The organism is Mesorhizobium sp. BHscii (genome assembly GCF_053848065.1).
The window spans coordinates 169,068-282,172 of record NZ_JBSPKW010000003.1 but is presented as its reverse complement, the minus strand read 5'-3'; the positions used below and the strand labels follow the sequence as shown (position 1 = coordinate 282,172).

At 62.1% G+C, this 113,105-nt stretch carries 102 protein-coding genes and 3 tRNA genes (2 of these 105 cut by a window edge); 42 read left to right on the top strand and 63 right to left on the bottom strand.

The genetic code is table 11. From position 1 onward, the window contains the following. On the bottom strand, positions 1-839 hold the 5' portion of the coding sequence (locus ACWTU7_RS06540) for an RNA methyltransferase (RefSeq protein WP_455838192.1). It extends 13 nt beyond the left edge of the window; 839 of the gene's 852 nt are visible here — the first part of the coding sequence; its start codon is at positions 837-839; its stop codon lies off the left edge, out of view. Between the two features lie 234 nt (positions 840-1,073). Between ACWTU7_RS06540 and ACWTU7_RS06535 the strand changes: the two genes are divergently transcribed. The 3 genes from ACWTU7_RS06535 to ACWTU7_RS06525 all read left to right on the top strand — a co-directional run bounded on the left by ACWTU7_RS06535 (position 1,074) and on the right by ACWTU7_RS06525 (position 3,600). After that, on the top strand, positions 1,074-2,285 hold the full coding sequence (locus ACWTU7_RS06535) for an NADP-dependent isocitrate dehydrogenase (protein ID WP_455838191.1): 1,212 nt from the start codon (positions 1,074-1,076) through the stop codon (positions 2,283-2,285). A 107-nt stretch (positions 2,286-2,392) separates the two neighbouring features. Then, the gene (locus ACWTU7_RS06530) at positions 2,393-2,890 is read left to right on the top strand and encodes a Rap1a/Tai family immunity protein (RefSeq protein WP_455838190.1); all 498 of its coding nucleotides are present in this window, start codon (positions 2,393-2,395) and stop codon (positions 2,888-2,890) included. Between the two features lie 83 nt (positions 2,891-2,973). After that, entirely contained in the window at positions 2,974-3,600 is a 627-nt protein-coding gene (locus tag ACWTU7_RS06525) for a glutathione S-transferase family protein (RefSeq protein WP_455838189.1), read from the top strand. A gap of 205 nt (positions 3,601-3,805) precedes the next feature. On the opposite strand, the gene alaS is transcribed toward ACWTU7_RS06525, so the two are convergent. Next, positions 3,806-6,472, bottom strand: coding sequence for an alanine--tRNA ligase (gene alaS, locus ACWTU7_RS06520; protein WP_455838188.1), 2,667 nt, complete (start codon positions 6,470-6,472; stop codon positions 3,806-3,808). Positions 6,473-6,727: 255 nt separating this feature from the next. Further along, positions 6,728-7,825 (bottom strand): recombinase RecA, encoded by a 1,098-nt coding sequence (gene recA, locus ACWTU7_RS06515; protein ID WP_008875470.1) that lies wholly within the window; start codon positions 7,823-7,825, stop codon positions 6,728-6,730. Positions 7,826-8,098: 273 nt separating this feature from the next. Here recA and ACWTU7_RS06510 point away from each other — a divergent pair, with 273 nt between their 5' ends. Continuing rightward, positions 8,099-9,037: a carbohydrate kinase family protein gene (locus ACWTU7_RS06510; protein ID WP_455838187.1), complete on the top strand. Its 939-nt coding sequence runs from the start codon at positions 8,099-8,101 to the stop codon at positions 9,035-9,037. 19 nt (positions 9,038-9,056) lie between these two features. Here ACWTU7_RS06510 and ACWTU7_RS06505 read toward each other — a convergent pair whose 3' ends face one another. After that, a complete protein-coding gene (locus ACWTU7_RS06505) occupies positions 9,057-9,380 on the bottom strand; it encodes a TfoX/Sxy family protein (protein ID WP_029353596.1) in 324 nt (107 codons plus the stop codon). Positions 9,381-9,473: 93 nt separating this feature from the next. On the opposite strand from ACWTU7_RS06505, the gene ACWTU7_RS06500 reads away from it, so the two are divergent. Further along, entirely contained in the window at positions 9,474-9,971 is a 498-nt protein-coding gene (locus ACWTU7_RS06500; RefSeq protein WP_029353593.1) for a GFA family protein, read from the top strand. A gap of 9 nt (positions 9,972-9,980) precedes the next feature. On the opposite strand, the gene sufA is transcribed toward ACWTU7_RS06500, so the two are convergent. From sufA to ACWTU7_RS06460, 8 genes are all read right to left on the bottom strand, one after another. Next, positions 9,981-10,361 (bottom strand): Fe-S cluster assembly scaffold SufA, encoded by a 381-nt coding sequence (gene sufA / locus ACWTU7_RS06495; protein WP_029353590.1) that lies wholly within the window; start codon positions 10,359-10,361, stop codon positions 9,981-9,983. Between the two features lie 110 nt (positions 10,362-10,471). Then, positions 10,472-10,864, bottom strand: a complete 393-nt coding sequence (locus tag ACWTU7_RS06490) for an SUF system Fe-S cluster assembly protein (RefSeq protein WP_455838186.1) — start codon at positions 10,862-10,864, stop codon at positions 10,472-10,474. A 5-nt stretch (positions 10,865-10,869) separates the two neighbouring features. Beyond that, on the bottom strand, positions 10,870-12,111 hold the full coding sequence (locus tag ACWTU7_RS06485; protein WP_455838185.1) for a cysteine desulfurase: 1,242 nt from the start codon (positions 12,109-12,111) through the stop codon (positions 10,870-10,872). 97 nt (positions 12,112-12,208) lie between these two features. Beyond that, positions 12,209-13,477 (bottom strand): Fe-S cluster assembly protein SufD, encoded by a 1,269-nt coding sequence (gene sufD, locus ACWTU7_RS06480; RefSeq protein WP_455838184.1) that lies wholly within the window; start codon positions 13,475-13,477, stop codon positions 12,209-12,211. 40 nt (positions 13,478-13,517) lie between these two features. After that, positions 13,518-14,273 (bottom strand): Fe-S cluster assembly ATPase SufC, encoded by a 756-nt coding sequence (gene sufC / locus ACWTU7_RS06475; protein ID WP_029353585.1) that lies wholly within the window; start codon positions 14,271-14,273, stop codon positions 13,518-13,520. After that, positions 14,266-14,553: a hypothetical protein gene (locus ACWTU7_RS06470; protein WP_455838183.1), complete on the bottom strand. Its 288-nt coding sequence runs from the start codon at positions 14,551-14,553 to the stop codon at positions 14,266-14,268. Before ACWTU7_RS06470 ends, sufC begins: the two co-directional genes overlap by 8 nt. A gap of 4 nt (positions 14,554-14,557) precedes the next feature. Then, complete coding sequence (gene sufB / locus ACWTU7_RS06465; RefSeq protein ID WP_095521676.1) at positions 14,558-16,075, bottom strand: Fe-S cluster assembly protein SufB; 1,518 nt, start codon at positions 16,073-16,075, stop codon at positions 14,558-14,560. Positions 16,076-16,261: 186 nt separating this feature from the next. Continuing rightward, a complete protein-coding gene (locus tag ACWTU7_RS06460) occupies positions 16,262-17,440 on the bottom strand; it encodes a cysteine desulfurase family protein (RefSeq protein WP_455838182.1) in 1,179 nt (392 codons plus the stop codon). 257 nt (positions 17,441-17,697) lie between these two features. On the opposite strand from ACWTU7_RS06460, the gene ACWTU7_RS06455 reads away from it, so the two are divergent. After that, positions 17,698-18,372: an alpha/beta hydrolase gene (locus ACWTU7_RS06455; RefSeq protein ID WP_027154148.1), complete on the top strand. Its 675-nt coding sequence runs from the start codon at positions 17,698-17,700 to the stop codon at positions 18,370-18,372. A gap of 5 nt (positions 18,373-18,377) precedes the next feature. Next, a complete protein-coding gene (locus ACWTU7_RS06450) occupies positions 18,378-19,046 on the top strand; it encodes an FMN-binding negative transcriptional regulator (protein ID WP_029353576.1) in 669 nt (222 codons plus the stop codon). A gap of 108 nt (positions 19,047-19,154) precedes the next feature. On the opposite strand, the gene ACWTU7_RS06445 is transcribed toward ACWTU7_RS06450, so the two are convergent. Beyond that, the gene (locus ACWTU7_RS06445; protein WP_029353575.1) at positions 19,155-19,487 is read right to left on the bottom strand and encodes a lipid-A-disaccharide synthase N-terminal domain-containing protein; all 333 of its coding nucleotides are present in this window, start codon (positions 19,485-19,487) and stop codon (positions 19,155-19,157) included. Beyond that, on the bottom strand, positions 19,480-20,208 hold the full coding sequence (locus tag ACWTU7_RS06440; RefSeq protein WP_455838181.1) for a glycosyltransferase family 2 protein: 729 nt from the start codon (positions 20,206-20,208) through the stop codon (positions 19,480-19,482). Before ACWTU7_RS06440 ends, ACWTU7_RS06445 begins: the two co-directional genes overlap by 8 nt. 317 nt (positions 20,209-20,525) lie before the next feature. On the opposite strand from ACWTU7_RS06440, the gene tyrS reads away from it, so the two are divergent. Continuing rightward, positions 20,526-21,779, top strand: a complete 1,254-nt coding sequence (gene tyrS, locus ACWTU7_RS06435; RefSeq protein WP_455838180.1) for a tyrosine--tRNA ligase — start codon at positions 20,526-20,528, stop codon at positions 21,777-21,779. A 13-nt stretch (positions 21,780-21,792) separates the two neighbouring features. On the opposite strand, the gene ACWTU7_RS06430 is transcribed toward tyrS, so the two are convergent. Next, positions 21,793-25,176: a hypothetical protein gene (locus tag ACWTU7_RS06430; protein WP_455838179.1), complete on the bottom strand. Its 3,384-nt coding sequence runs from the start codon at positions 25,174-25,176 to the stop codon at positions 21,793-21,795. Positions 25,177-25,271: 95 nt separating this feature from the next. Between ACWTU7_RS06430 and ACWTU7_RS06425 the strand changes: the two genes are divergently transcribed. From ACWTU7_RS06425 to ACWTU7_RS06390, 8 genes are all read left to right on the top strand, one after another. Further along, positions 25,272-25,739 (top strand): peroxiredoxin, encoded by a 468-nt coding sequence (locus tag ACWTU7_RS06425; RefSeq protein WP_095521882.1) that lies wholly within the window; start codon positions 25,272-25,274, stop codon positions 25,737-25,739. Between the two features lie 186 nt (positions 25,740-25,925). After that, complete coding sequence (locus ACWTU7_RS06420; RefSeq protein ID WP_455838178.1) at positions 25,926-27,215, top strand: M23 family metallopeptidase; 1,290 nt, start codon at positions 25,926-25,928, stop codon at positions 27,213-27,215. Positions 27,216-27,402: 187 nt separating this feature from the next. Beyond that, a complete protein-coding gene (locus ACWTU7_RS06415; RefSeq protein ID WP_455838177.1) occupies positions 27,403-28,569 on the top strand; it encodes an ROK family transcriptional regulator in 1,167 nt (388 codons plus the stop codon). Then, positions 28,566-29,330, top strand: a complete 765-nt coding sequence (locus tag ACWTU7_RS06410; RefSeq protein WP_455838176.1) for an ATP-binding cassette domain-containing protein — start codon at positions 28,566-28,568, stop codon at positions 29,328-29,330. Before ACWTU7_RS06415 ends, ACWTU7_RS06410 begins: the two co-directional genes overlap by 4 nt. A gap of 39 nt (positions 29,331-29,369) precedes the next feature. After that, a complete protein-coding gene (locus ACWTU7_RS06405) occupies positions 29,370-30,410 on the top strand; it encodes a sugar ABC transporter substrate-binding protein (protein ID WP_455838175.1) in 1,041 nt (346 codons plus the stop codon). 154 nt (positions 30,411-30,564) lie between these two features. After that, the gene (locus ACWTU7_RS06400) at positions 30,565-31,560 is read left to right on the top strand and encodes an ABC transporter permease (protein ID WP_455838174.1); all 996 of its coding nucleotides are present in this window, start codon (positions 30,565-30,567) and stop codon (positions 31,558-31,560) included. Beyond that, on the top strand, positions 31,557-32,327 hold the full coding sequence (locus ACWTU7_RS06395; RefSeq protein ID WP_127316275.1) for an SDR family NAD(P)-dependent oxidoreductase: 771 nt from the start codon (positions 31,557-31,559) through the stop codon (positions 32,325-32,327). Before ACWTU7_RS06400 ends, ACWTU7_RS06395 begins: the two co-directional genes overlap by 4 nt. 456 nt (positions 32,328-32,783) lie before the next feature. Then, entirely contained in the window at positions 32,784-33,899 is a 1,116-nt protein-coding gene (locus tag ACWTU7_RS06390; protein WP_455838173.1) for a hypothetical protein, read from the top strand. Positions 33,900-34,087: 188 nt separating this feature from the next. Here the strand turns inward: ACWTU7_RS06390 and ACWTU7_RS06385 are convergent, their stop codons facing one another. From ACWTU7_RS06385 to ACWTU7_RS06330, 12 genes are all read right to left on the bottom strand, one after another. Continuing rightward, positions 34,088-35,326 carry a flavin-containing monooxygenase gene (locus ACWTU7_RS06385; RefSeq protein ID WP_455838172.1) on the bottom strand — a complete coding sequence of 413 codons (1,239 nt, stop codon included), beginning with the start codon at positions 35,324-35,326 and terminating at the stop codon, positions 34,088-34,090. 294 nt (positions 35,327-35,620) lie between these two features. Beyond that, positions 35,621-36,628 (bottom strand): NAD(+) synthase, encoded by a 1,008-nt coding sequence (nadE, locus tag ACWTU7_RS06380; protein ID WP_455838171.1) that lies wholly within the window; start codon positions 36,626-36,628, stop codon positions 35,621-35,623. Next, positions 36,625-38,172 carry a class I adenylate-forming enzyme family protein gene (locus ACWTU7_RS06375; protein WP_455838170.1) on the bottom strand — a complete coding sequence of 516 codons (1,548 nt, stop codon included), beginning with the start codon at positions 38,170-38,172 and terminating at the stop codon, positions 36,625-36,627. Before ACWTU7_RS06375 ends, nadE begins: the two co-directional genes overlap by 4 nt. Before the next feature lie 22 nt (positions 38,173-38,194). Then, positions 38,195-38,455: an acyl carrier protein gene (locus ACWTU7_RS06370; RefSeq protein WP_029353536.1), complete on the bottom strand. Its 261-nt coding sequence runs from the start codon at positions 38,453-38,455 to the stop codon at positions 38,195-38,197. Positions 38,456-38,472: 17 nt separating this feature from the next. Further along, on the bottom strand, positions 38,473-40,410 hold the full coding sequence (gene asnB, locus ACWTU7_RS06365; RefSeq protein ID WP_455838169.1) for an asparagine synthase (glutamine-hydrolyzing): 1,938 nt from the start codon (positions 40,408-40,410) through the stop codon (positions 38,473-38,475). Between the two features lie 524 nt (positions 40,411-40,934). After that, on the bottom strand, positions 40,935-42,314 hold the full coding sequence (locus ACWTU7_RS06360) for a virulence factor (RefSeq protein ID WP_455838168.1): 1,380 nt from the start codon (positions 42,312-42,314) through the stop codon (positions 40,935-40,937). Next, positions 42,311-45,019, bottom strand: a complete 2,709-nt coding sequence (mprF, locus tag ACWTU7_RS06355) for a bifunctional lysylphosphatidylglycerol flippase/synthetase MprF (protein ID WP_455838167.1) — start codon at positions 45,017-45,019, stop codon at positions 42,311-42,313. The genes ACWTU7_RS06360 and mprF overlap by 4 nt, the downstream gene beginning before the upstream one ends. 267 nt (positions 45,020-45,286) lie before the next feature. Then, positions 45,287-46,759 (bottom strand): trypsin-like peptidase domain-containing protein, encoded by a 1,473-nt coding sequence (locus tag ACWTU7_RS06350; RefSeq protein ID WP_455838166.1) that lies wholly within the window; start codon positions 46,757-46,759, stop codon positions 45,287-45,289. A gap of 146 nt (positions 46,760-46,905) precedes the next feature. Next, complete coding sequence (locus tag ACWTU7_RS06345; RefSeq protein WP_455838165.1) at positions 46,906-47,970, bottom strand: sensor histidine kinase; 1,065 nt, start codon at positions 47,968-47,970, stop codon at positions 46,906-46,908. Beyond that, positions 47,970-48,407, bottom strand: coding sequence for a response regulator (locus ACWTU7_RS06340; protein ID WP_029353524.1), 438 nt, complete (start codon positions 48,405-48,407; stop codon positions 47,970-47,972). The genes ACWTU7_RS06345 and ACWTU7_RS06340 overlap by 1 nt, the downstream gene beginning before the upstream one ends. Continuing rightward, the gene (locus ACWTU7_RS06335; protein ID WP_455838164.1) at positions 48,404-49,900 is read right to left on the bottom strand and encodes a sensor histidine kinase; all 1,497 of its coding nucleotides are present in this window, start codon (positions 49,898-49,900) and stop codon (positions 48,404-48,406) included. Before ACWTU7_RS06335 ends, ACWTU7_RS06340 begins: the two co-directional genes overlap by 4 nt. A gap of 106 nt (positions 49,901-50,006) precedes the next feature. Continuing rightward, on the bottom strand, positions 50,007-51,287 hold the full coding sequence (locus tag ACWTU7_RS06330) for an MFS transporter (RefSeq protein ID WP_455838163.1): 1,281 nt from the start codon (positions 51,285-51,287) through the stop codon (positions 50,007-50,009). A 356-nt stretch (positions 51,288-51,643) separates the two neighbouring features. Between ACWTU7_RS06330 and ACWTU7_RS06325 the strand changes: the two genes are divergently transcribed. Continuing rightward, positions 51,644-53,038 (top strand): sigma-54-dependent transcriptional regulator, encoded by a 1,395-nt coding sequence (locus tag ACWTU7_RS06325; RefSeq protein WP_455838162.1) that lies wholly within the window; start codon positions 51,644-51,646, stop codon positions 53,036-53,038. Between the two features lie 218 nt (positions 53,039-53,256). Then, positions 53,257-54,048, top strand: coding sequence for a DUF1614 domain-containing protein (locus ACWTU7_RS06320; RefSeq protein ID WP_455838303.1), 792 nt, complete (start codon positions 53,257-53,259; stop codon positions 54,046-54,048). A gap of 368 nt (positions 54,049-54,416) precedes the next feature. Here ACWTU7_RS06320 and ACWTU7_RS06315 read toward each other — a convergent pair. Further along, positions 54,417-54,492: transfer RNA gene (locus ACWTU7_RS06315), tRNA-Val, on the bottom strand. 215 nt (positions 54,493-54,707) lie between these two features. Here ACWTU7_RS06315 and ACWTU7_RS06310 point away from each other — a divergent pair. Next, positions 54,708-54,784 (top strand) — tRNA-Asp (locus tag ACWTU7_RS06310). Between the two features lie 93 nt (positions 54,785-54,877). On the opposite strand, the gene ACWTU7_RS06305 is transcribed toward ACWTU7_RS06310, so the two are convergent. Beyond that, complete coding sequence (locus ACWTU7_RS06305; RefSeq protein WP_455838302.1) at positions 54,878-55,408, bottom strand: DUF1003 domain-containing protein; 531 nt, start codon at positions 55,406-55,408, stop codon at positions 54,878-54,880. Positions 55,409-55,536: 128 nt separating this feature from the next. After that, positions 55,537-55,881, bottom strand: coding sequence for an EF-hand domain-containing protein (locus ACWTU7_RS06300; RefSeq protein WP_135937348.1), 345 nt, complete (start codon positions 55,879-55,881; stop codon positions 55,537-55,539). Positions 55,882-56,569: 688 nt separating this feature from the next. Between ACWTU7_RS06300 and ACWTU7_RS06295 the strand changes: the two genes are divergently transcribed. Then, positions 56,570-57,355 (top strand): ion transporter, encoded by a 786-nt coding sequence (locus ACWTU7_RS06295; protein WP_292310470.1) that lies wholly within the window; start codon positions 56,570-56,572, stop codon positions 57,353-57,355. Between the two features lie 332 nt (positions 57,356-57,687). Here ACWTU7_RS06295 and rbsK read toward each other — a convergent pair whose 3' ends face one another. The 3 genes from rbsK to ACWTU7_RS06280 form a co-directional block, all read right to left on the bottom strand. Next, a complete protein-coding gene (gene rbsK, locus ACWTU7_RS06290) occupies positions 57,688-58,614 on the bottom strand; it encodes a ribokinase (protein ID WP_065008102.1) in 927 nt (308 codons plus the stop codon). 4 nt (positions 58,615-58,618) lie between these two features. Further along, entirely contained in the window at positions 58,619-59,071 is a 453-nt protein-coding gene (locus tag ACWTU7_RS06285; RefSeq protein ID WP_127316286.1) for an RbsD/FucU family protein, read from the bottom strand. A gap of 97 nt (positions 59,072-59,168) precedes the next feature. Beyond that, positions 59,169-60,227 carry an ABC transporter ATP-binding protein gene (locus ACWTU7_RS06280; protein ID WP_095521695.1) on the bottom strand — a complete coding sequence of 353 codons (1,059 nt, stop codon included), beginning with the start codon at positions 60,225-60,227 and terminating at the stop codon, positions 59,169-59,171. A 294-nt stretch (positions 60,228-60,521) separates the two neighbouring features. Here ACWTU7_RS06280 and ACWTU7_RS06275 point away from each other — a divergent pair, with 294 nt between their 5' ends. The 3 genes from ACWTU7_RS06275 (at position 60,522) to ACWTU7_RS06265 (ending at position 64,351) form a co-directional block, all read left to right on the top strand. Then, positions 60,522-62,198 (top strand): ABC transporter substrate-binding protein, encoded by a 1,677-nt coding sequence (locus ACWTU7_RS06275; RefSeq protein WP_455838161.1) that lies wholly within the window; start codon positions 60,522-60,524, stop codon positions 62,196-62,198. A gap of 100 nt (positions 62,199-62,298) precedes the next feature. After that, on the top strand, positions 62,299-63,420 hold the full coding sequence (locus tag ACWTU7_RS06270; protein ID WP_455838160.1) for a carbohydrate ABC transporter permease: 1,122 nt from the start codon (positions 62,299-62,301) through the stop codon (positions 63,418-63,420). Positions 63,421-63,433: 13 nt separating this feature from the next. Then, positions 63,434-64,351, top strand: coding sequence for a carbohydrate ABC transporter permease (locus ACWTU7_RS06265; RefSeq protein WP_029353494.1), 918 nt, complete (start codon positions 63,434-63,436; stop codon positions 64,349-64,351). A gap of 45 nt (positions 64,352-64,396) precedes the next feature. Here the strand turns inward: ACWTU7_RS06265 and ACWTU7_RS06260 are convergent, their stop codons facing one another. Next, positions 64,397-65,140 carry a creatininase family protein gene (locus tag ACWTU7_RS06260; protein WP_455838159.1) on the bottom strand — a complete coding sequence of 248 codons (744 nt, stop codon included), beginning with the start codon at positions 65,138-65,140 and terminating at the stop codon, positions 64,397-64,399. A gap of 5 nt (positions 65,141-65,145) precedes the next feature. After that, positions 65,146-65,286: a hypothetical protein gene (locus tag ACWTU7_RS06255; RefSeq protein WP_455838158.1), complete on the bottom strand. Its 141-nt coding sequence runs from the start codon at positions 65,284-65,286 to the stop codon at positions 65,146-65,148. A gap of 133 nt (positions 65,287-65,419) precedes the next feature. Between ACWTU7_RS06255 and ACWTU7_RS06250 the strand changes: the two genes are divergently transcribed. Continuing rightward, positions 65,420-66,442, top strand: coding sequence for an aldo/keto reductase (locus ACWTU7_RS06250; protein ID WP_455838157.1), 1,023 nt, complete (start codon positions 65,420-65,422; stop codon positions 66,440-66,442). Between the two features lie 87 nt (positions 66,443-66,529). Here the strand turns inward: ACWTU7_RS06250 and ACWTU7_RS06245 are convergent, their stop codons facing one another. The 4 genes from ACWTU7_RS06245 to clpP form a co-directional block, all read right to left on the bottom strand. Beyond that, positions 66,530-66,802 carry an HU family DNA-binding protein gene (locus tag ACWTU7_RS06245; RefSeq protein ID WP_023798342.1) on the bottom strand — a complete coding sequence of 91 codons (273 nt, stop codon included), beginning with the start codon at positions 66,800-66,802 and terminating at the stop codon, positions 66,530-66,532. A 194-nt stretch (positions 66,803-66,996) separates the two neighbouring features. Next, positions 66,997-69,408, bottom strand: a complete 2,412-nt coding sequence (gene lon, locus ACWTU7_RS06240; protein WP_029353488.1) for an endopeptidase La — start codon at positions 69,406-69,408, stop codon at positions 66,997-66,999. Between the two features lie 284 nt (positions 69,409-69,692). Then, positions 69,693-70,967, bottom strand: coding sequence for an ATP-dependent Clp protease ATP-binding subunit ClpX (clpX, locus tag ACWTU7_RS06235; RefSeq protein ID WP_029353486.1), 1,275 nt, complete (start codon positions 70,965-70,967; stop codon positions 69,693-69,695). Positions 70,968-71,262: 295 nt separating this feature from the next. Beyond that, the gene (gene clpP / locus ACWTU7_RS06230) at positions 71,263-71,892 is read right to left on the bottom strand and encodes an ATP-dependent Clp endopeptidase proteolytic subunit ClpP (protein ID WP_029353484.1); all 630 of its coding nucleotides are present in this window, start codon (positions 71,890-71,892) and stop codon (positions 71,263-71,265) included. Between the two features lie 330 nt (positions 71,893-72,222). Between clpP and ACWTU7_RS06225 the strand changes: the two genes are divergently transcribed. Beyond that, the gene (locus ACWTU7_RS06225) at positions 72,223-72,813 is read left to right on the top strand and encodes a hypothetical protein (RefSeq protein WP_455838156.1); all 591 of its coding nucleotides are present in this window, start codon (positions 72,223-72,225) and stop codon (positions 72,811-72,813) included. A 1-nt stretch (position 72,814) separates the two neighbouring features. Here ACWTU7_RS06225 and ACWTU7_RS06220 read toward each other — a convergent pair whose 3' ends face one another. Beyond that, on the bottom strand, positions 72,815-73,918 hold the full coding sequence (locus ACWTU7_RS06220; protein ID WP_455838301.1) for an NAD(P)/FAD-dependent oxidoreductase: 1,104 nt from the start codon (positions 73,916-73,918) through the stop codon (positions 72,815-72,817). Between the two features lie 255 nt (positions 73,919-74,173). Between ACWTU7_RS06220 and ACWTU7_RS06215 the strand changes: the two genes are divergently transcribed. Beyond that, the gene (locus ACWTU7_RS06215) at positions 74,174-75,442 is read left to right on the top strand and encodes a cytochrome P450 (RefSeq protein ID WP_455838155.1); all 1,269 of its coding nucleotides are present in this window, start codon (positions 74,174-74,176) and stop codon (positions 75,440-75,442) included. Here ACWTU7_RS06215 and ACWTU7_RS06210 read toward each other — a convergent pair. The 6 genes from ACWTU7_RS06210 to ACWTU7_RS06185 all read right to left on the bottom strand — a co-directional run bounded on the left by ACWTU7_RS06210 (position 75,432) and on the right by ACWTU7_RS06185 (position 79,808). Further along, positions 75,432-75,782: a cupin domain-containing protein gene (locus tag ACWTU7_RS06210; protein WP_455838154.1), complete on the bottom strand. Its 351-nt coding sequence runs from the start codon at positions 75,780-75,782 to the stop codon at positions 75,432-75,434. The two genes, ACWTU7_RS06215 and ACWTU7_RS06210, sit on opposite strands and share 11 nt — an antisense overlap. A gap of 21 nt (positions 75,783-75,803) precedes the next feature. Then, a complete protein-coding gene (locus ACWTU7_RS06205) occupies positions 75,804-77,084 on the bottom strand; it encodes an O-acetylhomoserine aminocarboxypropyltransferase (RefSeq protein WP_029353476.1) in 1,281 nt (426 codons plus the stop codon). A gap of 172 nt (positions 77,085-77,256) precedes the next feature. Next, positions 77,257-77,778, bottom strand: coding sequence for a CoA-binding protein (locus tag ACWTU7_RS06200; protein WP_065008091.1), 522 nt, complete (start codon positions 77,776-77,778; stop codon positions 77,257-77,259). Continuing rightward, on the bottom strand, positions 77,775-78,551 hold the full coding sequence (locus tag ACWTU7_RS06195; protein WP_455838153.1) for an AAA family ATPase: 777 nt from the start codon (positions 78,549-78,551) through the stop codon (positions 77,775-77,777). Before ACWTU7_RS06195 ends, ACWTU7_RS06200 begins: the two co-directional genes overlap by 4 nt. A gap of 10 nt (positions 78,552-78,561) precedes the next feature. Next, positions 78,562-78,984, bottom strand: a complete 423-nt coding sequence (locus tag ACWTU7_RS06190) for a VOC family protein (protein ID WP_455838152.1) — start codon at positions 78,982-78,984, stop codon at positions 78,562-78,564. 2 nt (positions 78,985-78,986) lie between these two features. Then, positions 78,987-79,808 carry an enoyl-CoA hydratase gene (locus tag ACWTU7_RS06185; protein ID WP_455838151.1) on the bottom strand — a complete coding sequence of 274 codons (822 nt, stop codon included), beginning with the start codon at positions 79,806-79,808 and terminating at the stop codon, positions 78,987-78,989. 170 nt (positions 79,809-79,978) lie between these two features. Here ACWTU7_RS06185 and ACWTU7_RS06180 point away from each other — a divergent pair, with 170 nt between their 5' ends. From ACWTU7_RS06180 to rpsI, 4 genes are all read left to right on the top strand, one after another. Beyond that, a complete protein-coding gene (locus ACWTU7_RS06180; protein ID WP_455838150.1) occupies positions 79,979-80,443 on the top strand; it encodes a PaaI family thioesterase in 465 nt (154 codons plus the stop codon). A gap of 18 nt (positions 80,444-80,461) precedes the next feature. Further along, positions 80,462-81,190, top strand: coding sequence for a LysE family translocator (locus tag ACWTU7_RS06175; protein ID WP_455838149.1), 729 nt, complete (start codon positions 80,462-80,464; stop codon positions 81,188-81,190). A gap of 264 nt (positions 81,191-81,454) precedes the next feature. Further along, positions 81,455-81,919, top strand: a complete 465-nt coding sequence (rplM, locus tag ACWTU7_RS06170) for a 50S ribosomal protein L13 (protein ID WP_023798353.1) — start codon at positions 81,455-81,457, stop codon at positions 81,917-81,919. A gap of 1 nt (position 81,920) precedes the next feature. Then, positions 81,921-82,403 (top strand): 30S ribosomal protein S9, encoded by a 483-nt coding sequence (gene rpsI, locus ACWTU7_RS06165; RefSeq protein WP_023717316.1) that lies wholly within the window; start codon positions 81,921-81,923, stop codon positions 82,401-82,403. A 20-nt stretch (positions 82,404-82,423) separates the two neighbouring features. Here rpsI and ACWTU7_RS06160 read toward each other — a convergent pair whose 3' ends face one another. Continuing rightward, complete coding sequence (locus ACWTU7_RS06160) at positions 82,424-83,383, bottom strand: LysR family transcriptional regulator (protein WP_095521706.1); 960 nt, start codon at positions 83,381-83,383, stop codon at positions 82,424-82,426. 95 nt (positions 83,384-83,478) lie between these two features. Between ACWTU7_RS06160 and ACWTU7_RS06155 the strand changes: the two genes are divergently transcribed. After that, positions 83,479-84,351: an aldo/keto reductase family oxidoreductase gene (locus ACWTU7_RS06155; RefSeq protein WP_455838148.1), complete on the top strand. Its 873-nt coding sequence runs from the start codon at positions 83,479-83,481 to the stop codon at positions 84,349-84,351. Between the two features lie 54 nt (positions 84,352-84,405). Here ACWTU7_RS06155 and ACWTU7_RS06150 read toward each other — a convergent pair whose 3' ends face one another. Beyond that, positions 84,406-85,464, bottom strand: coding sequence for a glycerophosphodiester phosphodiesterase family protein (locus ACWTU7_RS06150; protein ID WP_455838147.1), 1,059 nt, complete (start codon positions 85,462-85,464; stop codon positions 84,406-84,408). Positions 85,465-85,866: 402 nt separating this feature from the next. Here ACWTU7_RS06150 and speB point away from each other — a divergent pair, with 402 nt between their 5' ends. From speB to ACWTU7_RS06135, 3 genes are read left to right on the top strand one after another with little or no spacing between them, the layout of a single operon-like run. Next, positions 85,867-86,874 carry an agmatinase gene (gene speB, locus ACWTU7_RS06145; RefSeq protein ID WP_455838146.1) on the top strand — a complete coding sequence of 336 codons (1,008 nt, stop codon included), beginning with the start codon at positions 85,867-85,869 and terminating at the stop codon, positions 86,872-86,874. 30 nt (positions 86,875-86,904) lie between these two features. Next, complete coding sequence (gene argC / locus ACWTU7_RS06140; protein WP_455838145.1) at positions 86,905-87,837, top strand: N-acetyl-gamma-glutamyl-phosphate reductase; 933 nt, start codon at positions 86,905-86,907, stop codon at positions 87,835-87,837. Then, the gene (locus tag ACWTU7_RS06135) at positions 87,838-88,677 is read left to right on the top strand and encodes an aminoglycoside phosphotransferase family protein (protein WP_455838144.1); all 840 of its coding nucleotides are present in this window, start codon (positions 87,838-87,840) and stop codon (positions 88,675-88,677) included. Here ACWTU7_RS06135 and ACWTU7_RS06130 read toward each other — a convergent pair. Then, positions 88,667-89,758, bottom strand: coding sequence for a COX15/CtaA family protein (locus tag ACWTU7_RS06130; RefSeq protein WP_455838143.1), 1,092 nt, complete (start codon positions 89,756-89,758; stop codon positions 88,667-88,669). The genes ACWTU7_RS06135 and ACWTU7_RS06130 overlap by 11 nt on opposite strands. 152 nt (positions 89,759-89,910) lie before the next feature. Here ACWTU7_RS06130 and ACWTU7_RS06125 point away from each other — a divergent pair, with 152 nt between their 5' ends. After that, positions 89,911-90,129, top strand: a complete 219-nt coding sequence (locus ACWTU7_RS06125; RefSeq protein ID WP_029353452.1) for a DUF2842 domain-containing protein — start codon at positions 89,911-89,913, stop codon at positions 90,127-90,129. A gap of 532 nt (positions 90,130-90,661) precedes the next feature. Then, positions 90,662-92,407 (top strand): adenylate/guanylate cyclase domain-containing protein, encoded by a 1,746-nt coding sequence (locus tag ACWTU7_RS06120; RefSeq protein WP_455838142.1) that lies wholly within the window; start codon positions 90,662-90,664, stop codon positions 92,405-92,407. 295 nt (positions 92,408-92,702) lie between these two features. Here the strand turns inward: ACWTU7_RS06120 and ACWTU7_RS06115 are convergent, their stop codons facing one another. Then, positions 92,703-93,758: a polysaccharide deacetylase family protein gene (locus ACWTU7_RS06115; protein WP_455838141.1), complete on the bottom strand. Its 1,056-nt coding sequence runs from the start codon at positions 93,756-93,758 to the stop codon at positions 92,703-92,705. Positions 93,759-93,849: 91 nt separating this feature from the next. On the opposite strand from ACWTU7_RS06115, the gene ACWTU7_RS06110 reads away from it, so the two are divergent. After that, positions 93,850-95,079 (top strand): GNAT family N-acetyltransferase, encoded by a 1,230-nt coding sequence (locus ACWTU7_RS06110; RefSeq protein ID WP_455838140.1) that lies wholly within the window; start codon positions 93,850-93,852, stop codon positions 95,077-95,079. A gap of 43 nt (positions 95,080-95,122) precedes the next feature. Here ACWTU7_RS06110 and ACWTU7_RS06105 read toward each other — a convergent pair whose 3' ends face one another. Next, positions 95,123-97,312, bottom strand: a complete 2,190-nt coding sequence (locus tag ACWTU7_RS06105) for a GumC family protein (protein WP_455838139.1) — start codon at positions 97,310-97,312, stop codon at positions 95,123-95,125. A 359-nt stretch (positions 97,313-97,671) separates the two neighbouring features. Between ACWTU7_RS06105 and ACWTU7_RS06100 the strand changes: the two genes are divergently transcribed. From ACWTU7_RS06100 to ACWTU7_RS06085, 4 genes are all read left to right on the top strand, one after another. After that, positions 97,672-98,235 (top strand): polysaccharide biosynthesis/export family protein, encoded by a 564-nt coding sequence (locus ACWTU7_RS06100; protein ID WP_455838138.1) that lies wholly within the window; start codon positions 97,672-97,674, stop codon positions 98,233-98,235. Positions 98,236-98,240: 5 nt separating this feature from the next. Further along, positions 98,241-99,371: a glycosyltransferase family 4 protein gene (locus ACWTU7_RS06095; protein WP_455838137.1), complete on the top strand. Its 1,131-nt coding sequence runs from the start codon at positions 98,241-98,243 to the stop codon at positions 99,369-99,371. Positions 99,372-99,478: 107 nt separating this feature from the next. Beyond that, on the top strand, positions 99,479-101,014 hold the full coding sequence (locus ACWTU7_RS06090) for an undecaprenyl-phosphate glucose phosphotransferase (RefSeq protein ID WP_455838136.1): 1,536 nt from the start codon (positions 99,479-99,481) through the stop codon (positions 101,012-101,014). After that, positions 101,011-102,270, top strand: a complete 1,260-nt coding sequence (locus ACWTU7_RS06085; protein WP_455838135.1) for an O-antigen ligase family protein — start codon at positions 101,011-101,013, stop codon at positions 102,268-102,270. Before ACWTU7_RS06090 ends, ACWTU7_RS06085 begins: the two co-directional genes overlap by 4 nt. Positions 102,271-102,302: 32 nt before the next feature. On the opposite strand, the gene ACWTU7_RS06080 is transcribed toward ACWTU7_RS06085, so the two are convergent. From ACWTU7_RS06080 to ACWTU7_RS06040, 9 genes are all read right to left on the bottom strand, one after another. Beyond that, positions 102,303-102,379 (bottom strand) — tRNA-Pro (locus ACWTU7_RS06080). Between the two features lie 181 nt (positions 102,380-102,560). Beyond that, positions 102,561-102,845 (bottom strand): helix-turn-helix domain-containing protein, encoded by a 285-nt coding sequence (locus ACWTU7_RS06075; RefSeq protein ID WP_095521717.1) that lies wholly within the window; start codon positions 102,843-102,845, stop codon positions 102,561-102,563. 556 nt (positions 102,846-103,401) lie between these two features. Beyond that, positions 103,402-103,740 (bottom strand): hypothetical protein, encoded by a 339-nt coding sequence (locus ACWTU7_RS06070; protein WP_455838134.1) that lies wholly within the window; start codon positions 103,738-103,740, stop codon positions 103,402-103,404. 305 nt (positions 103,741-104,045) lie between these two features. Continuing rightward, entirely contained in the window at positions 104,046-104,588 is a 543-nt protein-coding gene (locus ACWTU7_RS06065; protein ID WP_455838133.1) for a MerR family transcriptional regulator, read from the bottom strand. 194 nt (positions 104,589-104,782) lie between these two features. Then, a complete protein-coding gene (locus ACWTU7_RS06060) occupies positions 104,783-105,106 on the bottom strand; it encodes an integration host factor subunit alpha (RefSeq protein ID WP_095485783.1) in 324 nt (107 codons plus the stop codon). 106 nt (positions 105,107-105,212) lie between these two features. Beyond that, the gene (locus ACWTU7_RS06055; RefSeq protein WP_455838132.1) at positions 105,213-106,184 is read right to left on the bottom strand and encodes a beta-ketoacyl-ACP synthase III; all 972 of its coding nucleotides are present in this window, start codon (positions 106,182-106,184) and stop codon (positions 105,213-105,215) included. A 9-nt stretch (positions 106,185-106,193) separates the two neighbouring features. Beyond that, a complete protein-coding gene (gene plsX, locus ACWTU7_RS06050) occupies positions 106,194-107,264 on the bottom strand; it encodes a phosphate acyltransferase PlsX (RefSeq protein ID WP_455838131.1) in 1,071 nt (356 codons plus the stop codon). A 130-nt stretch (positions 107,265-107,394) separates the two neighbouring features. After that, positions 107,395-107,958: a YceD family protein gene (locus ACWTU7_RS06045; RefSeq protein WP_455838130.1), complete on the bottom strand. Its 564-nt coding sequence runs from the start codon at positions 107,956-107,958 to the stop codon at positions 107,395-107,397. A 7-nt stretch (positions 107,959-107,965) separates the two neighbouring features. After that, positions 107,966-108,508, bottom strand: a complete 543-nt coding sequence (locus tag ACWTU7_RS06040; RefSeq protein WP_128342683.1) for a ubiquinol-cytochrome C chaperone family protein — start codon at positions 108,506-108,508, stop codon at positions 107,966-107,968. A gap of 114 nt (positions 108,509-108,622) precedes the next feature. On the opposite strand from ACWTU7_RS06040, the gene ACWTU7_RS06035 reads away from it, so the two are divergent. Then, on the top strand, positions 108,623-109,171 hold the full coding sequence (locus tag ACWTU7_RS06035) for an outer membrane protein assembly factor BamE (RefSeq protein ID WP_455838129.1): 549 nt from the start codon (positions 108,623-108,625) through the stop codon (positions 109,169-109,171). Positions 109,172-109,448: 277 nt separating this feature from the next. Here ACWTU7_RS06035 and ACWTU7_RS06030 read toward each other — a convergent pair whose 3' ends face one another. The 3 genes from ACWTU7_RS06030 to ACWTU7_RS06020 all read right to left on the bottom strand — a co-directional run. After that, on the bottom strand, positions 109,449-111,590 hold the full coding sequence (locus tag ACWTU7_RS06030; protein ID WP_455838128.1) for a sodium-translocating pyrophosphatase: 2,142 nt from the start codon (positions 111,588-111,590) through the stop codon (positions 109,449-109,451). A gap of 268 nt (positions 111,591-111,858) precedes the next feature. Further along, entirely contained in the window at positions 111,859-112,623 is a 765-nt protein-coding gene (locus ACWTU7_RS06025) for an ABC transporter permease (RefSeq protein WP_455838127.1), read from the bottom strand. Further along, on the bottom strand, positions 112,620-113,105 hold the 3' portion of the coding sequence (locus ACWTU7_RS06020; RefSeq protein WP_455838126.1) for an ABC transporter ATP-binding protein. 453 nt of this gene lie beyond the right edge of the window; the window shows 486 of its 939 coding nt (coding positions 454-939); the start codon falls outside the window, past its right edge; it ends in the stop codon at positions 112,620-112,622. Before ACWTU7_RS06020 ends, ACWTU7_RS06025 begins: the two co-directional genes overlap by 4 nt.

Below are 113,105 nucleotides of genomic sequence, written 5' to 3'. Positions count from 1 at the left end.
TTGTCTGTCGCCTTCGCGGCGCGTGCGGCCGCCGCCGGAAGCCGCCTTGGATCATCGCCCGGCGATCCGTCGCCGCGCGGCATGGCCGGCGAAAACCTGTCCAGCGATGATATTATGCCGCGCAGCACCTTGAGTTCCGGCTCGGCGAAGCCGGCGCGCGTCAGCACCGCGCGCAGGTTGTCGACCATCTTCGGCTTCTTCGGCGCCGGGCGGAAATAGCCGCGCGCTTCGAGCGCGCCTTCCAGATACGCGAAGAGGCCGTGCAATTGTTCCTTGGTCGCCGGCATCATGTCGGGGCTGGAAAAATTGGTTTTCGTCTCATCTTCCAGGCCGGACTTCATCCATTCATAGGACATCAGCAGGGCCGCCTGGGCGATATTGAGCGAGGAGAAGGCGGGATCGACCGGGAAGGTGACGATCTCGTCGGCCAAGCCAACCTCGTCGTTGTAGAGCCCGAACCGCTCGCGGCCGAACAGGATGCCGGTGCGCTGTCCGGCTTCCTGGCGCGCCCTTAGCGCCCTGCCCGCCTCGACCGGTCCGCGCACCGGCTTGAAATTATCGCGTGCGCGCGCCGTGGTGGCGAAGACGAAATTCAGGTCGGCGACCGCCGAGGCCAAATCGTCAAATACCCTAGCGGCATCTATCACATGGTCGGCCCGGCTCGCGGCAGCGCGCGCCTTTTCGCTCGGCCAGCCGTCGCGCGGATTGACGAGGCGCAGCTCGGACAGACCGAAATTCGCCATGGCGCGCGCGACCATGCCGATATTCTCGCCGAGCTGCGGCTCGACCAGGATGATCGCCGGGCCTGCGGCAGGAGGGATGTCGTTGCTGGCTTGCATGGCTGTCAATGAACTGCTGTTTGCGGCATTTCAGCCTCCCCTGCCATATCCGGCCGCGAAAATGAAGCTTTCACAAAATGAAGCTTTCACAAAGAGTGGCCGACGGCGATGGTGAAGCACGCCCGCGCGGATCGCCGTTTGCGCGGCCAAAAATGCTTTGATATACGGGCCCCATCCCCGGCCGAAAGCCATGCGGCAAGGCCGTTCCGATCCCAACAATGAGGCATTCTTTCCATGGCGAAGATCAAGGTGGCGAACCCGGTCGTCGAGCTCGACGGCGACGAGATGACCCGCATCATCTGGCAGTTCATCAAGGACAAGCTGATCCACCCCTATCTCGATCTGAAGCTTGAATATTACGACCTCGGCGTCGAGCACCGCGACGCCACCAACGACCAGGTGACCATCGAGGCGGCCAATGCCATCAAGAAACACGGCGTCGGCGTGAAATGCGCGACGATCACGCCCGACGAGCAGCGCGTCGAAGAATTCAAGCTGAAGAAGATGTGGAAGTCGCCGAACGGCACGATCCGCAACATCCTCGGCGGCACCATCTTTCGCGAGCCGATCATCATGAAGAACGTGCCGCGGTTGGTGCCCGGCTGGACCAAGCCGATCATCGTCGGCCGTCATGCTTTCGGCGACCAGTACCGCGCCACCGACTTCCGCTTTCCCGGCAAGGGCAAGCTGACGATCAAGTTCGTCGGCGAGGACGGCAAGGTGATCGAGCATGACGTGTTCGATGCGCCGGCCGCCGGCGTCGCCATGGCAATGTACAACCTCGACGAGTCGATCCGCGAATTCGCCCGCGCCTCGCTGAATTACGGCCTGCTGCGCAATTATCCGGTCTACCTCTCGACCAAGAACACCATCCTCAAGGCCTATGACGGTCGGTTCAAGGACATTTTCCAGGAAGTCTACGAGGCTGAGTTCGAAGCCGAATTCAAGGCGAAAAAGATCTGGTACGAGCACCGGCTGATCGACGACATGGTCGCCTCCAGCCTGAAATGGTCGGGCGGCTATGTCTGGGCCTGCAAGAACTATGATGGCGACGTGCAGTCGGACACTGTGGCGCAAGGCTTCGGTTCGCTCGGCCTGATGACATCGGTGCTGATGACGCCGGATGGCAAGACGGTGGAGGCGGAGGCCGCACATGGCACCGTCACCCGTCACTATCGCCAGCATCAGAAGGGCGAGGAAACCTCGACCAATTCGATCGCGTCGATCTTCGCCTGGACACGCGGCCTCGCCCATCGCGCCAAGCTCGACGACAATGCCGAGTTGAAGCGTTTTGCCGAGACGCTGGAAACGGTCTGCATCCAGACCGTCGAGGCCGGCTTCATGACCAAGGATCTGTCGCTGCTGATCGGTCCCGACCAGCCATGGCTTTCGACCACCGGCTTCCTCGACAAGATCGACGAGAACCTGCAGAAGGCGATGGCCTGAGCCACCGGTTTGCGCCAGCAAATTCGTCGCGCCAGTTGCGACGAAGGGCGGCGACTAAAAAGAACCGGCCGCCCTCGATCATTCCCCAACAATGAGGCCACTTGCTCATGGAAAAGTGGAACCGTTCATTTTGCTTGGCATCAGCGATTGTGTTGGGGGCTGGTTCCGGTGCCTTTGCAGATCCGAAGCCCGGAGAGGACATTTGGTACTTTCAAAACGGCAGCATGCTTCTCAAAAACTGTGATGCCTACCTCAGGCTGATAAAAGGACTAGCCAGCAAAACGCCGCAAGGTGAGAAGGCTGAATTCTACTTTGATGCTGGCCGGTGCAAAGGCACGATCGAAAGCACGTCGGACACCCTTGCATTACAAAAAGATTCGCTTCGGGGCGGCATTCTTCCAATTGCGTGCGTTCCCGATCACGTTCGGATATCCACCTTGGTCAAATTTGTGGTCGACTACGGCCATATGCATCCGGAACTTGGTGCAACCAATGCTCAAAATTTCATACGATATGCGCTGGCCGAAAAGTATCCGTGCAGTGTGAAAAACTCGCCTCAGCCCTCGACGGGAATTTGTGACGCGGAGGAAGAAAATTGCGGTTGATCGGTTGTTCGGCGATTAGCGGCCGGCAATTTACCACGACCTAACAGCCAGTTGTCCTAGCAGTAACCGACGGGTGTACAATCATGAGCAGGCCAGTCGTCTACGGGGCGGACTACAGCGTCTACGTGCGCATCGTCCGCCTCGCACTCGCGGAAAAAGGCATCGACTACGAACTTGTGCCGGTCGACATCTTTGCGGCGGACGGCATTCCCGGCTGGTATTTCGACCATCAGCCGTTCGGCCGCATCCCGGCCTTCGAGCATGACGGGTTCCGCCTCCACGAGACCAGCGCGATTACGCGTTACATCGATGAGGCGTTTGCCGGGCCGGCCCTCCAGCCGGCGAATGCGCGCGCCTGCGCAACCATGAACCAGATCATCGGCATGCTCGACGCCTATGCCTATCGGGCCATGGTCTGGGATGTCGCCGTCGAGCGGCTGGAAAAGACGGCGCCCGACGAGGCTTTGATCGCCGCCGGACTTCGGCAGGCGAGAACGACGCTTAAGGCGCTCTCATCGCTGAAGGCCGAGGGGCCATGGCTGTTGGGCGAGCAACTGACGCTCGCCGACCTGCATGCAGCACCCATCATCGGCTATTTCGTCAAGGTCACCGAAGGGCGGAAGCTGCTGGCCGAATTTCCAGATCTTCGGGACTGGTATGCCAGCATCGCGGCCCGGGAGAGCTTTGCCCGTACTGAAAAGGCTGGGTGACAAAGTCCGAAAGGCCGAGGGACAGCACCCCCCTCTGTCCTGCCGGACATCTCCCCCTCAAGGGGGGAGATTGGATGTCACGATTGTTTTCGCCAATTTTCAACGTTTGAGGAAAGGCAGGGCAATGAAGCTGCCAATCTCCCCCCTTGAGGGGGAGATGTCCGGCAGGACAGAGGGGGATGCCTCCCAGACCCCCAGCAACCGATCAGGCCGCCTCCAGAGCCGCTTTCACCGCAGCGATCGCGTCTTCGGCCCTCGAGGCGTCCGGGCCGCCGGCCTGGGCCATATCGGGTCGACCACCGCCGCCCTGCCCGCCCAATGCCGCGGATGCCACGCGGACCAGATCGACGGCGCTGAAGCGGCCGGTCAGGTCGTCGGTGACGCCGACCACGACGCTCGCCTTGTTGTCCTCGCCGGCGCCAACGAAGACGACGACGCCGGAGCCGAGCGACTTCTTGCCGGCATCGGCCAACGGCTTCAAATCCTTTGGCGCGACGCCCGATACCGCCTTGCCGAGAAAACCGACACCGGCAATGGTTTCGTTTTCCGCAGGCACGCCGGCTGGCGAGCGGTCGCCCAGCGCCAGCTTCTTGCGCGCCTCGGTCAGCTCCTTCTCAAGCTTCTTGCGCTCGTCAAGCAGCGCCTCGACGCGGGCCGGCACGTCGGCCGGCGAAATCTTCAGCGTGGCAGCGACCGCCTTCAGCCGCCTGTCCTGTTCGTCGAGATGCTTTCTGGCCGCCTCTCCGGTCAGCGCCTCGATGCGGCGTACGCCAGCGGCGACAGCGCCCTCCGACACCAGCCGGACCAGGCCGATATCGCCGGTGGCGCCGACATGGGTGCCGCCGCAGAGCTCGACCGAATAGGGCTTGCCGGCCTTGTCACCGGCAACCCCGGTGCCCATCGACACGACGCGGACCTCGTCGCCATATTTTTCGCCGAACAGCGCCATGGCGCCCTCGGCAATCGCGTCATCGACGCTCATCAGCCTCGTCGTCACCGGGCCGTTCTGCACGACGATCTCGTTGGCCATCGCCTCGACGCGTTCCAGTTCCTCGGCCGAAATCGGCTTGGGATGGGAAAAGTCGAAGCGCAGCCGTTCCGGCGCGACCAGCGAGCCCTTTTGCGCGACATGAGTGCCGAGCACCTCGCGCAGCGCCTCGTGGACAAGGTGGGTCGCCGAATGGTTTGAGCGTAGTCGCGTGCGCCTGATATGGTCGACCTTCAACTCGACCGCTTCACCCGTCTTGACGGTGCCCTTGGTGACCTTGCCGAAATGCACGAACAGGCCGTCGCCCTTCTTCTGCGTGTCGGTGACGTCGATAGCAAAACCTTCGCCCGAAATCACGCCGGTGTCGCCCATCTGGCCGCCGGACTCGCCATAGAACGGCGTCTGGTTGACGACGACGCCGACGGTTTCGCCGACAACGGCGCTCTCCACCGCGGCGCCATCCCTGACTAGCGCCTGAACGATGCCTTCTGCTTGCTCGGTGTCGTAGCCTAGAAACTCGGTCGCGCCCGCCTTCTCGCGCACCGCGAACCAGACGGTTTCGGTGGCCGCGTCGCCGGAGCCGGCCCAGCTCTTCCGCGCTTCGGCCTTCTGCCGCTCCATCGCCGCGTTAAATCCCTCAAGATCGACCGAAACCCCGCGCGGGCGCAGTGCGTCCTGAGTGAGGTCGAGCGGGAAGCCATAGGTGTCGTAGAGCTTGAACGCTGTCTCGCCGTCAAGCCGGTCGCCGCTGCCGAGCGCCTCGGTCGCGTCGGCAAGCAGGCCGAGGCCGCGCGCCAGCGTCTTGCGGAAGCGCGTTTCCTCGAGCTTCAGCGTCTCTGATATCAGCGGCTGGCCGCGCACCAGTTCGGGATAGGCCTGGCCCATCTCGCGCACCAGCGCCGGCACCAGCCGCCACATCAGCGGATCACGGGCGCCCAAAAGCTGCGCATGGCGCATGGCGCGGCGCATGATGCGACGCAGCACGTAGCCGCGGCCTTCGTTCGACGGCAGCACGCCGTCGGCGATGAGGAAGCTCGATGCGCGCAGGTGATCGGCAATGACGCGGTGGCTCGCCCGGTTCTTGCCTTCCGCCTTGACGCCGGTCGCCTCTTCCGAGGCACGGATCAGCGCCTTGAACAGGTCGATGTCGTAATTGTCGTGCTCACCCTGCAGGACGGCTGCGATGCGCTCCAGCCCCATGCCGGTGTCGATCGACGGGCGCGGCAGTTCGATCCGCTCCGCCTTCGTCACCTGCTCGAACTGCATGAAGACGAGGTTCCAGATCTCGATGAAACGGTCGCCGTCCTCATCCGCGCTGCCGGGCGGGCCGCCCGGAATGTCGGCGCCATGGTCGTAGAAGATTTCCGAGCACGGGCCGCAGGGACCGGTATCGCCCATCGCCCAGAAATTGTCGCTGGTGGCGATCCGGATGATCCTGTCCTCCGGCAGCCCGGCGATCTTCTTCCAGAAGCCCGCGGCCGCGTCGTCGGTATGGTAGACGGTCACCAGAAGCCGGTCCTTGGCGATGCCGAACTCGCGGGTGATCAGGTTCCAGGCAAGCTCGATGGCGCGCTCCTTGAAATAATCGCCGAAGGAGAAATTGCCGAGCATCTCGAAGAAGGTGTGGTGACGGGCAGTGTAGCCGACATTGTCGAGATCGTTGTGCTTGCCGCCGGCGCGCACGCATTTCTGCGAGGTGGTGGCGCGCGAATAGGGACGGCTTTCCAACCCCGTGAAGACGTTCTTGAACTGCACCATGCCAGCGTTGGTGAACATCAGCGTCGGGTCGTTGCGCGGCACCAGCGGGCTCGACGCCACGACCTCGTGACCCTCTTTGCGGAAATAGTCGAGAAATGCCGACCTGATCTCGTTGACGCCACTCATGAATACTGCCTTTTCGAGAGATCCGCCGATTGCCGGCGGAAAACAGACATGGCCTTTTAGCGGTCGCACCGCACCCTGTCCAGAAACACGGAATTGCTCCAAACCGTAGCGCTGGCCGGCTGTTCACAATGACCAGAGCTATCAGCAAAAACGCAAACCGCCGGCCCAAGGCCGGCGGCATAAACACATCGATACACCAACTCAATTCGGGATACGCGAACTCAAACGGGTATCCTGGCTGGCACAGCCTGTATCTTACATCGCGCCCGCTTCGTCCTCGAAACCATCGTCTCCGCCTTCGGAACCGCCATTTTCGAGGAATTTCTCGGCGATCAGCCCGGCATTCTGCCTCAGCGCCAGCTCGATCTCGCGTGCCGTGTCGGGATTGTCGCGCAGGAACAGTTTTGCGTTCTCGCGGCCCTGGCCGAGACGCTGCGAATTATAGGAGAACCAGGCGCCCGACTTCTCGACCACGCCGGCCTTGACGCCGAGGTCGACCAGCTCGCCGGTCTTGGACACGCCCTCGCCATACATGATGTCGAACTCGACCACCTTGAAGGGCGGCGCCAGCTTGTTCTTGACCACCTTGACGCGGGTCTGGTTGCCGACGACCTCGTCGCGGTCCTTGACCGAGCCGATGCGGCGAATGTCGAGGCGCACCGAAGCATAGAATTTCAGCGCGTTGCCGCCGGTCGTGGTCTCGGGCGAACCGAACATCACGCCGATCTTCATGCGGATCTGGTTGATGAAGATGACCATGGTGTTGGAGCGCGAGATCGAGGCGGTCAGCTTGCGCAGCGCCTGGCTCATCAGGCGGGCCTGCAGGCCGGGCAGTGAATCGCCCATTTCGCCCTCGATTTCGGCGCGCGGCGTCAGCGCCGCGACCGAATCGACCACCAGCACGTCGATGGCGCCGGAACGCACCAGCGTGTCGCAGATCTCCAGCGCCTGTTCGCCGGTATCGGGCTGCGAGATCAGCAGATTTTCGAGGTCGACGCCGAGCTTGCGCGCATAGACCGGATCGAGCGCGTGCTCGGCATCGACAAAGGCGCAGATGCCGCCCTTCTTCTGGGCTTCGGCCACCGTGTGCAGCGCCAGCGTCGTCTTGCCCGAGCTTTCCGGCCCATAGATCTCGACGATGCGGCCGCGCGGCAGGCCGCCGACGCCAAGCGCGATGTCGAGGCCAAGTGAACCGGTCGGCACCGTTTCGATCTCGACGACCTGCTCGTTTGCGCCGAGCCGCATGATCGAGCCCTTGCCGAAGGCACGCTCGATTTGCGACAGCGCCGCATCCAGAGCCTTTGATTTATCCACTGCTTTGTCCTCTACCAGCCGCAAAGAATTCTGAGCCATGATACATCACCCCTTGGTCGTCAATGAAGGCCGGACAATCCGTAATCCTTATTAATTTGTACCTTTTTTGTTCTCGTCTGGCAAGGGGAGACAAACGATTGAAAAACAAACAATATCCGGATTTGTTCTTTTTTTGTTTCGTGTTTCACCCCAGGATGTATCCCGCTTCACCCGCAGGATCGTGCTGGCATCTTTCGAATCGCGCCTTCGGTTGCCGGGTTCCGCCGGACACCCTAGTCTTTGCCCGGCAACAGCAAAGGTCTCCTCCCAGGCATGATGAAGTCGCCGACAATCCTGGCCGTAGGCGGCGCCTATATAGATCGGCGCGGCCAGGTTTCGGGCGCCTTTGTGCCGGCGGCGTCGAATCCCGGCACGATGCGCGAGGCTGTCGGCGGCGCCGTCTTCAATGCGCTGCGCGGCGCCGTGCGGCGCGGCGTCTCCGGCTCGCTGCTTTCGGTGCGCGGCGGCGATGTTCTGGCCGACACGGTCTCGCGCGCCATCGCTGCGGCCGGCATTGCTGATCTATCCGTGGTGTTCCTCGATCGCACGACGCCGAGCAACACGACGATAATCGACGGCGACGGCGCGCTGATCGTCGGCCTTTCCGACATGGCGCTCTACGACCTGGCGCTTCCCAAGCAGATCCGCCGTGCCAAGGTGCGTGAGGCGATCAGCACCGCCCATGCGGTCCTGTGCGACGCCAACCTGCCGTCGACGGCGCTGGAGCGGCTGGTGGCGCTTGCCGCCGGCAAGCCGGTCTTCGCCCTCGCCGTCTCACCAGACAAGGCGGTGCGGCTCGCGCCGGTGCTTGGCAGCCTGGCGATGGTCTTCATGGACCGGCGCGAGGCCATCGCACTCGCCGATGTCGGTATCGACACGGCGGAGCGTGATATCATCGACCGCCTGAGGCGCGCCGGCCTCAAATATGGCGTGGTGAGGTCGGATGACGGTCCGGTGCTGGGTTTCGACGAGGCCGGCGCCTTCTCGATCCCGCCGCCAAGAAAAGTCACCGACGTCGCCGCCGATGCGCTGGCGGGCGCAATGGTCGCCGCCCTGCTGCGCGGCCTGACGCTGCGCGCGGCGCTGCGTGACGGCGTTGCCGCGGCAATGCTTGCGATCGAAAGTGCCGAAATTGTGCCGGTCTTTACGGCGGCAGACTTTGCCGACGCGCTGGCCCTTGTGCCCGAGCCGCAGAAAATTGGCATGAGCTGATGACCAGTGGAGAGGCGGCCTATTTGCCGGCACGCAGCCCCGCCTCATAGGCCCGGCGCGCCCAGACCGCCATCTCGTCCGGATCGTCGAAGGCGCTGTCGGGAATGCTCCAATACGGCATGGACACGAGCTTGCCGTGCCGCGAGCCGGTGTAGGTCCATTGCCGGCAGCCGGCCGCTTCGAATTCGGGCGCGCTTTCCGAGTCGGCCTTCAGCATCAATTCGCCACGGATGACGATGGCGACGATGACGCCGTCGAAGTAGATGCCCTTGCCGCCGAACATCTTGCGAATGCTGACCGGGCCGAGGCCTTCGAAAAGTTCGGCAATGCGTTCATTGTCCATGCCGCGATCATGTCACCCGGATTTCCCCTTGTCATCGCCGCAACCAAAACCATCCTGACAAGTTGAGAGCCAAATTCTTCGGAGTCCCTCATCATGCCGCTTCTGCTCAAAGGGTCCTGCCGGTGCGATGCCGTCCGCTTCGAGGTGGAAAGCCACACGCCGGTGCCGTTCATGCTTTGCTATTGCTCGATCTGCCGCAAGCAGCAGGGCGGCGGCGGCTTTGCCATCAATCTCGGTGCCGATTTCGATACGCTGAAAATCAAGGGCAAGCGCAACCTTGGCGTCTATCAAGCCGAGATCGAGGACGACGAGCATCCACAATGCGAGATCTCGTCAGGCGAGCGGAATTTCTGCAGGAAATGCGGATCGGCACTCTGGCTCTACGATCCGACGTGGCCGGAGCTGGTCCACCCATTTGCATCGGCGATCGACACAGACCTGCCGAAACCGCCTGAAAAGGTGCACCTCATGCTGAAATACAAGGCGAACTGGGTCGAGCCCGACATCGGCGAGGACGACAGGGCCTACGATGTCTATCCGGAAGAATCGATCGCCGGATGGCACAAACGAACGGGAATGTGGGTGGACTGAGGAGCCCGATCAGGCCGAAGCGCGCGCCTCGGCCAGTGCCTTCAGATCGGCCGGTTTCAACTCGACCGATTCGCCGCAGCCGCAGGCAGAACTCTGGTTCGGGTTGCGGAAGGTGAAGCCGGTGCGCAGCGTCGTCTGCTCGAAATCCATCTCGGTGCCGAACAGGAAAAGTGCGGCCTCGGGGGCGACGTAAACATGGGCGCCGTCGCGCTCGATATGGTCATCCTTCGTGTTAGGCTCGGTCACCAGGTCGACCGTATATTCCATGCCGGCGCAGCCGCCCTTCTTGATGCCAAGGCGAATGCCGTACGCATTCTCACGGGTCGCAACGATCTCGCGAACCCGGTCGGCGGCCTTTTCGGTCATCGTGATGACGGCAAAGCGTCCCATCTTTTCTTTCTCCATTGCGTGCAGGTTCAAGGCCTGCCGAATGATTCCTCACCTAAAATGGTGAAATTCTCTGCCTGGCGCAAGTGCACCAATCTTTGTCATATCCGGTGCTAGTACCAACCCACCGCTACCTGTGCCTCTTCCGACATGCGGTCGGGTGACCAGGGCGGATCGAAGGTCATGGTGACCTCGACGCCTGAAACGCCCTCCACGGCGCCGACGGCATTTTCCACCCAGCCCGGCATTTCGCCGGCCACCGGACAGCCGGGCGCGGTCAGCGTCATGTCGATCTTGACCGAGCGGTCGTCCTCGATGTCGATCTTGTAGATCAGGCCAAGCTCGTAGATGTCGGCCGGAATCTCCGGGTCATAGACCGTCTTCAGCGCCGAGACGATATCGTCGGTCAGCCGCGCCAGTTCGTCGGCGGGAATGGCCGAGGCGGAAACCAGACCGTTGGCAGTCGTTTCCGAAGCGGTCTCAGCGGTCCGGCCTACATCATCCATGATCGTCACCCGAAGAATTTTCGCGCTTTTTCGAGCGCATCGGCCAAAGCGTCGACTTCGGCCCTGGTATTATACATGCCGAACGATGCCCTGCATGTGGAAGTTACGCCGAAGCGTTTCAACAGCGGCTGGGCGCAATGGGTGCCGGCGCGGACAGCAATACCCTGCCGGTCGATCACCATCGATACGTCATGCGCATGAATACCCTGCAGTTCGAAGGAGATGATGGCGCCCTTATCGGGCGCGTCGCCGAAGATGCGCAGCGAGTTGATGGCACGCAGCCGCTGATGGGCATAATCCTTCAAATCGGCCTCATGGGCGGCAATGCGCTCGCGGCCGATCTTTTCCATGTATTCCAGCGCAGCGCCCAGCCCGATCGCCTGCACGATCGGCGGCGTGCCGGCCTCGAAACGGTGCGGCGGATCGTTGTAGGTGACGATGTCTTGCGTCACCTCCTCGATCATCTCGCCGCCGCCCATGAACGGGCGCATGCGCTCCAGCATGTCCTTCTTGCCATAGAGCACGCCGATGCCCGAGGGACCGTAGACCTTGTGGCCGGTGAAGACGAAGAAATCGCAATCGAGATCCTGGACGTCGATCGGCATATGCACGGCGCTCTGGCTGCCGTCGACCAGCACCGGAATGCCGCGCGCATGCGCGATGCGGACGATCTCCTTGATCGGCGTCACCGTGCCCAGCGCATTCGACATGTGCGTGATGGCGACCAGTTTTGTGCGATCAGTCAGCCGCTTCTCGAACTCCTCGATGTGGAAGACGCCGAGATCGTCGACCGGCACCCAGACCAGCTTGGCGCCCTGCCGCTCGCGGATGAAATGCCACGGCACGATATTGGAATGGTGCTCCATGATCGACAGCACGATCTCGTCGCCCTCGCCGATATTCGGCATGCCGAAGCCGTAGGCGACGGTGTTGATCGCCGCGGTGGTGTTCGAGGTGAAGACGATGTTGTCGGTGCTTGGCGCGTTGAGAAACCTCTGCACTATCTTCCGCGCGTTCTCATAGGCGTCGGTCGCGGCATTCGACAGGAAATGCAGCCCGCGATGAACGTTGGCATATTCCTGGGAATAAGCGTGCTGGATGGTGTCGAGCACGACCTGCGGCTTCTGCGCCGAGGCGCCGTTGTCGAGATAGACCAACGGCTTGCCATAGACTTCCCGCGACAGGATCGGGAAGTCGCGGCGGATCGCCTCGACGTCGTAGGGGATGTTTTCGACTTTCTGGTCCATCACAACTTCATCGCCTCATTCCGTCCAACACCCTCGTCCGTCTCGGCGCTACGCGCCGATCCACCTTCTCCCATCCCACAAGGGGAGAAGGAAGGCGCTAGCCGTGCGCCACGAACCAGCCGTCGAGCCTTGCTTCCAGCGCCTCGACAATCGCCTCGTCGTCCAGATCCTCAATTACCTCGGCAACGAAAGCCTTGACCAGAAGGCCGCGCGCGGTCTTCTCGTCGATGCCGCGGGCCATCAGGTAGAACAGGTGGCTATGGTCGATCTCGGTGACGGTCGCGCCATGGCCGCAGACGACATCGTCGGCGAAGATTTCGAGCTCAGGCTTGGTCGAGAACTCGCCGTCATCCGACAGAAGCAGCGTGTTGCAGGCCATCTTGGCGTTGGTCTTCTGCGCATATTGGTGGACGTTGATGCGCCCCTGGAAGATGCCGCGCGCCTTGCCGGTAACCACATTGCGGATTACTTCCGTCGAAGCCGTGTGCGGCACGGCATGGTCGAGCACCATGGTCACGTCCGTATGAGTGTCACCGGCAAGCAGGTTGATGCCGCGCAGCGTGAAATCGGCGCCTTCGCCTGTCGTCTTGACCACGATCTCCTGGCGCACCAGCTTGCCGCCGGCATTCATCACGAACAGCGTCAGCTTCGCATTCTTGCCGAGATGCGCCTTGAACTGGGCAAGATGCGTGGCCGTATCCGGCTGCTCCTGCACGATCAGCCACGTCACGTCGGCGCCCTCGTCAAGCAGAAGCTGGCTGACCGAGCTGACGAGTGCGGCGCCCTCGCCCGCCTGGCGCTCGACGATAACAGCCTTGGCGCCGGCGCCGACGCGGACGCCCAAGCGCACATGCGTCTGGCCGCCGGCCTGCAGGTTCTGCAGTTCGATCGGCTTGTCCAGTTCGGTGCCGTCGGAGATGTCGACAAAATAGCCGTCTGCAACGAAAGCGGTGTTCAGAGCGCCGATTGCATCGTCGGTGCCATACGGATCGAGCCCAGGTGCTGCGCTGCCGTCGGTCAGCTTCTCCGACAGGCGCTGCACCGCAACGCCATCAACCGTCGGCAGCTTCGTGCTCGAGACGCCGTTCAGGACTGGCAGAACGGCAGAGCCTTCAACGATCGGTGCGATCGCCTTGGCGGCAGCCGCGGGATCGAAGTCCGGCACGGAAGCCAGCAGGCGACGCAGGTCGGTGTAGTGCCAGGATTCGATGCGCCGCGTCGGCAGGCCGCTCTTGATCGCCTCGATGGCGTCGTCGCGCTTCAGCATCACCGTGCCGTCGCCGGGCAGCAGCGAGAGCCGGTCGCTGAAGGAGTCGATCAGCGCCGTTTCGGCTGGCGTTCGCTGGGGTGTCGTATGTATATTCATCAGTTTCGCCTTGCCTAGCTTTGTCTCGCCTTCTGGCATCTCACGCGGCTTGGCCGATCACGCCGGCATAGCCATTGGCCTCGAGATCGAGCGCCAGCGACTTGTCGCCCGATTTGATCACCTGGCCCCTGTAGAGCACGTGCACAGTATCCGGCTCGATGTGTTGGAGCAGGCGCTGGTAGTGGGTGATGATGACGATGGCGCGGTCGGGCGAGCGCAGCGCGTTGACGCCGTCCGAGACGATCTTCAGCGCATCGATATCGAGGCCTGAATCGGTCTCGTCGAGCACGCAGAGTTTTGGCTCCAGAAGCTTCATCTGCAGGATCTCGGCGCGCTTCTTCTCGCCGCCGGAAAAGCCGACATTGAGCGGCCGCTTCAGCATCGCCATGTCCATGTTGAGCGAGGCGGCGGCGTCCTTCACGCGCTTCAGGAATTCGGGGATCTTCAGCGGCTCCTCGCCGCGCGCCTTGCGCTGCTCGTTCATCGCCACCTTCAGGAATTCCATCGTCGCGACGCCCGGTATTTCCATCGGATACTGAAAGGCGAGAAAGATGCCTGATGTGGCGCGCTCGGCCGGATCCATTTCGAGGATCGACTGGCCGTTGTAGAGGATGTCGCCCTCGGTGACTTCATAATCCTCGCGCCCGGCGAGGATGTAGGACAGCGTCGATTTTCCCGAGCCGTTCGGGCCCATGATGGCGGCGACCTCGCCGGCTTTCACCGTCAGGTTCAGGCCGCGGATAATCTCGGTGCCGTCATCGACGATGCGGGCATGCAGGTTCTTGATCTCAAGCATCATTTTCTACTTTCGTGTTCTTGTTCTCGACGCTCGGTCCTTGACGGGATCTCCCTAAAAGCGCGCCCGCAAGATCGCCAGTAACGAACATCCAGCCAAAAAACCCAACCGCGCCTAGGCCCGCAATCGAACCACCAATATTCTTTACCGAACTCAAGCCAAACATTGCGCCTATCAGAGCCACCACGGCACCTCCAATAGCGAGCGTCAACGAGAGCATCAGAACGATGACTATCAAGCTCTCGATACGCTCGAAGAATTTCCAAGAGCGCCGTTCCATCTAATCAACCCACGCTGCCTTCCAGCGAGATCCCAATCAGCTTCTGCGCCTCGACGGCGAACTCCATCGGCAGCTGCTGGATGACGTCCTTGACGAAGCCGTTGACGATCAGCGCGATCGCCTCTTCTTCCGGAATGCCGCGCTGCATGACGTAGAATTTCTGGTCTTCGGAAATTTTCGACGTCGTCGCCTCATGCTCGAACTTCGCCGTCGCGTTCTTGGCTTCCATGTAGGGCACGGTGTGCGCGCCGCACTGGTCGCCGATCAGCAGCGAGTCGCAGTTGGTGAAGTTGCGGGCGTTGGTCGCCTTGCGGTGCGCCGAAACCTGTCCGCGATAGGTGTTCTGCGAAAGGCCGGCGGCGATGCCCTTGGAGATGATGCGGCTCGACGTGTTCTTGCCGAGATGAATCATCTTGGTGCCGCTATCGACCTGCTGGTAGCCGTTTGACACGGCGATCGAATAGAACTCGCCGCTGGAATCGTCGCCGCGCAGGATGCAGCTCGGATATTTCCAGGTGATGGCCGAGCCGGTCTCGACCTGCGTCCACGATATCTTCGAACGATGGCCACGGCAGTCGCCGCGTTTGGTGACGAAATTGTAGATGCCGCCCTTGCCCTCGGCGTCGCCGGGGTACCAGTTCTGCACCGTCGAATATTTGATCTCGGCATCGTCGAGCGCGATCAATTCGACCACGGCGGCGTGAAGCTGGTTCTCGTCGCGCTGCGGCGCCGTGCAGCCTTCGAGATAGGAGACGTAAGCCCCCTCCTCGGCGATGATCAGCGTACGCTCGAACTGGCCGGTATTCTTCTCGTTCATGCGGAAATAGGTCGACAGTTCCATCGGGCAGCGCACGCCCTTGGGCACGAAGACGAAGGAGCCGTCTGTGAACACCGCCGAATTCAGTGTCGCGTAGAAATTGTCGGAGGTCGGCACAACCGAACCGAGATATTTCTTCACCAGTTCCGGGTGCTCGCGGATCGCTTCCGAGATCGAACAGAAAATGACGCCGGCCTGCGCCAGCTCCTTCTTGAAGGTGGTGACGACGGACACCGAATCGAACACCGCGTCGACGGCGACGCGGCCCGACTTGTAGACATTGTCGCTGGGTTCCTCGAGTTCCGACGCGTCGGTCTTCTGCACGCCGGCGAGGATTTCCTGTTCCTTCAGCGGAATGCCGAGCTTTTCGTAGACCCTCAAGAGCTCAGGATCGACGTCGCTCAGCGATGTCGGTCCCGGCGTGCTCTTGGGCGCCGCATAGTAGTAGAGGTCCTGGAAATCGATCTTCGGATAATGGACGCGCGCCCACTTCGGCTCGTCCAGCGTCACCCAGCGCCGATAGGCTTCCAGACGCCATTCCAGCATCCAGGACGGCTCGTCCTTCTTCGCCGAAATGAAGCGAATAATGTCTTCGCTCAGGCCCTTTGGGGCCTTGTCCATCGCGATTTCGGTCTGGAATCCGTATTTATACTGGTCGACGTCGATCTTTCGGACCCGATCGATCGTGTCCTGCACAGCAGGCATATGCGTTCTCCATCCACGCCGGGGTCAAGGCCCGACAGTTTTCAAACTATGGCACCGCGAAACGAGTGCCCATGGGCAACCAAGGCGGCGTAAGTTCCATATAGTGCGTCCCTGCCGGAAATTCACCCGGCCACCATGAAACGCACGGCTCTACCAGGCCCGAAGGCCTGCATCATTCTGCCGCACTCAGGCAGCTTTTTCCCTGCCCGCCGCTTCCTTACCGGCTTGCCGCGAGGCGATACCTGACAGTGCCTTGCGGAACAACTCGACATCCTTGGCACTCGTTGCGTGGCCGATGGACACGCGCAAAGCGCCAAGGCTATCACTGTGCCCCATGGCTTTCAGGACATGGCTCGGGCCAACCTTGCCCGACGAACAGGCGGAACCGGCCGACAGCGCCACGCCGGCGAGGTCGAAGGCGATCTGCGCCGTCTCGGCCTTGGTGCCCGCAATAGCGAAGAATGTCGTATTAGCAAGCCTCGGCGCGCCGGTTCCGAAGATTTCCGCATCCGGCACCAGCGTTTTCACGATGGCCTCGATCTCGTCGCGGCGGCGACCGACCGCATCGATGCTCTTCAATCCGATCAGGGCTTCTCGCGCCGCCGCGCCAAAACCGGCGATCGCGGCTAGGTTTTCGGTGCCGCCACGGTGGCCCTTTTCCTGGCCACCGCCGGCGATCAAGGGTCTTGGCATCATCAGGTCCGAGGCGGCGATGATGGCGCCAGCGCCCTTGGGACCGCCGATCTTGTGCGAAGACAGAATCAGGTAATCGGCGTAACCCGCTGACAAATCGAGCGGAATGCGGCCGGCGGCCTGCACGGCGTCGATGATCAGAATGCCGCCCGCCGCCTTGACGATTTCGGCGATGCGCTCGACCGGCTGGATGATGCCGGTCTCGTTATTGGCAGCGTGGATCGCCACCAGCGGCAGGCCGTCTGCCTTGTCATGACGGCCAAGTGCCGCCGCCAACGCGTCCAGCCTGACAATGCCGTCGGTGTCGACGCCGATGCGTGTCACCTGGGCTGCCGGAAAGCGCCCGCCATTCAGCACACAAGGATGATCGGCTTCGCAGACATAGAGCCGGCTCATGCGGATAGTGCCGCGCCCCATCTGCCAATCCGGCGTCAGCAGCGTCGAGGCGGCTTCCGTCGCACCGGAGGTGAACACGACATGCTCGGCGCTGGCGTTGACCAGCATCGCCACATCGCGCCTTGCATTCTCGATCAGCCGCCGTGCGGCGCGACCCTCGGCATGGACCGATGACGGGTTGGCGGCGACATCAAGCGCGGCAATCATTGCCGTGCGCGCCGCGGCAAGCAGCGGCGCACTGGCATTGTAGTCGAGATAGGCGCGTCTTCCGGCCATTTTCGTTTCGATCGGTCCCTTCAAGAGCCATTCCGCGAGGATAGCGCGTTATTTCCTTGAAATTGCAAGGCAAGCCGTCCTATTTACGCGACTTGCGGCGCGGATGGCCGAACCACGATGTTTGGCCACCCAGTTTTGAACAATTCTAAACTAGCTTCTAGAAAGACGCTCGCCCTGCGTCAAGGCCTGCGAAGACTGGGGGCCAGAGGAAGAGTTGTTCCGGGCGCCGCGCATTCATATGCCATGTGGAGTATTTTATGCCTGAGGTCATTTTCACCGGTCCGGCCGGCCGCCTGGAGGGTCGCTACCAGCCTTCCAAGGAAAAGAGCGCGCCGATTGCCATCATCCTGCACCCGCACCCCCAGTTCGGCGGCACGATGAACAACAAGATCGTCTACGACCTCTTCTACATGTTCCAGAAGCGGGATTTCACCACGCTTCGCTTTAATTTCCGCGGCATCGGCCGCAGCCAAGGCGAATTCGACCACGGCACCGGCGAATTGTCGGATGCGGCCGCGGCACTTGATTGGGTGCAGTCGCTGCATCCTGATTCCAAGAGCTGCTGGGTCGCCGGCTATTCGTTTGGCTCCTGGATCGGCATGCAGCTTCTGATGCGCCGGCCGGAGATCGAAGGCTTCATCTCGATCGCGCCGCAGCCCAACACCTATGATTTCTCGTTCCTGGCCCCCTGCCCGTCGTCCGGCCTCATCATCCATGGCGACGCCGACAAGGTCGCGCCGCCAAAGGACGTGCAGGGGTTGGTCGACAAATTGCACACGCAAAAGGGCATCACCATCACCCAGAAGACCTTGCCCGGGGCCAACCATTTCTTCTCCAACGACGCGGACCTCCTGCTCCAGGAATGCGCGGACTATCTCGATCGCCGGCTGGCCGGCGAGTTATCCGACCCGCGGCCGAAACGGTTGAGATAACAGCGATGTACCAGCCCCCGCATTTCCAGGAAACGCGGCAGGACGTGCTGCACGGGCTGATCCGGGCGCATCCGCTTGGCCTGCTGATTTCAAATGGAGCCGAGGGGCCGGTCGCGAACGCGATCCCGTTCCTGCTCGACGCCCCCTCCCTGCGCAACGCAGAGGCGCCGCCGAACGGCAGGCTGCGCGCCCATCTGGCGAGAGCCAATCCGCAATGGCGCCTGCTAGCCGACAACCCGGCATCGCCCGTGCTGGTCGTCTTCCAGGGCACCGATGCCTATGTGACGCCGTCCTGGTACGAGACCAAGCGCGAGACCGGGAAGGTCGTGCCGACTTGGAACTACGCCATTGTCCAGGTGCGCGGTGCAGTTAGAGTGATCGAGGACCAGGATTGGCTGGCCCGACAGATTTCCGATCTGACGGTAACACAGGAAGCCGCTCGCAAAGCACCTTGGGCGGTGACCGACGCACCAGCCAGCTTCATCCAGTCGCAGATCAAGGGCATTGTCGGGCTGGAAATCGAGATCACGGACATGCAGGGCAAGTGGAAGGTCAGCCAGAACCGGCCAATAGCCGACCGTAGCGGTGTCGCCGAAGGGCTCGAGAGCGAGGGCTCGAACTCGCCCGACATGGTCCGGCTTGTACGATCCTACGGCGGACTCGACGACAGGTAGCACCGACCTTGTGCAAGGTCGCAGCCCGGGGACTCCCAGGGATTTGCTGCGGCCAGGAAGGTGTCGACCTTACCGGCTTGCGCCACGTCGCGCTGAGAGGCAGGTCGCTCAATCGACCTTCGTCATCGCCGCCTTGCGCTCGTTGGCGATCAGCCACAGGTTGCGGATGTAGATGAACAGTCCCAGGGCCTGGCCGGCGATGAACACCGGATCCTGCCGCTGGATGGCGTAGATCAGCAGCAGGCTGCCGCCGAACAGCGAAAAGAACCAGAAAGCGATCGGCACGACGCTGCGCTTGGCTTTTTCCGATGCGACCCACTGCACGACGAAGCGCATGCTGAAAAAGAACTGGGCGACAAAGCCGAGCAGAATCCACGTATCGAACTGCTTGACGAAGACGTCGTGAAGCCAGGTCGCCAGTTCCTGAAGCACGTTAGCCATGCCGGATTTCCACTGTTTTTGGCATTCTGCGGCGCCGGCGGCGCAGCCACCAAACACCGGCGAGATCAAGCACCCCTTGCAGGCCGCGATCGAAAATTCCGTAATTCGACTTGCCGTGGCGGCGAGAGCGGTCGACGACGTCGCAATGCACGACGCGATACCCCTCCTGGATGACGAGGGCCGGAACAAAGCGGTGCGTGCCGTCGAAGAACGGTAATTTCCTAAGGATATCGGTATGGATCGCCTTCAGGCCGCAGCCCGTGTCGCGGGTCTCGTCATGCAGGACGGCCTTTCTCAGCCAGTTGGCGAAACGGGACGCCAGTTGCTTGATCTTGCTGTCGCGACGCTTCAGGCGCTGCCCTTGCGCAACACCGAAACCGGGACCGGCCTGCCGCAGCGCATCGACCAGCACCGGAATATATTTGGGATCGTTCTGGCCGTCGCCATCAATCATGGCGACGATATCGCCGCGGGCCGCCCAAGCGCCCGAACGCACAGAGAGAGACTGGCCGGCGGATTTCTCATGCCGGAGGTGGCGAAGCGGAAACGGGCGAAGCACTGCCTGGGCGGCAAGCACCGAGGTGGTCTCATCGGTCGAACCATCATTGACGACGATCACCTCGAAGTCGCGCCCGACCATCGCCGCCCCGATCTCGTCAAGCAGAAGCGGCAGGTTCGCCGCCTCGTTCCGGCAGGGAATGACGATGGATATCTCCGGCATTTCGGGTCGGGCTCTGTCATAGGATATGGCATTCGATTCGATGCCGTGCGGTGCCGTTCCAGCGGGTCATGTGTGGCAAGAATCCGCTGGCGCGGCGCCTCATTACGCCAGCCCAAACGATGAAGCAAGGATGCAGCCGGAAGGCGAGCTTGCGCCGTTTCACCCCCGTGATTGCGTTCGCACCGAACCGGTCATGTAAACGCGACCGGACGCAAAACCGGATTCCCCTTTTGCTGACCGCGCTTGAATGCTAAACGCCCGCGTTCACGCATGCCACGCCCGATCCGGTTCGGTTGGGCGCTTTCGGGAAAGAAAAAATGTCCGCCTTCAAATCCGATTTCCTGCGCATTATGAGCGAGCGCGGTTTCATCCACCAGATTTCGGATGATGCCGGCCTCGACCAGCTTTTCGCCAAGGAAACGGTGACCGCCTATGTCGGTTACGACGCCACGGCGACCAGCCTGCATATCGGCAATCTGATTTCCGCGACCATGCTCTACTGGCTGCAGGAAACCGGCCATCGGCCGATCGCGCTGATGGGCGGCGGCACCTCGATGATCGGCGACCCTTCCTTCCGCGACGACCAGCGCAAGCTTTTGACGCCTGAGGCCATCGCGACCAACATCGACGGTATCAAGCGCATCTTCGGCCGCATTCTGCGTTTCGGGGACGGTGCGGGCGACGCGATCATGGTCAACAATGCGGACTGGCTGATGAAGCTCAACTATGTCGAATTCCTGCGCGATGTCGGCCGGCATTTTTCGGTAAACCGCATGCTGACCTTTGACAGCGTCAAGCTCAGGCTCGAGCGCGAACAATCGCTGTCGTTCCTCGAATTCAACTATATGATCCTGCAGGGCTACGATTTCGTCGAGCTCAGCCGGCGATATGGCTGCCGCCTGCAGATGGGCGGATCGGACCAGTGGGGCAACATCATCAACGGCGTCGATCTCGGGCACCGCATGGGTACGCCGCAGCTTTATGCCCTGACCACACCGCTGCTGACGACGTCGTCAGGCGCCAAGATGGGCAAATCGGCCAAAGGCGCGGTCTGGCTGAACGGCGATCTCTACTCGCCCTATGATTTCTGGCAGTACTGGCGCAACACCGAGGACGCCGACGTCACGCGCTTCCTCAAGATTTTCACCCGCCTGCCGCTCACCGAGATCGCGCGGCTCGCCGCGCTTGGCGGCTCGGAGATCAACGAGGCCAAGAAGGTCCTGGCCACGGAAACGACGGCCATCGTGCACGGCCGCGAGGCAGCCGAGCAAGCCGAGGAAACCGCGCGCAAGACGTTTGAGGAAGGCGCGCTGGCCGAAACGCTGCCAACCGTCGAGGTCGGCAAGGCCGATCTGCAAAGCGGCGTCGGCATATTGTCACTGTTCGTCACCGCCGGGCTTGCCGCATCCAACGGCGAGGCGCGGCGGCACATCCAGGGCGGCGCCGTGCGCCTGAACGACCAGCCTGTGTCGGACGACCGCAAGGTGGTGACACTTCAGGATCTCGGCCCGGAAGAGGTCGTAAAACTGTCGCTCGGCAAGAAAAAACACGTTCTGGTGCGGCCTGCCTGACCAGCCGGCCGCCTTACCGGTACTCGAAAATCGACCTGAATATTCCGGGCGCGATCACCGACAGCGGGTTGACGTCCAGTTTCGGCTTGTTGGCATCTCCCCTGAGCCGGTAGGTCACGCCGATCAGGCCGCGATCGCGGCCATTGCCGAGCAGCGCGCCAAACAGCGGCAGTTCGCCGAAGATGCGGTTGAGGCCATAGACCGGCATGAACGTGCCGGTCATGTCCATGTTATTGTTCTGGTCGTAGAGCGTGCCCTGGAAAGTGGTGCCGATACGCGGGCCGCGCAGCACGCCATTGGCCAGCTTGAGATAACCGGCGCCCTTTTCGATCTCGGAAAAGCCGCGCTCGAACTTCACTCTCGACGTGTCGATATTGGCTTTGACAGCTTCGTTGAGGCTGCGGCTGTCGCCCGCCGGCGTCGTCGATACGAGCGAGGCGAGTCTCGGCTCGTTGACCACGAAGAAGTTGTGCGAGTCGACCTGGCCTCTCATCGGCCCATCGCTTGCCCCGGTGAGCGCCAGCGTGATCGAACCGCCCTCCATATGCTCGTAGATGTTGAGGAACCGCAGGATGGCGCCGGCATCGGCCGACGTCACGTTGAGGGCGCGCCTGCCGGCGCCGGTCGTATTGCTGATGCTTATGGCAGCACCCGAGCTTGCCGTGGCGCTCACCTTGAGCCCGTTCACCCTGGAGCCGGCGGCACTGTAGTCGAGCTTCAGGTTCGACAGTCTCTCGTTGTGGAAGCCGGTCAGGGAATTGACATCGGCACTCACCGAAATCGCGTCGGACCCCGTGGCCTTGGTGGCGGTGTCGACATCGGACGTGAATTGCTTGATCAGAGAGCGCGCGTCCAGCGCGTTGCCGCTGATGTCGACCGCGTAGCCCTTGCCCGATCGTTTCACTGACACGGCAACGTTGTCTCCCCGGTTCAACGTGACCTTGCTGAACCGCGCCGAGGACAGGGCGCCGTTGACCAGCACCACGCCGCCGTCGATTGAAAAAGTCTTTCCATCCAGGTCGAAGTCGGACAGCGTCGTGGTGTCGCCGGACTTGGCCATGGCAAATGTGACATTGGCTGGAATGCCGGGTCCCTTGCTCCAGCCTGCCCAGGGAATATCCAGCCTGGCATTGGTCAGATCCGCCGAAACAGTCTGGTTGCCCGTGCCGCTCTTGTCGATCGCAACCTTGATGGTTCCGGAAAGCAGCGGCGACAGGCCAGGCATGGCGGCTGCACGCATCTTGTCGTCGAGCACCAGCGCCACTTTCCGGCTGCGTGGCGGTCCGCCATCCCTGAGCGGCTCGATCAGGTCAAGTTCGGCTGGAATGCCGTTGAGCAGCGCCTTGGCTGATATCACGGCCTTCTCGGGTTCGACCGTGATCGAACCATCGGCGTCCGTCACCGTCTGGTCTTCGAACGGCTTGCCCAGCGACAGGTCTTTGTAATCGAGCGTCACCAGCCAATCGAGTTTCGAGCTGTCGACGCCGGACTGCAACGGAATGTCCGCCTTGACGTGGCCGGTCACCGTGCCGGACAGTTCGTCCGGCAGCAGGCCGACATGGCGCATGGCATTGATCGGCTCGTAGGAGGCGAGTTCGGCGATTGCCGACGCCTCCCCGGCGACGTCGATATCGAGCGCGCCGATCACCGGCGGGCGGTTCGCCGCTTTGATCTTCAAAGTGCCGTTGCTTGTCGCCACCGTGCGGCCGCTGGCCATATAAACGTTGCCCGAGGACAAGGCGACGTCGACGTCATTGCCGTGGAATTCGACAACACCGACGGCATCGCGTATCGGCGGAATGTGACCGGCCGTATCGAAGCGCGATCCTTCGATCTGGAAACGGCCGAACACTTCATCTGATGAAAGCGGTATCCCGTTGCCCAGGCGCCCGGGCACGACCTGGAACTGCAGGCTCGCGTCGACGACGCGGCCGCCGAACAGGTTCTTCAGCACCCAAAGGCGAGCATTTCGCGCGGAAAACCAGGGCCACAACTGCTTGACATGCGAGACCGGCATGTCGTGGACATTGAAGGCAACAGATATGCCAGGCACCTTTCCCCTAGCGAACTCGACCGAAGCCGTGCCCAGCGCCTCGCTGGCGGCTCCGGACCTGATCCCGATCTGCTCGGCCACGAGCTTGCGGCTCCTGGTCTGGTAGACGCCGGCGACGCGGGCGATGAAATCGAGCGCGGGTTCGGACGATTCCGAAGGCGACAGCGTCGAGCCGTCGCTGGTCAGGTCGTAGCGGTAGGATGGCTCCTCGCCCGCTGTCCCTGTCGCAGGCTTCGGTCCGATCGAACCGGCGAAATTGAAAATCGAGCGACCGGTTTTCAACAGCAGCTTGTCGACCTGGATCTTGTTCGAACCGGCGACAAGCGTGGCATTGAGATCGATGTCTGCTGGAAGCGAGCCGCGGGAGCCAAAATCTAGCACGGAACCGGCGAACGACAACGAGGCCGCCAGCCGCGACGCATTCTCGCCGGATCCTTCCGATCCCGCCAGCTTCAAGGCAATCGCGCCCAGCGTCCCGCCTGGCGCTGCCGCAGCCCCGTTAACCTCCGCTGTCTCGACGCTGGCATCCAAAGCCGTCACGCGCCGCGTCGTCGTATCCCGGGTCGCTGAGGCGGTGATGGTGAGTGCCCTGCCGTCGACCTCCGCGTCGGACGAAAACTCCATGCCGCCCGGCCCCGACTGCCCAACGGTGGCATCTGTGATCCTGACCAGTTTGACCGACCCGGCCTCGGGCAGAACGACGTCGACATTGCGGAGGTCGATCCGGCGCATCGAATCCTCGCGCACCGCATCGAGCGCGTGGTTGACGCTGGCAAAGACCGTGCCGGCCAGTCTTTCTGGGTCGATGAGGCCGTCGTCATTGCGCAGCGCCGCCGTCCAGTCGCCACCCGACGGCAGCGCCGCCATAACGATGCGCGCATCGGAAATCCTGGCGCTGGTAAGCCGCACCTCGCCCGAAAGCAGCGGTATCAGCCTTATGCCGAAGCGGACACGCCCAGCATCGGCCATCGGTTTGCCGTCGGCGGTCTTGAGGCTGACGTCGCTGACCTGTAGCGCGATGAAGCTCGATCCGTCGAGCGTGAGACGGGCCGGCCCGACCGCAACATCGACATCGACGCCGGCCAATTTCTCGATGGCCGTTTCCGCTTCGGCCCGCAGCCGTTCGGCGCCGAAACCGGACATGCCGATCGCATACACAGCGGCGGTGGCCAGCAGCACAAGCACCACAAGGCCGGCAAACAGCCGCGCAAGAACACGAACGCCGCGGCCGATCGACGCCTGGCCGAGCGGCGGTACGCGGCACGCGGACGGGAAGGCACCCAGGTCGGTGATCTCATCACGCCTGAATCTGATCTTCTCGTGCTGCGGCTGCTCCTGATCCACACAATTTTCCGTTGAACGAACTCGACCGTGGACGAATCCCGGTGCGACAATATATCGATGAGGCTTCGCGCGTAACCTCAAACAAGGGCATCGATATGGCTGATCTCGACCTCGGCGACCTTGCGCCGCAGTTCGACCTTCCCCGCGACGGCGGCGGCTCGCTCAGCCTCGCGTCATTGCTGGGAAAGCCGGTCGTGCTCTACTTCTATCCGCAAGACGACACCACAGGCTGTACCAACGAGGCGATCGGCTTTTCGCAGTTGAAGCCGGAGTTCGAAAAGCTCGGCGCCGCCGTCATCGGCCTGTCGCCGGACAGCGTCCGAAAACACGACAAATTCAAATCAAAATACGACCTGACCGTCGACCTCGTCGCCGACGAGGAGCGCAAGGTGATCGAAGCCTATCATCTGTGGGTCGAGAAGAAGCTCTATGGCCGCCGCTATATGGGCGTAGAGCGCGCAACGTTCCTGATCGGCAGCGACGGACGGATTGCCAAGATATGGCGGAACGTACGAGTCAAAGGCCATGCCGAGGCGGTGCTGGAGGCCGTCCGCGCGCTCTGATAGCGACGTTGGCTGTGGGCTGAGAGCCCCATGTGAGGCATGAAGCGCTGAAGCCTGCGCCTCATGCCCTCAGCCAATCCAGCTGCAACCCATGGGCTGCAAGGAGCTGGGCGCCAGCAACCGACCGTTAACCTTAATGATGTGTAATCAGGCTTGTCGTTGGTATCGTAACGAAAGCTTGGTCCCGTGAACGTAGCCAGTCAGTCAACGGTCTTCGGCAGGCGCAAGGAGCCCCACACGGTCATTATCGCCCGGGGCAACGAGGTCAGGCATTTCACGATACGTCCATGGGTTGCCGCATTTTGCGGCTCCGCGCTGGCGGCGATGGCCATAGGCTACCTGCTGGCGACCTCCTATCTCGTGCTGCGCGACGACCTGATCGGCGCGACCACGGCACGGCAGGCGCGCATGCAGCAGGCCTATGAGGACCGCATCTCCGCACTGCGCGCCCAGGTCGACCGGATCACCAGCCGTCAGCTTCTCGACCAGCAGCTCATGGAAACCAAAGTTGGCGAACTGCTGGAACGACAGACCCAGCTCAGCCTGCGCCATGGCCGCCTCGGCCCGCTCCTCGAACGCGGCGAGAGCGAAGTCGGAACGCCACCTGCCGCAGGCACTGCTGCGTCCGCAAAGCCGGAAAAACGCGCCGACATAACCGACGCCCAGCCCCAGTCGTATTCGGTTGCCAGCGTCGGCGCCAACCTTGGCGCCGGCGATACCAGGCCGTTCTCCCTGTGGTCGACTCGCTCCGATCCGCTGCCGAGCGATACGGCGGCCGATCGTGCCGACAAGCTGTTCGTATCGATCAGCGAGTCGCTCAAGGCCATAGAGAGCCAGCAGCTCACCCGCATCACCACGCTTGCCGACAACGCCTACAGAAACGCCGATGCAATCTCTCAGGCGCTCGAGGCGGCTGGCCTGCCGGTCGACAGCGATTTCGGCAAGAGCGATACCGGCGGTCCGCTGATACCAATCGACAGTTCGAGGACGTTCGACAGCAAGGTACGGGAACTCGACGAGGCGCTGGACGCGCTCGATCGTCTGAAGACGGAGGCGCGACGGCTGCCGCTCGCCAATCCCGCCCCCGGTCGCTCGGTCACCAGCCCGTTTGGCGTGCGCACCGATCCGCTCCTCGGCACCGCCGCGCTGCATTCGGGGATGGATTTCAGGGCGCCGACCGGAATGTCTGCCAAGGTGACGGCGCCCGGCGTCGTCGTCAAGGCCGGCTGGAACGGCGGCTATGGCCGCATGGTCGAGGTCGACCATGGCAACGGCTTTGCGACGCGCTATGGGCATCTCAGCAAAATCAACGTGACCGTCGGCAAGAGACTCAATGCCGGCGACGTCATCGGTAAGACCGGCAGCAGCGGCCGCTCGACCGGCCCGCATCTGCATTACGAGATCCGCCACAATGGCGAAGCCATCGACCCGCTGCGCTTCCTAAGGGTCGGCAAGAAGGTCGCGCAGTATCTCTGAAGCCCGCATCTTCTTCATTAAGACACATCTGGCCGTTTTCCATCTGATAGCGGCCTCTGCTCCTGCTCCGTGTCGCTGGTGAACCCGTGACCGACGCCTGATGCGCGGAAGTCATTTATTATTTTTGAATTCCATTTGACTGAATAAATATTCGGTGCGAACCTCATGTCTCCTAGGGACGCAAGACATGGCACTGCGGGGGACCAACCAGGAATTCGGGCGGCCTTACAACAGGCGCATCGTCCTCGAATCCATCCGCCTTCACGGTCCGATCGCCCGCGGCGACATTGCCAGGCGGGTCGGGCTCACCGTCCAAACGGTATCGACCATTGTTCGCGAGCTGGAAGAACACGGCTACGTTCTGTCCATGCGCGAAGAGCCGCGGGGCCGCGGGCTGCCTCCGGCGACCCTGCGGATCAACCCGGAGGGCGGCTATGCCGTCGGCATCCATGTCACCCCGCTGGGTATCAATGCGGCGCTGATCAATTTGAGCGGAGACGTGATCGAGAGCACCTACCGCGAGGCCCCCAACGCAACGCCCGACCATGCCTTCGATCTGATCGGCGCGATGGTGCTTGAATTGACCCGACTGCGGCCTGGCGGTCGCGTTCTCGGCATCGGCATGGCGCTGCCCGGCCCTTTCGGCGTGGAGTCGATGAGCTTTATCGGCCCGACGACGATGACCGGCTGGAAGGACGTGGCGCTTCGAGAACGGCTGGAGGCATCGACCGGGCTGCCCGCGTTTTTTGAGACCGACATGGCGGCCGCGGCAATGGGTGAGCGCCTGTATGGCCTCGGGACGGGATATTCCGAATACTACTATCTCTATTTTGGTGTCGGTCTTGGCGGCGTCATGGTTCATGACGGAAGCGCGCTGCGCGGCGCCTGGGGAAATGCCGGCGAAATCGGACACATTCCTGTCGTGCCGGGTGGCCAGCCGTGCCCCTGCGGCAACCGCGGCTGCCTCGAAAGATACCTCTCGCTCGAGGCGCTGCGGCGCCGGAACATCAGCGACGCCGATTGGGTTGATGAAGTCGGGCCGATCTTTCGCAACGCCATCACCATCATCGAGAACCTGTTCGATCCCGAAACCATCATCCTCGGCGGACTGGCGTCCGCCGATTTACTTGAACGGCTGGCCGGTTCGGTTGCGAACCTTCCCAACTCGATCTCGGCGCGAAAGGACCGCACGGCGCCGCGTGTCACCGTCGCACGCGGCGGCCAGCATGCGGTGTTGCGCGGTGCCGCAGCGCTTGCCGTCTCAGGGGTGCTTTCGCCGCGCTTCGGCCAGATATTCACCGCCGAGCGCGAACGCGGGCGAGATATCCTGCAAGGCAAGGGGATTGCAGCATGAGCGATCCCCTACTGGTACTCGACAACGTCGCCAAGAACTATGGCGCGATCGAAGCGCTCAAGGGCATCAGCTTCTCGATCGGCAAGGGCGAGGTGGTGGCGCTTCTGGGTGACAATGGCGCCGGCAAATCGACACTGGTCAAGATCATCGCCGGCGGGCTGGAGCCGACCTCCGGTCGCATGCTGTTCGAGGGCAAGGAATTCCTCGCCAAATCTCCCGCCGAGGCCAAGGCCGCCGGGATCGAGACCGTCTACCAGGACCTCTCGCTTTGCACCAATGTCGACGTGGTGGCCAACTTCTTCATGGGCCGCGAGATCACCAGGAAATTTCTTGGCGTTCCCCTGCTCGACGAACCCGCCATGGAGCAGGTGGTCGAAAAGGCGCTGGCCAGCGCCGGCACGCGCATCCCTTCGCTCAGAACCAATGTCGAGCACCTCTCAGGCGGCCAGCGGCAGGCCATCGAGCTCAACCGATTCGTGCATTTTGGCGGCAAGCTCGTGCTTCTCGACGAGCCGTTCGCGGCACTCGGTGTCGAGCAGACACGGCGCGGTCTCGACATGATCCGCCAGGTGGCCAGCCAAGGTATCGGCGTCGTCATCATCACCCATATCATGCAACAGGCCTTCCAGGTCGCCGACCGGATCGTGGTGATCCGGCAAGGTGTCGTGGCAGGCGATGTCGCGCGCAACAAAACAAGTCCCGACGCGGTGATCAACATGATCACCGGAGAGACGCTTGCCGGTGCCGGACCGGCAGGCTGAGGGGCAAATGAGGGGTCCGGCGCAAGAGGAGCGAACGACATGAAGAAAATACTTCTTTCCGTCTTCGGTATCCTGGCACTGGCCTTTGCCACGCTCACGCCGGCATTCGCCCAGTCCAAGGGCACCGTCTACTATCTGGTGCCGACATTGCTCGACGAATTCCAGACCGGCTCGGTGAGCGCTCTGGAGATGTTCCTGAAGCAGGTCGGCTACGAGATGAAGACGCTGAACGCCGATAACAAGACCGACGCTCAGCAATCGCAAATGAACGACGTTATCGCGCTCAAGCCGTCGGCGATCATTCTTGCCGCCGTCGATTTCAATGCGCTGAAGCCGTCTATCGAGGCCGCCCGCGCCGCCGGCATCCCGGTGGTCGAGTTCGATCGGCAGATCACCTCGACACCGTCCGACTTCACGTCGGTGGCGGGAACGGTCGAGATCGGCCAGATTGCCGCCGATCAGGCCGAGAAGCTCTTGAAGGCGAAGCACGGAAAGGTGAAAGGCAAGATCCTCCAGGTGCTCGGCGATCCCGGCGACCCCTACACGCTCGACATCCAGAAGGGTTTCGAGGAGAAGATGAAGGCGTTCCCGGACGTCAAGATCATCTCGGTTCCGGCCATGCAATGGGAAGCCAGCAATGCCGGCACCATCGTTGCCGACCAGATGCTCGCCAACCCGGATATCGACCTGATCTTCAGCCACGCCGCGCATCTCTCGGTCGCTGCCGTCGCCTCGCTCGAGGCCGCCGGCAAGAAACCGGGCGACGTTATGCTAATGAGCTCGAATGGCGCGCCGGTCGGCCTTGACCTGATCCGCAAGGGCTGGCTCAACGTCGAGGTCGAGCAGCCGCTCTACGCTCAGGCCGCCGCCGTCGCCATGTTTATGGACAAGGTCGTCAACAAACAGGAGATCAAGCCGGGAGAGTACGACGTGCTCGGCCTGAAGTCGATCGTGACCAAGGAAGCCTGGGGGCCGAACATCAAGATCCCCGGCGCTGCGATCACCAAGGAAAATGTCGATAACCCGGCCTTCTGGGGCAATATGAAGCCGCCTTCGGACACGGTGAAGCCGGTCGAATAGCAAAGTCGCCTTGGGCTTCGGGCCACGCTGGCCCGGAGCCCACCACTGCAGCCCGGCGCGTCCGAGCGGAGGCGCGAGGAACGCTGCAGCAATTTCAATCCGCGCAGTTCCCGAACCGAATTGGTTTCGGATCATGCGCCAGCTGGATCAGCACATGAATCCCCGCACGCGCCACGCCCTCGAGTTCGCCCTCGATAACCTCGTCTGGTTCATGCTGGTCTTCGTGCTGGTGGTCTTCTCCATCTTCATTCCGAACTACTTCCAACTGGGCATCTTCGCCAACATCATAGAGGCGTCGAGCGTGCTTGGCGTCATGTCGATCGGCCTGGCGCTGGTCATCATCACCGGACATATGGACCTGTCGGTCGAATCTGTGGCGGCGCTCGGCGCCATGGCGGTCGGTATCCTGTTCTGCTCGGCGGGCATCGGCCTTGGCGTTCAATTGCAGCCGGAATGGCTGATGGTTCCGGTTTCGCTGCTGCTTGCCCTAGTTGTCGGCGGCATCATAGGCTCCATCAACGGCTATTTGGTCGTGAAGGTGAAGATGAGTGCCTTCATCATCACGCTCGCGTCCTACATCTGGGTGCGCGGCCTTGTGCTGGTCATTTCCGGCGGCCGCTCTGCGCAAGACCTTGCGCCGGCGATCCGCTGGTTCGGCATTCAGCGCCTCCTTGGCCTGCCCCTCACCGCCTGGATCGCCATTTCGTGTTTCGTAGTCTTCTCGCTAATCATGGCCAAGACACCCTTTGGAAGGCATCTCGTCATGATCGGCGGCAACGAGACTGCAACTTTCCGAGCCGGCATCCGCGTCAACCGCAACCTTGTTGTTGCCTTTGTTCTCGCTGGCGCCATCGCCGGCCTTGCCGGCTGGCTGCTGGCGATCCGCACCTCGGGCGCCACCGCCAATCTCGGCGTCGGCCTGCTGTTCAACGCGTTCGCCGCCGTCGTCATCGGCGGTGTCAGCCTGAAGGGCGGCGTCGGCACCCTGCCCGGCGTCTATGCCGGCGTGCTTTTGCTGTCGGCCATCAACACGGCGATCAACCTGATGGGCCTTCCGGCCAACTTCACCCAGGTGATTCACGGCCTGCTCGTGCTTGCCGCTGTGCTGCTCGACGCTTTCAAGCAAACCATTCGCCAGAGGCTGGCATGACCGGGCGTCTCAAAGACAAGGTCGCGCTGATCGTCGGCAGTGCGCGCGGCATCGGTAAGGGCATCGCACAGCGCTTTGCCGAAGAGGGCGCGAAGCTGGTCCTGGCCGATACCGAGGTCGAGGCCGGGCAAGCGGCCGCGGACGAGTTCGGCGCTGTCTTCATCCGCACCGACATCTCGCAGCTGGCCGATGCGGAGGCCGCCGTTGCGCTGGCGCTCGACCATCACGGCCGTCTCGACATCATGGTCCAGAATGCCGGCATCTATCCCTGGCAGTTGCTGGAGAACACCAGTCCGGAGGACTGGGACCGCGTCATGGCGGTCAATTTGCGCGGCACCTTCAATGCCGCCCGTGCCGCACTCGTTCCGATGAAAGCGCAGCACTTTGGCCGCATGCTGTTCACCTCCTCCATCACCGGCCCGCACGTCACCAGCCCTGGTCACGGCCACTATTCGGCGACCAAGGCCGGCATCAACGGCCTGATCCGTTCGGCCGCTCTCGAATTCTCGGGCTATGGCATCACCGTCAACGGCGTCGAGCCCGGCAATATCCTCACCGAAGCAATCCAGCTGCATCGCGGCGCCGCCTATATAAAGAACATGGAGGACTCCATACCGCTCGGCCGCCTCGGCAGCCCGCGCGACGTGGCCAATGCTTTCCTGTTCCTAGCCTCCGACGATGCCAGCTACATCACCGGCACGACTATAATCGTCGACGGCGGGCAGCTGCTGCCCGAAGGCAAGGATTTCCGGCTCCTTCCGCCATGATCCTCGATTTCGGCGCCGGTTTTTTTCCTGCACCGGGCAACAGCGGCAGATCATGCAGCACTTGCCATGGTTCGTCTCAAGAACGGCGACGAGGGCAAGGATCGTAGCCAAGCGACTTGGTTTCGCGCCGGAAGCTGCAGGCTGGGCCCTCGCCAGCCGTGCCGCGGCGCCGAGGAAACAAGGCGTGAGTCGCGTCGATAAACTCGATTCGCTACCAATACTTTAACATCGGTTTACCCGAAGTTGGTAACAGCAACGACGCTCGTTTTCATGATCAAGCAAAGGGCCTACCTTGCCGCAGCATTTCAGCTCTCCTTTCGGCCATCGGAGCGATTGCAACTGGGCGAGATCGCACCGCCACGAACACCTGACGGTCGCCGCGATGGCCGATGGGAAGCCTGGCGTCGCCATGGTCCGGACACGCGGTGGACGGGACTCCGGTGGCGGGAGCCGGGCTTGAGCGTCATTCGCGCCCTGGAAGGTGCCGATCTTCCGGCAGTCGCAGGCATGTTTCAACGCGTGCTGCGCAAAGAGCGGACCGAAGCGCCGGCCTCGCTCATCGAATATATGAGACGGTTTTATCTGGAGGCGCCCGGTTGCGGAGGCGACCTCCGGTCGCTAGTCCATGTCAACGACGCCGGCCGCGTCTCCGGGTTTGTCGGCGTTCACGCATTGCCGATGCAGTTCAACGGCCGGCAATTACACGCCGCCATTTGCAGCTCGCTGATGGTCGAGGGTCATGAGCGCGACCCGATGGCCGGAGCCCGCTTGTTGAAAGCTTACCTGGATGGTCCGCAGGACATCTCTTTCAGCGAGACGGCCAACGACATCTCCGCAAGGTTGTGGACCCGGCTGCGTGGCGTGGTCCTGCCGCAATACAGTCTCGACTGGGTACGCGTGATGCGGCCGTCGAGCTTTGTGCTCAGCCTTTCCGCCAGTCGCTTGAAGCTTGCCCGAATGCTCAATCCGTTTGCGCATGCCATCGACCGATTTTATTGCAGGCGAATGAAGTCCAGCGAACGACGCTGGTCCGGTGTGGCGGCGGACGGGGCAGCCCATGGCGCCCTCCGGACGTCGGAAATCGACAGCGGCACATTTGCCAAGCTCGTCGAACCGTTGACCGCCCAGTTCGTCCTGCGCCCGGAGTGGGCGGAAGGCCAGCTCGATTATATCCTGGCCGATGCGGCACAAAAGCCGGATATGGGCGAGCTTGTCTTCGTTTCCGTTACATCGCCAGTCGGCACCAATGTTGGCGCATTCGCCTATCACGCACGGAAAGATGAAATCGGTCGCGTGCTGCAGATTCTCGCCCTTCCTGGCCAGGCGGGTTCGGTGATTGACTGCCTGATCGATCATGCCGCCGTACGCGGCGTCAGCGCCCTGCGCGGACGGATTCAACCCGCACTTCTGGAAGCAATGCTTGGGCGACGCATAGCTTTCCTAACTGTTGCCTCGACCGTGGTGCATTCACGCGATCCAGAGCTTTTGGATGCCATGAAGAACTCGCAAGCTTTCCTGAACGGGCTTGCGGGTGAGCAGTGGAGCCGGCTGATCGGCGGCCGCTTCACCTGAAGCATTCAGTCGTGCGGGAGCGAAGTCATTGGCTGATCGTCGGAGGCCTTTGCCTTCGCTCAGTGGGAACGTCGCTAAGCGGCGAGACGTGACCCTGGTGGCGGCGCAAGGCGGTGACTGACGATCTGCCGGCCTCTGACACTGATCCGGCCCTGACTGTCAGGAGCTTCTTGACTATGCCAGGCGGGTCACGAATGCCCTGCGATATGTTCGACAAGGCGAGGTGCTTCCTCGGCGATCGCCAAGATGATGCCTGACTTGCGTGTGGAGGCGAAGTCCAGCCCTGCGAAGTAAAGGCCCGGCAGGGCGGCCACGCCATCCGCGTGAACAGGCTGTCCCGCGCTGTCGAGCGCACCGGGAAGCCTCATCCAACTGAAATCGCCCTTAAAGCCCGTGCACCACACCACGCTCGTTACGCCGGAGCGGGAGAGATCGAGCGAACCGATCATCGGGTTCGGCTGACGCATCGCGACCGTCTCCGCCGGGTCGGGCTCCGCAACGGGTGCATCGATCCCCATGCGGCTGATATAGTCGTCGACATGGCGTTTGACATTTTCGGAGGCTTCATCCGCAAAGCGGGCATTCGCTTCGAGATCGTCGGCAAACGAGAGGCTGCCGCCATCCTCGATGCCGGTGAGACGCCCAAGCAGCACGACACCCTGGGCGCTCAGCGCCTGAAGGCTTATCGTATGCGTCGACCCGAGCACGCCACGCGGCGGGATGCGTCCCGCAAGTCGAATGACTTCCTCCCGGCGCACGTCGAGAAACCCGCTTTCGAGCAGCCAGACCATGATGTCGCGACCCCGGTAGCGCCGTGGGAGCCGTCCGACACGACTGGTCGCAAGGAAGACTGCTCGGCCCGCGTCCGCCAATTCCTCCGCGATCTGAGCACCAGATTGGCCGCTTCCGACCACCAGCACCGCTCCGTCGGGCAGATCGGCAGCGCTGCGGTAGCCGGAAGCGTCGATCTGGCGGAGAGCTGGCGACAACGCGGCGGCCCAGACCGGGCGCACCGGACAATTCAGGCTGCCGCTTGCGACGATCACATTGCGCGCCCAAATCGTGCCGTGTGAGGTGGTCAGCCGATAGGCGCCATTCTCGCGCGTGAGTTCGCTTACCGCAGTATCCGGTTCGATCGGCAGCGCGTTGCGCCCGGCGAAATCCTCAAGGAGAGTGACGAACTGATCGCGCGTCAGGGCACCATCCGGATCCGGACCGTCATAGCAATCGCCCGGCATGACGGTCTGCACGTTGGGAGTATTCATCCGAAATAAATCCCATCGCTGTGTGCGCCAGGTCTCTCCTATGCGGCCCCGCTCCAATACGCTGTGGCGCAGACCCCGTCGCGCCAGCCAATAGCTGACACCCAGGCCGGCCCAGCCGGCCCCGATGACGACAGCATCGAGAACATCGCCGCCATCGGTCATTTGCTGCGGTGATCTCATAATCGCCCCCGGCAACCTCGCCGCGCAGCATTAAGCCTTGTCCACGGCAACTAGTCCAGCACCGCCGATTTCCGTCCGACTGGCCGAGCGCATTCCGGTTCGCCAGCCTCTCGCCAGAGCGCAAGGCGAACCCGAGAACCTCCAACGTAGTCTCATCGAGAAACTCCTTTTGCTCCGTCCACGGAAAGCCGATCACATTTCAAGACGAACAGGGCAATGGGGGGCGGAACATCGGTCACCCTGAAGCGCTCGCCGTGGCTAGGTTTGAGAGCCAGTTCAGGTACTGATTTCCTCGACCTCATCAACGAGTTGCGGGCGCAGGTGCAGATAGCGCGTGGCTTTTCGCTTGGCGGTGATATCGGCCCAGACGCGTTCCACTTGTGAGGCGTCTAGTCCCGCCGCCTGTCCGACCACTTCGGCCGCCACGCCTTTGTTGAGGCCGAAAAGGCAAATATCCATCCGGTCATAGGGAAGCGAGAAGTAGAACTCCTCCTGCGTCTGCGCCAGCGAGTAGGTATCGGTGGTCGGCGGCCGTTTGCGGATTTCCTCTGGAACGCCGAGATAGGCCGCCAGCGCATAGACCTGCGTTTTATAGAGATGTGCGATCGGCTTGACGTCAGCCGCGCCGTCACCGTTCTTGACGAAGAAACCCTGATCGTATTCCAGCCGGTTCGGCGTTCCAAGAACGGCGAAGTTCAAGCGATCGGCATGATAATATTCGATCTGTTTGCGGGTGCGCTGTTTCATGTTGGTGGCGGCGACGACACCGAGATAGACCGGCAGCGGCATTCTTATTTTCGTCTGCTTGCCCTTGGGATCCTGCACCACCAGCGACGAAATATTGTAGCCTTCGCCCTCAAGCGCGTTCGCGATCACGATCTTCGAGGCCCAGCCTTCGCCATATTCCGGGACCAGTTCGCGGATGAAGGCGTCGCGACGCTCATAGCAGCCCATGGCGCGCAGAGCCGGCCCGATATCCTCCACAATAGCCTCGACACCGAAAGTGTCGGCGACAAGGCGGCCGAGCCGCAGACTTTCCGGATCGGAATCGTTTTCCGGCATGAACAGGCACAATACATTCTGAGGCCCGACGGCTCGCGCGGCCAACGCCACCGAAACGCTTGAATCGATCCCACCCGAAAGACCGAGCGTGAGACCCCGCTTGCGAATACCACGCAACTGCTGGCGCAAAGCGGTGACGATCCTGTCCGTTTCGGCGGCGGGGTCGATCGCCAGGGCCTGCGCCAGAATGGTCTGGGCGTCGTCGCTGGGGCGAACACTCATTGCGCGGCATCCATCATCTCTGCAGCAAGCCGGCGGCTGACCTTGCCCGTATCCGTTTTTGGTAATTCCGAGCGGAACTCGATGACCTTGGGGACCATGAAATCCTCAAGATGACGTGCGCAGTGGCGCATGACATCCTTTTCGCTTAGCTTCGGGTCCGAGCGTATCACGAGTGCGCCGATCGCATGCCCAAGCACCGGATCCGGCACGCCGACGACAACGGCCTCCGCGATGCCCGGATGGGCGTGAAGCACGGCCTCCACCTCCTTCGGGGCCACCTTCTCCCCCCGCGTCTTTATGATGTCGTCCTTGCGCCCGACGAAATAGAGAAAGCCATCCTCATCGGTCCTGAACAGATCGCCGGTATAGAGAACCTTCTCCCAAGGGTTTGGGCCAGGCCGCAGGGCCCGTTCGGTTGCTGCTTCGTTGCGCCAGTAACCCTGCATGACGTGCGGTCCGCGAATGACCAGTTCACCCGCTACGCCTGGCGGCACGCGTTGCCCCTGGTCGTCGACGACAAAGGCTTCGGTGTTCGGGATGGCTATGCCGACCGACCCCGGCCGGCGATCGAGCTCCTCGGGCGGCAGGTAGGTGCAGCGCTTGCATTCCGTCAGGCCATACATCGAATAGAGTCTGACACCGGGAAAAAGGAAACGCAGACGTTCTATGTGCGCCTGCGGCAAGGCCGCTGCCGTATTCGAAATATAGCGAAGGCTGGGCAGGAAGCCCGGCGTCAGGTCACGCATCTGCAGGACCATCGCCGCCATAGTTGGCACGAGCGGAAGACCGGTGACGCCCTCCTCGCGGATACGTTCAAAGACTGCTTGAGGAAAAGCGAAGGACTTTTCGAGCACCAGCGTGGCGCCGAGCCTGACGGCCATCAGCAACTGATAGAGGCCATAGTCGAAGGCAAGGGGAAGAACATTCAAAATGATGTCGTCTGGCGAGTTGCGCAGATAGGTGGTGATCGAGTCCGCGGCCGCGTCGCAATTGCGGTGCGTCATCATCACGCCCTTGGGCCGGCCCGTTGAGCCTGAGGTGTAGATGAGCATAGCCAGATCGACGTCGATGCCGCCGTGGTCGATCTCACTGGCTTCGAGCGTCAGGCAGTCCGCTAGGGATGCAGCCCCTGCCGGGCATTGGCCATCGCTACCAGCGGTGGAAGCCACGAAGATGCCGGTCTCGCCGCTCGATCCGCACGCCTCAGCGACCACGGGCATCAGTTTTGCCTGCGTGAGGATCGCGGCAGCGTCGCAATCGGCGATGATGTAGGCAAGCTTTTCAGCCTTGGTGGATGAGTTGATCGGACTGAACGTCGCTCCTGCCTTGAGGACGGCGAAAATCGAAACCGCGGCCTCCCAGCAATTGTCCATGAAGATCAGGACCCGGTCGTTGCGCCTGACGCCATTCACAAAAAGGGCGGCGGCCAGGCGGCTCGAAAGATCGTCCAGTTCTTCGAAGCTCAGCCTTTTGTCTTTGGTGATCAATGCCGTTTTGGCGGGATGGGCAGCGGCCTTCGCGGCCAGGAAATGTTCGATCCGCATGGACGCTCCTCGCCGCGGGCACCTACGCTGCCAGCGCCTTTGCTCTCGCACTGATGAAGGATGAGAGACGTTCAATCGAATCCAGATTGGCCGGTACGACGTCGGAATCGACCATCGCTATACCGAAATCGTCTTCGATGAATGCCACCAATTCCAGCACGGCGGTCGAGTCGATGATGTCGTTCTCGATCAGCGAGTCTGTATCTGCAAGCTGGTATGACGTGTCGCCGAACAGGAAGTTGTCGACGATAAAAGTTCTGACCTTGTCCTTGATTGTAACCATTTTCTTTCCTTCCATCCTCAGGCTGCTCGTGCCGCACCGACCTCTTGGCCGGTGAAATTTTTCTGCCACAGCTGCGTCGACAAAATGCCGACGAAGGCCGCGTTGTCGCGAAACCCAGATACTGGCTGCGTGCGGCATTTCTCATGAAGGTTTGCCACCGCCTTGGCGTTGAATAGTCCGCCGGCAGCGATGCTCGCTTCGCTCAAGCAGTCGCGTACGTAATCCAGTTCTCCGGCTCCAACAAAGGAGCTGGCGTCCGGGGCTCGGTAAGGTTGTTTGGTGCGCCCCCGGATCGCCGTCGGAAGGAGGTGCTTGGCTGCCTTGCGAAGTATGTGCTTTTCCACCAATCCCTTCAGCTTCATCTCCGGCGGTAGTCTTGCCGCGAATGCCATCAAACGAGGATCGAGGAAAGGGAAACGTCCTTCGATTCCATGCGCCATCGCCATGCGATCGCCTTGGCTGGAGAGTATATAACCCGGCAGGAGGAAGCGGTTTTCGAGATATTGTGCCTGATGCAGTGGATGCCACAGGGAAAATGCTTGCGGCAGCTGGCTGACAAGGTCCTCAGCCGCGTCATAGCCCTTCAACGTCGCACGCAGGTCGCCGGAAAAGAAAATCTTCGCTGCCGCCGTGGTCTTGAAGCGCGGCCGATGCGAGAACAGCGGATCGTCGAGCGCAGTGTTACCGGCGCCGAAGAACGCAGCCAGGTACTCCACTGACTGCTGCTGCAGACCCGGCAGATAGGGATAAAGCCTGCGGAACAGCTGTGGCCTCATGCGCGATGCCGGCTGCCGCCCGCAGAACCGGCGAACACGCGCTTCCTTGAAGACATCGTAGCCTGCGAAGACCTCGTCGGCGCCCTCGCCAGTCAGCACCACTTTCAGGCCAGCCTGGCGAACGAGCCCGGACAACTGATAGAGGGGGGCCGGGGCCGTGCGGATGATCGGCCGCTCGGCAAAGCGGATGACTTCAGGGAAGACACCGGCGATATCGCCGGCACGGCAGGCAATGGTTCGATGATGGGTGCCAAGTGCTGAAGCCATCTCGGTCTGGAAGGCGCTTTCGTCGTGCTCGGCGCTGTCGAACGTCACGGAAAATGTCTGCAGCTTGAGAGGAGTCATGCCGGCGGCAAGCGCCGAGACAAGGGACGAATCGAGCCCGCCCGAAAGATAAGAACCGACCGGCACGTCGGCGCGCATGCGAAGCCTCACCGCATCGGTCAAAAGGGCCTGCAGCTCCTCGGCCGCATCGTCCTCGTTCGTGACCGTCGACGGCGCATCCCGATGCGGATAGTCGAGGTGCCAATAGCGTTTGACCGTGACTTGCCCCTGAGTCGCGATCATCACGCTTGCCGGCTCCAGCTCATGGATATTGCGGAAAGCCGTGCGGGGAGCGATCGGCGCCCACAGTGTAAATATCTGGTCGAGTGCAATCGGATCGATTTCGGCTGAGACGCCGGGGACCTTCATGAGGGCTTTGATCTCCGATGCGAAGTAAAGCACGCCGTCCTTGTTCGTGTAGAACAGCGGCCGGACACCCATCCGGTCTCGTGCAAGCACCATACGCCGACGCCTGTTATCCCATAGCGCGAAGGCGAAATCGCCGTTCAGAAGCGGCAGGCAGTCTTCGCCCATCTCGTCATACAGGTGCAGGATGACCTCTGTGTCGCTCGACGTACGGAAGCGCCGGCCCTTGGCTATCAGCCCTTCGCGCAGTTCCAGGTAGTTGAAAATCTCGCCGTTGAACGCAATGGTCAAGTTGCCCGATACGTCGGACATCGGCTGCTGGCCATCACCGATCCCGATTACAGATAGCCGCGCATGCCCGAGGCCAGCGTCGGGTGTTACAAATTTCCCTTGCTCATCCGGCCCGCGATGGGCGATCGCAGCTATCATGCGCGCAAGCAAAGCTTCCGCATCCCGGATCGAACCTAAATAGCCCCCGAATCCGCACATTACCTAAGACTCATATATCAGCGAGGTACGAAACATAACCTCAATAGTTTCCTCAAGCGTTAACCGGACAACCTCGACTAACACATGGTTAACAATAATTAAAAAACAAATGTACTTTTTTAGATTTATTACATCATCCATATACAGAAGTATATCTCAACGCTAAATGCAACTTTTGTTCGAGCAACGGCGCGCAGTCGCGTTGCCGCCCATGGCCGGCTCAGTGGGTCCGTCACAGATCGCTTGTTCGCTCGATGGATTTTGCAATCCCGAGCCGCCCCGATCTAACCCGACAAAAAGTGCGGAAACTAAAAAGCGCTTAGTTTGCCTCGAAGTCAGCGAGCGCATCCATCACGGAGTATACTCCACATGGCCGTTGATTGTCGCAATCATCCCCTGTCGAGCCGCGACCAAGCGCCGGCACTTGCATAAGACAACACACATACGGGGAGGTTCGCGAAAGTGATCTCGACAGGGTCGCCGGCTGGAGCCGCATCACCAGCCGGCTCCGCGCGGGAGCGCAGTCACTTCGCCGCCGCGAGTCGCCGGTCCAGCGCGTCGAGCACCCGACGCGTCAGGGCCTGATAGTCGCCATCGAAATGGTGACCTCCATTGATAGCGATCACACCGATGCCCAAGGATTTCAGCGCCGGACAGGCATCGTCCTCTTCCTCCGTGCCATAGATGCACTGCACGAGCGACGGATCGATCGCCTTGATGTCGTCGACCGGGTCGCCGGCGCTCCCCTCGCCTTCAGCGCCGAGCCAGCCGAGGACGGAAATCTTGTAGTCAGCCTGATGCGATAGCGCCATGAGCGTGACTTGGCGCACTACAGTGCGGGTCGCGGGCGGAAGCAGATTGTAGGTGCGCGGCAGGATATCGGCGCCGAAGGAATATCCGATCAGCAGCACGCTGCGGACATTCCAGCGCTTTCGATAATAGCTGATGATCCGGGCGAGATCGTCGGCGGTCGCCTGCGGCTGGCGCTCGGACCAGAAATAGCGGAGCGAATCGATCCCGACCACCGGCACACCCTGCTGCTGCAGGGCATTGCCGACCTCCCTGTCGATATCGCGCCAGCCACCATCGCCGGAATAGATCACGGCCATGGTGTCGCGTGACGGTTTCGCGTCGAGGACGGTGAGCGGCAGACCGAACGGGTTGTCTGTTTCGTCGCCCTCCTGCAGATATTCCGAGAGTGCGCCGGACAGGGCGGCATAGGCGTCGTCCTCCGTGTCCGTGGTTTCGATGTCCGGGTGCTTGTCCACCAGCGCGGCGACATGTTGACGCCCCTCGGCGGACGCCGCGGGTGAGAACGTGACGCTGACCGGGTCCGGCAAGGGGCCGTCCGTCAAGCCATATACCATACGGCCGCCCTTCGTCTCCTTCTCGGCCGGCGTGCAGAGCTGCTTGGTCAAGGCAATGCCCTCTTCGGGATCGACTGCGAGGGTCTTGCCGATCGTTGCGGCGGGAGATTGGGCGGCGATCGCCAGCGCCATAGCACCGCCGGCGCCGACCCCGGCGACGACCGGCGGCCGGTAGGCACCGCTAGCGGCGGCGCGTTGAACCTGCTGGCTCAAGGATTCGATATCCGAGACCGTGTAAATGCAATCTCCGTCGTCCTTGGCGAGCGCGGCCAGATAGGCCTTGAGATCGATGCCTACGACGATTGCATAATCGCCGGAAAGCGAGTGCGCAATAGCATCTTCCTTTTCCGTCCAGCCGTCCGCGCCGGAAAGCAGCACGACGAGCCCGGATGCGTCCTGCTTCGGCAACAATATATGTGGCGACGGGATCATGCCGGTGTCGAATCTCGCCTCTTCGGCCGCTGAGGGGAGGCTTGCCGCCGCAGCTATCAGCGTCGCCAAGGCAGCGCCTTTCCAGATCCTTGCTATGCGGGTCATTTCTTGATCACTCCCTTGATGCCGCCGCCGATCAGGAACGTCGCATCCATGAGCGCGAGGATGGGACTGAGACCGCCGCTCGCCGCCAGATAGCGGGGCTGCCAGTGCGGGTGGAACTTCGACTTGAAGGCGCGCAGACCTTTGAAGTTGTAGAAGCGCTCGCCGTGCTCGTAGAAGGTCCGGCCGGCGCGATCCCAGACCGGCGCCGTGCTGCGGGAGGACATGCCGGAAAGCGGCGCCATGCCGAGATTGAAGCGCCGGTAGCCTTGCGCCTTGAGGTATTCCATCAGTTGCGCGAACAGGAAGTCCATCGACCCCTTCGGCGCCTCCGACGAAAAACGCATGAGGTCGACCGAGCCCTGCTCCCTCGTGCCCGTGAGGAGGATGTTAGCGAATGCGACGATGCGCCCCTTGCATTTAAGGATCGCAACCGGCTGCGTTACGAGATATTGCGGATCGAAGGCGCCGAGCGAAAAGCCCTTCTCCCGCGCATTGTGATGGGCAAGCCAGGCATCGGAGATGGCGGCGAGTTCCGGCAGGATGGCCGGCACGTCCGCGGGGTCCACCACCGAGAACTCCAGACCATCGCGCTGGCCGCGGCCCACCTGGTGGCGCAAGGTCGCCCATTTGCCGCCCTTCATCTCGAAGCGCGTGAGATCGACCTCTGCAAGCTCACCGAGGCGGAAGGCCCTCAAGCCTGCATCGGCGTAATAGGCAAGCCCGCGCGGAGAAACCTGGTAGAAGACTGCCCGGCAGCCATTGGATCGTGCCGTCTCGATGAACTGCCAGATGAGGTCCGGCCAGGCTTCACCCGGACCAACAGGATCGAAAAGCGCGACCCAGGAGCGCCCCCAGCGGCCGTACATGATGAAGGCGCGGCCGTCGGCAGAGAACATGATGCTCTTGTCACCCATGCGCACGAGATTGGCGTCTGACATGTCCTGCGTCTCGAGGATGGCGATCGCCCGCTCCATATCCTCATTGGAGGCCGGCGCGATAGCAGTCGCGGCTGGACGCATCAGACTCCAGATCGCCACCGCGCTCGCGCCGATCGTCACTCCGAGCAGCGCACGAAGACCCCGCGGCGCCTCCGCCGAGAATTCGAACTGCCACCAGAGCTCGTGGCTGTATTCGACATTGCGATAGACGAACAGCAGGACGACGAAGGCGCCGAGGCAGACAACGCCGAGTGCCGTCAGCCAAGGTACGGTCAGGGCCTGACCGAAGAGCGAGGCTCGATGAACGAAAAGGCGCCGGCTTGCCAGCAGGCCGACGAGGAAGAAGGCAAGCATGCCGGCCTCCACGAGCGCCACCGCCTTCAGCAGCGAAAGCATGAGTGCCGCGGCCGCGAGCACGACCGATCCCCACCAAGCCCCGTCGAGGCGCAGCGCCAGGCCACGCGCGACGATGAAGAGCGCGAGGCCCAAAATGCTCGCGAGGAAGTGCGCGCCTTCGATGATGGGGAGCGAGACGTAATTCGCGAGGAAGGCGAGATTCTCGTCCGGTGTCGGCGTCACGCTGGAAAGCACCAGCATGAGAGAGAGGACGATCGCGAGTGTGGCGAGCAGAAGCGGCGTCATTCGACGGCCGGCACGGCGGATGCTTGAAGCCACCGGATGGCCGGCGAGCTGGCGAACCTCCATGCCGATGATCACGACGATGGCGATCAGCAGCGGCAGCACATGATAGATGACGCGATAGAGGACGAGCGCGCCAAGGATCGCGTCGACATCGGCCGCATGCCCAAGCGTCGCGACGATCACGGTCTCGAAAACACCGAGCCCGGCAGGCACGTGGCTGAGCACGCCGAGCCCGACGGCGATGGAGTAAATGGCAAGAAAAGCCGGCCAGCCGATCGTTCCGGTCGGCAGGAGCACATAGAGAACCGTGGCGGATGCCGCGAGATCGAGCGCCGTCACCAGGAACTGACGCGACGATGTCCTGGAATCCGGTAGGCGCAGAGTGAAGCGACCAATGCTCACCTCATGGCCGCTGCGCCCGGCTATCTGGACCGCGAGCAGGCCGGCAAGCACGATGCCGGCTATCGTACGCAGCCAGAACGCATCGAGGCCGGTGAGCGGCGCGACGTATTCGCCGACGGCAAGCAGGCTCAGACACGCGACGGCCGCGAGGCCCAGCCCGAAGGCGAGTGTCACGAACGCGATAACGCGGGCAATGTCGTCAGGCGCTAGGCCGAGCCGTGAATAGGATCGATATCGGATCGCGCCGCCGCTCAACGGCCCGAAGCCCGCGGTGTTGCCGACCGCATACGCGCAGGCGGCCGTCAGCGCGACATCCGCATAGGGGAGCTTGCGCCGAATATAGTCGAGGGCGCCGACGTCGTAGAAGGTCAGCGCCAGGAAACTCAAGCCGGTGAACAGAATGGCCGCAACCACTGAACGCCAGCTCGTATCGGCTAGTGCCGAGACGACGTCGTCATATCGGACCTCTGCCGTCAGATGGAAGATCGCGGCTCCGAAGAGCGCGATCACGACGAGCGTGCCGATGGCGGAGAGATAGTGTTGGTTGCGCCTCAGGAACAGCCACCTCCCGGTTCCAGTCAACCGAATCTGATTTGCTTCAGCCCTGCTGGTGTCGGCGCCGGTGGCGAGAAGTACCGGCACCTTGGCTGCGAGCGGCGCGATCGCTATTCCGCCGAGCATCGAGCCGAGAGCGACCATGGCGATGACAACCCGGCTATACATTACATGCACTCCCGCTTTCTGGGAGCGAGGCATGAGGAAATCATGCTCATTCCCTTCTATGATAAGGACCCGGTTCCATGAATTCGGAGGCTCGCGCCGAGCCCGCAAAGCTGTGGACACCGCTGCATCTCAGAAGAACTGGGTCGGCAGATCGAGGGGCTACGTGCAGCCCGCATGTTGCGGGCTGCAGATCCTGGAGTCCCTCCAATCCAAGACAACTAACGAGCCCCGGGTTCGGGCCCCGTTAGGGATGAGCCTGCGACTGGGTTACGCGTGGTCGAGAGGCAGTGCGACGAAACGGGTGGTGCCGCCCGACTGGACCCGCACCAGCGCAGCAGACTTGCCTTCCTTCCGGAGCGACATCAGGTCCTGGCGGAAATCCTTGGCATTCGACACCGCCTTGCCGCCGACGTCGAGGATGATGTCGCCGGTGGAGAGACCATGCTGTGCGGCCTCGCCATTCGGATCGACGGCGACGACGACCATGCCTTTTTGGCCGGGACCGGCCACCTTGCTTGCCGGAGCAATCAGAAAACCGAGATTCTGCTCGTTGGGCGGTACGCTGCCGCTGTCGTTTGCCGCGACGACCTCAGGAGTACGATCGGCGGGCATCGTGCCGAGTGTCAGCGAGATGTCCTGCACTGCGCCATTGCGGAGCACGCTCAAAGTCGCTGAACTGCCTGGCGCCATCCTTCCGATCTTCTGCGCCAGTTCACGCGGATCGTTGATCGCGGTGCCGTCGACGGCGGTGATGACATCGCCCGGCTTGACACCGGCCTTCGCCGCCGGCCCGTTCGGCTCGGCCTCGTCGATGAGCGCGCCCTTCGCCTGTTTCAGCCCGAGGCTGTCGGCGATATCCGGGGTGATCTGCTGTTGCTGGATGCCGAGCCAGCCGCGGGTGATATAGCCCTTGTCCTTCAATTCGGCGATCACGGCTTTTGCCGTATCGGCCGGAATGTCGAAGCCGATGCCGACCGAACCTCCAGAGGGCGAGAAGATCGCCGTGTTGACACCGATCACATCGCCGTTGACGTCGAAGGCAGGCCCGCCCGAATTGCCGCGATTGATCGGCGCATCGATCTGGATGAAATCGTCATAGGGACCGGCGCCGATATCGCGCCCCTCGGCGGAAACAATGCCGGCAGTGACCGTGCCGCCGAGGCCATAGGGGTTGCCGATCGCGATCACCCAGTTGCCGACACGCGGCCGCTCGTCGGCAAATTTGACATGCGGAAAATCGCTGCCGTCGACCTTGATCAGGGCAAGGTCGGTCTTCGGATCGGTGCCGACGACCTTTGCGCTGTAATTCTGCCCGTCATTGGTCGTGACCTCGACCAATTTGGCATGATCGACGACATGATTGTTGGTCACGGCATAGCCGTCCGCCGAGATGAAGAAGCCGGAGCCCTGGCCGATTATCACTCCGCTTCCGCCACCGCTATCGGGAGAACCGTCTTGACCCTCGTCTGCGGTCTGTTGCGACCCGTCGAGTTCCACCCGCACGGAAATGACCGCAGGCTTCACCCGCGCAACAATATCGGCAAAATCGCCCGGCTCAGCCGCGGCTGGTGGTGTTGCCGCCTGCGCCGCAGCATTCCAGCCCGGCGCATTAGCACGGTGTAGCGCGACGGGTTCCATCACGATCGCCGCGAGACTCAGCACGGAGACGGACGAAAGGGCTGCCAGAGCCGCCGTCAAGCGGCGAGCCCGCGAGTTCTTGGTTTTTACAGATCTGGCCATGACATGTTTCCTTCTAGTAAGTCGAAGTTGCCGATCGCGGCTATCAAAGGTGATGCACACGGTGTGCCAGATACTAGAGATTGATTTTTCGTGATATTTTCCGACTGATGGGCGATTAGCAGTGGATATCAACCACTCGGATGTGGCTAATCCACCACTTGTGTGGCCTCGGCTCCGGGAAAATCGACAACGACCCGGGTGCCACGGTCGCTTGCGTGGACGGTGACAACGGCTCCGAGCTTCACCGCCATCGCCTCGATGATAAGTTGTCCAAGCCCTGTGGAACCCTCTGCGGAACGTGATCGGGTACCTATTCCATCATCCTCTACGCAAAGGCGAATGTCGCTTCCGGACGGCGCATGCAGAGCCACGCGAACGGGACCCTTCCCGGAGGGGTACGCGTGTTTCATCACGTTGATGATCAATTCGGTAACAATAACGCCCACCGCTACGGCACGGTCCGGGTCAACCGCGACCGGATCGGCCGCAAGCGAGAGCCACCCGTTGCCGGCAGCGGAGGCGCCAATATCTGCGACGAGCGCGTGGAGATAGCTGTCGAGTGCGACTGTGCGCACATCGTCTGACGTATAGAGGCGTTTGTGCACCTGGGCGATGGCAAGCACACGGCCATAGGCGGAGGCGAGAGCGCCCTTTACGTGCGCATCGTGGCTCATGTCGCTTTGCATCAGGAGGAAGGAAGAGACAAGTTGCAGACTGTTGCCGACCCGATGGTTCACTTCGCGAAGCAGCACGGCTCTTTCGGCCGCGAGTGCCTCAAACCGGTCACGGGTGACGCGGACCTCCGCTTCCGCCTCCTCCTTTTCGCGCTGCAGCTTCGCCTGAGCCAGGGCGCCCTCGATTGCTACCCGCAATAGCGCGAGAAACTCGCCACCGACATCCTTGATGACGTAGTCTGCCGCGCCTGCCTTCAGCGCCGCGATCGCCACCCGCCCCTCCTCCGAGCCGGTCACATAGACCACCGGCGGTGCATCGGGATCAGCGCGGATGGAGGCGAGCGTCTGAAGCCCATCCTGGCCCGGCATGTAATGATCGAGCGCCACGACATCTATGCCGCCTGCGCGCAAGCGGCGAAGCCCCTCCTCTCCTGTCGCTGCGAGCTGAACTCTATAACCGTGCCGCTCGAACTCCTTGCTGACCAGGCGCCGAAGGGCGGGATCGTCGTCTATATAAAGGAGCCGGATCGGCGCCATCACGAATTCTCTGCCACTTGGATAACCGAGAAGAAGAGCCCCAATTGCCGGATGGAATGGGCGAAGCTTTCATATTCGACCGGCTTGGTAATGTAGACGTTGCAGCCAAGATCATAGCACCGCCTAATCTCGTCCTGATCGTCCGTCGTTGTCAAAATCACCACGGGCGAACGCTTCAGATGCTCGTCTGCTTTGATGCGTTTCAGAATGTCAACGCCCGACATATCCGGCAGGTTGAGGTCGAGCAGTATGAGCAGTGCCCGGCCGGCGTGCGTGCTGCCCGCGCCATTTCCACCGAACAGATAGGCAATCGCGCTCGTGCCGTCGCGGAACGCGACAATGTCGTTGCGTACGCCGGCCCGTCTAATATTTTTCTCGATAAGGCGCGCGTGGCCCTCATCGTCCTCGATCATCACAATCGTGACATGGGTAGTCATTGGTTTTTCTCCGGCAAATTGCCCGACGCGTGGCGCGGCAGCGTCACCGCGAAGGTGCTCCCCCGACCAGCATCGGAACGGACGGTAATGGCGCCGCCGAGGCGACGGACAAGAGTTCGTACATATGTGAGGCCAATCCCCTCCCCCGGACGGTCCTGAGGGCCCGAGCGGCGAAATATCTCGAAGATACGTTCGCGGTCCTTGGGATCGATGCCGCGTCCGTTGTCATTCACCTCGTAGACGAGCTCCGACGCCGTCGCTCGACCGGTCACACGGATCTCGCCCGGCGTGTCGTCGCGCAGGTACTTCAAGGCGTTCTCCAGGAGATTGGCGAAGATCTGCTCGAGAGCAAGGCGGTCGCCGACGCATGGCGGCAAGGGCTCGATCGTGATCGAAGCGCCGGCCTCCTGTGCCTGATAACTGAACCCATCGGCCGCTGCACGGGCGAGCTCCGTCATGTCGATTTGTTCCAGACGGAGCTCGCGGCGGCCTTCGCGGGTGAGCTTGAGAATGGCCTTGATGAGCCGGTCCATGCGCGTGATCGAGCTTTTGATAAACCCCAGCGCTTCAGCAAATTCCAGCGCAAGCCGCTCATCCGGCTCCGAATCGACTTCAAGGCGCGCCCTGAGCAAGGAAATGCGTCCGAAGAGCTCCTTGCGCAGCACTTCCAGCTCACCCGTAAAGCCCATGATGTTGACGAGCGGCGAGCGTAAGTCGTGGCTGACGATATGGGCGAATTGCTGGATTTCCTCGTTGGCTTCCCGCAGTTCGGCGGTGCGTTTCGCAACCGTTGCCTCGAGAGACTCGTTTGCCTGTTCCAGCGCTCTCTGGGCGGTCTTCAGCCGGCTCGTCGAGTGACGCACCAGGGCAACCGAGGTCGCCGCCAGGGCAATGATTAGGGATGCTCCGAAAAGGCTCGCGACCAGGAGCAGGTGAGCGGTGCTCTGCGAAGCGCCGATCGCTTGTGAAAGCAACTGCTGTTCGTGCCGGACAAGTTGCGCAATAATCGTCCGAATGTCCTCGGCTCGTGACTGCACCAGCGCATCACTTCCAAGAGAGGGGGAACGCTCGAGCTCGCCGCTTTCCCGTTTAGCAACGGCCTCTTCGAGAAGAGCGACTTCCGCCGTTACGGCCGCGTCAAGCTTTGCGACAAGCGGCAGACGGCTTTCCTCCCCCACGTTACCAGATAGTGCCGCCTTGGCTTCAGCCAGTGCAATTTTCACCGCCTCCACGTCGGCGAGAAAGGCGTCACGATAACGTTCAGCTCCGGTAAGCAGCAATCCGCGCTGATCGCTTTCGGCCCGCCAGATCTGACCCTGCAAATCAAGAAGTTTTTCCTTGGCGTTGAGGGTCCAGATCACCTGCCTGGAATCACCGCGCGACTGGGCCACCAACCATACGGATGTTCCGCTGATCATCACAAGGATCGCGAAGCCGAGCGCGAGAAGGAAGGGTTGGCGGGCGGCGAGAGAAGGAGAAGATCTCGACATCATGTTGGCACTCCCCCTTCCAATCCGCGCGATTGCAAGCTGCCACGGCTCACTGTTGATCGAGGTCGGGCGTTACGCACAGCAAACATGTTCCACAACGGTTCAACGATCAGGACGACGCGACGGCGTCTCTTTCCAACCGGCTGCTATCCCCGCTCCTATTATCGTCTTGCGCTCTTCCGAATTCGACTCCTTTCGCCTCCACACCGAAGCCGGCCAGAAGCACAACAGCGACGGCGACGACGCCGACGACCATGGCAAAAGCGAAAGCATAGTCACCGTTGTAGTGCTCGGCGAGCCCAGCCTGCAGAGTTGCATTGGCGGAGGCGAGGAGGTTGCCTAGTTGATAGGTGAAGCCCGGGAACGTGCCGCGGATTTCGTCGGGCGACAGTTCGTTAAGGTGCGCGGGGATGATGCCCCATGCGCCCTGGACAGCGAACTGCATGAGGAACGCGCCGAGCGCCAGCAGCAGCGGACCGGATGAGTACACCCAAAGCGGAATAACGGGAATGGCAAGTAGGGCTGCGAGCACGATAGCGCGCCGGCGGCCGATCCTTTCCGACAAGAGGCCGAAGGTGATGCCGCCAAAGATCGCGCCGACATTGTAAACCACGGCGATCGCTCCAACGGTCGTCGTTGAGAACTTTTGCTGCACCTCGAGGAAGGTTGGATAGAGATCCTGCGTGCCGTGGCTAAAGAAGTTGAAGGCTGTCATCAGGAGAATCGTATAGATTGCCAGGCCCGCGTGCCGCCGCAGTGTGCGCCACAAGGCGCTCCGATCGGGCTTTTGGCGGCGCGCCAGGAAGACGGGCGATTCGTCGATATTTGAGCGGACATAGAACACAATGAGCGCAGGCAGCGCGCCGATCATGAACATACCCCGCCAACCGACCAGCGGAAAAAGCAGGTAGAAGGCAAGAGAGGCCAGGAGATAGCCCGCCGGGTAGCCGGCCTGTAGGAGCCCGGAAACGAGGCCGCGAGTCTTCGGCGGGATCGTCTCCATCGTCAACGACGCCCCAACGCCCCATTCACCGCCCATCGCGATGCCATAGAGCGCTCGCAGAATGATGAGCATGGTCAAGGTCGGTGCGAAGCCGGACGCGAATTCAAGTGCCGAATAGAGGAGGATATTGACCATCAGTACCGGCCGACGGCCAAAGCGGTCGGCGGCGTAGCCGAAGATGAGCGCTCCCAAGGGCCGCATGGCGAGCGTCAGCGTGAGAGCAATCGTGACCCGTTCAATGTCTGTCCCGAATTCCTCAGCCACATATTTCATGACAAAGACAAGGATGAAGAAGTCGAATGCGTCGAGCATCCAGCCAAGAAAACTCGCGACGACGGCGTTGCGCTGCGGCGAGGTCAGTGAGCGCAGATCTGATGGTATTGGCATGTTTTCCTCCTGGTTAGGCGGTTCGCGGCGGCACTGAGTTGGTGCGGCGTCGCTGCGATCATGTGACGCAGACCCAGCGCGCCGGTTTGTCCAGGATGATGGCGCGCATCTTTTTTGCCTCATTAGCGCTGCCGCCGTGGACCAGGATCACCAATCAAGGAACGGGCCAACAGCCCGATTGGGGCTTTCGATCAGCTTTTCCAAGGAAACCCGCATCGCCGAACCTTCACGGTCCCGCCTGCTATGGTTTTCGGATCTGGGCCACTTCAGCCATTGGTGGTTTTCAACCACCTCTGTAGGAGGTAGCGTAAACAAACCACAGCCAGGATCGCGCAGCCGCCGAAAGTCGAAGTACGATGAGTGACGAGCTTCTGATCATCGAGGACGACGCCATGCTCGGCATCGACCTCAAACGATATTTCGAACGCGTGGGCTGGAGGACGCGCCTCGTCCGCAGCCTCGAGGAAGCGGGCTCTTTCGTCTTCGGGTCTGGCTATGAAGGGCTCGTCGTGCTGTCGGATCTGCACTTGCCCGACGGTAACGCGCTCGACCTCTTGGAACGTGCCCGCCGCGAGGGCGACAGCCGCGAATGGATATTCCTCACCGGCTTCGGCGAGGCACCGGATGCGGAGCGAGCCAAGTGTCTCGGCGCGTTCGATTTTCTGACCAAGCCAATGGATCGCGACCGGCTCGAGCGCATCGTTGCCGCAGCGCGGCGCGGCGCGCGCGCCCAGAGGCGGATCGCCGACGAAGCTTCGCAGCAGCGCAATCGCTTCAGCCCGGCCGCCTTCATCGGTCGCAGCAAGGATGCCGCGCGCGTACGCGATACGCTTGAAAGGCTGTGCCAAATCCCGCTCAGCAGTGTCATCATCTCGGGGGAGACCGGCACCGGCAAAGGCCTTGCGGCGCGGATCCTGCATCACAGCGGCACGCGCGCCGACGGCCCTCTCGTCGAGGTTAACTGCGCAGCCTTGCCGCGCGACCTCGTGGAGTCCGAGCTTTTCGGCCATGAGGCCGGTGCCTTTACCGGAGCGAAAGGCAGCCATCGCGGCTTCATGGAACAGGCGAGCGAAGGCACACTGTTTCTCGACGAAATCGGCGAACTCAATCTCGACCTTCAGGCAAAACTCCTCAAGGCGCTCGAGGACAAGGCGATCCGCCGCGTCGGCGGCGAGCGGATGATACCCGTCGACGTGCATGTCGTGGTGGCGAGCAACCGAAATCTGCCGGAACTCGTGGCCGAAAAAGCCTTTCGGGCGGATCTCTATCACCGCCTCAGCGTTTTCCAGCTCGATCTGCCTCCATTGCGGGCCCGCAAATCGGATATCGACGAGATCGTCGACGGTCTCATTCGCGAGTTCAACGCGATTGCCGGCAAGCGGGTTAAACGCGTTCCTCAATCCGTGCGCGCGCTCCTTGCCGCATACGACTGGCCGGGAAACGTCCGCGAACTGCGCAATGTGGTGGAGCGGTCGGTGCTTCTTTCCACCGGCGAAGAGCTGCCGGGCGAGTGGCTGCAAATCGCGCCGGCCGGTGCCCTCCCGAAGACGATGGCTTCAGGCGACGTCATCTCTCTTCCGTTGGACGGCTCCATGACATTCGATGCGATGGAGAAGTTGATAGTGGAGTCGATCCTGCAGCGCGAGGGCTACAATGTCGTGGCCGCAGCGCGGAGGCTTGGCCTCACGCGCGAAACCCTACGGTACCGCATGGCTCGCCATAACCTGCAGCGGCAGAACGCGCCACGCTGAGAGCCACGCAAGCCACCGATGAGTGGTGGATATCCACCTTCCACTCTCCGGTCCCAGCCCAATAGCGTAAGCCCGACAAACGCTTAGCCCACTGGCCCGGCGCTTGCTTCCATTGCTGCGGCGGGCCGCTCCGGTTGCCCGCGGGGTAGTCGTTGAATGGAGGCAAATCGGTGCCGGCCATGTCGACAGAACACTCGCCCGTATATCAGGAGGCTTCGATGCGTTTGAGCCAACTTCACTATCTCCCTCTTCCTGCGCCTCTTTTTTTCGCGCTGGCGCTGTCGTTCCTTGTTCTGGTGGCGCTGATTCAGCTCGGAGTGTTGCAATATGCGTACACACGCCTCGGTATCAGCGCCCGTGCTGCGCTGCTCCTTCTCCTCGGCTCACTTCTCGGCAGCTACCTCAATCTTCCTCTGGCGGAATTGCCTGGTCAGGAAGTCCTCTCCGGCCGAGTGGTGGATTACTTCGGCATGCGTTATTTCGTGCCAGTCGTCCTCGATTGGCCTGGGACCATCATCGCGGTGAATGTCGGCGGGGCGCTGATCCCGATATTGATGTCAATCTATCTGCTTTCGAAAAACGGACTGTGGGGCCGCGGCTTGCTGGCGACTGCCGTCGTCGCCGCCGTCTGCCACTGGCTGGCTCGACCGGTGCCCGGGCTCGGCATTGCGTTGCCGGTGTTCGTTCCCGCGATCAGCACCGGTCTCGTGGCTCTGCTGCTTTCCCGACAATATGCGGCGCCGCTTGCTTACGTCGGCGGCAGCCTCGGCACACTCGCCGGCGCGGACCTGCTCAATCTCGGAAATCTGCAAGGACTTGGCGCGCCCGTCGCCTCGATCGGCGGCGCCGGAACATTCGACGGGATCTTCGTCACTGCGATCCTTGCCGTGCTCATCGCGAGCCTCTCTCGCGGTCTGCGCGGCTCGCCGTCGAGCCGGCTGTCCTCAGCCGCGACAATGCCGGAAGCGCCTACATACGGACCCCCTGAGGCTGGTGGTCGTCACCCATAAATACAAAGGGGGCGCGGGAGTGATTGCCAACATCGGCAGCATGGGCGAACTCATTTCGTGGATGATTTACATCGGCCTGAGCGTTTCCACGCTATCTGGCTCGCGTGAGCGACAGGGTTAGTCCAAATTCCCAGATCCCGGAGGATCGCCCTCTGACTGAAGATGGCCTAGGCCCTTGGACGGGCCGCCATTCTTTTCGTTGCGCTTTCAATTAGGGCATGGAAATCGCCGTTACAAACCCGAGGTGATCCGGCGAGGCATTTTTGTTCTCACCCAACCAGCCCAAGTTTGCTATTTTGTAGCTAGTAAGCAGCATTCGAACTGAAGCCTAAAGGCCGAAAACCAGAAATTATGATGTGTAATCAAACTGGTGGGCGATGACGGGCTCGAACCGCCGACATCTTCGGTGTAAACGAAGCGCTCTACCAACTGAGCTAATCGCCCGCTCCGGGCCGGACCTTTAAGCAGTTAGGACGGGGTTCGCAAGGCCAAATGAGCGCACGATGCCCTCACCGTTGATCGTTTTCGGCAACAAAATTCGGCTTGTCAAAAAACCTTCTCCTGTTTGCTGTTATGCTGTCGCGCTCCGCTTGACACCCGGTGGCTTACGCCTTATCCACCGCCCCAACGACGAACACGGCTGACCGTGCTCGTCTTGCGCGGGTGTAGCTCAGTTGGTTAGAGTGCCGGCCTGTCACGCCGGAGGTCGCGGGTTCGAGCCCCGTCACTCGCGCCATTTTCAATCACTTAGCTGATTGGAAATGAAAAAGACTCTGAATGCCGGACCGGCAATTCAGATGTTCGTGTCGACCTTGGCACGCAATAAATTCTAGCTTTTGGTCTGGTTTTCAGAGACCCGTTCGATTTGGCTCATCACCGCTTGAGGATCCACGTTCTGAGCTAGCTGGGGCAGTTCGTCATCTGCTGGCGTCGGTACCTTCAAACGCTCCGTCAGAGCGGACATCATTTCGATCAGTCGCGTGGTTTCGTGCTCGTTGAGCAGGCTGATTTGCAGATCCAGCTCAGCGCGGCGCTCGCTGAGCTCAGCCATTCTGTTCTGGTTGATCAGTACAAAGGTGGACAGGAAGATCGCCTCAACCGAGGCTACCATTGCCAATATCACAAAACTTGGGTCCCAGGGTGGAATAGCCCGGATCGCCCCAAGGTTCAGCACGACCCAGACGATCAGGATTGCAAGGTGCAGGTACACGAATGACATGCTCCCCGCGAAACGGGAAATGACGCCGGCAATTCGATCTTGAAACGCCCGACGCTGCTCCTGCTCTCGTCGATGGTCAACCAGAGCCTGAATGTTGTTGTGGAGGACCGACTGCATGTCGGCGGATTGTGGCGCGGCCATAAACATCAAGGCCTGACTTTAAGCGCTAGAGGCGCCCGGGTTTTCCCGACAAACTTGCCAACGAGACCAGCCATTTCCGAACTCCTTTCCCGAATTTTCGTCCAGGAACGCGCAAGACTTGCAGTGATTTATTCACCCGTTTCGTCGGCGCCTCCGTGGAAGAAGGATCGGATTTCCTCCCTGTCGACGCTGTCATCGCCGTTCTCGTCAACGGCGTTGAATATCCGCCCGATGAAATCCTGAACTTCGGTTTGAGAAAGCGCACCATCGCCGTCGGCGTCCACTATGGCGAACATCATTCGCATCCGTGCGCCATGCATCATCCCGCCTCCCATTCGGCGCCCGTCATGCGGACCTCTGCGGAAATCGCGATGCCAACGGTCGCCACCTCGTCGTTCTGCTCGGGGCCGGCGATGCTCTTGCATTCTCTCCTCCAGCATCTCGGTCATCATCTGACGCATCATATTGCGCATGGAGTCTTCGGTTGGCCCGCTCACTCCTGGCGCTGGCTCTGAGCCACGATCCTGTGCAGGTGCGGCGGGCGCAGGTGGGCTCGTCTGGGATACTGCCGGGGAAGCCAGCATAGCCAACGCCGCGGCAACTGCTGTGGTCTTGCTTGCTAATGTCATCGTATTCTCCTTGGAGAATGGGGGACCGAACGTGTCGGCATCCAAGCCAAACCCGCTGCTCCCCGCATGGTTCCTGGCGAGTTGGTAGATGATCGCTGTGTGCCGGTTCATCCTTCCAGGAAAATGCGGTCCCTACAGAGACATAGCGCAGCGATTCGCTTTAACAGCGGGCCAGAAGGCTGTTTCCGACGGGGCTGTTTGGGCCTTGTGGCGGTTACGTTCGAGCCCGAGGGGCTCTCGACCCCTGGCGAGTAACGCCTCACACCGGCGGCTTATCCACCGCCTCGACGACGAACGCGGCTGACACGTTCTCGTCTATGCGCGGGTGTAGCTCAGTGGGAGTGCCGGCCTGTCACGCAGGAGGTCGGGGGTGGTCTTGGTTCCTTAATACAAAAAGTTTCCACTTTCGGTTTCCGGAGAGTTTCAACTTTTTGTATTTGTTGCGTTCCAAGCCTGTCATATGCGTTTGAGCATTGGATTTTCCCGAACCCGGTTCCCACTTTGGGTCCGATGCTCTAACGGAGAAGAAGCCTTGGACGCCCTGAAATCGCTCATCGAATCGCGCCATTTCGACCTCACGATCATGGTCCTGATCCTGATCAACGCCGTCACGCTCGGCCTCGAAACCTCGCCCGATGCGATTGCTGTTTTTGGCCCGCTTCTAACGGCCATCGACCGCGCGATCCTCGGCGTCTTCGTGCTCGAACTCGCGATCCGGGTGGTCGTCTACAGGACGAATTTCTTCCGCGATCCATGGCGCATCTTCGACCTTTTCGTCGTCGGTTTCGCGCTCATCCCCGCGACCGGTTCGCTCTCCGTGCTGCGGGCGCTGCGCATCCTGCGGGTCCTGCGCCTGATCAGCATCGTTCCGTCGCTGCGCCGTGTCGTCACCGGCTTCATCACCGCCCTGCCCGGCATGGGCTCGATCATGCTGTTGCTTGGGCTGGTGTTCTACGTCTTTGCGGTGATGGCGACGAAGCTCTACGGCTCGTCCTTTCCCGAACTGTTCGGCGGCATACCGGAATCGCTCTTCACGCTTTTCCAGGTTATGACTCTCGAAGGCTGGTCGGACGGCGTGGTGCGCCCGGTCATGGCGGTCTATCCGACCGCCTGGCTGTTCTTCATCCCCTTCATCATCGCGACGTCGTTCACCGTGCTCAATCTGTTCATCGGCGTGATCGTTTCGGCGATGGAGGCCGAGCATGAGGCGGTAGAATCGGCCGACAGGGCAACGCTGCACAGCGATCAGGCCATCATCCTCGCGGAGTTACAGGCGCTGCGGGCAGAGGTTCGCGAATTGTCCGGCGTTCGCGGCTAGATCGCCTCATTCGGCGCGACAGGTACTTCCCGGCGAGCATTGCAAAACACAGCCATTCCTATCCGTCGGCGGCTTCTGATGGTGTGGTGCCGTGAAAAAGCCCGCCGCTCCATTTGCGAAGCGGCGGCCCCCCCAAATTGCCCCCGATTGCCAGGTCAAGGTGCCCCCCGGCATTGCTGACCGTGCAATTGCGGCGCCAGACCCAGTGATCCATTACGGGACACCTATGCCAATGACGCAAGATAGGTTTGCCGATTCATATTAACTGTGGCTAATATGTCACCGTGGTCGGAACGGACTAAAGTCGAGAGCGCCGGCGAGGCTGGGCGGCCTCACCCCTTGGCGAGCAATGCCTCGACCTCTTGTAGCGTCGGCATCGACGGCGCCGTGCCGGGCCGGGTGACCGAAATGCCGGCGACGGCGCAGGCGAAGCGGACCGCTTGCAGCGGTTCCACCTCTCTCGCAAGTGCTGCGGCCAAGCCGCCATTGAAGGCGTCGCCTGCTCCGGTGGTCTCGACCACAGCGCCGGCATTGATCGCGCCGACATAGTCGGAGCGGCTGGCCGTTTGCAACAGCGCGCCTTTGTCGCCGAGTGTTACAATGACCGCGCCGACGCCCTTTTCGAGCAGGCTGTCGGCGGCGCGGCGGGCGTCGTCGATGGAAGACACCTTGATACCGGTCAGTTCCTCGGCCTCGGTCTCGTTCGGCGTGACATAGTCGCAGAGCGTATAGATGCGGTCAGGAAGCTTTGCCGCCGGCGCCGGGTTGAGGATCGTCGTCACGCCTGCCCCGCGCGCGATCTCTAACGCTCGCATCGCCGCCTCGATCGGCTGCTCGAGCTGGGTGACGAAGACGCCCGCCGAGCGGATCAGGCCGGCGTTAGCCTCGATGTCGTCGGGCGAAATCAGCATGGCCGCACCCGGACTGACGATGATGGCGTTGTTGCCGGTGGTCTCCTCGACGAAGATATAGGCCGCACCCGTATAACTCTCCGGCGTGTCGATGACGGCGCTCTTCACCCCGGCCTGCGCCCAGGTCTGCCTGGCCATATCGGCAAAGGGATCGACGCCGAGGCGCGTCAGGAAAGTGATGTCGGCACCGAGACGGCCGGCCGCAACCGCCTGGTTGGAGCCCTTGCCGCCGGGGCCAAGCGTGAAGGAAGTTCCAAGGAGCGTCTCGCCCATGCGCGGCTGGCGGGCGGCGCGGTAGGCAGTGTCGGCGACGAAGACGCCCAGTATGACGACAGGCTTGCCTGGCATCTCCTTACTCCGCATCCGGCGGAACGACGCCCTTGCGGAAGGCGAAACAGCCATAGAAGCGGCGCTCGCCGGTCTGGATGACGCAATAGGCCTTTTTGGCACGTTCGTAGAAGGCGTAGCGTTCGACCGAAATCATCGGCCATGGCTTGCCCTCCGCCGCGTCGATCTCGTCTTGCACTTGCCTCTGCACTGCGGGAATCTCATCCGGCTTGCCGACGATCTCCATGCGGGCGGCCGCATCGTCGACGAAACTGTCCAGCGGATAGAGCGACAGCACCGCCTTGACCACGTCCGCGGCCGGCGCATCGATGCGCAGCAGTCGGCCGAGGACGGTCTGGCGGGCCACCGAATCGGAGGGGAAATTGGTGTCGGCGATGATCAAATCGTCGCCGTGGCCCATCGCCCGCAGCGCCTGGAGCACATCGGCATTGAGCAGCGGATTGATCCCTTTGAGCATGGCATTCCTCCCGAACGGGCTTTTGATGTGAAACCTAGCGCGTGATCCCGAAAAAGTGATGTCGGTTTCGGATAAGATCATGCGCAAATTCAAAGTGTTATAGACGACGGCCGGTCTCTGCGTCGAAGAGGTGGACCTGGTCCAGCCGTGGTTTCAGGTGAAGCGTGTCGCCCGGCTTGAAGTCGTGGCGCTCACGGAACAGCGCCACCATCTCGCCCTCGCCGAAACGCAGAAACACCAGCGTTTCGGAACCGGTCGGCTCAACCACGGAAATCTTTGCCGGCACGCCGTCGGGGTGGATTTCGAGATGCTCGGGCCGTACGCCGTAGACTACCTTGCGGCCATCCTCTACGGCGCTGTTCGCGGCGATAGGGAACGGCGTCCCGGCGATCTCGACGACAGGCTTGTCGCCCTTGCGCACCACGCCCTTGAGCAAGTTCATCGAGGGCGAGCCGATGAAGCCGGCGACGAACAGATTAGCCGGCCGGTCGAACAGTTCCAGCGGCGCGCCGACCTGCTCGATACGGCCGTCGCGCATCACGACGATCTTGTCGGCCATGGTCATGGCTTCGATCTGGTCGTGCGTGACATAGATGGTGGTGGTCTTCAGCCGCTGGTGCAGTTCCTTGATCTCGGTGCGCATCTGCACACGCAGCTTCGCGTCGAGATTGGAGAGCGGCTCGTCGAACAGGAACACCTGCGGGTTGCGCACGATGGCGCGGCCCATGGCGACGCGCTGGCGCTGCCCGCCCGAGAGCTGGCGCGGATAGCGCTTGAGATAGGGATTGAGGTCGAGGATATCGGCGGCGCGCTTGACCCGCTCGGCGACCACAGCCGGATCGGTCTTCCGCAGCTTCAGTGCAAAGGCCATGTTCTGCTCGACCGTCTTGTGCGGATAGAGTGCGTAATTCTGGAACACCATGGCGATGTCGCGCTTGGCCGGCGGCAGATGATTGACGACACGGTCGCCGATGGCGATTGTGCCGCCTGAAACGGTCTCCAGCCCCGCCACCATCCTGAGCAGCGTGGACTTGCCGCACCCGGAAGGACCGACCAGCACCACGAACTGCCCGTCGGCGATGTCAACGCTGACATCGTGCAGGACCTTGACGGTTCCGAACGCCTTGGCCACATTGCTGATCGCGACTTGAGCCATGGGCCCCCCTTTCGTTGCGGTGAAGCTAAACAACGCAAACGGCGAGGGCAAGTCAGTCTTTTATAGATAAAAAACCCCATCCTCGTTGACACGGCACTTGGTTGTGAGAATAGTGAAAGGGCTCGGGTTATGACCCTGTTCCGGGCGCGCCGGCACACTAGTTCGGACCACGGAAATCGAAGTGTCGCGGGAGGAAAACTTGGGCCCTATTTCTAGGAGTCGCTGTTGTTGGGGAACACGTCCAGCGCTCCAAACACCCGAAACAATCACCATTGAGATTCTGGGAGGAACGAAATGAAAGTCAGCCTTTACAACCAATTTATGCGCGCGGGAGCCACTCGCCGCGATGTCCTCAAGGGCGCGGCAAGCATGGCTGCGATCGCCGCGGCATCCGGCGCCGGGCTTGGCGCGCTGACGCGCCCGGCTTCCGCCGCAAGCGAGCTGCGTGCGCAGATCCTGCAGATCCCCGGTGTCGGCAAGGGCCAGCCGACCGATGCCGACTTCCAGCAGGTCGGCGAGCTTTGCCTGGAGGCGACCAAGGCCAGCGTCAAGGAAGGCGAATTCGCCGGTGTCCAGCTCACCTTCATGGGCCTCAACAACCAGAACCTGCACAATGTGCTGTTTCGCGGCTTCCTGAAGCCGTGGGAGACCTACACCGGCGCCAAGATCAACTGGATCGACCTAGCGCAGGCGGACTACAACGCCCGCCTGCAGCAGTCGATCGCCACCGGCACCGTCGATTTCGACATCATCGAGATGGGCGCGCCGTTCGAAGGCGACGTCTGCGGCAAGGGCCTCACTTCCGAGATGCCGGACTGGGTCAAGGACCAGATCGACATGAAGGACGTCGTGGCCTATCTGCAGCCACCGGTCGGCACGTGGGACGGCAAGCAGTACCGCGTGACCGTCGATGGCGACGCGCACAACTTCAACTACCGCACCGACGTGTTTGCCGATGCCGACCTCGCCAAGGCATGGAAGGACGGCGGCGGTGACAAGGCGGGCCTGACGGAATGGGGCGTGCCGAAGACCTGGCAGCAGGTGCAGGCGGTGACCAAGTTCCTCAAGGGCAAGCAGTTCCAGGGCCAGGATGTCTTCGGCTATCTCGACGCGCCCAAGGCGTGGGGCGGCTTCGGCTTCTACTTCCTCGGCAGCCGCGCCAGCGCCTATGCCAAGCATCCTGACGACAAGGCCTGGCTGTTCGATGCCGATACGATGAAGCCGCGCATCAACAATCCGGCCTGGGTGCGGGCGATCCAGGACGTGATCGACGCGCTGCCTTCCGAGCCCGCCGACCAGATCAACGCCGACCCGAATACCACCGCCTTCCAGCAATTCCTGGCCGGCACCGGTTCGATGGTCACCTGGTGGGGCGACGTCGGTTCCAACGTCAAGACCAACGACTCGTCGGTCGTTGGCGACGTCACCGGCTTCTCGATCCTGCCAGGCTCGGACGACGTCTACAATTCCAAGACCGGCCAGTGGGACAAGCTCGCCAGCGGCCCGAATTATTCGCCGAACTGCGCCTATCTCGGCTGGGGCGTCTACGTCATGGCACGGGTCGACAGCGACGAAAAGAAGAAGAAGGCGGCGTGGTCTGCCGCTGCCCATCTCGGCGGCAAGGACCTGTCGCTCTGGTGCGCGGCATACCCGTCCGGCTTCCAACCCTACCGCAACTCGCATTTCGACATTCCGGAATGGGTGGCCGCCGGTTACGACGAGGCTTTCATCACCTCGTATCTGAAGTCGGAGGCCGACAGCTACAACCATCCGAACGCCGCGATCGAGCCGCGCATCCCCGGCATCTTCCAGTACTACAGCGCCGCCGAGGACATCCTGGCCAACACATTCGCCGGCAAGATGACGGCGCAGGAAGGCGCCGACGCCATCGCAGCCGCCTGGGAGAAGCTGACCGACCAGATCGGCCGCGAAAACCAGATCAAGCTCTACAAGGCCTCGCTTGGCATGTAGGTTGAGATTGTAGGAACCGTGGTCCGGCGACGCAAAGCCGCCGGACCGCATCTTGACCGGCGAGCCGGTCATAAAAGCCTTCAGTGAACGGACGAGACGCGTGGCTGACCAGACTTTGCCCACCGATGCGTGGCCGGCAAACGCCGCTCCATCCGATCTGATATCGCCGGGCCGTAAGCGGCTCGGCCGGGCGTTGATGGCCGCTGCGACGCTCGGCCTGCTGGCAGTGATCGCAGTTCAGATCCTCTACAAGACAGAAGTCGACACGATCGGCTTCGAGACCTGGAGGCCGGTCGTCTATGCCTATGTGCTGTGGGGTATAGCACTCGGCGTCGGCCAGGTGCTGATGCGCGGCGAAGACGGCCAGCGCGCGCTGTTCCTGCTGCCGGCGCTGCTGTTCACCATCGCGATGGTGATCTTCCCGACGCTGTTCGGCTTCTACATCGCGCTGACCGACTGGAACCTCAGTTCCTTCTCCGGCCGGAAATTCAACGGGCTCGACAATTTCTGGCAGATGCTGGCGGATCCCTACTACCGCAATGCGCTGTTCAACATGGTGCTCTACGTGCTCGCGGTACTGGTCGAATATGTCATCGCCTTCGGCCTCGCCCTGCTGCTCAACGCACAGATCAGGGCGCGCAAATTCTTCCGTGTCGTCTTCCTCATGCCGTTGATGCTGTCGCCGGTCGCGGTGTCGTGGATGATCGGCAAGTCGCTGATGGAATACCGGTTCGGGCCGGCCGCTGCGCTGGCGCGCCAACTCGGCTGGGAAAACCCCGCCTTCTTTTCAAACCCGATCACCGCCCGCATCTCGATCATGGTGCTGGATGCTTGGACCTTCATCCCGTTCATGATGATCATGCTGCTCGCCGGCCTTCAGGCGATGTCGCGCGAGGTTCTTGAGGCGGCCAGGGTTGACGGTGCCAATGCCTGGCAGACCTTCTGGCAGGTCACGTTCCCGCTAATGCTGCCGGTGTCGGTGACGGCGATCATCCTGCGCATCATCTTCAAACTGAAGCTTGCCGACATCATCATCACCGTCACCTCGGGCGGCCCGGGCGGCGCGACCGATTCCGTGTCGAGCTTCATCTATCGCGAGTATCGCGACCGCTCGAATGTCGGCTACGGCACCATGCTGGCGATGGCCTACCTCATCATCATCATCGTGTTCGTGACGTGGCTGTTGAAATTCGCCAACCGCTTCGTGCGCAACGTCAATTGAATGGGGCGGTGACATGAGCGTCCAGACCACCGAGTATGCCGCTTCCGAAATCCGCTCGCCGGCGAGCTTTTTCGCGAACCGCGTCTTCATCTATGGGGCGCTGGTCTTCTGGGCCTTCATCTGCCTGTTCCCGATCTACTGGACAATAACCACCTCGTTCAAAACCGCGGTCGACGTCACCCAGGGCCATCTCATCCCGTTCGTCGACTTCCGGCCGGACTGGAAGGGTTGGCGCTCGCTCGGCCTGTCGCCCGACTCGATCTTCCGAACCTCGACAGTGCGCGACGAATTCATCAAGCGCTTCATGAATTCGGTCATCACCTCGGTCGGCGCGTCGAGCCTCGCCATCGTCATCGGCAGTCTCGCCGCATACGGCCTCACCCGCTACCGCTATCACTTCGCCTGGTTCAAGAACGAGGACATCTCCTTCTTCTTCCTGTCGCAGCTGATCCTGCCGCCGGTCGTGCTCGCCCTGCCCTTTCTCGTGCTGTACAGGGAAGTCGGCATGCTCGACACCCGCATCGGGCTGATCCTGCTCTACACGCTGATGGTGCTGCCGATCGTCATCTGGATCATGCGCGACCAGTTCAATTCGATCCCGGTCGAACTGGAGGAAGCAGCCCTCGTCGACGGCCTGTCGATCTGGGGCGCCTTCTTCCGCATTGTCATGCCGATTGCGCTGCCGGGCATGGTTGCCGCATTCATCCTGGCGATGGTGCTGTGCTGGAACGAGTATTTCTTCGCCGCACTTCTGACCTCGACCGACGCCAAGACCATTCCCGTGATGGTGGCGAGCCAGACCGGTTCGCAAGGCATCAACTGGTGGTCGATGGCGGCGCTGGCCACCGCCGCAATCACGCCGCTTGCCGTCATCGGCATCGCGCTGGAGCGCTATCTGATCATGGGCATGACCGCGGGCGCGGTGAAGTAGCGGCTCCTTCTTCCCTTCTCCCCTTTGGGAGAAGGCAGAGCCGCGTTAGGCCGACAATATCGCCCGCAAATGCTTGAGGATCATCGCGGCGCCCTTTTGCCCCAGTTCCGCCGAGGCGTCCGGGGCGGTCGCCGTGTACCATCCCGTATTGTCGGCGAAGCGGCCGGCGTCCACCGCTTCCGGGCATAGCGCCAGCATCAGCGACGTCTCGCCGATGCCGGCATGATCGAACGGATACTGGCCGTTCATTGCTGCCGGCATCAGCGGATGCACCTGTATCCAGTTGAAGAAATTGGTGCCTTCGGCATGTTCGGCATAATAGCCTGCCATCGCCTCGGAGCCCCACCAGCCCTCGCCGCGCTCCTTCTCCAGAAAACGGAAGATCGCCTGGCGGCCGGCGGTCTTGAAGGCGAGATCGGTCGGCATGCCGGAAACAAAATTCTCGGTCTGGTGATGGATGATGGCGTGGATGTTGCGAAAGCCGATGCGCAGCAGGCTGTAGAACAGTTCATCTGCGAACGGCGCCAACGCATTTCCGCCGACCTGAACCGAGCCATTGCCCTCCGGCGGCGCCACCGCGTAGCTCGCCGCGCCATAGTAGAACGGCGGCAGGATGACGATGTCGGCTTCTTTTTCGAACAGCTCCAGCATCTTGACGACTGCCAGCGTATCCATGCCGACGGCCATGTGCTCACCGTGGTATTCGAGCACGCCGAGCGGGAGCACGACCGGCCAGTTTTCGGCGATCGCCTTGCGGATCTGGTACGGCAGCATCAGCTCGTAGCGCATGACGCCTATTCCATGTTGGTGTGGCCGGCGGCGTCGATGCGGCTCTGGCCGATCCGAGCCACCACAGTGCCAAGCTCGTCGAGCGCAACCCCGAACAGGTTTTTGCCAGCATTGGAACCGGAGACCTGCCTGAATGTTTGGGCCACGTTTTTCCCCGAACAGCTTGTTTTTGCTCATGCTATCACCGTGAAAATCCGTGTCCAATGGCTCGGAGTGCTTTTGCAGTGCCCCAGGCGTGATAGTGTCATGGCAATTGCGTAGGTGAGGAAACGGCAGGACATGAAGACACGGCATTTCGACCACATCGGCAATGGCGGCATCGCGTTCACGGAACTCGGCTTCGGCACGGCGCCGCTGGGAAACCTCTATCGCGCTGTTTCCGACGAGGATGCCAACGCCACCTTGGAGACCGCCTGGCGAGTCGGCTGCCGTTACTACGACACCGCGCCACTCTACGGGCTTGGCCTGTCGGAAACGCGACTCAATCCGTTCCTGCGTTCGAAAAAGCGCGACGACTTGGTGCTGTCGAGCAAAGTCGGCCGCATCATGCGCGCCTGCCCGCCGGACCAACGCACCGGCATCGGCAAGTTCTTCGACACGCCGTCGCGCCGCGAGGTCTACGACTACAGCTATGACGGCGTCATGCGCTCCTTCGAAGCCTCGCTCGAGCGCCTCGGCGTCGACCGCATCGACATCCTTTTCGTGCATGATCTCGACATCTTCACCCATGGCAGCAAGGAGGCCTCGGACCAACGCATCGAGGAGTTCATGCGCTCGGGCTATTACGGGCTGCTGGCCTTGCGTGACCAGGGCGTCATCAAGGCATTCGGCGGCGGCATCAACGAATGGCAGGTTGCCCAGACACTTGCCGAGCGTGGCGACTTCGACCTTTTCCTGCTTGCCGGGCGCTATACGCTGCTGGAGCAGGAGGCGCTGCAATCCTTCCTGCCGCTATGCCAGAAGCGCGGCATCGGCATCGTTCTCGGCGGGCCGTATAATTCCGGCATCCTGGCAACCGGACCGAAGCCCGGCGCCTATTACAATTATTCCGAGGCGCCGCAGGACATCCTCGACCGCGTCGCGCGCATCGAGGCCATTTGCAAACGCCACGGCGTGCGCCTGATCGAGGCGGCATTGCAATTTCCGCTGCTGCACCCTTCGGTCGTGTCGGTGATCCCCGGCGGCCAGCGGCCGAGCGAGGTCGAAAGCAACCGGTCGCTGCTCGACGCGAAACTGCCATCAGCACTCTGGGCCGATCTCAAAAAGGAAGGGCTGATGCGCGCGGATGCGCCGACGGCATAGAGCCGTCCGCTGCCCGCCAAAGCGGGTGCAAAGGAAAAGCCGGGGAATGCCCGGCTTTTCTGGTCTCTGAAAAGGGTAAGAAGGCGCTTAGTTGACTGCGTCCTTGAGGCCCTTGCCGGCCGAAAACTTCGGCACGGTGCGCGCCGGAATCTGCACTTCCGCGCCGGTCTGCGGATTGCGGCCGGTCGAGGCAGCGCGTTTTGACACTGTGAAATTTCCGAAGCCGACAAGCCGGACATCGCCGCCCTTCTTCAGTTCGCCGGTGATGACGGAGAACACCGCATCAACCGCCGACTGCGCGTCACCCTTCGAAATACTCGCGGCATCGGCGACAGCGGACACCAGTTCGTTCTTGTTCATAAAAATTCCCTTCCATGAGAAACCGGAACGTACGACTCATCCGGCAGGAAACGGACTTTAGAAAGAAGCGCTTCCGCAACCAAGTCGAAAAGCGTCAAACGAGTCGAAAAAACCCCGGAATTCCGGGGTTTTTCACATGAAAAAGCCGGGCGCTAGGCCCGGCTCTCTCTTGTGCATTGCAACTTTAGCAGTAACTAATGGGCGAGTGACTTGCCGGCGTCGTCCCCGGCATCCACCGCAGCCGGCGCATTGGCTGGTTCGACCCAGTCGATCGGCTCCGGCATACGCACCAGCGCATGGCGCAAGACTTCACCAACTCGCGCGACCGGAACGATCTCCATACCGTTCTTTACGTTGTCCGGAATCTCCGCCAAATCCTTGGCGTTGTCTTCCGGGATCAGCACCTTCTTGATGCCGCCGCGCAGCGCTGCAAGCAGCTTCTCCTTGAGCCCGCCGATCGGCAGCACCCTGCCGCGCAGCGTGATCTCGCCGGTCATCGCCACATCGGCCCTGACCGGGATGCCGGTCAGCACCGAGACGATCGCCGTCGCCATCGCCACACCCGCCGACGGTCCGTCCTTGGGCGTTGCGCCCTCGGGCACGTGGACGTGGATGTCGCGCTTGTCGAACAGCGGCGGCTCGACGCCGAAATCGATAGCCCGCGAGCGGACGTAGGAGGCCGCCGCCGAGATCGATTCCTTCATAACGTCGCGCAGATTGCCGGTCACGGTCATGCGGCCCTTGCCGGGCATCATGACACCTTCGATCGTCAGCAACTCGCCGCCGACTTCCGTCCAGGCAAGCCCGGTGACGACGCCAACCTGATCGTCGGCCTCGACCTGACCGAAGCGGAAGCGCGGAACACCAAGGTAATCGGCGAGATTGTCCGCAGTGATGTCGACCGTCTTCTTCTTGGTCTTCAGGATCTCTGTCACCGCCTTGCGGCCGAGCTTCATCAGTTCGCGCTCCAGGCTCCTGACGCCTGCTTCACGGGTGTAGGTCTGGATGATGCCGCGGATCGCGTCCTCGCCGACGGAGAACTCCTTCGGCTGCAGGGCGTGATCGCGGATCACCTTGGGCATCAGGTGACGCTTGGCGATCTCGATCTTCTCGTCCTCGGTGTAGCCGGCGATACGGATGATCTCCATGCGGTCCATCAAGGGCGCAGGAATGTTCAGCGTGTTCGCCGTCGTCACGAACATCACACTCGACAGGTCGTATTCGACCTCGAGGTAGTGGTCCATGAACGTCGAGTTCTGCTCGGGATCGAGCACCTCAAGCAAGGCCGACGACGGGTCGCCGCGGAAATCCTGGCCCATCTTGTCGATCTCGTCGAGCAGGAAGAGCGGGTTGGACTTCTTCGCCTTCTTCATCGACTGGATGACCTTGCCGGGCATCGAGCCGATATAGGTGCGCCGGTGACCGCGGATCTCGGCCTCGTCGCGAACGCCGCCCAGCGCCATGCGGATAAACTCGCGGCCGGTCGCTTTGGCGATCGACTTGCCGAGCGAGGTCTTGCCGACGCCGGGAGGTCCGACGAGGCACAGGATCGGCCCCTTCAGCTTCTTCTGGCGGCTCTGCACGGCGAGATATTCGACGATACGGTCCTTGACCTTGTCGAGGCCGAAATGGTCGGTGTCGAGCACGTTCTGCGCGAAGGCCAGATCCTGCTTGACCTTGGAGTTCTTGCCCCACGGTATCGACAGGATCCAGTCGAGATAATTGCGCACGACAGTCGATTCAGCCGACATCGGCGACATCGTCCGCAACTTCTTCAGTTCGGCTTCCGCTTTTTCGCGGGCCTCCTTGGAGAGCTTGGTCTTCTTGATGCGCGCCTCGATCTCGGCGGCCTCGTCGCGGCCGTCCTCGCCCTCGCCGAGCTCCTTCTGGATCGCCTTCATCTGTTCGTTGAGGTAGTATTCGCGCTGGGTCTTCTCCATCTGGCGCTTGACGCGCGAACGGATGCGCTTCTCCACCTGCAGGACGGAGATTTCGGCTTCCATGAAGCCCATCGCCTTTTCCAGCCGCTCCTTGACCGAAAGCGTGGCCAGCATCTCCTGCTTCTCGGGGATCTTGATGGCAAGATGCGAGGCAACCGTATCGGCGAGCTTGGAATAGTCGTCGATCTGGCTGGCGGCACCCACCACTTCGGGCGAGATCTTCTTGTTCAGCTTGACGTAGTTCTCGAAGTCGGTGACGACGGAACGGGCCAGCGCCTCGACCTCGACCTCTTCCTCATCCGGTTCGACCAGCGCCGTGGCGCGGGCCTCGTGGAAGTCGGGACGGTCGGTGAACGAAACGATTTTCGCGCGCGAAGCGCCTTCCACCAGCACCTTCACGGTGCCGTCCGGCAGCTTCAGCAATTGCAGCACATTGGCGAGCGTGCCGATGTCGAATATGGCATCGGCCTCGGGATCGTCATCGGCGGCATTCATCTGGGTCGCAAGCAGGATCTGCTTTTCCTGACCCATCACCTCCTCCAGCGCCTTGATCGATTTTTCACGCCCGACGAAGAGCGGAACGATCATGTGCGGGAACACCACGATGTCGCGCAGTGGGAGGACTGCGAAGACGCCGTCGCTGGGAGCCCTGGATATTTTGGCCATTGTCCAACCTTTCTTGTCGCGACTGCCAATCGGCCAACCGCGAATCTCATATTAACGACCGAGGATCGTTCCGCCTACCACCGTTTGTGACGGGAGTTTTACAGCACAGAATTCGGCACCCCGGCCTTCCTCAGTTAGTTGGAGGCACGGGGGGCAAAGATCAAGGGTCAACACGAAACCGTTCATCCAATCTGTCACAATCCGTTCATCATAAGTCGGCCCGTCCGCAAAGCAAAACGGCGCCTCACGGCGCCGTTTGAAGAATTCCACTGCAGGGGCTCACGTCAGGCGCTGACGTTGCCCTTTTTTTCCTTCTGCTCGGAATAGATGTAGAGCGGCCTGGCGTTACCGGACACCACCTCTTCCGAAATAACCACTTCGCGCACGCCTTCCAGCGCCGGCAGTTCGAACATCGTGTCGAGCAGGATCGCTTCCATGATCGAGCGCAGGCCGCGCGCGCCGGTCTTGCGCTCGATGGCGCGCTTGGCGATCGCCGACAGCGCATTCTCATGGAAGGTCAGGTCGACATTCTCCATCTCGAACAGCCGCTGGTACTGCTTGACCAGCGCGTTCTTCGGCTCGGTCAGGATCTGGATCAGCGCCGGCTCGTCGAGGTCCTCCAGCGTCGCCAGGACTGGCAGACGGCCGACGAACTCGGGAATGAGGCCGAACTTCAAAAGATCCTCAGGCTCGACCAGGCGGAAAACGTCGCCGGTGCGACGATCCTCTGGCGAAGCGACGGTGGCGCCGAAGCCGATCGACGTCTTGCGGCCGCGATCCGAGATGATCTTGTCGAGGCCGGCGAAGGCGCCGCCGCAGATGAACAGGATGTTGGCGGTATCAACCTGCAGGAATTCCTGCTGAGGATGCTTCCTGCCGCCCTGCGGCGGTACGGAAGCGACCGTACCTTCCATGATCTTCAACAGCGCCTGCTGGACGCCCTCGCCCGACACATCGCGGGTGATCGAAGGATTGTCCGACTTGCGCGAGATCTTGTCGATCTCGTCGATATAGACGATGCCGCGTTGGGCTCGCTCGACATTGTAGTCGGCCGACTGCAAGAGCTTCAGGATGATGTTCTCGACATCCTCGCCGACATAGCCGGCCTCGGTCAGCGTCGTCGCATCGGCCATGGTGAACGGCACGTCGATGATGCGGGCCAGCGTCTGCGCAAGCAGCGTCTTGCCGCAACCGGTCGGGCCGATCAGCAAAATGTTGGACTTCGCCAGCTCGACGTCATTGTTCTTGCCGGCATGAGCGAGGCGCTTGTAGTGGTTGTGGACCGCTACCGACAGCACGCGCTTGGCGTAGGGCTGGCCGATGACGTAGTCGTCGAGAACCTTGAGGATCTCCTGCGGGGTCGGCACGCCCTCGCGTGACTTCACCATCGAGGTCTTGTTCTCCTCGCGGATGATGTCCATGCAGAGCTCGACGCATTCGTCGCAGATGAACACCGTCGGGCCGGCGATCAGCTTGCGCACTTCGTGCTGGCTTTTGCCGCAAAACGAGCAATAAAGCGTGTTCTTGGAATCGCCGCCGTTGTTGCCGACCTTGCTCATTTTCATGTCCTTTCATAGCCGCCCGCCGATGGTCTGGTTGAAAGGGCGCATATCTCAATCTATCGCGGGAAATCGCCGCCGCCAGTATTCCGGCTCCCGCAACGCATTCCGTACGAAACACATATCAGAAAACGTCGCAATGATTCGCACCAACCCCGCACAAAGCTAAGCCGTCGAAAATCAACATAGGCTTAACGTAGGCAATTGCTCCCGTCGAGGGAACAGCCAATTGTGGCCGAAATGCCGCAAGCGGCATCAAAAAGCGGGTTTTCCCACCAGCCAACTGCCACCGGTCTTACGTGGCAATACCTTCGAGCGGCTCACGCGACGAAATGACCTTGTCGATGAGGCCGAAATCCTTGGCCTCGTCGGCGGTCATGAAGTGGTCACGGTCGAGCGTCTTTTCGATCTCGTCGTAGCTCTTGCCGGTGTGCTTGACGTAGACCTCGTTGAGACGACGCTTCAGCTTGATGATGTCCTGGGCGTGGCGCTCGATGTCGGAAGCCTGGCCCTGGAAGCCACCGGAAGGCTGATGGACCATGATGCGGGCATTCGGCGTAGCGAAGCGCATGCCCTTCTCGCCTGCGGTGAGGAGCAGCGAGCCCATCGAGGCGGCCTGGCCGATGCACAGCGTCGCCACCGCCGGCTTGATGAACTGCATGGTGTCGTAGATCGCCATGCCCGAGGTGACGACGCCACCGGGCGAATTGATGTAGAGGTTGATTTCCTTCTTCGGATTCTCCGCTTCGAGGAACAGAAGCTGCGCGCAGACCAGCGTCGCCATGCCGTCCTCGACCGGACCGGTGATGAAAATGATGCGCTCTTTCAGGAGCCGCGAGAAAATGTCGTAGGCCCGCTCGCCGCGATTGGTCTGCTCGACCACCATCGGAACGAGGTTCATGTAGGTTTCGACGGGGTTCTTCATGGATTATCCCTTATTGAAAGATGGGATTCCGGCGCCGGGAGATTAGCAAATCGGGCAGAATCGGTTCTGGATCGTTATCCTGTAAATAGGATGTCGGCTCACCCTAGCGCAAGGCCGCCCCTCCTAGCCATCCGGTTAAGTCGAATCAAGGTTTCTGCACAGGATTCGCCCGAGGCTGCGTCGGCGCTAAAGCGGTGTGGCTGCGCTGCCGAGTAGCACTTTCTTAACCGCGTCGCTTAACGAAATATCTCGAAACTGCTTTCCCGCGATGGCGCTTCCCCTACAATTCAACGTTGAGCTTGCGCTGAAGGTTCAAACAGGGGGAGTGCCATGATCAGGAAAACTGCTTCCTCGGCCATCGCCAGCCTTGCTGTTTTCGGCATGGTGTCCGAAACGACTGCCGGCGGACGCGCCGTCGAATGCTACGAGCCGGTCAACAGGCCGTCCGTTTACGACACCGTTCACGAAAAGGTGCTGGTCAGCCCCGGTGGCCAGATCGTCGACTACGATCCGCCAATCTACGGCACGCGCGAGAGCGTGGAGCAGATCGCTCCGGCCCGCGTCACTTACGAGGTGGTGCCGGCCGCCACGCGCACCGTCTACCACACGGTCAAGGTAGACGACGGCGGCTATGCCTGGGAATGGCGCATAATCCACGGCCGCAAAGTGCTGTGCAAGGTGTGGCGCAAGCCCCGATATGCGCGGGTCGCCGAAACCGTGGTGGTTGAACCTGAACGCACAAGGCGCGTGGTCATCCCTGCCGAGTATGAAAGCGTGGCCCGAGAGGTGCTGGTACGGCCGGAGCAGCGGCGTGTCATCGAAATCTCCCCGTCCTACCAGACGGTGGCACGGCGAGTGCTGGTCAGGGAAGGTTCGTCGGGCTGGCGGCGCGTTCATATGCCAAGGCATTGCCGGTATTAGGTCACACCGCCTCCGCCCGCAGCCAGGCCTTCAAGCCGGCGACGTCGTCATTGCCGACCGTCGCCGCCACGCGCCTGCCGACCGCCGCGCCGAACTTGTAGCCGTGGCCGGAGCAGGCCGAGACGACAAGGCATCTGCCTTTTTCATGAGCCAGAAATTTCTCGTCGGCGGTGAAGGTGTAGGCGCAGGTGACGACCTCGGTGATCTTGTAGTCTTCGACACGGGCGATCGGCGGCGAAAACAGGTCGCGGATCGCCTCACCCTCGCCCGGCACCGGCTGGCGGTTCCAGTCGGCGTCGCTGGTCGGCACCCTGTGCAGCCCTGAGCCGAATTTCATGCCGGCGCCGCCGGACGGCGGGATCACGTAGCCGTCGACAGCGCCGCCGACATTCAGGATTACGGGGGCTCCCTGCCATGCCGCTTTCAGATCCGCCGGTGGTTCGACATAGGCGAGCGCCGTGCGCCAGGTCTTCAGTTCGCCGTCCAGTTCGGGAAACAGTTTCAGCACCCAGGCGCCGGCGGCGACGACAATGCGGTCGGCCTGCATCGTCTCGCCGCTTTCAAGCACGATGCGGCCGGCCTCGGCGTCAACTTCCACCACCTTGCTGTTTTCGTAGACATTGGCGTGGTTCACGCGCAGCCATCTAGCGAGGCGGGTCGCAATCTTGCGACAATGCAGCGCACCGCCGTCCGGTGAAAAATACGCGTAGCGGAACGAGCCGGGCTCCAGGAACGGCCAGCGTTTAGCCGCGGCATCCGGCTCGAACATTTCGAATGGATAGTTCCCGGCTTCCATGCCTTCGCGGTATTCCTCGGCTTCGTCTCCCGGCTCCCGCGAAATGCAGATGAAGCCGCGCGGATCGAGATGGTTTTCGCCGAGATCGGCCCACATCTCGTCCCAGGCCTCATAGGCTTCGGTGATCAGCCTGCCATAGCCCGCCGCTGCGCCATAGGCGCGGCGGATGATGCGATGATGATCGCCCGAGGCAGCAAGCGGATTGGGAATCGGTCCCTGCTCGACGATCGAGACCCGGTGCCCAGCTTTGGCCAGCGACCACGCCGTCGACAGCCCTGCAATGCCTGCGCCAACCACGATCACATTCATCAAGTCAGTCTTTCCGCAGCCGCTTCGGCCGGCTCAACGCGCTTTGTGCATGTCATTGTCCCAAAACCGCTTCACACTTTTGGGCGACATGCATCGGATTGTCGTGCGCCAACATACGGTCTGGCGCCAAGCTGGCAAGCCTTGGAGCGCCGCGCATCGATGGGCGCGCAAAGGACGCTCCAACACTTTGAATCTGCGCATGATCCTTTCCGAAAACCGATTCCGGTTTTCGGGGTCATGCGCTAATGATCCAGAATGACCGATTTGGTACCACCAACTTACCTGGCCTTCGATCCAGCCACCCGCCATGTGCGGCTCGATCCGCACGAGCCGGCTTTCTTCCAGAATCCCTGTGAGGCATATGCCTTTATGCACGGCCGATCGAATGTCATCTTCTGGGAAGAGTTCGGCTTCTGGTGCTTTGGCGGCTTCGACGACGTCAACCGGCTGCTGCGCGATCGCCGCTTCGGCCGCCAGAACCCGGCCGGCATCCCTGACCGCCGGAGCATTGACCAGGACCGCACGCATCTCAGCGCCTTCGACGGCATCGAGGCCAATTCGATGCTGGAACTGGAACCGCCCGTTCACACCAGGCTCAGAACGCTGGTCAACCGCGCCTTCGTCTCGCGTCAGGTCGAGCGGCTCAGGCCGCGCGTAGAGGCGCTGGCCAACGAGCTGATCGACCGTTTCGAACCGGGCCAGGTCGACCTGCTGCCGGCTTTCGCATCGCCTTTGCCGATCACCATCATTGCCGAAATGCTCGGAGTGCCGGTCGAGATGGGGCCGCAACTGCTCGACTGGTCGCATCAGATGGTCGCCATGTACATGCATGGCCGCACACGTGAGACGGAAGAGACGGCCAATCGCGCGGCGCGGGATTTTTCGGATTTCCTGCGCGGCTATGTTGCCGAGCGGCGCAAAAACCCCGGCGACGATCTGTTGTCGCTGCTGATCTCGGCGCAGGACGATGGCCAAAAACTCTCCGAGGACGAACTGGTGTCCTCGGCTGTCCTGCTGCTCAATGCCGGCCACGAGGCGACCGTCCACCAGACCGGCAATGCGGTGCACGCGATCCTCGCGCAAGGCGGCGACCCCCGCCGCTTCTTCACCTCGCCACAAACGACAGCCGCCACGGTCGAGGAATGTCTGCGCTTCGACGCGCCGCTGCACATGTTCACGCGCTATGCCTATGAAAAGATCGAGGTGGGTGCCGGTGTCATCGTGCGGCCGGGCGAGACGATCGGCCTGCTGCTCGGTATGGCCAACCACGACCCGGCGGCGTTTGCCGAACCCTTCGCCTTCAGGCCGGATCGTGCGGACCAGAAGAACGTCTCGTTCGGCGCCGGCATTCATTTCTGCATCGGCGCGCCGCTCGCCCGGCTCGAATTGCAGATATCGCTGAAAACCCTGTTCGACCGGCTACCGCGGCTCTATCTCGCCGAACAGCCGCGCTTTCGCGACACCTATCATTTCCATGGGCTGGAAACGCTCGCCGTGCACACCGGACAAGTGATCAAAGCTTGATCACATACTCCTTGCGAGTCGTTTCAAGCACTTCCCAGCTGCCCTTAAAGCCCGGCCTGAGCACAAAACTGTCGCCGGCCCTGACGGTGCGCGCCTCCCCGCCCTCCTCAGCGATCACTGAAACGCCCGACAGGATGTGGCAGAACTCCCACTCGTCATACTCGATGCGCCATTTGCCCGGGGTCGCCTCCCAGATGCCGGCATAGAGCCCGCCGTCGCGTTCCTCGACATTCCAGGTGCGAAATTTCGGATCGCCTGAAATCAGACGATCCGGCGCCGGCGCGCCAAGTTCCGGTTCGATGCTGTCGACATTGACGGAAAGAAATTTCGGCGCGGTCATGGACGCTCCTTCCAAGCAGAATCAAACGTTGGCGAGAGCCTGTTCCAGATCGGCGACGATGTCGTTGACATCCTCGATGCCAATCGAGAGCCTGACCGTATCCGGCCCAGCGCCTGCCGCGACCTTCTGCTCGTCGGACAGCTGCCGATGCGTGGTCGATGCCGGATGGATGACCAGCGACTTGGTGTCGCCGACATTGGCAAGGTGCGAGAACAGTTCGAGCGCCTCTACGAGTTTGATGCCTGCCGTATAGCCGCCCTTCAGGCCGAAGGTGAACACGGCACCGGCGCCAAGCGGCGAGTACTTCTTCTGCAGCGCATTGTTCTTGTCACTGGGCAGGCCAGGATAGGACACCCAGGCGACCTTTGGGTGGTTAGACAACCACCCGGCGACGGTGACCGCATTGTCGCAATGGCGCTGCATCCTAAGCGGCAGGGTTTCCAGCCCGGTCAGGATCAGGAATGCATTAAAGGGCGAGATCGCAGGGCCCATGTCGCGCAGGCCAAGCACGCGCGCGGCAATGGCGAAAGCGAAATTGCCGAAGGTTTCGTGCAAGACGAGGCCACCATATTCGGGGCGCGGCTCCGACAGCATCGGATATTTGCCGGATTTCGACCAGTCGAAGGTGCCGCCGTCGACAATGGCGCCGCCGATCGAATTGCCGTGGCCGCCGATGAACTTGGTCAGCGAATGCACGACAATGTCGGCGCCATGCTCGATTGGCCGCACCAGATAGGGCGAGGCCAGCGTGTTGTCGACGATCAGCGGCAGGCCGTGCTTGCGGGCGATATCGCCGATCTTCTCGATGTCGACGAAGACACCGCCCGGATTGGCCAGGCTCTCGATGAAGATCGCCTTGGTCTTTTCGTCGATCTGGCTTTCGAAGGTCGAGATGTCGTTGGTGTCGGCCCAGCGCACCTGCCAGCCGAAATTCTTGAAGGCGTGGCCGAACTGGTTGATCGAGCCGCCGTAAAGCCTTGTCGCGGAGACGAAATTGTCGCCGGGCTGCATTAGATTATGGAAGACGAGCACCTGCGCGGCATGGCCCGACGCCACGGCCAGCCCCGCCGTGCCGCCTTCGAGTGCCGCGATACGCTCTTCCAGCACCGACTGCGTCGGGTTCATGATGCGGGTGTAGATGTTGCCGAAGGCCTTTAGCCCGAACAGCGACGCGGCATGGTCGGCATCATCGAAGACAAAGGAGGTCGTCTGGTAGATCGGCGTGGCACGCGCGCCGGTCGCCGGATCGGGCTTGGCACCCGCATGGACGGCGAGTGTGTTGAAACCGGGCGTGCGGGTCATCGAATACCTCCCCTGAATGCTGAATACTGAATGCTGAATGGTGAATGGTGAATGGTGAATGGTGAATGGTGAATGGTGATGGCAAAGTCGGCCAGCCTCATCCCGATTGCAAGCGGCTCATATGCCGCTTTGCCCGCCTTCCAGAAAAATCCTTCTATTCACCATTCACTACCTATTTCTGGCGAACGCCGAAGCTCTGGAATCCCGGCCGCATCAGCGGCTTCTTCGACGACAGCACGCCGGAATTAACGCCGGTCCAGCCGATTTCGCCCGACAGCTTGCCATATTCGATCTTGGGGCAGCGGTTCATCACCACCTTGATGCCGGCGGCCTCTGCGCGCGCCGCCGCCTCGTCATGGCGCACGCCAAGCTGCATCCAGATGACTTTCGGCAGCGGATCGAGCCGCAAGACCTCGTCGACGACGCCCGGCACTGCCGTGGAGCCGCGAAAAACGTCGACCATGTCGATCGGCTCGGGAACATCGGCGAGCCTGGCATAGGTCATCCGGCCAAGGATTTCCTTGCCGGCCTGGCCGGGGTTGATCGGGAACACCGAAAATCCCTTGCCCAGCAGGTATTTCAGCACGAAGTAGCTCGGCCGGACATCGTTGGCGGACGCGCCGACCATGGCGATGGTCTTCACCGAATTGAGGATGCCGGCGATATAGGCATTGTCGTAGGCGTCGTGGTTCATGCCTCGTCCTCATACAGAGCTTCGGCGAGAAAACCATCCGGGTCGTTGCAGAAACTGCGCATCATGCGGAAATGATCGGTATCGTGAAAATCGGTCGGGTCGAGGCCGAACCGGCTGATGCGGAACAGCCGCGCGCCGGGACAGGCCATCAGCAGCGGCGAAGGCGTCGCCATGACCACTTGCGCCGTGCCTGATAGATCCATCCGCCGCAGCATCCTGATCAGCTCGATCTGACGCGTCGGCGACAACGCGCTTTCGGGCTCGTCGAGGATGTAGATGCCTTGCCGACGGCAGCGCTCCTCGAAGAAGCGGATGAAGCCCTCGCCATGCGACCAGGACAGGAAGTCGGGCGGCGCCGCACCAGAATCCAGCGCCGCTTGGTCGAGATAGCGGGCGACCGAATAGAAAGATTCGGCGCGAAAGAACCAGCCGGCGGTGACTTTTGGCAGCCAGTGGCCGCGCAGCGTTGCGGCGAGCGCCGCGCCGCTCTTGTCGATGGCGCGGGAGTGGTCGATGGGCATGTAGCCCTTGCCGCCGCCGGCTTCATCGTATCCGCCCAGCGCGCCGATCGCCTCGAGCAGCGTCGATTTGCCGGTGCCGTTCTCGCCGACGATGATGGTGATCGGCGTGGTGAATTCGAGTTCGAAATCGTGGCTGCGGAAGATCGGCAGATTCCAGGGATATTTTTCCCAATCTGCGACACGGCTGGGCTCGATCAGGATGCGCTTGAGATAGGGCGCATTCAGCCGCGTCAGTTGCTTGCGAGGAGCCATGCGGCGGCGGTCAGCCCGGCAGCGAGATGCTGCCGTCTTCCGCGATCGGAAAAGCCGGATTGTGCGCCACTTCCCAGACATGCCCTTCCGTGTCGGCGAAATAGCCATACCAGCCGCCCCAGAAGGCGCGACCGGCCGGTTTGACGATACGACCTCCGGCCTTCTCGGCCATCGCGAGCATGTGATCGACTTCCGTGTCGGAGCGGGTGTTGTAAGCGAGGTAGATCGCCGACGGCGCCGTGCCGAAGGTGATGCCTGAATCCGCTTCGGCGCTTTCGCGCGGAAACAGCCCGAGAATAACGCCGCCCATCTGGAAGAAGGCGACGCCATCGGTGATTCCAGCATGGCGGGTCAGGCCCATCGCCTCGTAGAAGCGTGTGGCGCGCTCCAGATCGTCGACGGCGATGGTGATAATGGAGATGCGAGGCTCCATGTCTATTCCTCCGTCCATTCCGGCTTGCGCTTGCCGATGAAGGCGCCGATGCCCTCTTCCGCGTCGCGCGCCAGCATGTTGTCGACCATGGCGCGGCCGGTATAGGCATAGGCCTCGGCAAGCCCCATCTCGGCCTGCGCGTAGAAGGCTTCCTTGCCGGTCTTCACGACCAAAGATGATTTGGCGGCAATGGTTTGCGCGTATTTGGTGACAATCTGATTCAGATATTCGCGCGGCACGACCCGGTTGACGAGGCCGAATTCCTTGGCCGTCGCAGCATCGATCGTCTCGCCGGTCAAAAGCATCTCCATAGCGTGCTTTCGCGAGACATTGCGCGACAGCGCCACCATCGGCGTCGAGCAGAACAGGCCGATATTGACGCCGGGCGTGCAGAAGGTCGCCTCATGCGAGGCGATCGCCAGATCACAGCTCGCGACCAGTTGCGCCCCCGCGGCCGTCGCCAGACCATCGACCTCGGCGATCACCGGCCTGGGATGGCGCACGATTGCCTGCATCAGTGCCGCGCAAGCGGTAAACGTCTCCTCGAAGAACGCCTTGCCGCGGTCGGGATCGCCACGGTGCGCGGTCATTTCCTTGAGATCGTGACCGGCGCAGAACACCTTTCCGGCGGCCGCCAGGATGATGACGCGGACGGATCTGTCTGATTTCGCGCGGTCGAGTCCCGCCGTCAGCGCCGCCATGAGCGCCAGCGACAGGGCATTGGCCGGCGGATTGGCGAGCGTGAGGCGCAGTACGCGCTTGTCCAGCTTCGCGACGACAGGACCTTCGGCAACAGCCGGCTTGATCGCGACGATTTCAGCCATTTTTCCAACCTCTTCATCGGCCAGCGGCATCGCATGCGCGGGCCATGGAACAAAAGAACTAGCACGCTGCCGATTGAAGAACAGTCGTCAGACGTGTTTTCTCATGAGCAACAATTGGCCCAGCCGCCTTATTCGGCAAGCCGAGATCAGCACCATCAACGAGGAACATAATGGCCGAGCAAAGCAACCTCAAACCGGTGCTAACCGCGGCCGAAGTCAATGCCTTGATGGAAAGCGTCTATCCCCAGCTCAACAACCAGTTCACCTTCTACGAGGCGATCGACGTGTTTCCGGGCGGCTGCACGGTGCGGCTGAATGCCGGCGAGCGGCATTTGCGCCCTGGCGGAACGGTGTCGGGCTCGTCGCTGTTCACACTGGCCGACATAGGCGGCTATGTCTGCGTGCTTTCGCATGCCGGGCCCGATGCGCTTTCTGTCACCACCAATCTCAATATCAATTTTGTCCGCAAGGCCGAGGCCGGGCCGATCGACGGCCATTGCCGCATCCTGAAGCTGGGGAAGAGCCTGATGGTGTTCGATATCGACATCGTCGCCGGACCGGACGGACACACAGTGGCGCACGCCACGGGAACCTATTCGATCCCGCCGAGGAAGAGCTTTCAATCGCAAGCCTGATTTGCCGGCGAATACGTTTTGCGCTCGTTCCAAGCGAACCCAACGGAACGAAACGTCCGACAAAACGTTCGCAGCACCAATCAGACCCGCAAAAACATGCCCGAACTTCCCACCTATCTGGCGTTCCTGGTCGCAGTGCTTGGCTATCAGCTGTCCGGCCCCGGACCGGACATGCTTCTGGTGATCAGCCGCGGTATCGGACAGGGCCGGCGGGCGGCACTGGCAACGGCGACCGGCTGCGTTTTCGCAGGCGTGATCCAGATTCCGTTGCTGGCAATGGGACTTGCCTCGCTAATCACGTCCTCGCCTATCGCGTATGGCCTGCTGCAAGTGCTCGGAGCGGCGTACCTCATTGCAATCGGGACAAAGTTCTTGCTCGTGCGCAACGAAGCGGAAACAAACAGCATCGTCGCGGCCAAGGAGGGAGGCCTGGCGGGCGCCTTTCGGCAAGGCATGATCTGCAACCTGACCAACCCTACCGCACTCGTTTTCATGCTCGCAGTGCTGCCGCAGTTCGTCCATGCCTCCACAGGATCGTCGGCGATGCAGTTTATCGTACTCGGGACCACCATGAAGGCTACGGGCCTTCTGGTCCTGGGGGCTGTAGCCTTGGCCTCAGGTGCGGTCGGCGCCTGGCTGGCACGCAACTCCGGTTTTCTTGTCTGGCAAGAACGCCTGGCCGGTGCGATCATGATCGCCGTCGGCATCAAACTGCTGCTGGCCGCAATTATTCCGGGCCGGCGCTAAACCAAGTTTGATGGATTCGAATGCGGTATAATAATACCTCAACTACAACCTATTGATTTTACATAATAATCCTTTTAGGATGACGGGAAAAGCAGCTTGACTACATAATTCTCCTCCCCTATAAGCCTTCACGAAGCAGCGGCCCCGCAAGGCCGCCGTTTTGTTATTGGCGGCGGGCAAGCGCTCACGGTCAATCCAAGCAACAAGAAACGCCTTTCCTTGTCGTTCGTCGATCAGGAAGGTCCGAACCGAAAGCAACAATTCATGGCAACCTTTTCGCAGAAGCCTGCGGATGTGGTGAAGAAGTGGGTGCTGATCGACGCCGAGGGTCTCGTCGTCGGCCGTCTCGCCACTGTCATCGCCAATCATCTTCGCGGCAAACACAAGCCCACCTTCACCCCGCATGTCGACGACGGCGACAACGTCATCGTCATCAATGCCGACAAGGTGGTGTTCACCGGCAAGAAATTCACCGACAAGGTCTATTACTGGCACACCGGCCATCCCGGCGGCATCAAGGAGCGCACCGCGCGCCAGCTGCTCGAGGGCCGTTTTCCCGAGCGTGTCGTCGAGAAGGCCGTCGAACGCATGATCCCGCGTGGCCCGCTCGGCCGTCGCCAGATGAAGAATCTCCGCGTCTATGCAGGCACGGAACATCCGCATGTCGCCCAGCAGCCCGTCACGCTCGACGTGGCCAAGCTGAACGCCAAGAACAAGAAGGTTTCGTAAAATGGCTGAGCTTTCCTCGCTCGCAGAACTCGGAACTGCCACCGGCAACACCAACACGCAGCCGGCTGCACCCGTCCATGTCCAGAAGCTCGACAAGTCGGGCCGCGCCTATGCCACCGGCAAGCGCAAGAACGCCATCGCGCGCGTCTGGGTGAAGCCCGGCTCCGGCAAGATCGTCGTCAACGACAAGGTGTTCGCCGAATATTTCGCGCGTCCGGTCCTGCAGATGATCCTTAACCAGCCGATCATCGCCGCCAACCGCGCCGGCCAGTACGACATCGTCGCCACGGTCATCGGCGGCGGGCTTTCCGGCCAGGCCGGTGCCGTGCGCCACGGCATCTCCAAGGCGCTGACCTATTACGAGCCGGCGCTGCGCGCCGTGCTCAAGAAGGGCGGCTTCCTGACCCGCGACAGCCGCGTCGTCGAGCGCAAGAAGTACGGCAAGGCGAAGGCCCGCCGCTCCTTCCAGTTCTCCAAGCGCTAAACTCTACGCAGCCGCATCGGTCAAAGGCCGCCTTCGGGTGGCCTTTTTCTTTGTGCCGACTTCGCTGAATGTCGGGATCGATCGGCCGATGCCTTGATGAAGTCGATAAACGCGCGCAGTGGAGCCGGCACGAGACGCCGGCCGGGATAATAAAGGAACGGCCCCGAGAAGCTCTGCCACCAGGGTTCGAGGACGGGTTCGAGCACACCGCTTTCGAAATGCGGGCGAAGCCAGTCCTCGAAGAGGCTGACAATGCCGGTACCGGCAATGGCTGCATCGACGGCGAGATCGGCCGCCCCGCCCAGGGTCACGAGAAGCGGCCCCGCCGGATCGACCTGCACCACCTCGCCGTCTCGCTCGAATTCCCAAAGCGGCATCGCGCCGCTGGCGAATCGGCCGCGCAGGCAGGCGTGGCCGAGAAGATCGCGCGGGTGCTCAGGCCGGCCTTGGCGATCAAGGTAGGCGGGGCTGGCAGCGGTGGCGAAGCGCTGCACGCGCGGCCCGATCGGCACCGCGATCATGTCTTGTTCCAGTCGCTCATCGTAACGGATCCCGGCATCGCACCCCGCCGCCAACACATCGACAAAACTCTCCTCGGCGATCACCTCCAGCCGGATGCCGGGATAGGCGGCGAGGAACCGCGGAACAATGCCGGGCAGCACCAGCCGCGCCGCGCTGACCGGCACATTAAGCCGCAACGTACCTGCCGGCCGGTCGCGGAAGCCGTTCACAACGTCAAGTGCTGCCTCGACCTCGGTTAAGGCTGGACCGAGCCGGGCCAGCAAGCTCGCACCCGCTTCTGTCAGGACGACGCTGCGGGTAGTCCTGTTGAGCAGCCTGACATCGAGCTGCGTCTCGAGCCGGCGCACCGCCTCGCTCAAGCCCGACGCGCTGCCGCCGTTCGCGCGGGCGCCATCGCGAAAACCCTTGGCCCGCGCCACGGCCACGAAGGCGTTCAGGTCTCCGAGATCGATCTTCATTGTTCGATATTCCGTACAGCCCGTGCGGAATGTAGCCAATTATCGTAAGATCGGACAGCGCCTATCTCAGCGTCATCTTTGAACGGAGATAGACTATGTCCAGCATCGACTTTTCCGGCACGTTCACTCTCGGCGACCGCACCGTGAAGCGGCTCGGCTACGGCGCCATGCAGCTCGCAGGACCCGGCGTCTTTGGTCCGCCTGGAGATCACGACGCAGCCTTGGACGTGCTGCGCGAAGCCATTGCGCGCGGGGTGAACCACATCGACACCAGCGACTTCTACGGCCCGCACGTCACCAATCTGCTGATCCGCGAGGCGCTCGCGCCCTATTCCGACGATCTGACGATCGTCACCAAGATCGGTGCGCGTCGCGGCACGGATGGCTCGTGGCTCCCCGCCTTCTCGTCCGAAGCGCTGACCCAGGCGGTGCACGACAATCTGCGCAATCTCGGGCTCGATTTGCTGGACGTGGTCAATCTCAGGATCATGTTCGACGCGCATGGGCCCGCCGAAGGATCGATCGAGGCGCCGCTCACTGTGCTGGCCGAGCTGCAGCGACGCGGTTTTGTGCGCCACATCGGGCTAAGCAATGTCACGTCAGCACAGATCGAAGAGGCGCGACGGATCGCCGAGATCGTCTGCGTGCAGAACCAATACAATCTGGCGCACAGGGGCGACGATGCCTTGATCGACAAACTCGCCCGCGACGGCATCGCCTATGTGCCGTTCTTTCCACTCGGCGGCTTCAACCCGCTGCAGTCGTCTACCCTATCCGACGTCGCTCAGCGCCTCGGCGCCACACCGATGCAGGTCGCGCTCGCCTGGCTACTCGGTCGCGCGCCCAATATCCTGCTCATTCCCGGCACCTCATCGGTCGCACATCTCATTGAGAACCTTGCCGCAGCCGAACTCGATCTGCCGGAGGATGCCGCCAGGGAATTGGACGGAGTAGCGATGGCCGCCTGACAGCGGGCTGGCGACCATCCAGGGAAGCGGCTCCCTGCCCCGCTCCGATCCAGTCTAGTTGATGCTTGCGGTGTTCGCCGGCTCCGCCGGCCGCGTCTCATCAGAATAAGGCACTCGGTAGCCGTTCGCTGCCAGCCAGTCGATCGCCGCTTTCGGCTCGTCGGTCTGGATGATGGTGGCGCCGCGCTCGGCCCAGAAGCCGTACGTCTCGCGCGGTAGACTGGCGAGCACCGCCAACTCGTCGCCGCGACCGCCGGCAAGGAAGCCGCCCGGCTTATTGACGATAGCGTAGGTATTGGCCCAGATGTGCCAGTCGCCCCTTATCGCCGCCGCGCGCATACGGGGGCTGAACAGCGGACCGCCGGTGTCGGTCAGCGTCTCCGATCCCGCGCGCCAGTTGATCATCTCGACCGCGCGCGGCGAAAAGATCCCGCTGACTTTCTCGGCGAAACCGGCGTCGCGAACCGCGTCATCGGCGATAATCGGCATGAACTGGAAACCACTGCCGATCGCGCCCATGGCGGCTTTGACAGTGGTGATTCTGGCCGGATTCCACAGGTTCTCCTTGACGATCACCTGTTCGGCCATGCCCAGATCGCGCGCGACTGCGATCATGCCGGCCAGGCTGTCGACATCGAGCTTGTTGTCGATGTTGATGAGTATCCTGTCCTTGGTCGCCATCAGCAGTTCGCGCAGCGTCGAAACCGGCTCATCGGTGACAGCGCCGGTGCCTTCGATCACCAGTCTGCAGGTTTTGAGCTCGGCCAGCGTGCGCTTGATCACCTCGCCATTGCAATTCGTCGTGCGGTCGAGCCAGCTGTCATGTATGACGACGAACTGGCCGTCCTTCGAGCGCCTGACGTCGACCTCGACGATTTCGGCACCCAGCGCGATCGATGCCTCGACGGCGGCGATCGAGTTCTCCGCATAGAGCGTCTTGCGGGCCTGCATACTGCCGGCGCGGTGTGCCGCCACCATGACATGGTCGCGCCACTGGTTGGCGTGTTCGAAACGGTCGAGAATTTGTCTGGCGCGTGTTTCGCCTGCCGATGCCGCGCCTGTGAAGAGCACCGAGGCGGCGGCAAGCAGAAGGTTCAGCCAGGTCGTTCGCATGAGAATCGCTCCGTACCGGATGCAAACCGGTTAACCGACACACGTGACAGCCTGGTGAACGAAGCCGGCTTCGCAAATGCCGGAAGTCCGGGTCAATGCCGGCTGAAGCGGCCGTTCTGAAACCTCGAACCGGCAATCAGCAGGTCGCCGGCAATCAGCTTGCCGAGATGCTTGGCGCGCCCATATCTGTTCCGCTCCGCGGCCGAACCATCCCATGCGGAGGCGGCTATCTACTTACGGTTGCATTCATGCGTACCTAAGCAATTTCCGGGCTGGCCATGCGGGCTCACCTGACAAGCAAGAATTTGTGACCGGGCTCGAATGGCCCAGGCCTCGGAAGGGGTCGCATTTCTGAGAATTATATCCAATAAGGTTGCGCCTCGACGCACAGGAGATCGCTTCATGCCGAACAGCAACATCGACCACGCCTTCACCGCCCGGGCCAGGACGGGTGCGTCCTTCGAGCCGACCTATGCCGGCGCGCTGTCGTTCATGCGACGCAAATACACGAAGGACGTGAAGGGCGCGGACGCGGTGGTGTGGGGCATCCCCTTCGACGCCGCCGTCACCAACCGGCCCGGCGCGCGCTTCGGGCCGCAGGCGATTCGCCGCGCCTCGACCATCCTCGACAACGATCCGCAGTATCCGTTTTCGCGCGATCTGTTCGAATATCTCGCCGTGGTCGACTATGGCGATTGCCTGCTCGACAGCGGCAATCACCAGAAGACTCCGGGGACGATCGAGCGCGAGGCAGCAAAGATCCTGAAATCCGGCGCCTTCCTGCTATCGCTCGGCGGCGACCATTTCGTCACCTGGCCGCTGCTCAAGGCGCATGCCGCCATCCACGGCCCACTTGCCCTCGTGCAGTTCGACGCCCACCAGGACACTTGGCCGGACGATGGCAAGCGCATCGACCACGGCTCCTTCGTCGGCCGTGCGGTCAAGGAGGGCATTGTCGACCCCGACCGTTCGATCCAGATCGGCATCCGCACCCATGCGCCCGAAACCTTCGGCATCAAGATCCTGTACGGCCACGAAGTTGAGGAAATGCGCGCGTCCGATATCGCTTATGCCATCGTCGATCGTACCGGCGGCAAGAAAGCCTACATCACCTTCGATATCGATTGCCTGGATCCGGCCTTCGCGCCCGGCACCGGCACCCCGGTCGCCGGCGGGCCGTCCTCGGCAAAAATCCTGTCGGTGCTGCGCCAGATCAATCAGGTCGATATCGTCGGCGCCGATGTCGTGGAGGTTGCGCCGGCCTATGATCACGCCGATATAACGGCAATTGCCGGCTCGACAGTCGCCATGCACTATCTCGGGCTCCTGGCGGAACGAAAGGCTCGACTCGAAGAGCTGAACAGCGGCAATCACGCCGCCGCCGCATTGAATCAGGCAAGTGGCATATAACTTCGAAATATCAGGGAATTCAGGCAGGCAATGAAACCGAAAATCTTCATCGACGGCGAGCACGGCACCACCGGTCTGCAGATCAGGGCGCTGCTTGCCGAACGCGGCGACCTGGAGATCATCTCCATCCCGACCGAGCGCCGCAAGGAACCGGCAGCTAGAGCCGAGTTCCTCAACGCCGCCGATGTCGCGATCCTGTGCCTGCCGGATGCAGCCGCAAAAGAAAGCGTTTCGCTGATCACCAACGACACCACAAGGGTTATCGACGCCTCGACCGCGCACCGCGTCGCCGAAGGTTGGGAATATGGCTTCGCCGAAATGGACAAGGATCAGGCGCGGAAAATCGCTTCGGCGAAGCGCGTCGCCAATCCGGGCTGCTGGCCGCAAGGCCCGATCGCGACGCTCAGGCCGCTGGTGGCAGCCGGGCTGTTGCCGCCGGATTTTCCGGTCACCGTCAATGGCATTTCGGGCTATTCGGGCGGCGGCCGGCCGATGATCGAGGACTATGTCGCCAAGGGCGAGAATGCCTCGGAATTCCTGCCCTACGGGCTGACCCTGCAGCACAAGCATGTGCCGGAGCTCAGGACCTATGCGAAGCTGTCGCATGACCCGATCATGCAGCCGGCGGTCGGCAATTTCGCGCAAGGCATGATCACCGTGGTACCGTTGCAGCTCGGCGGCCTCGACTATGTACCGACAGGCGCCGAGCTTCATGCGGCGATTGCCGACCATTTCGCCGCGATAGATGGCGGCGTGGTCGAGGTGGCGTCCTACGCGCATCTGGAGCGCGTGCCGGAGATCGACCCCGAAATCTACAACGGAACCAACCGGATGAGGCTTTATGTCTTCGCCAATGACGACAAGGCCCAGGCGCTGCTGCTCGCCGTCTACGACAACCTCGGCAAGGGCGCCTCGGGTGCTGCCGTGCAGAACATGGATCTGATGCTCGGCCTCAAGCACTGAATGGACGCTCCGGCATTTCCAGAACGCTGGAAGGTCAGCGCGCCAGAACTGATTGCCGAGACGTTCAGCAGCCGCATCTGGAAGGTTGTTCGCGCGGACGGCGCGCCGGCGATCGTCAAGGCCCTCAAACCTTTCGACGACGTCGAAGACGAGTTGCGCGGTGAGCATTTTCTCGCCTGGCGGCGCGGCGAAGGCGCGGTGCGGCTGCTCGGCCGCGACGGCCACTGCATGCTGCTCGAATATGCCGGCGAAACCTTGCTGTCACAGGTACTCGCGCAGCAGGGAGACAACGCCGCCACAGCAATCGCGGCCGAAGTGATGGCAAGACTGTTCTCGCCGTCTGACCACCCTGCCCCACCGGATCTGCAGCCGCTGCGGGTACGGTTTTCCAGCCTGTTCAAGAAGGCGAAGATCGATCGCGACGCCGACGAAAAAAGCCTCTACGTCGAAGCCGCTGCGACCGCGGAACGGCTGTTGGCCGATCCTGTCGACGTGCTGCCGCTGCATGGCGACCTGCATCACGACAATATCATGCAGGGACCGCGCGGCTGGCTGGCGATCGACCCTAAGGGCGTTCTCGGCGATCCCGGCTTCGATGCGGCGAACATGTTCTACAACCCGCTCGACCGCGACGACCTTTGCAGCGATCCCCGGCGGATTGCCCGCATGGCTGAGATCTTCGCCAGAACGCTCGGCCAACCGCCGCCAGCCATCCTGGATCATGCCATCGCCTATGGCTGCCTGTCGGCGTCGTGGCATCATGAGGACGGCAACGCGATCGAGGAAAGCCGCGAATTGTCCATTGCCACGGCGATCAGGAAGGTGCGGCTCAGCCCCTGACGGCGATCTGGTTGGGCAGCGGATAAGCGCCTTTGGTGCCGCGCCAATGCGCTGCGGCAAACCCTAGCAGGACAAGCGCGAATGCCTGATGCGTCAGCGCCATGTGCAGCGGCACCTGCATCAGCAGCGTACCGATGCCGATCAACGCCTGCGCCAGCACCAGCAGAAACAACAACGTCGCGCGGTGCGCATGCGTCGTGCCTGGCTGGCGGCGGTGTGTCGCGATCATGTGCCAAAGTGCCGCCGCGAAGATCGCGTAGGCGCCGAGCCGGTGGATGAACTGAACCGTCTTCGGGCTCTCGAAGAAGTTGCGCCATGCCGGCTCGAGGATCATCAGATCGCCGGGGATGAGCTTGCCGTCCATCAACGGCCAGGTGTTGTAGCTCAGGCCGGCATCGAGGCCGGCGACCAGCCCGCCGAGATAGATCTGGATCAGCGCCAGCAGCACCAGAAAGCCGGCCAGACGCTGCGTCGAACGGTCGGCGGCCGGTTCGGAATGAGGGGCCAATCCACGCGCGACCACCATGGTCGCGGTGAAGATCAGCGCGGCCAGCGTCAGATGCGTTGCCAGCCGGTATTGGCTGACGGAGACCCGGTCGACCAGTCCGGACGCCACCATCCACCAGCCGATCGCGCCCTGCAGGCCGCCGAGAAGAAGAATGCCTGACAGTTTCAGCCCAAGACCGCGTTCGATGCGGCGCGTCGCCCAGAAAAACACCAGCGGCACGGCGAAAACCACGCCGACACCGCGCGCCAGGATCCTATGCAACCATTCCCACCAGAAGATCGACTTGAACGCTTCGATGCTCATGCCCTTGTTGAGTTCGGCATATTGCGGGATCTGCCGGTAGCGCTGGAACTCCTCCTGCCATTCGGCGTCGTTGAGCGGCGGGATGACGCCGTGGATCGGCTTCCATTCGGTGATCGACAGGCCGGACTCGGTGAGCCTGGTGGCGCCGCCGACCAGCACCAGTACAAACAGCACCAGAAGCACGACGTAGAGCCAGCCGCGCACCAGCGCCCGGTTGCGCAGGTCGCGGTCGCGAGCCACGAAAGGCGCGGCAGCTGAGATGGCAGCCATAGGCTTGTCCCGGCAGGTTGCAGTCGCGGATTGGTGAACCATCGCAACCCCGCTGGCAAGACCGGACAGCGCGGCACGCCGTCGCGCCGCTTCTTGCGGGTTGCGTGTCTCTTTTGTTGGGCCTAAGCGATAGGGATCAACGGGATCGCGAAATGCCCATTCGCCTGAAAAAGCTGATCGGAACCTTCCTGCTGGTGGCGCTGGTCATCGTCTACGCACTGGTCGCATCGATCGTGGCGGTTGCCCAACTGGCAGAATCGGGACCGTGGGCGCATTTTCTGTTCTTCCTGCTCAGCGGCATGCTGTGGGTGCTGCCGGCTATGGGCATCATCAAGTGGCTGATCCTGGAGCCCCCGCGCCCGAAGAATTGAGGCTCGCTCGCCGCCGCTAGATGGTGAAAGCCTGACGCTTGCTACCCGACGTGTAGGGCAACTCAGGGTGGTTTTCTGCCTTCCGTGTCGCCGATCGGAACGCGCCGGTAGCGCCTCTTGCCGACCTCAGCACCTCTAAGCGCGAACGTCTGGTGTGATGCCCGATGCGGGCGTTCGTAGGGTATCTCGCTGTTACATCGCGGTGACAAAAGCGCGGCCACGGCGGCGTCAACCGGTTACACAGGGCAACGAATATTTCCGGCCTTCTGGGAGTGACGTGTCAGCGTCCCCAGAGGCTGCGTAGGCGTGTCGTCGGTTGGGTGTTCGCGCGGCGACTGGAACGCTCCACGCCTCGCAAGAAAGATAGCGGATAGCGAAATCTCGTGAAGGCAAGGTCGAGCTGCGTTTTCCGTTCTGTATCGGCGACGGGCGGCGACTGGGAGAGACGGATACCATGCACATGGGGCGTCTGGAAGTTGGCAGGACATGGACGCGGGGCGGCCCGCGTGCAGGCGCTTGGCTGAGCGGTGCAATGACCACGCAGCGCCACCTCGCAGCGATCATGGTTTGCGACGTGGTCGGCTATTCGCGCCTGACGGAGCGCGACGAGCGCGGCACGCTCGAGCGGCTGAAGATCTACCGCAAGGACCTCCTCGAACCGCTGGTCTCTGAGCACCGGGGTCGGATCGTCAAGCTCACCGGCGACGGCATGCTGTGTGAGTTCGCGAGCGTCGTCAACGCGGTGGCCTCGGCGATGGCGATCCAGCAGGCCCTGGCAGAACACGAGGCGGAGATGCCCGAGGAAGAGCGGATTCGCTTCCGCATCGGCGTCAATCTCGGCGACGTGGTCTGCGAGGAGGACGGCGACCTCTACGGCGACGGGGTCAACATCGCCGCCCGCCTCGACAGCATCGCCGACCCCGGCACCGTGGTCGTCTCAGGCACCGCCTACGACCACCTTCAGGGCAAGCTCGACTGCGGCTTCACTCCGCTCGGCAACCTGCGCCTCAAGAACATCGAGCGGCCTGTGCGCGCCTACCGCGTCGAGACCGACGCCGGCGCCTCGGTGGCTGCATCGCCTCCGCTGCCCGCGAAACCCTCGATCGCGGTTCTGCCTTTTACCAACATGAGCGGCGATCCTGACCAGGAATACTTCGCCGACGGGCTGGTGGAGGACATCATCACGGGATTGAGCCGGGTGAACTCCTTCTTCGTGATCGCCCGCAACTCGTCCTTCACCTACAAGGGCCGGGCGGTGGACCTGCGCCAGGTCGGGCGCGAGTTGGGCGTCCGCTACGTGCTTGAAGGCAGCATCCGCAGAGCAGGATCGCGGGTGCGTATCAGCGGGCAGCTGGTGGACGCGATCAGCGGACACCATGTCTGGGCCGACCGCTTCGAGGGCGACGTGAGTGACATCTTCGACCTACAGGACAAGGTGACCGAGAGCGTCGTCGGTGCGGTCGAGCCGAGCATCCGGCTGGAGGAGATCAAGCAAGCGCGCATGAAGCCAACCGACTACATCGGTGCCTACGACCTCTACCTTCGTGCGCTGCCGCGCTTTTACAGCATGACGCGCGAAGGCTTCGCCGACGTGCGCCGGCTCACCAACGAGGCGCTCAGCATCGACCCAGGCTTCACCCTGGCGAAGGCACTCGGTGCCTATATCCGCAGCCTGTCCGTGAGTCAGTGCTGGCACGAGCCCGACGATATCCGCGTCGCCGTGCGCATGGCCCGCGAGGTGCTGGCGGACGCGCGAGACGACCCGACAAGCTTGCGTTTCGCCGCGCAGGTGATCGCCTACAGCGACAAGGATTACGAGACGGCGCTGGACACGATCGAACGGTCCCTGCTGCTCAATCCCAATTCGGCGCAGGGCTATACGGGCAGCGGCTGGGTGAACGCCCATTCCGGCCGCCCCCTCGTCGCGATCGAGCACTTCCACAGGGCAATGCGGCTGAGCCCAGTCGACCCCGAGAAGGGCATCGCGCTCTCCGGCATCGGGATGAGCTACCTGATGCTCGAACGCTACGAGGAAGCGCTGGCTTGGGGAGAACGAGCGCTGCGCGAGATGCCGAATTACGGCTCCTCGCACCGGGTGGTGATCATGGCGCTGGTCAAACTCAATCGGCCGGACGAAGCGCAGGCGGCGGCGCGGCGGCTGATGGAGGCGTTCCCGACCTACACGCTCGCCCTGCAGAGGCAGATCAACCCGTGGCGGGACAAGATGTTCGCCGAGCGCTACGTCGAGGCGCTGGGTATTGCCGGCGTGCCGGAGTGATCGTCGCGTTTGCAAAGATGCCCTCTCCTGCGCGTCACGTCCGGCCAGGCGACGTCCCTTGATCCCGCGTCGCTTCTGGAAGGATAGTTCTCTGGCCGGGTTGTCCGAGGACTGAGCGCGTAGAGCAGCTGTGAACAGCCGGCGAGCTCTCTGTTGGGTTCGCGTCGAACTTCCGGTTCCACCCTGACGAGACCTACCGACGGTCCAGACAAATGTCGCCTTCGGGTCACGACGTTCCCTTGACCTCCCATCAGAGATGGTCCTCAAGGGGTCGGTTCTTGCCGGACTTTCACCACTAGATGGTGACGACCATCTTGCCGGCATTGGCCAGCGGCGTCGTCACACCCGACAGCATCGTGCGGATATGGGCAACGCTCTGATAGCGACCGTTGACCGAAATGCGCGGCAGCGCTTGCAGGAAACCGGCATGTTCGGCGCGCAGCACGCCGTGGCGTGTCGTCACCGCCGAGGCATAGCCGGCGTCGCGGGCAATGCCGACTTCGCGGTCGCCAACGGCACTGGCATAGCCATAGGGATAGGCGAAATGGCGCGGCGCCTCGCCGAGTTCGGCCTGCAATATGCGCCTGACGTCGTCGACCTCGTGCCGCGCATCGGCTTCGGAAAGCCGCTTCAGATTGCGATGATTTACGGTGTGCGCGCCGATCGTCACCAGCGAATGCCCTGCCATGGCGCGGATCTCGTCCCAGTTCATCAACATGCTCTGGCGCGCGCCCAACTCGATACCGTTCGACCGCGTCAATTCGCGCAGCACCGCGCGCTGGTCCTCCTCGCGGACGTCCAGCGTCAAATAGTCGTGCAGGCGCGCGAAGGCCTGAAGTTTCCTGCCCGGGGTCGAGCAGTCGATCGTCACCGGACCGTTCGGTGTTGTCAGAATCAACCGGTCCCGCGCGCTGACGATGTCCTCGACCACCTCCCACCATAGATCGGCGGCGCCGTTTATCAGCCCTGGCGCGACATAGATGGTGACCGGCGCCCCGTGCTTTTCCAGCACCGGCAGCGCCTCGGTCATGTTGTCGCGGTAGGCGTCGTCGGCGGTGATCGCCGCGAACTGGCCACCCTTGCCGCCGGCCTTGATGCGCTCGATCGCCTCGTCCAGCGTGACGAACGTATAGCCATGCGCCTTCATGTCGGCGATCACGGCGTCGAGGAACTCAGGCGCGATGTTGAGATGCCGGTTGACGCCATCAGGCTTTTCCGGCGTGGCGGTGACCCGATGCAGCATCAGGATGGCGCCGATGCCGCCGACGAACGGCTTGGCCAGCGGGGCAAGACCGGTATAACGGACGACGTTGAGCGCCAGTTTCCGGATCGCCTCGCCCCCGTCGATCATTCATTCACCTTTTGCGCCTAGGCTCATCCAAGCACGGAATGCGCCTATGCGCGCCCCCAATCGCGGTGAATACGCCCTAAAGGATTGAGGTATGGTTGACGCCACCGCGTCATTTGACGGCAATCGGCTCGAAGCAATGGAGGCGACGCCGCGCGCGTTGCCTGCGGATCATGCCGGCCTGTCGGTCTCGGCCGCCGACGGTGCGGCACTTGCGGCCTATGCCGAGTTCTGCCGTTCGGCGCTGTTCGCGCCGGCGCAGAGCCCGGCCTGGATCCTGAACTGGGCCAGATATGCCGAAGCGGATACTGTTTTGGCGACGCTGAACGCTGAAGGCAGGCCGGCTTTTTCGTTGGCGCTGGAAGTCACCAGCCACGGTCCGTTCCGCGTCGCCCGTTTCATGGGCGGCCGCCATGCCAACGGCAATTTCGCCGCCGCCGACCCGCATTGGCTGACCAGGGCGGATGGCGCGGCAATCCGCTCAATGCTGGGGGCGGTCGCCAGGGCGCGGCCGGACATCGACCTCGTCGCACTGGAACGGCTGCTGCCCGATCTCGACGGCGTTGCCAATCCGCTTGCCTCGCTTGCGCATTTTCCCAGCCCCAACTTGTCGCTGGCCGTCGACTTGGCGGGAGGCTTTGATGCACTGCTATCCCGCGCGAGCGGCAAGCGCAGGCGTAAGAGGCACCGCTCGCAGGCGCGCAAGTTAGAAGCCGTCGGCAGCCACCGCCGCATCGAGGCCCAGACAGCGGACGAGGCGAACAGACTGCTTGACGCGTTTTTCGAGATGAAGGAGTTCCGCTTCCGCAAGATGGGCATCGCCAACGTCTTCGGTGAGCCGGAGGTTCGTGCTTTCTTCAGCGCGTTGTTCGTCGAAGCGCTTTCCGACGACAAGCCGTCCTTCGTGTTGCATGGGCTCGAAGTCGCCGGCAAGCTTCGCGCCGTCACCGGATCGAGCCGCTCGGGAAAACGCTTGATCTGCGAGTTCGGAGCGATCGCCGACGACGACCTCGCCCATGCCAGCCCCGGCGACTTCCTGTTCTTCGACAACATCGAGGAAGCCTGCGAGAGGGGATTCGAAGTCTATGATTTCTCGGTCGGCGACGAACCCTACAAGCGACTGTGGTGCGATATCGAGACCCAGCATTTCGAGGTCCTGATTCCGCTGACGATGAAGGGCCGCGCGCTGGTGCTTGTCCTGCGGCAAGGCGCGCGCCTGAAAACCGTCGTCAAGAACAGCCCGACGATCTGGAAGCTGACCAAGATGCTGCGCCGCAAGACGGCCGGACAGGCAGCACGTGCCGCGGGCGAAGACGACAGCTGACCGCTGCCGAGATTTCCGTTTGAGCAGAATTATCGAACCCGTCTCAGGCGGCGGAGCGTCGTCCGGGTACCGGCGTCCCTGGCGTTTCATAGCCGACCGGCGTCACCAGCGTCAGGTCGGGATAGCCGCTCTCGATCAGCTCGACTGCGGCCTGCGCCACCTCGTCGTCTGGCTCCAGCAGCGACAGGAAGACCTCGGTGCCCTCGTCCACAAGACGGCTGATGCCTTGCGCGTCGGCGGGTCCGCATTCGACCACGACCAGATCGTAGGCGGTGGTCAGTGACTGCATGATGATCGGCAGCCGGTCGGCGGCGCGCATGGCGCGGACCGGATCGGCAGTGCCAACGGGAATGACGTGGCAGTCCGAATAGAGATCGGGGTGGATCACGTCGCTGAACTGCGCTTCGGAGGCGAGAAGATTGGTAATGCCCGGGAACAGCCCGCTGTCCAGCATCGGCCGTGAGGCGGCGCCCGAGGCGGTGAGATCGAGCAGGAGCACACGCAGGCCGGCGTCGGAGACCTCACGCGCCACTAGCACCGACGAGGCGGCCGCTTCGTCGCCTTCCGGCGACACGAATATGGCGCGCGCCGCCCCCGTTGTGATCAGTTTTTCTACCGCCTTGTCGATTTCGACCTCGCCAAGGGTGGGGCGCGCCGACTTGACGTCCTCGCCAGTTGCTGGCGCAGTTGCTGGCGCCGCGTCAGCCGCCTGCGGCTCTGCCTGGGCTTCGGCCGTCCGATCCCTAGGGTCTTCGATATCGGCCGGTTCGTGATTGGACGGTTCGTGTGCAACCGGCATAGTGACCTGTTCGATCCGATCGAAGCGGGCGCCGGCGGCCGGCCGCATGGCGCGACCCGAAAACAGCTCTTGCAGAAGCGTCACGATCGCCATGAGCAGCAATGAGCCGACGAAGGCCGCAGCGGTGATCGGCAGGATCTTCGGGAAATAGGGCTCGGACGGCGCAACCGCGCGGGAAAAGACACGGGCGTCCACCGGCAGATAGTTGCTGTCCTTGCGCGAAGACGCCTCACGGTAACGGGTCAGGTAGGATTCGAGCAACTGCCGCTGGGCGGTCGCTTCACGCTGCAGCGCATCCAGTTCGACCTGCTGGTCGCCGGCGCGCGCCGATGCAGCCTTCAGCGTGTTGACGTCGGCGACAAGCTGGTTTTCGCGGGCCTGAGCCGTCTGCGCCTGCGTCATCAGCCCTTTCATGATCTTTTCCGCCTCGTTGCGGATCTGGCGGTCGAGATCGGCAAGCTGCGATCTCAGCGCCCGGATGCGCGGATGATTGTCGAGCAAGGAGGTGGAAAGGTCGGCGATGTTGGTCTTGAGCTCGACCTGCCGCTCGCGCAGCCGCTGGATGAGTTCGGAAGACAGCACCTCTGGTACCGCATCCAGCGAGCCGCCATTCTGCAGCGCCCTGCGCACGCTGTCGGCCGTCGCTTCCGCCGATGCGCGATTGGCCCGCACCCGCGACAGTTCGCTGGACAGTTCGGAAAGCTGTTGCGTGGCGAGCACCGAATTGTTGCCGCCCATCAAAAGATCGGACTGGGCGCGGTAGCTTGCTACCTTGGCCTCGGCGTCCTTCACCCGCTTCGACAGGTCGGCGATCTCAGGCGCCAGCCAGTCGGTTGCGGCGGAATTCGATTCGATGTTGGCATTGCCTTGGACGGAGATGTAGGCGTCGGCGATGGCGTTCGGAATTTCGGCGGCGAGCCGGGGATTTTCCGAAGAGAATTCGATGACGATAACCCGTGATTTTTCAACGCGATAGACGTTGAGCTTCTCGCGCATCGTCGTCAGCACGCGTTCTTCAGGCGGAATCTCGTTGGGGTCGCTTTTCAGGCCGGCGATGACGAGCAGACGGCTCAACATCGGCAGGTCCGCCGTCTCGTCGAATTCGGGAAGCCGCGACAGATTGAGCTTCTGCGCCACCTGCTTGAGGATGTCGGTCGAAGACACAACCTCGACCTGGCTGGTCACGCCTTCCTCGTCGAGAATCGGCTTGTCGTTGTCATTGGTGCCGTCGGGGCGCGTGTAAACCGATTCGCGCGTCTCGATCAAAAGCCGTGTTTCGGCCCTGTAATGCGGCGTGGCGAGCCAGGTGAGCGCGAACGCCAGGCCGGTTATGACCAGCGCCACGACAAGAATGCGCAGCCAATTCCTCGCAAGGCTTGCGAAGAGATGCCTGAGATCGACGTCGACATCTGCGGCCACGGAATTAACGGACATGCATCCTGCTCCGGTACTTAAAGCACGTCGCGTTTGAACAGATTCATACGACCCGCTTTAAGCTCTTGTTTTCATGCATGTCGTTGTCCCAAAACCGCTGCGCACTTTTGGGCGACATGCATTGGTCAGGATGCACCGTAAACAACTATGGTAACTCAGCCGTTAATATCGCGGTAAGTATCTGTTAGGATTTTCTCGCAAGCGGCAACAAAAGCATTAAAACCGGCCGTGTTTTGTCGGTTGCCGCCGCTTCGGACCGCCCGCCTTTACCGGCCATTAACCCTAACGGGATGATAACGGACCTCGATCCCCAGAGTTTGCCGCGGTAGCAGCGGCCAATCGAAGGTACGTGTCCGGCCATGAAAAGCACTGCTTCCCTCTTCCGCGCGCTGCTCGCCGTGTCGTTGCTTGCCGGCTGCTCCAGCTACCGGCCGGCGCCGGCCGCCTTCCATAAAATGCTCGATCAGCCTTATCGCCTCGGTGCCGGCGACCGGGTCCGCGTCACCGTGTTCGAGCAGGAAGGATTGACCAACGTCTACAGCGTCGACCAATCCGGTTACCTGTCCATCCCGCTCGTCGGCGCCGTACCGGCGCGCGGCCACACTGCACAGCAACTCGAAGGCGAGATCGCCGACAAATTGCGCCAGGGCTACCTGCGCGATCCGGACGTTTCGGTCGAGATAGACCGCTACCGCCCGATCTTCATCATGGGCGAAGTCGGTGCCGCGGGCCAGTACTCCTATGTTCCCGGCCTGACGGTGCAAAAGGCGATTGCCATCGCCGGCGGTTTCAGCCCGCGCGCCAACCAGGAAAGCGTCGACATCACCCGCGACATCAATGGCAAGGTCATGACCGGTCGCGTGGCCACCTCCGACCCACTCCTGCCCGGCGACACGATCTACGTTCGCGAACGCCTGTTCTAGACCACGTGGCGGACACACTCAGGATCGTCCACTGCTTTCGCTCACCTGTCGGAGGGATTTTTCGTCACGTGCGCGACCTGACCGAGGCGCAGGTCGCCGCCGGGCATGCCGTCGGCATCGTCTGCGATTCGACGACGGGTGGCGATTTTGAGGAACATTTGTTCGAACAAATGAAGGGCAAAATGGCGCTCGGCATCCATCGGACGCCAATGCAGCGGCATGTCGGACCGGGCGATCTCGCCTCGGCCTGGCGCACCTTCGGGCTTATCAAGGGATTGCGGCCGGACGTGCTCCACGGGCACGGCGCCAAGGGTGGCGCCTATGCCCGCCTGTTCGGCTCGTTGTTGCGGGTATCAAGGTCTCGCGTAGCCCGCCTTTATTCGCCTCACGGCGGCTCTCTTCACTATGACGAGACTACCGCCACGGGGAAGCTGTTTTTCGCGCTCGAACGGTTCATGGCGCGCTTCACCGACTATCTTCTGTTTGTCTCCGATTATGAAAGGCAGACATATCACAGGAAGGTCGGCGAACCGCCCATCCCGAACAACCTTGTCTACAACGGCTTGAGCGCCGCCGAGTTCGAGCCGGTGCGAACCGAGCAGAATGCGGCCGATGTCCTCTATATCGGCATGATGCGCGACCTCAAGGGACCGGACATCTTCATCGATGCGCTCGTCCTTGCCGGAACGCGGCTCGGCCGCCCGGTGAAAGCGGTGATGGTGGGCGACGGCGACGACCTGCCGCGCTACCATGCGCAAGTGAAGCGCCTCGGTCTCGAAGGCCATACGCGCTTCCTGCCGCCGATGCCGGCGCGCAAAGCCTTCGCGCTGGCCGAACTGGTTATCGTTCCCTCGCGTGCGGAAGCCATGCCTTACATCGTTCTGGAAACGCTTGCCGCCCGCAAATCGATGATCGCCACCGCCGTCGGCGGCATCCCGGAAATCTTTGGCACCGGCTCCCCTGCCCTGATCCGGCCTGACCCGCGCGAACTCAGCAACAAGATGAGCGCGGCGCTGGCCGACCTCAATGCCTACGGCAGCCTGATGCCCGACAGCGCCGACCTCAAGACGCGATTCGGCGCCGACGTAATGGCCGCCGCGATCGAGACGGCCTATTTCGCCGCGCTCAAGCGGTAACCCCCAAAGGGCGCTAACCCCAAAGCTTCTCTAAAGCCACCTGTTGTTTCAAGGGTTTCTTAGCTCTCTTTTGCTATTCACCTGAGGGAAGCTTTGCGGATGCACCCATGAACGAGATCGATCCCGCACGCCGCTTTTCGATAGACGCGGTGCGCAAATTCGACGGCCCGGCCAGCGGCGGTAACCTTGGCGGGATGAACGACGTCGCCCGTCAGGTCGCGTCGCAATACCGGCGCGATACCATGTCGCCGATCATGGTCAGCGGCGTCTTGCGCATGGTGGAATTCGCGCTGCTGTTCCTGTCGGGCCTCTGCGTCTATTTCTACTATGTCGGCCTCTTCAGCCATCTCGCCTGGCAGTACCCGCTGACGATTGCCGCCGCCTCGTTCCTCGCAGTGGTGCTGCTCGACGTCACCGATTGCTACCAGGTCGTCTCGTTGATGCGGCCGCTCGCCAATTTCGGCCGTCTCCTGCTGGTCTGGGCCGGCACCTTCGCCTTGATGGCGCTGACGGCATTCGCCATGAAGATGTCGGAAGACTATTCGCGCCTGTTTTTCGGCACCTGGTTCGTCGTCGGCTTCATGCTGATCTTCGGCCTGAGGCTGCTGATGTCGAAGCTGATCCGGCGCTGGGCGCGCGACGGGCGCATGGAGCGCCGCGCCGTCATCGTCGGCGGCGGCACGGCGGCGGAAGTCCTGATCCGCTCCGTCGAAAAGCAGCCCTACAACGACATTCGTATCTGCGGCATCTTCGACGACCGCGGTGACAAGCGCTCGCCTCCCATCGTCGCCGGCTATCCGAAGCTCGGCACCGTTTCCGAGCTCATCGAGTTCGCCCGCATCGCCCGCATCGACATGCTGATCGTGTCGCTGCCGCTGACCGCCGAATCGCGCGTCCTGCAGCTTTTGAAGAAGCTGTGGGTGCTGCCGGTCGACATCCGGCTCTCGGCGCATTCGAACGCGCTGCAATTTCGGCCGCGCGCCTATTCCTACATCGGCTCGGTGCCGATGCTCGATATCTTCGACAAGCCGATCAACGACTGGGATTCGGTCGCCAAGCGCGCCTTCGACATCGTCTTCTCGATCGTCGGCATCATCGTGTTCTTGCCAGTCATGCTGGTGACCGCGATCGCCATCAAGCTCGACAGCAAGGGACCGGTGCTGTTCCACCAGAAGCGGCATGGCTTCAACAACGAGATCATCGAGGTCTACAAGTTCCGTTCGATGTACACGGACAAGGCGGATCCGACGGCCAAGCAGACGGTGACCAAGAACGACCCGCGCGTCACCCGCGTCGGCCGCTTCATCCGCAAGACCTCGATCGACGAGTTGCCGCAGTTCTTCAATTCGCTTTTCGGTTCGCTGTCGCTGGTTGGGCCGCGCCCGCATGCCATTGCCGCGCAGTCGCACAACCTTCTCTACAATGAGGTGGTCGACGGCTATTTCGCACGCCACAAGGTCAAGCCCGGCGTCACCGGTTGGGCCCAGATCAATGGCTGGCGCGGCGAGATGGACACCAACGAGAAGATCCGCATGCGGACGGAATACGACCTCTATTATATCGAGAACTGGTCGCTGCTGTTCGATCTGAGAATCCTGTTCCTGACACCCATCCGGCTGCTCAATACGGAAAATGCCTATTGAGCGCCGTCGCGCATGAGCTGCCGCCGGCTGCAGTCAACGCCAAGCTGATCGCGCTGATTGCGTCGACCGCGGTTTTCCTCGGCGCCTTCCTGTCCGGCTTCGTCATCGCCGAGCCGGCGCCATACGACCTCTACATGGTCGGGCTGATGGCAGTGTGGGCCTTGTTCGGCCTGCGCATATCGCGCGCGGCGGCGCCGCTGCTGGTGCTGCTGGTGGTCATGAACATCGGCGGCATGATCTCGATGACCCAGATGTCGGATATTGCCGGCACCCCGCTCTATCTCTCCGTGTCGCTGTTCCTCGCCTTCACCGCGGTGTTCTTTGCCTCGGTGACATCGGTCCAGCCAAACCTCTACCGGGTTATCTTCCTGGCCTATGTGATGTCGGCGGTGCTGACCTCGCTGCTCGGCATAGCAGGCTATTTCCATGCCTTTCCCGGGGCGGAGATCTTCACCAAATACGACCGCGCGACCGGCGCCTTTCAGGATCCGAACGTGTTCGGGCCGTTCCTGGTGTTGCCCGGCATTTACCTGCTCTATCTCTTGCTGACAGGCCCTATCTCACGCATGCCCTTGCTAGCGGTGCCACTGCTGATCATCACGGCCGGCATTTTCTTCTCCTTCTCGCGCGGCGCCTGGGGCATGTTCGGCGTTTCGGCGATCCTGCTTACCGGCGCCCTGTTCCTGCAGAGCGCCAGCGGCAAGTTCCGGCTGCGTGTCGCCGTCATGACCATCGCCGCCGTCTCGCTGCTGGTCATTGCGATGCTCGTCATCCTGCAGCTGCCGGGCGTCTCGGAGATGTTTTCCAGCCGTGCCCAGCTGGAACAGAGCTACGATACCGCCCGCCTCGGCCGTTTCGCCCGCTACACGATCGGTTTCCAGATGGCGCTGGAGCATCCGCTCGGCATCGGCCCGCTCGTCTTCGGCACGATTTTCGGCGAGGACACGCACGACATCTGGCTGAAGATGCTGATGGATTATGGCTGGCTCGGCTTCGTGTCATTCCTGACGCTGACCTGCTGGACGATAGCGGCCGGCTTCCGCATTCTCCTGCGCGACAGGCCGTGGCAGCCCTATCTTCTGTGCGCCTATGTCGCCTTCGTCGGCAATATCGGGCTGGGCACCTTCATCGACATAGATCACTGGCGCCACGTCTATCTGCTGCTCGGGCTGATCTGGGGCGCCATCGCATTGGAATACCGTCACCAGCGGCAGTTGCGGCCGGTGGAGCTGACCGCGCCGGCGGCTAAGGCATGATGGGTTTCTGGGGGCAAGTCGAAGTTTTGAAATGGTCGGAGTGGCCGGATTCGAACCGACGACCCCTTGACCCCCAGTCAAGTGCGCTACCGGGCTGCGCTACACTCCGGACCGGTCGCGATGTATCGTGATAACCCGGTTCGGGTCAACCGAATTCGGCGGCGGTCGCGCCGATGCCCGGCATGGTGGATTTGAAGTTCCTGCTCTGTTGGGGCGTCGTCAGCATTCAGGAACTTCAAATCCAGTATCACACTCGTTTGTCTGGCTTGATCCTCTGGCGTCGCTAGCTATCAGACGGGTCGTCGATTTTCCACGGATTGCGTCAGCACGGCTGTATTGATCAGCGCGTTTTCCGGAAGCCGAAGCGCGGAGGCTATCCGCCGAAGCTTCGACGGATCGGCATTCTTGCCGTTCTCGATGTCCGCGATTTCATCGATCGCCAGGCCGCACGTCAGAGACAGCTCTTCCATGCTGTATCCCCTGGTTTCTCGGATGGCCTTGAGGGCGCTGTGGTCTGGCGCAGCTTCGGTCGCCGACAGTTCGGAAAAAGCTTCGCTTCTTGCTATTTGGGGCATTTGGCAACTCCGTGGATTTAAAGAGTTTGATCAAATCAAGATGTTGCCTGAGACGGCGCAGAGAATGCCCTCTCGGTAGTGATTTGCCAAGCGCCAAAGGTGCCGTCACAGCATCGTGATACTGATCGGCGCGACCCCGGCACAGGCCTCGGCGGCACCGGCACGGGACCGCCATTCCGATCGAGTTCTTTGACTGGCCGATCGCCGAAATTTGTTCGACCTCCCTTGTTTAACCGGCTGTCGCTGGCTCGGCAGCCGTTTTGAAAGGACGGCGGAAGCCTGATGCAACGCAGAACGCATCAGGGCTGCGAATTTTTTTGACCGACGCGTGAACCTTCCCTCTCCGGGCCGCACCAAGCATCCGAGCGGCGGCGGCGCGGTTTGTAAGGGCGCGGGTCACTGCCTGGTGCTGCGCTCGACTGCAAGGGCACATACACGGATGCCACCGACTCCAACGGCACCGTCGCAGGTCAGCCCGAACAACAAGCTCAAGCTCGCGCGTTGATCAACTTGTTATCAACGAAAATGGCGGCCGTCAGCGCCGCCAATTCTTGTCTCAACGTGCCGATCTCGATCTCGTTCGCGACGTTTTCTGCTGGCGGCTGAGGAACAGGCTTGCGACGAGCCCGACCACAACCAGCCCGACAGCAGCCGCTGTCGCCGGGTGATCGCGGGCTGTCCTTTCTATCACCCTGCTATGCCTCCTGATCGCAGGCAGAGCCTCACTGAAGCGCTCTGCAAGATCCGCATAGTAGTCCGAGGCGGTGTCACGCCCGTCCTCGTAATAGGCGCTGCCGCGCCTGGACACGGCTTTTCTCAGCGCCGCCAGTTCCCTGGAGAGGGCTGCGACCTGCTTTTCAAGGTCAATGTCGGAGAGGGTCGAAAATGATACCATGATATGCTTCCTTCCTTTGCGAAAAGGAACGCATGATTTCGGAAGCAGTTCCGGTCTCTGACGGCAATCGGTCGGCCCTTAAAGCGCGTCGCGTCTGAAGGGGTTCATGCGACCCGCTTTAAGTTCTTTTATCCATGTCGTTATCCCAGACCGCTGCGCGCCCTCGTGTCAGGCATGAGGGTATGCCTTTGGGCGACATGGACTACAGCGCCGCGCGTCCTATTGGACGCGCAAAGGACGCTGTAGCACTTTAATTTTGCGTATGATCCTTTCCGAAGATCGATTCCGATTTTTGGGATCATGCGCTAGCGCACCTGATCGAGCAGGCGCTTGCATTCCAGCAGGTCGAACAGCGCTTCCTGCAGCAAGGCGCGATTGTCGCGCGAGAGTTTCGACGTGCCTGGCTGCACCGGGCCTTCGTCGTCGGTCTTGCCCAGGCCGAAAAAGCGCCGGCTGGGTTTCACCTTGGGCTCGCCGACCAGCATCTCGTCATCGGCGCCGCGCGGCTGGGCCGCCGGCGTCAGCGGCACCGCATCGGCCTGTCGGCGTTGAGAGATCGCCTCGACGGCCGCCATGTCGCCACTGCCGATGGCGACCAGGAAATGGTTGCCGTTCTCGCGCAGCAGCTTCTGCACGCCCTTGATCGTATAGCCCTGGTCGTAGAGCATGTGGCGGATGCCCTTGATCAGTTCGACATCCTGCGGCCGGTAGTAGCGGCGGCCGCCGCCGCGCTTCATCGGTTTGATCTGGCTGAAACGCGTTTCCCAGAAACGCAGCACATGCTGCGGCAGGTCGAGATCTTCTGCCACCTCACTGATGGTTCGGAAAGCATCGGGGCTCTTGTCCATGGGCGAAATCCTCACGCTGGAGCATGATCCCGAAAAGTGGGAATCGGTTTTCGGCCAAGATCACGCTCGACAAAGAGTCATTCCGATCCGGCTTGTTCTGCCGAATCGGCCTTATTTCAGCGGTTTATAAAACAATATTCAAGCCCGGCGTCAAAGGGGGCAACCGTTTTCAACCGGGCTTTGAAGCGCAGGCGCTATTTGCTGCCCTTGGCCTTGCTGTTCTGGTGGGCGCGCAGGATGCGGTTCTTCAGCACATTCGACGATTTGAAGGTCATCACGCGGCGCGGCAGGATCGGCACTTCCTCGCCGGTTTTCGGATTGCGCCCGATGCGCTCGTTCTTGGAGCGGACATGGAACGTCGCGAACGACGACAATTTCACCGTCTCACCGCGAACGATAGCTTCGCAAATCTCGTCAAGAACCGCTTCGACGAGCTCGGCCGATTCAGTGCGCGACAAGCCAACCTTGCGATAAACGGCTTCAGCAAGATCGGCGCGCGTAAGTGTCTTTCCCCCCATGCGAACCGTCCCCTTCAGCGCTCAAAAACATAACTCTATATAAGCAAAGATAGAGCCTAAGTAATTGATCCGGCAAGGTCAAGGACCGAACCTGTCAGTTCGGCACTTACCAGCGAACCAAAACCGCGCCCCAGGTGAAGCCCCCGCCCATCGCCTCGATCAGCACCAGATCACCCTTCTTGATACGGCCGTCGGCGACCGCCACCGAAAGAGCCAGCGGCACGGAAGCCGCCGAGGTGTTGCCGTGCAAATCGACCGTAACCACCACCTTTTGCTCTGCTATCCCGAGCTTTTTGGCTGAAGCGTCGATAATCCGTTTATTGGCCTGATGCGGCACGAACCAGTCGAGATCCTCAGCGGTGATGCCGGCAGCTGAGAACGTCGCCTCGATGACGTCGGTGATCATGCCGACCGCGTGCTTGAACACTTCGCGGCCTTCCATCCTGAGATGCCCCACCGTTCCGGTGGTCGATGGTCCACCATCGACGAACAGCTTGTCCTTGTGGGCCCCGTCGGAGCGCAGGCTGGCTGCCAGCACGCCGTGGTCGGCAATGCTGCCCGCCCCCTCTCCTGCTTCCAGCACCATCGCCCCGGCGCCGTCGCCAAACAGGACGCAGGTCGAGCGGTCGCTCCAGTCGAGGATGCGCGAGAAGGTTTCCGAGCCGATCACCAGCACGCGTTTGGCCAGACCGCCGCGGATATAGAGGTCGGCTGTCGTAACCGCATAGACGAAGCCCGAGCACACTGCCTGCAGATCGAAGGCGAAGCCGTGATGCATGCCGAGCCGGTTCTGGATGTCGACGGCGGTCGCCGGAAAGGTGTTGTTGGGCGTCGACGTCGCCAGCACGATCAGGTCGATATCGGCGGGCGTCAGGCCGGCATTGTCGAGGGCTGCGCGCGCCGCCGCCTCGCCGAGCGAAGCCGTGGTCTCGTCGTCGGCCGCGATATGGCGTTGGCGGATGCCGGTGCGCTGGGCGATCCATTCGTCGGAGGTCTCGACCATGCCTTCGAAATCGGCATTCTTCATGGTGCGGCGGGGCAGCGCGGCGCCTGTGCCGCGCACGACTGATCTGATCAAGGCTCTTTCCTATTCCTCTGCGTCGGCAACGACGTCGGACTTCCTGGATGTCTGGGCATGCGGATTGCGCGCATGGAACAGGTCGAGATCGGCTTCGATGCGATCGAGCAGATTGTTGCGCACCATGTCGTAGCCAAGCTCAATCGCCGCCGCGAAGCCGTCCGAATCAGCCCCGCCATGGCTTTTCACCACGATGCCGTTCAGACCCAGGAAAACCCCGCCATTGGAACGGCCGACATCCATCTTTTCGCGCAGGCGATCGAAGGCGCCCTTGGCAAATATATAGCCGATCCTGGCCATCAGCGTCCGGTCCATCGCGGCGCGCAGGTAACCGGCGATCTGTCTTACCGTGCCTTCCGCCGTCTTCAGCGCGATGTTGCCGGCAAATCCTTCGGTGACGACCACGTCGACCGTGCCCTTGCCGATGTCGTCGCCCTCGACGAAACCATGGTAGTTCATCGAGGCCATGTTGGCCTCGCGCAACATGCGGCCCGCTTCCTTGACCTCTTCCTGGCCCTTGATCTCCTCGACGCCAACGTTGAGCAGACCGATGCTCGGCCGTTCGATGCCGAACACCGAGCGCGCCATGCCGGTGCCCAAAATGGCAAAATCAACCAGTTGATGCGCATCCGCGCCGATGGTGGCGCCGACGTCCAGCACCACGCTTTCGCCGCGCAATGTCGGCCAGAGCGCCGCGATTGCCGGACGGTCGATGGTCGCCATGGTGCGAAGGCAGAACCTCGACATCGCCATCAGCGCGCCGGTGTTGCCAGCCGAGATGCAGGCGTCGGCAGTGCCTGCCTTGACCGCCTCGACCGCTTTCCACATCGACGATTTCCAGCGGCCATGGCGCAGCGCCTGGCTCGGCTTGTCGTCCATCCTGACTGCTATGTCGCAGTGAATGAACTCGCACACTTCCGCCAGCTTGGGGAGTTTTGCGAGTTCGGGGCGCACTGCCTCCTCGCGACCATAGATGACGAAGCGGATGTCGGGACGCCGCGTCGCGACCGTCATGAGCGCCGGGATGACCACGCTTGGTCCGTGATCGCCACCCATGGCATCGATGGAAATCCTGATCACTCGGTGTTCATCTCACAGTTTGCTTGAGCAAGCGCCTGGCGCTGGCAACGGTTTGGGGCTCGCGAAGGTTCGGCGAAAATAGCGTTTTTGGGCTGCCGCACAACCGGCTTTCTCCGATTGGGTCGGGTTTTCAGGATTTTCCGAGCAGGGAGCGCAGCTGTTGCTGGAATTCGCTTTCCGCAGTCCCGGCATGGTCGGCAGCCTCCATCGAAACGCCTTGCTTGCGCGGATAGGGATCGATCGCCAACCCAAAGAACTGTTCGGCGAGCGCCCCGACGTCAATCGAATTGCCGGAAAACGTTTCAGGACTGTCCGGCCCTTCGGCATCGAGCATTATCTCGCCGCCGCCCTCGAAACCCAGCCGCCCGAGCTTGGACTGCTCCGGCAGAAACAGTGCGTCGACCGCCTCGTCGATATGCGCCTCGACCGGGTCGAGGGAGACGACGCAGGCTTGGGTGATATCGGCCTCGACGCGGCCGCTGACCTTGACGCCGTTGCGCTTCCATGGCGCCACCAGCAGTTCGGCGCGGTAGTTCTCGACCGAGAGCAACTCGTGCTCGCCCGCTAGCGCGGCGCGCTGCGCGGCGTCAGCCTTGATGACCACCGGCAGTCCCTTTTGCGGCAGCCGGGCGACATTGGCCACGAAGGACACGGGGCTCTGGTGATCGGGGCTCTGGGAATCGGCGTGTTTCATCTTTTCCTTAGATAGTCTTGGCGACGGGGAATGCCACCGTGCCGGAAACAATCGATTCGGTCGCCTGTTCCGCGAGTCGCCTGGAGACATCGGCGACGTAGCCGGCCAGATGCGTTGCTTGCGGCCAAGCGCCGGTATCGGGCCGGACATTGCGGGCAAGGGCAGCGACGAGTGCATCATGGTCGTTTCGTTCCAGCGCATCGTCATAGGCGGCGGTGCGGCCATAAAACATCTTCGCCAGTTTCTTCATGCGCTTCGGCACACCGACGTCGCCGATGCCCAGTTCCCGCAGTGAATGCTCGACATCCATGAAGAATTCGTCGATCAGCACCTGCGCGACCTCCCCGGCAACACCGCCCTCGCCGCGCAGCCGGTGCTGGAACAGGAACATGTGCAGCGACAGCATCTCGAAGCGGCCGAGCGGCGTGTCCGGTACATTCCAGTCGGAATAAAACACAGTTTGCCGCGCCGCTGCCACGATTTGTGCGTAAAGCGCCTCGGTGATAGCGCGGTTGGCGTGACGTTCGCGACCAAAAAGGCGCTGGAACATTGAGGGTGGTCTCCCGGGGACCGTTTGTTGAATTGGCCTTGTTGCATCGGCGAGCAAGCTGGTTTACCGGTTTTGCGGCCCAGCGCAAGTTGCGGCCAGCTAATGGAGTTGTAGTTGCGCGCGCTGAAATTCAAGTCGACTTTTCTGCCCAGGTCCGCTTTGCCTAGATCCGCCGGCGCGATCTCGCTGCTGGTGGTTGCTTCGGCGCTTTCCGCCTGCAACTCGTCGAAGATGATCGGCGATCTCAATCCGAGCGAGACGCTGACGCAGGGCTACGTGATCGACCAGCAGGCGATCGACCTGGTGCCGGTCGGCTCGAGCCGCGAACAGGTGCTTCTGGCGCTCGGCACCCCGTCGACGAAGGCGACTTTCGACAACGAGGCCTTCTACTACATCTCGCAGACGCGCAAGCGTTACGTCGCCTTCGACAAGCCGAGGCTGGTCGACCAGAAGGTGCTGGCGGTCTATTTCGGCGAGGACGGGCGCGTTACCCAGATCGCCAATTACGGCCTGAAGGACGGCAAGGTGTTCGACTTCATCTCAAGGACCACGCCGACCGGCGGCAAGGACCAGAACTTCCTCAGTCAGATCATCAACGGCGCCAGCAAGCTGGCGCCCGGCCTCCCCGGCGGCGGCGGCGGCAGCTCGCTCGGCGGCACCTGATCCATCCCGAAGAATCGGCTTCTCATCCTTTCCTTTTGCTTCCCTGGAAGCAGCAACATCTCAGGCGACCGAAAACCCGCGGGAGCGATCCTGCGGGTTTTTGTTTTGAGACAGCAAGCCATCATCGCAGGCTGCGGGCCGCAGACGACTTGAACTCGAGCTTTGGAGCCGTCACGGGCATCAATGCCCTGATGCTGTACGTCCAAAATAGAAGAACCCGCGGGATAGCTCCCGCGGGTTCGGTTCTGGATTGCGGGCCCGGAAGGGCCGAGCGGCCTCAGCCGTGCGCGAGCACGGCCAACAGCAGCAGGGCGACGATGTTGGTGATCTTGATCGCCGGGTTGACAGCCGGACCGGCGGTGTCCTTGTAGGGATCGCCGACCGTGTCGCCGGTCACCGAGGATTTGTGCGCCTCGGAACCTTTGAGGTGCTTGATGCCGTCCTTGTCGGTGAAGCCGTCCTCGAACGATTTTTTCGCGTTGTCCCAGGCGCCGCCGCCAGAGGTCATCGAGATGGCGACGAACAGGCCGTTGACGATGACGCCGAGCAGCGAGGCACCAAGTGCTGCAAAGGCGGACGCCTTCGAGCCCGAGAGCAGCAGCACGCCGAAATAGACGACCAACGGCGCCAGCACCGGCAGCAGCGACGGAATGATCATTTCCCGGATCGCCGCCTTGGTCAGAAGGTCGACCGCACGCGCATAGTTCGGCTTCGACGTGCCGGCCATGATGCCAGGATCCTCGCGGAACTGCTTGCGCACCTCTTGGACGATGGCGCCCGCCGCACGGCCGACGGCGGTCATGGCGATGCCGCCGAACAGATACGGAATCAGACCGCCGAAGATCAGGCCGGCGACGACGTAAGGGTTGGAGAGGTCGAAAGAGACTTCGCTCATACCCTGGAAGTAAGGATATTTGTCGCTATTGGCGGCAAAGAACTTCAGGTCGTTGGAGTAGGCCGCAAACAGCACCAGCGCGCCGAGACCGGCCGAACCGATGGCGTAACCCTTTGTCACCGCCTTGGTGGTGTTGCCGACGGCGTCGAGCGCATCGGTGGACTGGCGCACTTCCTTGGGCAAGCCGGCCATTTCGGCAATGCCGCCGGCATTGTCGGTGACCGGGCCGAAGGCGTCGAGCGCAACGATCATGCCGGCAAGGCCGAGCATCGTGGTGACTGCGATCGCGGTGCCGTAGAGGCCGGCGAGCTGGTAGGTCGATATGATGCCGCCGACGATGACGATCGCCGGAAGTGCCGTCGATTCCAGCGAGACCGCAAGACCCTGGATGACATTGGTGCCGTGACCGGTGACCGAAGCCTGGGCGATGGAGTTCACCGGGCGCTTGCCGGTGCCGGTATAGTATTCGGTGATCACCACGATGAGGCCGGTCACGGCGAGACCGATCAGGCCGCAGATGAACAGGTTCGTGCCGGTGATGGCCATGCCGGCGACCGTTCCGATCTCGCCCCAGCCCAGCGTTGCCGAGGTGGCGATGCCGAGGCCGACGATCGACAGCAGGCCGGTGACGATCAGGCCCTTATAGAGCGCGCCCATGATCGAGCCGTTGGAGCCGAGCTTGACGAAGAAAGTGCCGACGATGGAGGTCAGGATGCAGGCGCCGCAGATGGCCAGCGGATAGAGCATCGTGGCACTGAGAACGGCGGTGCCGCCGAAGAAGATGGCGGCGAGGACCATGGTGGCGACCACGGTCACCGCATAGGTCTCGAACAGGTCGGCGGCCATGCCGGCGCAGTCGCCGACATTGTCGCCGACATTGTCGGCGATGGTGGCCGGATTGCGTGGATCGTCTTCCGGAATGCCGGCTTCGACCTTGCCGACGAGATCGCCGCCGACGTCGGCGCCCTTGGTGAAGATGCCGCCGCCGAGACGGGCGAAGATCGAGATCAGCGAGGCGCCGAAGCCGAGCGAAACCAGCGAGTCGATGACGACACGGTCGTTTGGCTGAAGGCCCATGAATTGGGTCAGGATCAGGTAGTAGATCGAGACGCCGAGCAGGGCCAGGCCAGCGACCAGCATGCCGGTGATGGCGCCCGACTTGAAGGCGATCTCAAGGCCGGCAGCGAGGCTGTTGGAAGCCGCCTGCGCGGTGCGGACATTGGCGCGCACCGAGACGTGCATGCCGATGAAGCCGGCAGCGCCCGACAGAACGGCGCCGATCAGGAAGCCGATGGCGGCGGTGATCGAAAGCAGCCACCAGGCGAGCAGCAGGACCACGACGCCGACGATGGCGATGGTGGTGTACTGGCGCGCCAGATAGGCCTGCGCGCCTTCGCGGATGGCCGCGGAAATTTCCTGCATGCGTGCATTGCCCTGATCGGCCGCGAGGACCGAACGTGTCGCCCAGATGGCGTAAAGGACTGAAAGCAGACCGCAGGCGATGACAGCTGAAATTATGGTCATTGCCGGATTTTCCTCGATTGATGACCCAAAAGAACCCCTCCCTGGGCCGTTGAGACGGGGAGCGGATTCCGCGCGCGGAATCCGCTCCCTTCGCACCGGCTTATGCGAAACAGGGGTGCGAACGTCAAGATATTGTTCGGTTTTTGCCCGGCTTTCGCCTAAAGCCTCTCGGTAGAGCCGCTATCTTTCACTTCAGAACCCGGTCGGGTCATGGGAATCACTGTTTCCCGTCGAGATAAGCAAGGCGATATCTGAGCTGATTTGTCGGCTACGCCGTCTCCTGCCCCATGCGGCGCGCGGTGTAGCGCTCGATCGCCGACAGCCCGTCATAGATCAGCACGGCAAGGGCGGCAACGATCAGGCCGCCCTGCAGGACGAAGGCGAGGTTGTTCGACAACAGACCGGCGATGATCACCTCGCCCAGCGTCCTGGCCGCCACGGTCGAGCCGATCGTCGCGGTGGCGAGGCTGATGACCACCGACAGCCGGATACCGCCGAGGATGATCGGCGCGCTGAGCGGCAGCTCGACCTTGACCAGCCTTTGCCAGCCGGTCATGCCGGCGCCGCGCGCCGCCTCGACCACGTTGGCCGGCAGCGTCGTCAGCCCGGTCAGCGCGTTCTCGAAGATCGGCAGAAGGCCGTAGAGAAACAGCGCGATCAGTGTCGGCTTCTCGCCAAAGCCGACCGCCGGCACGGCCAGCGCCAACACCGCCACCGGCGGAAAGGTCTGGCCGATATTGACCAGGCTGCGCGACAGCGGCAGGAATTCGACGCCGGCCGGCCTGGTGACCAGGATGGCGAGCGCCACGGCAACGATGGTCGCCGCCACCGTCGCGATCAGCACGGTCCGCAGATGCAGCAGCGTCAACGTCAAAAGGCTGCCCTGATTGTAGATTGCCGGCGCGTTGTTCTCGGTCAGCGGCTTCAGCAGCGGTTCGAACCAGCCGGGATTGGTCACGAACGCAACCAGCAACACCACCAGGACAAGCCTGAGCAGCGACGGAAGCCAGGCTTTTACACCGGCCTCTTTCACGCCGGCCTCGCTGCGCGTTTCACCAGCCCATCCACCGTCACGCGGCCGAGCGGCTTGCCGTCGGCGCCTTTCACCGGCAGCGCCGGGCGTCCCGACCAGAGGAGTTCAGCCAGAGCATCGCGCTGGCTGGCGTCGTCGGGGATCGCCTCGCCTTCGGCGGTGCCCGTCTCCACCGCGTCGCGCACGCGGCCGAGCGACAGCAGTCTGAACGGTTTTTCGCTGGCGCCGACCAGTGTCTCGACGAAGGCGCTGGCCGGCTTCGCCAGGATCTCGGCGGGCTTGGCATATTGCACGAGCTTGCCGGCATCCATCACCGCGATCTTGTCGCCCATATGCACCGCCTCCTCCATGTCATGGGTGACGAGGATGATGGTGGTGCCAAAGCGCTTCTGGATCGCCAGAAGATCCTCCTGCGCCTTATTGCGGATGATCGGGTCGAGGGCGCCGAACGGCTCGTCCATCAGAAGCACGTTCGGCTCGGC

Excerpts from the sequence above, each read along its gene's own strand:
- ACWTU7_RS06180 (WP_455838150.1), top strand. The coding sequence starts at position 79,979 with ATGGCCGAGCAAAGCAACCTCAAACCGGTGCTAACCGCGGCCGAAGTC.
- ACWTU7_RS06500 (WP_029353593.1), top strand. The coding sequence starts at position 9,474 with ATGCCGCTTCTGCTCAAAGGGTCCTGCCGGTGCGATGCCGTCCGCTTC.
- sufD (WP_455838184.1), bottom strand. The coding sequence starts at position 13,477 with ATGAATATACATACGACACCCCAGCGAACGCCAGCCGAAACGGCGCTG.
- ACWTU7_RS06115 (WP_455838141.1), bottom strand. The coding sequence starts at position 93,758 with ATGATCGACGGGGGCGAGGCGATCCGGAAACTGGCGCTCAACGTCGTC.
- ACWTU7_RS06065 (WP_455838133.1), bottom strand. The coding sequence starts at position 104,588 with ATGGACAAGAGCCCCGATGCTTTCCGAACCATCAGTGAGGTGGCAGAA.
- clpP (WP_029353484.1), bottom strand. The coding sequence starts at position 71,892 with ATGAAGAACCCCGTCGAAACCTACATGAACCTCGTTCCGATGGTGGTC.
- ACWTU7_RS06070 (WP_455838134.1), bottom strand. The coding sequence starts at position 103,740 with ATGGTATCATTTTCGACCCTCTCCGACATTGACCTTGAAAAGCAGGTC.
- ACWTU7_RS06370 (WP_029353536.1), bottom strand. The coding sequence starts at position 38,455 with ATGGTTACAATCAAGGACAAGGTCAGAACTTTTATCGTCGACAACTTC.
- lon (WP_029353488.1), bottom strand. The coding sequence starts at position 69,408 with ATGGCCAAAATATCCAGGGCTCCCAGCGACGGCGTCTTCGCAGTCCTC.
- ACWTU7_RS06340 (WP_029353524.1), bottom strand. The coding sequence starts at position 48,407 with ATGACTACCCATGTCACGATTGTGATGATCGAGGACGATGAGGGCCAC.
- ACWTU7_RS06225 (WP_455838156.1), top strand. The coding sequence starts at position 72,223 with ATGATCAGGAAAACTGCTTCCTCGGCCATCGCCAGCCTTGCTGTTTTC.
- ACWTU7_RS06510 (WP_455838187.1), top strand. The coding sequence starts at position 8,099 with ATGATGAAGTCGCCGACAATCCTGGCCGTAGGCGGCGCCTATATAGAT.
- ACWTU7_RS06160 (WP_095521706.1), bottom strand. The coding sequence starts at position 83,383 with ATGAAGATCGATCTCGGAGACCTGAACGCCTTCGTGGCCGTGGCGCGG.
- ACWTU7_RS06135 (WP_455838144.1), top strand. The coding sequence starts at position 87,838 with ATGGACGCTCCGGCATTTCCAGAACGCTGGAAGGTCAGCGCGCCAGAA.
- mprF (WP_455838167.1), bottom strand. The coding sequence starts at position 45,019 with ATGTATAGCCGGGTTGTCATCGCCATGGTCGCTCTCGGCTCGATGCTC.
- ACWTU7_RS06125 (WP_029353452.1), top strand. The coding sequence starts at position 89,911 with ATGCCCATTCGCCTGAAAAAGCTGATCGGAACCTTCCTGCTGGTGGCG.
- ACWTU7_RS06190 (WP_455838152.1), bottom strand. The coding sequence starts at position 78,984 with ATGGAGCCTCGCATCTCCATTATCACCATCGCCGTCGACGATCTGGAG.
- ACWTU7_RS06320 (WP_455838303.1), top strand. The coding sequence starts at position 53,257 with ATGCGTTTGAGCCAACTTCACTATCTCCCTCTTCCTGCGCCTCTTTTT.
- nadE (WP_455838171.1), bottom strand. The coding sequence starts at position 36,628 with ATGAGTGTTCGCCCCAGCGACGACGCCCAGACCATTCTGGCGCAGGCC.
- ACWTU7_RS06100 (WP_455838138.1), top strand. The coding sequence starts at position 97,672 with ATGAAAAGCACTGCTTCCCTCTTCCGCGCGCTGCTCGCCGTGTCGTTG.
- ACWTU7_RS06220 (WP_455838301.1), bottom strand. The coding sequence starts at position 73,918 with ATGAATGTGATCGTGGTTGGCGCAGGCATTGCAGGGCTGTCGACGGCG.
- ACWTU7_RS06450 (WP_029353576.1), top strand. The coding sequence starts at position 18,378 with ATGTACCAGCCCCCGCATTTCCAGGAAACGCGGCAGGACGTGCTGCAC.
- argC (WP_455838145.1), top strand. The coding sequence starts at position 86,905 with ATGAAACCGAAAATCTTCATCGACGGCGAGCACGGCACCACCGGTCTG.
- ACWTU7_RS06210 (WP_455838154.1), bottom strand. The coding sequence starts at position 75,782 with ATGACCGCGCCGAAATTTCTTTCCGTCAATGTCGACAGCATCGAACCG.
- ACWTU7_RS06280 (WP_095521695.1), bottom strand. The coding sequence starts at position 60,227 with ATGGCTCAAGTCGCGATCAGCAATGTGGCCAAGGCGTTCGGAACCGTC.
- ACWTU7_RS06525 (WP_455838189.1), top strand. The coding sequence starts at position 2,974 with ATGAGCAGGCCAGTCGTCTACGGGGCGGACTACAGCGTCTACGTGCGC.
- ACWTU7_RS06045 (WP_455838130.1), bottom strand. The coding sequence starts at position 107,958 with ATGAAACACGCCGATTCCCAGAGCCCCGATCACCAGAGCCCCGTGTCC.
- ACWTU7_RS06250 (WP_455838157.1), top strand. The coding sequence starts at position 65,420 with ATGAAGACACGGCATTTCGACCACATCGGCAATGGCGGCATCGCGTTC.
- ACWTU7_RS06400 (WP_455838174.1), top strand. The coding sequence starts at position 30,565 with ATGAATCCCCGCACGCGCCACGCCCTCGAGTTCGCCCTCGATAACCTC.
- ACWTU7_RS06185 (WP_455838151.1), bottom strand. The coding sequence starts at position 79,808 with ATGGCTGAAATCGTCGCGATCAAGCCGGCTGTTGCCGAAGGTCCTGTC.
- ACWTU7_RS06470 (WP_455838183.1), bottom strand. The coding sequence starts at position 14,553 with ATGGAACGGCGCTCTTGGAAATTCTTCGAGCGTATCGAGAGCTTGATA.
- ACWTU7_RS06440 (WP_455838181.1), bottom strand. The coding sequence starts at position 20,208 with ATGCCGGAGATATCCATCGTCATTCCCTGCCGGAACGAGGCGGCGAAC.
- ACWTU7_RS06265 (WP_029353494.1), top strand. The coding sequence starts at position 63,434 with ATGAGCGTCCAGACCACCGAGTATGCCGCTTCCGAAATCCGCTCGCCG.
- ACWTU7_RS06215 (WP_455838155.1), top strand. The coding sequence starts at position 74,174 with ATGACCGATTTGGTACCACCAACTTACCTGGCCTTCGATCCAGCCACC.
- sufA (WP_029353590.1), bottom strand. The coding sequence starts at position 10,361 with ATGGGACGCTTTGCCGTCATCACGATGACCGAAAAGGCCGCCGACCGG.
- ACWTU7_RS06325 (WP_455838162.1), top strand. The coding sequence starts at position 51,644 with ATGAGTGACGAGCTTCTGATCATCGAGGACGACGCCATGCTCGGCATC.
- rplM (WP_023798353.1), top strand. The coding sequence starts at position 81,455 with ATGGCAACCTTTTCGCAGAAGCCTGCGGATGTGGTGAAGAAGTGGGTG.
- ACWTU7_RS06075 (WP_095521717.1), bottom strand. The coding sequence starts at position 102,845 with ATGCCCCAAATAGCAAGAAGCGAAGCTTTTTCCGAACTGTCGGCGACC.
- ACWTU7_RS06405 (WP_455838175.1), top strand. The coding sequence starts at position 29,370 with ATGAAGAAAATACTTCTTTCCGTCTTCGGTATCCTGGCACTGGCCTTT.
- ACWTU7_RS06275 (WP_455838161.1), top strand. The coding sequence starts at position 60,522 with ATGAAAGTCAGCCTTTACAACCAATTTATGCGCGCGGGAGCCACTCGC.
- ACWTU7_RS06375 (WP_455838170.1), bottom strand. The coding sequence starts at position 38,172 with ATGCGGATCGAACATTTCCTGGCCGCGAAGGCCGCTGCCCATCCCGCC.
- ACWTU7_RS06040 (WP_128342683.1), bottom strand. The coding sequence starts at position 108,508 with ATGTTCCAGCGCCTTTTTGGTCGCGAACGTCACGCCAACCGCGCTATC.
- ACWTU7_RS06130 (WP_455838143.1), bottom strand. The coding sequence starts at position 89,758 with ATGGCTGCCATCTCAGCTGCCGCGCCTTTCGTGGCTCGCGACCGCGAC.
- ACWTU7_RS06395 (WP_127316275.1), top strand. The coding sequence starts at position 31,557 with ATGACCGGGCGTCTCAAAGACAAGGTCGCGCTGATCGTCGGCAGTGCG.
- ACWTU7_RS06385 (WP_455838172.1), bottom strand. The coding sequence starts at position 35,326 with ATGACCGATGGCGGCGATGTTCTCGATGCTGTCGTCATCGGGGCCGGC.
- ACWTU7_RS06505 (WP_029353596.1), bottom strand. The coding sequence starts at position 9,380 with ATGGACAATGAACGCATTGCCGAACTTTTCGAAGGCCTCGGCCCGGTC.
- ACWTU7_RS06195 (WP_455838153.1), bottom strand. The coding sequence starts at position 78,551 with ATGGCTCCTCGCAAGCAACTGACGCGGCTGAATGCGCCCTATCTCAAG.
- ACWTU7_RS06535 (WP_455838191.1), top strand. The coding sequence starts at position 1,074 with ATGGCGAAGATCAAGGTGGCGAACCCGGTCGTCGAGCTCGACGGCGAC.
- recA (WP_008875470.1), bottom strand. The coding sequence starts at position 7,825 with ATGGCTCAGAATTCTTTGCGGCTGGTAGAGGACAAAGCAGTGGATAAA.
- ACWTU7_RS06090 (WP_455838136.1), top strand. The coding sequence starts at position 99,479 with ATGAACGAGATCGATCCCGCACGCCGCTTTTCGATAGACGCGGTGCGC.
- ACWTU7_RS06300 (WP_135937348.1), bottom strand. The coding sequence starts at position 55,881 with ATGCGCAATATGATGCGTCAGATGATGACCGAGATGCTGGAGGAGAGA.
- ACWTU7_RS06120 (WP_455838142.1), top strand. The coding sequence starts at position 90,662 with ATGACCACGCAGCGCCACCTCGCAGCGATCATGGTTTGCGACGTGGTC.
- rpsI (WP_023717316.1), top strand. The coding sequence starts at position 81,921 with ATGGCTGAGCTTTCCTCGCTCGCAGAACTCGGAACTGCCACCGGCAAC.
- ACWTU7_RS06150 (WP_455838147.1), bottom strand. The coding sequence starts at position 85,464 with ATGCGAACGACCTGGCTGAACCTTCTGCTTGCCGCCGCCTCGGTGCTC.
- ACWTU7_RS06490 (WP_455838186.1), bottom strand. The coding sequence starts at position 10,864 with ATGGATGATGTAGGCCGGACCGCTGAGACCGCTTCGGAAACGACTGCC.
- alaS (WP_455838188.1), bottom strand. The coding sequence starts at position 6,472 with ATGAGTGGCGTCAACGAGATCAGGTCGGCATTTCTCGACTATTTCCGC.
- ACWTU7_RS06425 (WP_095521882.1), top strand. The coding sequence starts at position 25,272 with ATGGCTGATCTCGACCTCGGCGACCTTGCGCCGCAGTTCGACCTTCCC.
- ACWTU7_RS06350 (WP_455838166.1), bottom strand. The coding sequence starts at position 46,759 with ATGGCCAGATCTGTAAAAACCAAGAACTCGCGGGCTCGCCGCTTGACG.
- ACWTU7_RS06460 (WP_455838182.1), bottom strand. The coding sequence starts at position 17,440 with ATGGCCGGAAGACGCGCCTATCTCGACTACAATGCCAGTGCGCCGCTG.
- ACWTU7_RS06410 (WP_455838176.1), top strand. The coding sequence starts at position 28,566 with ATGAGCGATCCCCTACTGGTACTCGACAACGTCGCCAAGAACTATGGC.
- sufB (WP_095521676.1), bottom strand. The coding sequence starts at position 16,075 with ATGCCTGCTGTGCAGGACACGATCGATCGGGTCCGAAAGATCGACGTC.
- clpX (WP_029353486.1), bottom strand. The coding sequence starts at position 70,967 with ATGAGCAAGGTCGGCAACAACGGCGGCGATTCCAAGAACACGCTTTAT.
- ACWTU7_RS06110 (WP_455838140.1), top strand. The coding sequence starts at position 93,850 with ATGGTTGACGCCACCGCGTCATTTGACGGCAATCGGCTCGAAGCAATG.
- ACWTU7_RS06155 (WP_455838148.1), top strand. The coding sequence starts at position 83,479 with ATGTCCAGCATCGACTTTTCCGGCACGTTCACTCTCGGCGACCGCACC.
- ACWTU7_RS06285 (WP_127316286.1), bottom strand. The coding sequence starts at position 59,071 with ATGCTCAAAGGGATCAATCCGCTGCTCAATGCCGATGTGCTCCAGGCG.
- sufC (WP_029353585.1), bottom strand. The coding sequence starts at position 14,273 with ATGCTTGAGATCAAGAACCTGCATGCCCGCATCGTCGATGACGGCACC.
- ACWTU7_RS06415 (WP_455838177.1), top strand. The coding sequence starts at position 27,403 with ATGGCACTGCGGGGGACCAACCAGGAATTCGGGCGGCCTTACAACAGG.
- ACWTU7_RS06105 (WP_455838139.1), bottom strand. The coding sequence starts at position 97,312 with ATGTCCGTTAATTCCGTGGCCGCAGATGTCGACGTCGATCTCAGGCAT.
- ACWTU7_RS06245 (WP_023798342.1), bottom strand. The coding sequence starts at position 66,802 with ATGAACAAGAACGAACTGGTGTCCGCTGTCGCCGATGCCGCGAGTATT.
- ACWTU7_RS06530 (WP_455838190.1), top strand. The coding sequence starts at position 2,393 with ATGGAAAAGTGGAACCGTTCATTTTGCTTGGCATCAGCGATTGTGTTG.
- ACWTU7_RS06485 (WP_455838185.1), bottom strand. The coding sequence starts at position 12,111 with ATGGACCAGAAAGTCGAAAACATCCCCTACGACGTCGAGGCGATCCGC.
- ACWTU7_RS06205 (WP_029353476.1), bottom strand. The coding sequence starts at position 77,084 with ATGACCCGCACGCCCGGTTTCAACACACTCGCCGTCCATGCGGGTGCC.
- asnB (WP_455838169.1), bottom strand. The coding sequence starts at position 40,410 with ATGTGCGGATTCGGGGGCTATTTAGGTTCGATCCGGGATGCGGAAGCT.
- tyrS (WP_455838180.1), top strand. The coding sequence starts at position 20,526 with ATGTCCGCCTTCAAATCCGATTTCCTGCGCATTATGAGCGAGCGCGGT.
- ACWTU7_RS06335 (WP_455838164.1), bottom strand. The coding sequence starts at position 49,900 with ATGATGTCGAGATCTTCTCCTTCTCTCGCCGCCCGCCAACCCTTCCTT.
- ACWTU7_RS06030 (WP_455838128.1), bottom strand. The coding sequence starts at position 111,590 with ATGACCATAATTTCAGCTGTCATCGCCTGCGGTCTGCTTTCAGTCCTT.
- ACWTU7_RS06060 (WP_095485783.1), bottom strand. The coding sequence starts at position 105,106 with ATGGGGGGAAAGACACTTACGCGCGCCGATCTTGCTGAAGCCGTTTAT.
- ACWTU7_RS06345 (WP_455838165.1), bottom strand. The coding sequence starts at position 47,970 with ATGGCGCCGATCCGGCTCCTTTATATAGACGACGATCCCGCCCTTCGG.
- ACWTU7_RS06305 (WP_455838302.1), bottom strand. The coding sequence starts at position 55,408 with ATGGCCGCGCCACAATCCGCCGACATGCAGTCGGTCCTCCACAACAAC.
- ACWTU7_RS06200 (WP_065008091.1), bottom strand. The coding sequence starts at position 77,778 with ATGAACCACGACGCCTACGACAATGCCTATATCGCCGGCATCCTCAAT.
- rbsK (WP_065008102.1), bottom strand. The coding sequence starts at position 58,614 with ATGCCAGGCAAGCCTGTCGTCATACTGGGCGTCTTCGTCGCCGACACT.
- speB (WP_455838146.1), top strand. The coding sequence starts at position 85,867 with ATGCCGAACAGCAACATCGACCACGCCTTCACCGCCCGGGCCAGGACG.
- ACWTU7_RS06330 (WP_455838163.1), bottom strand. The coding sequence starts at position 51,287 with ATGCCAATACCATCAGATCTGCGCTCACTGACCTCGCCGCAGCGCAAC.
- ACWTU7_RS06360 (WP_455838168.1), bottom strand. The coding sequence starts at position 42,314 with ATGACCCGCATAGCAAGGATCTGGAAAGGCGCTGCCTTGGCGACGCTG.
- ACWTU7_RS06445 (WP_029353575.1), bottom strand. The coding sequence starts at position 19,487 with ATGGCTAACGTGCTTCAGGAACTGGCGACCTGGCTTCACGACGTCTTC.
- ACWTU7_RS06455 (WP_027154148.1), top strand. The coding sequence starts at position 17,698 with ATGCCTGAGGTCATTTTCACCGGTCCGGCCGGCCGCCTGGAGGGTCGC.
- ACWTU7_RS06260 (WP_455838159.1), bottom strand. The coding sequence starts at position 65,140 with ATGCGCTACGAGCTGATGCTGCCGTACCAGATCCGCAAGGCGATCGCC.